This is a genomic window from Paraburkholderia aspalathi, from assembly GCF_900116445.1.
Classification (GTDB): domain Bacteria; phylum Pseudomonadota; class Gammaproteobacteria; order Burkholderiales; family Burkholderiaceae; genus Paraburkholderia; species Paraburkholderia aspalathi.
Map to the genome: position 1 here is coordinate 1 of NZ_FPBH01000011.1, position 115,343 is coordinate 115,343.

Annotated in this window: 101 protein-coding genes and 1 pseudogene (1 of these 102 running past the window's edge); 37 read left to right on the forward strand and 65 right to left on the reverse strand. The window is 62.0% G+C overall.

All coding sequences use genetic code 11. The features are described 5' to 3' along the window. From BM438_RS18000 to BM438_RS18020, 5 genes are all read right to left on the reverse strand, one after another. Positions 1-281, reverse strand: a 281-nt coding sequence (locus BM438_RS18000; protein WP_143131720.1) for a catalase, incomplete at its 3' end; no start/stop codon positions are given. Between the two features lie 208 nt (positions 282-489). Continuing rightward, positions 490-1,386 (reverse strand): MipA/OmpV family protein, encoded by an 897-nt coding sequence (locus BM438_RS18005; RefSeq protein WP_093636139.1) that lies wholly within the window; start codon positions 1,384-1,386, stop codon positions 490-492. A 430-nt stretch (positions 1,387-1,816) separates the two neighbouring features. Next, positions 1,817-2,560 carry a peptide-methionine (S)-S-oxide reductase MsrA gene (gene msrA / locus BM438_RS18010; protein ID WP_054035476.1) on the reverse strand — a complete coding sequence of 248 codons (744 nt, stop codon included), beginning with the start codon at positions 2,558-2,560 and terminating at the stop codon, positions 1,817-1,819. Between the two features lie 19 nt (positions 2,561-2,579). After that, a complete protein-coding gene (msrB, locus tag BM438_RS18015; protein WP_093635770.1) occupies positions 2,580-3,092 on the reverse strand; it encodes a peptide-methionine (R)-S-oxide reductase MsrB in 513 nt (170 codons plus the stop codon). Positions 3,093-3,227: 135 nt separating this feature from the next. Beyond that, positions 3,228-3,767 (reverse strand): Lrp/AsnC family transcriptional regulator, encoded by a 540-nt coding sequence (locus tag BM438_RS18020; RefSeq protein WP_200618821.1) that lies wholly within the window; start codon positions 3,765-3,767, stop codon positions 3,228-3,230. Between the two features lie 161 nt (positions 3,768-3,928). Between BM438_RS18020 and BM438_RS18025 the strand changes: the two genes are divergently transcribed. Then, a complete protein-coding gene (locus BM438_RS18025; RefSeq protein WP_093635774.1) occupies positions 3,929-4,945 on the forward strand; it encodes a 1-aminocyclopropane-1-carboxylate deaminase in 1,017 nt (338 codons plus the stop codon). Positions 4,946-5,405: 460 nt separating this feature from the next. Here BM438_RS18025 and BM438_RS18030 read toward each other — a convergent pair whose 3' ends face one another. Further along, complete coding sequence (locus tag BM438_RS18030; RefSeq protein ID WP_093635776.1) at positions 5,406-6,296, reverse strand: LysR family transcriptional regulator; 891 nt, start codon at positions 6,294-6,296, stop codon at positions 5,406-5,408. Positions 6,297-6,432: 136 nt separating this feature from the next. On the opposite strand from BM438_RS18030, the gene BM438_RS18035 reads away from it, so the two are divergent. Together BM438_RS18035 and BM438_RS18040 are read left to right on the forward strand one after the other, a co-directional pair. After that, on the forward strand, positions 6,433-7,158 hold the full coding sequence (locus BM438_RS18035; RefSeq protein WP_093635779.1) for a pirin family protein: 726 nt from the start codon (positions 6,433-6,435) through the stop codon (positions 7,156-7,158). 96 nt (positions 7,159-7,254) lie between these two features. Further along, complete coding sequence (locus BM438_RS18040; RefSeq protein ID WP_054035376.1) at positions 7,255-7,668, forward strand: DoxX family protein; 414 nt, start codon at positions 7,255-7,257, stop codon at positions 7,666-7,668. Between the two features lie 88 nt (positions 7,669-7,756). On the opposite strand, the gene BM438_RS18045 is transcribed toward BM438_RS18040, so the two are convergent. From BM438_RS18045 to prpR, 5 genes are all read right to left on the reverse strand, one after another. Continuing rightward, complete coding sequence (locus BM438_RS18045; RefSeq protein ID WP_093635781.1) at positions 7,757-8,911, reverse strand: alkane 1-monooxygenase; 1,155 nt, start codon at positions 8,909-8,911, stop codon at positions 7,757-7,759. A gap of 480 nt (positions 8,912-9,391) precedes the next feature. Further along, a complete protein-coding gene (locus BM438_RS18050; protein ID WP_093635783.1) occupies positions 9,392-9,979 on the reverse strand; it encodes a hypothetical protein in 588 nt (195 codons plus the stop codon). Positions 9,980-10,264: 285 nt separating this feature from the next. Continuing rightward, positions 10,265-11,857, reverse strand: coding sequence for an alkyl hydroperoxide reductase subunit F (ahpF, locus tag BM438_RS18055; RefSeq protein ID WP_093635785.1), 1,593 nt, complete (start codon positions 11,855-11,857; stop codon positions 10,265-10,267). Positions 11,858-12,009: 152 nt separating this feature from the next. Then, positions 12,010-12,573 carry an alkyl hydroperoxide reductase subunit C gene (gene ahpC, locus BM438_RS18060; protein WP_093635787.1) on the reverse strand — a complete coding sequence of 188 codons (564 nt, stop codon included), beginning with the start codon at positions 12,571-12,573 and terminating at the stop codon, positions 12,010-12,012. 148 nt (positions 12,574-12,721) lie between these two features. Then, positions 12,722-14,719 (reverse strand): propionate catabolism operon regulatory protein PrpR, encoded by a 1,998-nt coding sequence (gene prpR / locus BM438_RS18065; protein ID WP_093635789.1) that lies wholly within the window; start codon positions 14,717-14,719, stop codon positions 12,722-12,724. 170 nt (positions 14,720-14,889) lie between these two features. Here prpR and BM438_RS18070 point away from each other — a divergent pair, with 170 nt between their 5' ends. From BM438_RS18070 to BM438_RS18085, 4 genes and pseudogenes are all read left to right on the forward strand, one after another. Beyond that, complete coding sequence (locus BM438_RS18070) at positions 14,890-15,771, forward strand: isocitrate lyase/PEP mutase family protein (protein WP_093635792.1); 882 nt, start codon at positions 14,890-14,892, stop codon at positions 15,769-15,771. A gap of 274 nt (positions 15,772-16,045) precedes the next feature. Next, positions 16,046-17,482: a DHA2 family efflux MFS transporter permease subunit gene (locus tag BM438_RS18075; RefSeq protein ID WP_093635794.1), complete on the forward strand. Its 1,437-nt coding sequence runs from the start codon at positions 16,046-16,048 to the stop codon at positions 17,480-17,482. A 114-nt stretch (positions 17,483-17,596) separates the two neighbouring features. Further along, positions 17,597-18,030, forward strand: a pseudogene (locus BM438_RS18080) (GNAT family N-acetyltransferase). 240 nt (positions 18,031-18,270) lie between these two features. Beyond that, the gene (locus BM438_RS18085; protein WP_093635796.1) at positions 18,271-18,918 is read left to right on the forward strand and encodes a cation diffusion facilitator family transporter; all 648 of its coding nucleotides are present in this window, start codon (positions 18,271-18,273) and stop codon (positions 18,916-18,918) included. A 6-nt stretch (positions 18,919-18,924) separates the two neighbouring features. On the opposite strand, the gene BM438_RS18090 is transcribed toward BM438_RS18085, so the two are convergent. Both BM438_RS18090 and BM438_RS18095 read right to left on the reverse strand, forming a co-directional pair. Next, positions 18,925-19,806 (reverse strand): 2OG-Fe(II) oxygenase, encoded by an 882-nt coding sequence (locus BM438_RS18090; protein ID WP_093635799.1) that lies wholly within the window; start codon positions 19,804-19,806, stop codon positions 18,925-18,927. A 108-nt stretch (positions 19,807-19,914) separates the two neighbouring features. Continuing rightward, positions 19,915-20,394, reverse strand: coding sequence for a nuclear transport factor 2 family protein (locus BM438_RS18095; RefSeq protein ID WP_093635801.1), 480 nt, complete (start codon positions 20,392-20,394; stop codon positions 19,915-19,917). Positions 20,395-20,688: 294 nt separating this feature from the next. Here BM438_RS18095 and BM438_RS18100 point away from each other — a divergent pair, with 294 nt between their 5' ends. After that, on the forward strand, positions 20,689-21,309 hold the full coding sequence (locus tag BM438_RS18100) for a hypothetical protein (protein WP_244179392.1): 621 nt from the start codon (positions 20,689-20,691) through the stop codon (positions 21,307-21,309). Between the two features lie 149 nt (positions 21,310-21,458). Continuing rightward, positions 21,459-22,811, forward strand: coding sequence for a DUF2325 domain-containing protein (locus BM438_RS18105; RefSeq protein WP_093635804.1), 1,353 nt, complete (start codon positions 21,459-21,461; stop codon positions 22,809-22,811). Between the two features lie 23 nt (positions 22,812-22,834). On the opposite strand, the gene BM438_RS18110 is transcribed toward BM438_RS18105, so the two are convergent. The 3 genes from BM438_RS18110 to BM438_RS18120 form a co-directional block, all read right to left on the reverse strand. Then, positions 22,835-23,158: a winged helix-turn-helix domain-containing protein gene (locus tag BM438_RS18110; RefSeq protein ID WP_093636141.1), complete on the reverse strand. Its 324-nt coding sequence runs from the start codon at positions 23,156-23,158 to the stop codon at positions 22,835-22,837. Between the two features lie 127 nt (positions 23,159-23,285). Beyond that, positions 23,286-23,927, reverse strand: coding sequence for a nitrogen fixation protein NifQ (locus BM438_RS18115; RefSeq protein WP_093636143.1), 642 nt, complete (start codon positions 23,925-23,927; stop codon positions 23,286-23,288). A 54-nt stretch (positions 23,928-23,981) separates the two neighbouring features. Continuing rightward, on the reverse strand, positions 23,982-24,470 hold the full coding sequence (locus BM438_RS18120; RefSeq protein ID WP_093635806.1) for a molybdopterin-dependent oxidoreductase: 489 nt from the start codon (positions 24,468-24,470) through the stop codon (positions 23,982-23,984). A gap of 242 nt (positions 24,471-24,712) precedes the next feature. Between BM438_RS18120 and BM438_RS18125 the strand changes: the two genes are divergently transcribed. Next, the gene (locus BM438_RS18125) at positions 24,713-25,588 is read left to right on the forward strand and encodes an extracellular solute-binding protein (RefSeq protein WP_093635808.1); all 876 of its coding nucleotides are present in this window, start codon (positions 24,713-24,715) and stop codon (positions 25,586-25,588) included. A gap of 28 nt (positions 25,589-25,616) precedes the next feature. Then, on the forward strand, positions 25,617-27,455 hold the full coding sequence (locus BM438_RS18130; protein WP_093636145.1) for an ABC transporter ATP-binding protein/permease: 1,839 nt from the start codon (positions 25,617-25,619) through the stop codon (positions 27,453-27,455). A 21-nt stretch (positions 27,456-27,476) separates the two neighbouring features. On the opposite strand, the gene BM438_RS18135 is transcribed toward BM438_RS18130, so the two are convergent. From BM438_RS18135 to BM438_RS18145, 3 genes are all read right to left on the reverse strand, one after another. Next, the gene (locus BM438_RS18135; RefSeq protein WP_093635810.1) at positions 27,477-28,919 is read right to left on the reverse strand and encodes a nicotinate phosphoribosyltransferase; all 1,443 of its coding nucleotides are present in this window, start codon (positions 28,917-28,919) and stop codon (positions 27,477-27,479) included. Between the two features lie 123 nt (positions 28,920-29,042). After that, the gene (locus tag BM438_RS18140) at positions 29,043-29,654 is read right to left on the reverse strand and encodes a methyltransferase family protein (RefSeq protein WP_167378418.1); all 612 of its coding nucleotides are present in this window, start codon (positions 29,652-29,654) and stop codon (positions 29,043-29,045) included. A gap of 376 nt (positions 29,655-30,030) precedes the next feature. Continuing rightward, the gene (locus BM438_RS18145; RefSeq protein ID WP_408282070.1) at positions 30,031-30,318 is read right to left on the reverse strand and encodes a hypothetical protein; all 288 of its coding nucleotides are present in this window, start codon (positions 30,316-30,318) and stop codon (positions 30,031-30,033) included. 1,240 nt (positions 30,319-31,558) lie between these two features. On the opposite strand from BM438_RS18145, the gene BM438_RS18150 reads away from it, so the two are divergent. The 4 genes from BM438_RS18150 (at position 31,559) to BM438_RS18165 (ending at position 38,413) form a co-directional block, all read left to right on the forward strand. Next, positions 31,559-32,998 (forward strand): sigma-54-dependent transcriptional regulator, encoded by a 1,440-nt coding sequence (locus tag BM438_RS18150; protein WP_093635814.1) that lies wholly within the window; start codon positions 31,559-31,561, stop codon positions 32,996-32,998. 175 nt (positions 32,999-33,173) lie between these two features. Further along, a complete protein-coding gene (locus tag BM438_RS18155; protein WP_093635816.1) occupies positions 33,174-34,850 on the forward strand; it encodes an MFS transporter in 1,677 nt (558 codons plus the stop codon). Positions 34,851-35,038: 188 nt separating this feature from the next. Beyond that, complete coding sequence (locus BM438_RS18160) at positions 35,039-35,389, forward strand: NIPSNAP family protein (protein ID WP_093635818.1); 351 nt, start codon at positions 35,039-35,041, stop codon at positions 35,387-35,389. 366 nt (positions 35,390-35,755) lie between these two features. Beyond that, positions 35,756-38,413: a mechanosensitive ion channel family protein gene (locus BM438_RS18165; protein WP_093635820.1), complete on the forward strand. Its 2,658-nt coding sequence runs from the start codon at positions 35,756-35,758 to the stop codon at positions 38,411-38,413. On the opposite strand, the gene BM438_RS18170 is transcribed toward BM438_RS18165, so the two are convergent. The 3 genes from BM438_RS18170 to BM438_RS18180 form a co-directional block, all read right to left on the reverse strand. Further along, the gene (locus BM438_RS18170; protein ID WP_093635822.1) at positions 38,352-39,203 is read right to left on the reverse strand and encodes an alpha/beta fold hydrolase; all 852 of its coding nucleotides are present in this window, start codon (positions 39,201-39,203) and stop codon (positions 38,352-38,354) included. The two genes, BM438_RS18165 and BM438_RS18170, sit on opposite strands and share 62 nt — an antisense overlap. Positions 39,204-39,336: 133 nt before the next feature. Continuing rightward, complete coding sequence (locus tag BM438_RS18175) at positions 39,337-41,613, reverse strand: ATP-dependent DNA helicase (protein WP_093635824.1); 2,277 nt, start codon at positions 41,611-41,613, stop codon at positions 39,337-39,339. Beyond that, entirely contained in the window at positions 41,610-43,382 is a 1,773-nt protein-coding gene (locus BM438_RS18180) for a VRR-NUC domain-containing protein (RefSeq protein WP_093635826.1), read from the reverse strand. Before BM438_RS18180 ends, BM438_RS18175 begins: the two co-directional genes overlap by 4 nt. 276 nt (positions 43,383-43,658) lie before the next feature. Between BM438_RS18180 and BM438_RS18185 the strand changes: the two genes are divergently transcribed. Next, positions 43,659-44,231: a TetR/AcrR family transcriptional regulator gene (locus tag BM438_RS18185; RefSeq protein WP_093635828.1), complete on the forward strand. Its 573-nt coding sequence runs from the start codon at positions 43,659-43,661 to the stop codon at positions 44,229-44,231. A 19-nt stretch (positions 44,232-44,250) separates the two neighbouring features. Here BM438_RS18185 and BM438_RS18190 read toward each other — a convergent pair whose 3' ends face one another. From BM438_RS18190 to BM438_RS18215, 6 genes are all read right to left on the reverse strand, one after another. Further along, positions 44,251-44,856, reverse strand: a complete 606-nt coding sequence (locus BM438_RS18190; RefSeq protein WP_093635831.1) for a LutC/YkgG family protein — start codon at positions 44,854-44,856, stop codon at positions 44,251-44,253. Then, the gene (locus tag BM438_RS18195; protein ID WP_093635833.1) at positions 44,843-46,234 is read right to left on the reverse strand and encodes a lactate utilization protein B; all 1,392 of its coding nucleotides are present in this window, start codon (positions 46,232-46,234) and stop codon (positions 44,843-44,845) included. The genes BM438_RS18190 and BM438_RS18195 overlap by 14 nt, the downstream gene beginning before the upstream one ends. Continuing rightward, positions 46,231-46,974, reverse strand: coding sequence for a (Fe-S)-binding protein (locus tag BM438_RS18200; protein ID WP_093635835.1), 744 nt, complete (start codon positions 46,972-46,974; stop codon positions 46,231-46,233). The genes BM438_RS18195 and BM438_RS18200 overlap by 4 nt, the downstream gene beginning before the upstream one ends. Positions 46,975-47,277: 303 nt before the next feature. Next, complete coding sequence (locus BM438_RS18205) at positions 47,278-48,024, reverse strand: FadR/GntR family transcriptional regulator (protein WP_093635837.1); 747 nt, start codon at positions 48,022-48,024, stop codon at positions 47,278-47,280. 194 nt (positions 48,025-48,218) lie between these two features. Next, positions 48,219-49,406 (reverse strand): pyridoxal phosphate-dependent aminotransferase, encoded by a 1,188-nt coding sequence (locus BM438_RS18210; protein ID WP_093635839.1) that lies wholly within the window; start codon positions 49,404-49,406, stop codon positions 48,219-48,221. A gap of 136 nt (positions 49,407-49,542) precedes the next feature. Then, positions 49,543-51,024 (reverse strand): RNA polymerase factor sigma-54, encoded by a 1,482-nt coding sequence (locus tag BM438_RS18215; protein ID WP_093635841.1) that lies wholly within the window; start codon positions 51,022-51,024, stop codon positions 49,543-49,545. Positions 51,025-51,555: 531 nt separating this feature from the next. Here BM438_RS18215 and BM438_RS18220 point away from each other — a divergent pair. Further along, positions 51,556-51,894, forward strand: a complete 339-nt coding sequence (locus tag BM438_RS18220; RefSeq protein WP_054035360.1) for a BON domain-containing protein — start codon at positions 51,556-51,558, stop codon at positions 51,892-51,894. Positions 51,895-52,003: 109 nt separating this feature from the next. Here BM438_RS18220 and BM438_RS18225 read toward each other — a convergent pair whose 3' ends face one another. The 4 genes from BM438_RS18225 to BM438_RS18240 all read right to left on the reverse strand — a co-directional run bounded on the left by BM438_RS18225 (position 52,004) and on the right by BM438_RS18240 (position 54,291). Next, entirely contained in the window at positions 52,004-52,456 is a 453-nt protein-coding gene (locus BM438_RS18225; RefSeq protein ID WP_093635843.1) for a ferritin-like domain-containing protein, read from the reverse strand. 234 nt (positions 52,457-52,690) lie between these two features. Further along, complete coding sequence (locus BM438_RS18230; RefSeq protein WP_093635845.1) at positions 52,691-53,284, reverse strand: hypothetical protein; 594 nt, start codon at positions 53,282-53,284, stop codon at positions 52,691-52,693. Between the two features lie 102 nt (positions 53,285-53,386). Continuing rightward, complete coding sequence (locus BM438_RS18235) at positions 53,387-53,731, reverse strand: DUF1488 family protein (protein ID WP_093635847.1); 345 nt, start codon at positions 53,729-53,731, stop codon at positions 53,387-53,389. Further along, positions 53,728-54,291 (reverse strand): DUF4142 domain-containing protein, encoded by a 564-nt coding sequence (locus BM438_RS18240; RefSeq protein ID WP_093635849.1) that lies wholly within the window; start codon positions 54,289-54,291, stop codon positions 53,728-53,730. Before BM438_RS18240 ends, BM438_RS18235 begins: the two co-directional genes overlap by 4 nt. A gap of 306 nt (positions 54,292-54,597) precedes the next feature. Here BM438_RS18240 and BM438_RS18245 point away from each other — a divergent pair, with 306 nt between their 5' ends. Next, entirely contained in the window at positions 54,598-55,881 is a 1,284-nt protein-coding gene (locus BM438_RS18245) for a DNA topoisomerase IB (protein ID WP_244179393.1), read from the forward strand. 33 nt (positions 55,882-55,914) lie between these two features. Here BM438_RS18245 and BM438_RS18250 read toward each other — a convergent pair whose 3' ends face one another. After that, positions 55,915-56,190, reverse strand: coding sequence for a hypothetical protein (locus tag BM438_RS18250; protein WP_093635853.1), 276 nt, complete (start codon positions 56,188-56,190; stop codon positions 55,915-55,917). A gap of 88 nt (positions 56,191-56,278) precedes the next feature. After that, positions 56,279-56,569, reverse strand: a complete 291-nt coding sequence (locus BM438_RS18255; RefSeq protein WP_093635855.1) for a hypothetical protein — start codon at positions 56,567-56,569, stop codon at positions 56,279-56,281. Between the two features lie 201 nt (positions 56,570-56,770). Here BM438_RS18255 and BM438_RS18260 point away from each other — a divergent pair, with 201 nt between their 5' ends. The 3 genes from BM438_RS18260 to BM438_RS18270 all read left to right on the forward strand — a co-directional run bounded on the left by BM438_RS18260 (position 56,771) and on the right by BM438_RS18270 (position 59,380). Then, on the forward strand, positions 56,771-57,298 hold the full coding sequence (locus BM438_RS18260; RefSeq protein WP_093636149.1) for a PRC-barrel domain-containing protein: 528 nt from the start codon (positions 56,771-56,773) through the stop codon (positions 57,296-57,298). A gap of 128 nt (positions 57,299-57,426) precedes the next feature. Beyond that, positions 57,427-58,770: a cation:proton antiporter gene (locus BM438_RS18265; RefSeq protein WP_093636151.1), complete on the forward strand. Its 1,344-nt coding sequence runs from the start codon at positions 57,427-57,429 to the stop codon at positions 58,768-58,770. Positions 58,771-58,810: 40 nt separating this feature from the next. Then, positions 58,811-59,380 carry an FUSC family protein gene (locus BM438_RS18270; RefSeq protein WP_093635857.1) on the forward strand — a complete coding sequence of 190 codons (570 nt, stop codon included), beginning with the start codon at positions 58,811-58,813 and terminating at the stop codon, positions 59,378-59,380. Here the strand turns inward: BM438_RS18270 and BM438_RS18275 are convergent. Continuing rightward, on the reverse strand, positions 59,377-60,330 hold the full coding sequence (locus BM438_RS18275) for an AraC family transcriptional regulator (protein ID WP_093635859.1): 954 nt from the start codon (positions 60,328-60,330) through the stop codon (positions 59,377-59,379). The two genes, BM438_RS18270 and BM438_RS18275, sit on opposite strands and share 4 nt — an antisense overlap. Before the next feature lie 117 nt (positions 60,331-60,447). Here BM438_RS18275 and BM438_RS18280 point away from each other — a divergent pair, with 117 nt between their 5' ends. Then, entirely contained in the window at positions 60,448-60,804 is a 357-nt protein-coding gene (locus BM438_RS18280) for a carboxymuconolactone decarboxylase family protein (RefSeq protein ID WP_093635862.1), read from the forward strand. A gap of 101 nt (positions 60,805-60,905) precedes the next feature. Here the strand turns inward: BM438_RS18280 and BM438_RS18285 are convergent, their stop codons facing one another. Further along, on the reverse strand, positions 60,906-61,955 hold the full coding sequence (locus BM438_RS18285) for an aldo/keto reductase (RefSeq protein WP_093635865.1): 1,050 nt from the start codon (positions 61,953-61,955) through the stop codon (positions 60,906-60,908). Positions 61,956-62,296: 341 nt separating this feature from the next. Between BM438_RS18285 and BM438_RS18290 the strand changes: the two genes are divergently transcribed. From BM438_RS18290 to pdeR, 3 genes are all read left to right on the forward strand, one after another. Beyond that, positions 62,297-65,632, forward strand: coding sequence for an autotransporter outer membrane beta-barrel domain-containing protein (locus BM438_RS18290; RefSeq protein WP_093635868.1), 3,336 nt, complete (start codon positions 62,297-62,299; stop codon positions 65,630-65,632). A 193-nt stretch (positions 65,633-65,825) separates the two neighbouring features. Beyond that, on the forward strand, positions 65,826-70,280 hold the full coding sequence (locus BM438_RS18295; protein ID WP_167378414.1) for a DEAD/DEAH box helicase: 4,455 nt from the start codon (positions 65,826-65,828) through the stop codon (positions 70,278-70,280). A 239-nt stretch (positions 70,281-70,519) separates the two neighbouring features. Beyond that, positions 70,520-72,523: a cyclic di-GMP phosphodiesterase gene (gene pdeR, locus BM438_RS18300; RefSeq protein WP_093635873.1), complete on the forward strand. Its 2,004-nt coding sequence runs from the start codon at positions 70,520-70,522 to the stop codon at positions 72,521-72,523. Between the two features lie 84 nt (positions 72,524-72,607). Here pdeR and BM438_RS18305 read toward each other — a convergent pair whose 3' ends face one another. Next, positions 72,608-73,495 carry a crotonase/enoyl-CoA hydratase family protein gene (locus BM438_RS18305; protein WP_093635875.1) on the reverse strand — a complete coding sequence of 296 codons (888 nt, stop codon included), beginning with the start codon at positions 73,493-73,495 and terminating at the stop codon, positions 72,608-72,610. Positions 73,496-73,936: 441 nt separating this feature from the next. Next, positions 73,937-75,400: a M20 family metallopeptidase gene (locus tag BM438_RS18310; RefSeq protein WP_093635878.1), complete on the reverse strand. Its 1,464-nt coding sequence runs from the start codon at positions 75,398-75,400 to the stop codon at positions 73,937-73,939. Positions 75,401-75,564: 164 nt separating this feature from the next. Here BM438_RS18310 and BM438_RS18315 point away from each other — a divergent pair, with 164 nt between their 5' ends. Then, on the forward strand, positions 75,565-75,885 hold the full coding sequence (locus tag BM438_RS18315; protein WP_093635880.1) for a superinfection immunity protein: 321 nt from the start codon (positions 75,565-75,567) through the stop codon (positions 75,883-75,885). Between the two features lie 38 nt (positions 75,886-75,923). Here BM438_RS18315 and BM438_RS18320 read toward each other — a convergent pair whose 3' ends face one another. Beyond that, complete coding sequence (locus BM438_RS18320; RefSeq protein WP_093635883.1) at positions 75,924-76,343, reverse strand: winged helix-turn-helix transcriptional regulator; 420 nt, start codon at positions 76,341-76,343, stop codon at positions 75,924-75,926. 84 nt (positions 76,344-76,427) lie between these two features. Here BM438_RS18320 and BM438_RS18325 point away from each other — a divergent pair, with 84 nt between their 5' ends. After that, the gene (locus tag BM438_RS18325) at positions 76,428-76,745 is read left to right on the forward strand and encodes a DMT family transporter (RefSeq protein ID WP_093635885.1); all 318 of its coding nucleotides are present in this window, start codon (positions 76,428-76,430) and stop codon (positions 76,743-76,745) included. Positions 76,746-76,785: 40 nt separating this feature from the next. Here BM438_RS18325 and BM438_RS18330 read toward each other — a convergent pair whose 3' ends face one another. The 10 genes from BM438_RS18330 to BM438_RS18375 all read right to left on the reverse strand — a co-directional run bounded on the left by BM438_RS18330 (position 76,786) and on the right by BM438_RS18375 (position 86,482). Beyond that, positions 76,786-77,058: a YodC family protein gene (locus tag BM438_RS18330; protein ID WP_093635887.1), complete on the reverse strand. Its 273-nt coding sequence runs from the start codon at positions 77,056-77,058 to the stop codon at positions 76,786-76,788. 486 nt (positions 77,059-77,544) lie between these two features. After that, the gene (locus BM438_RS18335; protein WP_093635889.1) at positions 77,545-79,110 is read right to left on the reverse strand and encodes an MFS transporter; all 1,566 of its coding nucleotides are present in this window, start codon (positions 79,108-79,110) and stop codon (positions 77,545-77,547) included. A 30-nt stretch (positions 79,111-79,140) separates the two neighbouring features. After that, positions 79,141-79,779, reverse strand: coding sequence for a TetR/AcrR family transcriptional regulator (locus BM438_RS18340; RefSeq protein ID WP_093635891.1), 639 nt, complete (start codon positions 79,777-79,779; stop codon positions 79,141-79,143). 63 nt (positions 79,780-79,842) lie between these two features. Next, entirely contained in the window at positions 79,843-80,685 is an 843-nt protein-coding gene (locus tag BM438_RS18345) for an isocitrate lyase/PEP mutase family protein (RefSeq protein ID WP_093636153.1), read from the reverse strand. Between the two features lie 171 nt (positions 80,686-80,856). Next, positions 80,857-81,282 (reverse strand): OsmC family protein, encoded by a 426-nt coding sequence (locus tag BM438_RS18350; RefSeq protein ID WP_093635893.1) that lies wholly within the window; start codon positions 81,280-81,282, stop codon positions 80,857-80,859. A gap of 278 nt (positions 81,283-81,560) precedes the next feature. Continuing rightward, a complete protein-coding gene (locus BM438_RS18355) occupies positions 81,561-82,115 on the reverse strand; it encodes a carboxymuconolactone decarboxylase family protein (RefSeq protein WP_093635896.1) in 555 nt (184 codons plus the stop codon). 28 nt (positions 82,116-82,143) lie between these two features. Further along, entirely contained in the window at positions 82,144-83,472 is a 1,329-nt protein-coding gene (locus BM438_RS18360) for an aspartate aminotransferase family protein (protein WP_093635898.1), read from the reverse strand. 33 nt (positions 83,473-83,505) lie between these two features. Next, complete coding sequence (locus tag BM438_RS46995; RefSeq protein ID WP_093635900.1) at positions 83,506-84,090, reverse strand: carcinine hydrolase/isopenicillin-N N-acyltransferase family protein; 585 nt, start codon at positions 84,088-84,090, stop codon at positions 83,506-83,508. Between the two features lie 27 nt (positions 84,091-84,117). Beyond that, positions 84,118-84,972 carry a MurR/RpiR family transcriptional regulator gene (locus tag BM438_RS18370; RefSeq protein ID WP_093635902.1) on the reverse strand — a complete coding sequence of 285 codons (855 nt, stop codon included), beginning with the start codon at positions 84,970-84,972 and terminating at the stop codon, positions 84,118-84,120. Between the two features lie 148 nt (positions 84,973-85,120). Next, positions 85,121-86,482, reverse strand: a complete 1,362-nt coding sequence (locus BM438_RS18375) for an alkaline phosphatase family protein (RefSeq protein ID WP_143131721.1) — start codon at positions 86,480-86,482, stop codon at positions 85,121-85,123. 458 nt (positions 86,483-86,940) lie between these two features. On the opposite strand from BM438_RS18375, the gene BM438_RS18380 reads away from it, so the two are divergent. Together BM438_RS18380 and BM438_RS46210 are read left to right on the forward strand one after the other, a co-directional pair. Beyond that, positions 86,941-87,252, forward strand: coding sequence for a hypothetical protein (locus BM438_RS18380; protein ID WP_093635904.1), 312 nt, complete (start codon positions 86,941-86,943; stop codon positions 87,250-87,252). A gap of 53 nt (positions 87,253-87,305) precedes the next feature. Next, positions 87,306-87,554, forward strand: coding sequence for a hypothetical protein (locus tag BM438_RS46210; RefSeq protein ID WP_093635906.1), 249 nt, complete (start codon positions 87,306-87,308; stop codon positions 87,552-87,554). 196 nt (positions 87,555-87,750) lie between these two features. Here the strand turns inward: BM438_RS46210 and BM438_RS18390 are convergent, their stop codons facing one another. The 7 genes from BM438_RS18390 to BM438_RS18420 all read right to left on the reverse strand — a co-directional run bounded on the left by BM438_RS18390 (position 87,751) and on the right by BM438_RS18420 (position 95,177). Then, positions 87,751-88,731, reverse strand: coding sequence for an aldose epimerase family protein (locus tag BM438_RS18390; protein WP_143131722.1), 981 nt, complete (start codon positions 88,729-88,731; stop codon positions 87,751-87,753). 100 nt (positions 88,732-88,831) lie between these two features. After that, positions 88,832-89,458, reverse strand: coding sequence for a nucleoside/nucleotide kinase family protein (locus BM438_RS18395; protein WP_093635910.1), 627 nt, complete (start codon positions 89,456-89,458; stop codon positions 88,832-88,834). 135 nt (positions 89,459-89,593) lie between these two features. Next, the gene (locus BM438_RS18400) at positions 89,594-90,469 is read right to left on the reverse strand and encodes a sugar phosphate isomerase/epimerase family protein (protein ID WP_093635912.1); all 876 of its coding nucleotides are present in this window, start codon (positions 90,467-90,469) and stop codon (positions 89,594-89,596) included. After that, the gene (locus BM438_RS18405) at positions 90,466-91,497 is read right to left on the reverse strand and encodes an ABC transporter permease (RefSeq protein ID WP_093635915.1); all 1,032 of its coding nucleotides are present in this window, start codon (positions 91,495-91,497) and stop codon (positions 90,466-90,468) included. Before BM438_RS18405 ends, BM438_RS18400 begins: the two co-directional genes overlap by 4 nt. Beyond that, positions 91,494-92,507 (reverse strand): ABC transporter permease, encoded by a 1,014-nt coding sequence (locus BM438_RS18410; RefSeq protein WP_093635917.1) that lies wholly within the window; start codon positions 92,505-92,507, stop codon positions 91,494-91,496. The genes BM438_RS18405 and BM438_RS18410 overlap by 4 nt, the downstream gene beginning before the upstream one ends. Beyond that, entirely contained in the window at positions 92,500-94,068 is a 1,569-nt protein-coding gene (locus BM438_RS18415) for a sugar ABC transporter ATP-binding protein (RefSeq protein ID WP_093635919.1), read from the reverse strand. Before BM438_RS18415 ends, BM438_RS18410 begins: the two co-directional genes overlap by 8 nt. Before the next feature lie 116 nt (positions 94,069-94,184). After that, positions 94,185-95,177: a substrate-binding domain-containing protein gene (locus BM438_RS18420; RefSeq protein ID WP_093635921.1), complete on the reverse strand. Its 993-nt coding sequence runs from the start codon at positions 95,175-95,177 to the stop codon at positions 94,185-94,187. A 223-nt stretch (positions 95,178-95,400) separates the two neighbouring features. Between BM438_RS18420 and BM438_RS18425 the strand changes: the two genes are divergently transcribed. After that, complete coding sequence (locus tag BM438_RS18425) at positions 95,401-96,456, forward strand: LacI family DNA-binding transcriptional regulator (RefSeq protein WP_093635923.1); 1,056 nt, start codon at positions 95,401-95,403, stop codon at positions 96,454-96,456. A 60-nt stretch (positions 96,457-96,516) separates the two neighbouring features. Next, entirely contained in the window at positions 96,517-97,716 is a 1,200-nt protein-coding gene (locus tag BM438_RS18430; RefSeq protein ID WP_093635925.1) for an MFS transporter, read from the forward strand. Between the two features lie 288 nt (positions 97,717-98,004). Here BM438_RS18430 and BM438_RS18435 read toward each other — a convergent pair whose 3' ends face one another. Next, positions 98,005-100,287, reverse strand: a complete 2,283-nt coding sequence (locus tag BM438_RS18435) for an amylo-alpha-1,6-glucosidase (protein WP_093635927.1) — start codon at positions 100,285-100,287, stop codon at positions 98,005-98,007. A 1,056-nt stretch (positions 100,288-101,343) separates the two neighbouring features. After that, positions 101,344-102,642 (reverse strand): citrate synthase, encoded by a 1,299-nt coding sequence (gene gltA / locus BM438_RS18445; RefSeq protein WP_093635931.1) that lies wholly within the window; start codon positions 102,640-102,642, stop codon positions 101,344-101,346. Between the two features lie 434 nt (positions 102,643-103,076). Between gltA and BM438_RS18450 the strand changes: the two genes are divergently transcribed. Further along, on the forward strand, positions 103,077-103,478 hold the full coding sequence (locus tag BM438_RS18450) for a hypothetical protein (RefSeq protein WP_093635934.1): 402 nt from the start codon (positions 103,077-103,079) through the stop codon (positions 103,476-103,478). Between the two features lie 14 nt (positions 103,479-103,492). On the opposite strand, the gene BM438_RS18455 is transcribed toward BM438_RS18450, so the two are convergent. The 3 genes from BM438_RS18455 to BM438_RS18465 form a co-directional block, all read right to left on the reverse strand. Then, entirely contained in the window at positions 103,493-104,278 is a 786-nt protein-coding gene (locus BM438_RS18455) for an alpha/beta fold hydrolase (RefSeq protein WP_093635936.1), read from the reverse strand. 270 nt (positions 104,279-104,548) lie between these two features. Further along, positions 104,549-105,601 (reverse strand): rod shape-determining protein, encoded by a 1,053-nt coding sequence (mreB, locus tag BM438_RS18460; RefSeq protein ID WP_093635938.1) that lies wholly within the window; start codon positions 105,599-105,601, stop codon positions 104,549-104,551. A gap of 191 nt (positions 105,602-105,792) precedes the next feature. Continuing rightward, on the reverse strand, positions 105,793-106,452 hold the full coding sequence (locus BM438_RS18465; protein ID WP_093635940.1) for an alpha/beta hydrolase: 660 nt from the start codon (positions 106,450-106,452) through the stop codon (positions 105,793-105,795). A 249-nt stretch (positions 106,453-106,701) separates the two neighbouring features. On the opposite strand from BM438_RS18465, the gene BM438_RS18470 reads away from it, so the two are divergent. Next, a complete protein-coding gene (locus tag BM438_RS18470; RefSeq protein WP_093635942.1) occupies positions 106,702-108,285 on the forward strand; it encodes a DHA2 family efflux MFS transporter permease subunit in 1,584 nt (527 codons plus the stop codon). A 50-nt stretch (positions 108,286-108,335) separates the two neighbouring features. On the opposite strand, the gene BM438_RS18475 is transcribed toward BM438_RS18470, so the two are convergent. Further along, positions 108,336-109,088 carry an AraC family transcriptional regulator gene (locus tag BM438_RS18475; RefSeq protein WP_093635944.1) on the reverse strand — a complete coding sequence of 251 codons (753 nt, stop codon included), beginning with the start codon at positions 109,086-109,088 and terminating at the stop codon, positions 108,336-108,338. Positions 109,089-109,238: 150 nt separating this feature from the next. On the opposite strand from BM438_RS18475, the gene BM438_RS18480 reads away from it, so the two are divergent. Further along, entirely contained in the window at positions 109,239-110,153 is a 915-nt protein-coding gene (locus tag BM438_RS18480; RefSeq protein ID WP_093635946.1) for a glutaminase, read from the forward strand. Between the two features lie 81 nt (positions 110,154-110,234). Here BM438_RS18480 and BM438_RS18485 read toward each other — a convergent pair whose 3' ends face one another. Then, complete coding sequence (locus BM438_RS18485; RefSeq protein WP_093636157.1) at positions 110,235-110,597, reverse strand: helix-turn-helix domain-containing protein; 363 nt, start codon at positions 110,595-110,597, stop codon at positions 110,235-110,237. Positions 110,598-110,602: 5 nt separating this feature from the next. Beyond that, entirely contained in the window at positions 110,603-110,905 is a 303-nt protein-coding gene (locus BM438_RS18490) for a type II toxin-antitoxin system HigB family toxin (RefSeq protein ID WP_093636155.1), read from the reverse strand. Between the two features lie 421 nt (positions 110,906-111,326). On the opposite strand from BM438_RS18490, the gene BM438_RS18500 reads away from it, so the two are divergent. From BM438_RS18500 to BM438_RS18510, 3 genes are all read left to right on the forward strand, one after another. Beyond that, on the forward strand, positions 111,327-112,310 hold the full coding sequence (locus BM438_RS18500; protein ID WP_234488058.1) for a PadR family transcriptional regulator: 984 nt from the start codon (positions 111,327-111,329) through the stop codon (positions 112,308-112,310). A gap of 82 nt (positions 112,311-112,392) precedes the next feature. Beyond that, entirely contained in the window at positions 112,393-113,217 is an 825-nt protein-coding gene (locus tag BM438_RS18505) for a siderophore-interacting protein (RefSeq protein WP_093635948.1), read from the forward strand. A gap of 77 nt (positions 113,218-113,294) precedes the next feature. After that, positions 113,295-114,551, forward strand: a complete 1,257-nt coding sequence (locus tag BM438_RS18510; protein ID WP_093635950.1) for an MFS transporter — start codon at positions 113,295-113,297, stop codon at positions 114,549-114,551. A gap of 51 nt (positions 114,552-114,602) precedes the next feature. Here the strand turns inward: BM438_RS18510 and BM438_RS18515 are convergent, their stop codons facing one another. Next, positions 114,603-115,343: the 3' portion of an enoyl-CoA hydratase/isomerase family protein gene (locus BM438_RS18515; RefSeq protein ID WP_093635953.1), read on the reverse strand. 408 nt of this gene lie beyond the right edge of the window; 741 of the gene's 1,149 nt are visible here — the last part of the coding sequence; its start codon lies off the right edge, out of view; it ends in the stop codon at positions 114,603-114,605.

The window sequence follows — 115,343 nt, forward strand, 5'->3', positions numbered from 1 at the left end:
ACACCATGGGCTGCCGAGCCTCGCGCATGAACGATGCGCTCGGGGATACGTTCGTGGTCGAAGTGCGTGATCTTCTCACGCATGATGAAATCTTCAAGCAGCGAGGGGCCGCGCGGACCGGCGCGCAAGGTGTTCTGATTATCGGCGATCTTCACGCCCTGATTGGTTCGCAGCGCCTCACCTTCGGGACTGACTCGAAACGGTTCGAGATCCTTCGACTTCGGATCGTTGGCGTGTCCGGGTTTCACTGCGGGCTTCCGTGTATTCGTTTTTCCTGCCATGAGATCTGCTCCTTGCGTTCGGGCGCGCCGGGGAATGTCCGGTTTAACGCACTCGAAGAAGGCAGCAAGCGATGTACCCGCGAACATTCAATCGCGGTTTGGATTTGCCGCTGGATCAGACTGATGACTGATGGACTAAAGAAGCGGCGCGCCTGAATCACGCGCCTGCGTCCATGCGGTCAATGTCGTCAAATAGAGAGCCGCTGCGTCAGAAGCGATAGTTGATAGAGATGTCGGCCACGCCCGTGGCCCTGGTGTGTGTAATCGGACTATTGCCCGCACTGCCGACCAGTTGTTCGAATGCGCCGTCGGCAGTGGCGAACCAGTGCTTGTCGAACAGCCACACCACGCTAATGCCGAAACCCACCGATTTGAAACCGGCACTCGCGTGATACTGCGAGTATTGCGAGTGCGCCGCCTGGTTCTGATTCACACCGTACCAACTGTTCATGTAGGTGGAGTCCGCGAGCGTCACGTTCGGCCCGGCGAACCAGAAGAATTTTTTGGTGCTGCCCGGCATCGGCATATAGGCGCCCAGATCGCCGATCCAGCCGTTCGAGCCGCCGAAATAGCGTCGCACGTCGGCGCGCAGCACGAGCGGGAAATCTTTCGACACGACGTATTCGCCGGAGAGTTTGACGCCCGGCGCCGGATTGATGTTGCCGAGGCCGTTCAATTCCTGCGGATCGTCGTGCGCACGACGTCCGAGATCGTAGACGGCCGCGAGACTCGCGCGCCAGTTTTGCCCCTGCGCGAAGTTAACCCCGAGGCCTTCGCCGCTCGAAAAGAAGAACAGATCCTTGTAGCGCACGTCGATGCTCGGACCGGCCATCACGTGATACCGGTCGGAGCCCTCGTAACGCGGCTGGAACGATGTCGCCGCGCCGACGCGTAGCTGCCAGTCCGGAATGTCGGGCTGCCACATCTTCTGCAGCGGAATGCCCACGGAGTACTGCCATTCGCCCAATGGCGAGGGGGTTTGGGCGAAGGCCGAACCCGGCAGAATGCCAATACCGCCGAGGGTCACGGCGACCAGCGATGTTGCCGCGATGCTTGTTTGTTTGTTGCGGATCTTGCCGATCCGCTTTCTACGGCTGATCAACACCAGAAGCCTCCGTTTCTCGCGTATCGCGAAGAGGTTTATGTTCTCGCCCGAAGTCCACAACGGATTGGACACCATCCGGGCAACCGCCGCATTGCTACGCACGGCATGTAATTTTTTCAGCAAACGACACACCTTGCCCAACAAAACGCACCATTCGGTCCTGATACCGCCCCGTCAATGGGGCAATTGTATGAACAGATGCGTGCGAAAGATTTGCCGACGCACGCTGCTGTGCAAAATGCGGGCCTGGTCGCTGGGGAGCCAACTCTGATCGGAGAAACGGAAGGACAGACCGACGGACGCTGGCAAGCATGCCGTGGCGATGATGACAGGCAGAATACAACCACAAAAAAAGAGTGGCCGGCGCCGCGCGATGCGGCGCCGGCAAGCTCAGCGAGAGAAGATAGCCGCCGGCGTGGCGCTCGCCCTGTTACTGCGCCGCTTCGACCAGCACCGCCTTGTCGCGATAGAGATTCGGAAACAGACGCTTCAGGTTGGCGACCTTCGGCATGTCGTTGATAGCGATATACGCCGAGTTTGGATGCAAGGTCAGGTAGTTCTGATGGTAGGACTCAGCCGGATAGAAGCCTTTGAACGGTTCCGTTTTCGTGACGATCGGCGCCGGAAAGGCATGCGCCTTCTCGAGTTGCGCGATATAGCTTTGCGCGACGTGCCGCTGCGTGTCATTCAATGGGAACACGGCCGAGCGGTATTGCGTGCCGCTGTCCGGCCCCTGGCGATTCAACTCGGTCGGGTCCTGAATCACCGAGAAGTAGACCTGCAGTAACTGCCCGTAGGTGACCTTGGTGGGGTCGAACGTGACCTGCACGGATTCCGCGTGGCCGGTTTCGCCGCCACTGACGGTCTCGTACTGTGCGGTATCGCGCTGACCGCCCGAATAGCCCGATACCGCCTTTGTGACGCCTCGCACGTGCTGGAACACGCCCTGCACGCCCCAGAAACAGCCGCCCGCGAACACGGCGGTCTCTTCGTGTGCGGTCGTGGCGGAGATTGGTTCGTCGACCGCGGGCGGCGCAATGACAACCCCGGCTTCCGACGAGAATGCCATGCGCTGCGCCAGCAGCAGCGCAAGCGCGCCAAGTCCGACCGAAAGCGCTATAGCCGCCCCGCGCGAGCGGGCCGGTTTGCCGGTGATGCGTTTTTCGATGTTCATGATGTCCGTCCTGATTCGATCAACTCGTGCCGTGCGCGGCAGGCGTAAAAGTCAACGCGAGGCCGTTCATGCAATAGCGCAGGCCGGTCGGTTTGGGGCCGTCGTCGAATACGTGACCCAGATGGCCGCCGCAGCGCCGGCACAGTACTTCGTCGCGCGTCATGCCGAACGACTTGTCGGTATGCGTGATGACCGCGTGATCCATCGGCTGCCAGAAACTCGGCCAGCCGGTGCCGCTATCGAACTTTGTTTTCGACGAAAACAGCGGCAGCGCGCAACCGGCGCACGCGAATGTGCCGACGCGGTGCTCGTCGTTCAGCGGGCTGCTGAATGGGCGCTCCGTGCCCGCTTCGCGCAACACGCGGAATTGCGCGTCCGTGAGCAGCTTGTGCCATTCGGCGTCGCTGTGCGCAACCTCGTAGGCCGCCGCTGTGCCCAAGTCCGCCGCGCCTGCCGTGCGCCATGCCGCGGTGCCGCCGGCGAGCGACGCCGCGCCGATTAACCTGAAGAATGTCCGTCTGTTGCAAGCCATGATGATCGCCCCGGAAAGTCCGTACCGCCCACCCGCTCAGGCGCTAAGCGCGCCGCCCGCGAGTGGTCCCGACACTTAGTCGTCCAGCAAGGGGATTTATGACAGCATGCGCGTCTTTTAACTTGGCGGCAGCGACTACAGCGGAAATTTGGTGGTCGACAGGATTTCCTTGAGTACCATAAACGAGCGGATTTGCCGGACGCCCGGCAAATAGAGCAACTGTTCCGCGTGCAGACGGTTGAAGCTGTCGCTATCGCGCGTACGGATCGTCATGAAATAGTCGAATTCGCCGGTCACGACGTGGCACTCCATGCACCCCGCCACCTTCTGCGCCGCTTTTTCGAACTCGGCAAACGACTCCGGCGTGGAGCGATCCAGCACCACGCCGATGATGACCAGCATGCCCGCCCCGGCGGCCTTCGGGTCGATTAACGCGACGACGCCGCGAATCAGCCCCGATTCCTTCAGCCGCTCGACGCGCCGCAGACATGCCGGCGCACTCAGTTTGACTTTGGCGGCGAGCGCGACGTTCGAGATCGACGCGTCGGTTTGCAGTTGACGCAGGATCGCCCGGTCGATGCGATCGAGCGCGTGAAGCGGATCGGCTTCCGCGGATGAAGCGGCGGCAACTGCGGCGGCAGTCATCGGTGCTTTACGAACTTTTGTTGCGTTCATTGATTCCTGCCTGGCTGTTTATTAAGTCATTTTTGAGTGCGTCGCTCTAAAAGTAGGCGGAACAGAATTTATTTGCAAGCTCATTTCTAGCGCTTTTCCCTACCATTTGTTGTACCGCGACGGCTTGTTGCTCGCGTCAAACCTACAATTTTGGAGCTGCCATGAACCTGCAACGATTCCCTCGCTACCCGCTGACATTCGGGCCCACACCGATCCAACCGCTGAAGCGTTTGAGCGACCACCTGGGCGGCAAAGTGCATCTCTATGCGAAGCGCGAGGACTGCAACAGCGGCTTCGCCTTCGGCGGCAACAAGACACGCAAGCTGGAGTATCTGATTCCCGAGGCGTTGGCGCAGGGTTGCGACACGCTGGTGTCGATTGGCGGCATCCAGTCGAACCAAACCCGCCAGGTGGCGGCGGTTGCGGCGCATCTGGGAATGAAGTGCGTGCTGGTACAGGAGAACTGGGTCAACTATTCAGACGCCGTGTACGACCGGGTCGGCAACATCCAGATGTCGCGCATTCTGGGCGCGGACGTCCGCCTGGTTGCCGACGGCTTCGACATTGGCTTTCGCAAGAGCTGGGAGGATGCACTGGAGAGCGTGCGCGCCGCAGGCGGCAAGCCCTACCCGATCCCGGCCGGCTGTTCCGACCATCCGCTGGGCGGCCTCGGCTTCGTCGGCTTTGCTGAAGAAGTCCGCCAACAGGAAGCCGAACTGGGCTTCAAATTCGACTACATCGTGGTGTGTTCCGTGACCGGCAGCACCCAGGCCGGCATGGTAGTGGGCTTCGCCGCCGACGGCCGCGCCGAGCGCGTGATCGGCATCGACGCATCCGCGAAACCGGCACAAACGCGCGAGCAAATCACCCGAATCGCGAAGCAGACCGCCGGAAAAGTCGGCCTGGAGCGCGACATCACGAGCAAGGACGTGGTCCTGGACGAACGCTACGCCGGCCCCGAATACGGCTTGCCGAACGAAGGCACGCTGGAAGCAATCCGCCTATGCGCGCGCCTCGAGGGCGTACTGACCGACCCGGTGTACGAGGGCAAATCGATGCACGGCATGATCGACATGGTCCGAAACGGCGAATTCCCGGAAGGCTCACGCGTGCTGTACGCGCACTTGGGCGGCGTGCCGGCGTTGAACGGTTACAGCTTCATTTTCCGGAACGGCTAAGCGGCGGTAGGCTTGGGAGTGGCGGACGGCGGCGGCGGCAGCGGGCGGCAGCGGGCGGTGATTAGTCTGCCGTGACAAGGTCCGCCGCTGCTCCGCGAAGTGTCGCTGATCAGTGGCGAAGCCGGGGACTGAAACGCAGCGATCGGTTTTATGAATTACTCTTCGGCGCGCGCAGCGCCGCCGGAAGTATGACGCCCTTGTCACAAGCTTATGCAGGGGCACGAACCCAGATTCCAGATGCACCACTACCCTGAGCGAGCTGCGGTGCCCACTTAGCAGGGGCTTCTAGCCGCTTTCTTTGCTTATCTTTCTTTGCGGCGGCAAAGAAAGTAAGTGCCGCCCCGCACAGGGGCAACGCTAATAGACCACTAACAAAACAAGGAAAGGCACGAAAGCCAGAACAAGGAAAGGCCAAAGCCCCAGGCACACAGACAAACAAGCGCCGCGCAGGCAAAAAACATCAACCCATCAACCTCTTCCTCAAACTCTCCCTCAAAAACTCAACAAAAACCCGAATACTGACAGAGCTCTGCCGATGCTGCGGATAGACAGCATAAACAGTAGTCGCCGAAGGCAAGAACTCCTCGAGAACAGTCACAAGCAACCCACTCCCCACCGCCTCAGCGACAATAAAATCAGGAAGCCGAACAATCCCCAACCCAGCCACAGCCGCATCGCGAACCAACTCCCCATTATTAGCCCGAAGCGGCCCACTAACCTCGACTCCCTTAGAAACCCCATCAACAACAAAATCCCAACTCACAACCCCACCATGCCCATACAACAGACATGAGTGCCGCGCAAGATCAGCAGGCACAACCGGCGCCCCCCGCCTCCGCACATACCCAGGACTACAACACACCACCATCCTGACATCCACAAGCTTCTGCGCAATCAAAGTGGAATCCGGCAACGCGCCAATCCGAATCGCCATATCGAACCCCTCGCCGACCACATCGACAGTACGATCGCTCAACTCCATATCGAAGCGCACATCTGCATGCTCGCGCAGAAAGCTCGCCACCAATGGCGACAGATGCATCATCCCAAACGACATCGGCGCACTAACCCGCAAGAGCCCGCGCGGCCCGGCGCGCCGCAACGACATCGCCTGCTCGGCGTCTTCCACCTCACCCAGAATGCGCCGCGCACGCTCATAAAACTCTTGCCCGAGTTCGGTCACAGCCAACTTGCGCGTATTGCGGATCAGCAGTTGCACGCCGAGCGCCTCTTCCAGCGCCATAACGCGCCGGCTGACGAACTGCTTCGACAGCGCCAGCCGTTTTGCTGCGGCGGTGAAGTTATGGGCGTCGACCGTGGCGACAAAGATCCGCATATCATCGAGTTGCATCGTATTGTCCACCTTACGGAGACAGTGTTTCCTATATGCATCCGATTATAACCATCCTGATTGACCTACACTGTCATTCATGGATCGCGGCCAAACATCCGGCCGGATCGCACAACCGGAAACAAGGAGAAATACGATGCTCGAAATCAGACACGCCAATCAACGCGGCCGCGCGGAGCACGGCTGGCTTAGCTCGCGTCATACGTTTTCCTTCGCGAACTATCACGATCCGAAGCAGAACGGCTTTTCCGACCTGCTCGTGATCAACGACGACCGTGTCGCACCAGCGCAAGGATTCGGCAAGCATCCGCACCGCGACATGGAAATTTTTTCGTACGTGCTGGAAGGCGCGCTGGAACATAAGGACACGATGGGCACCGGCTCGGTGATCGTGCCTGGCGACATCCAGTTGATGAGCGCGGGAACCGGCGTCGCGCATAGCGAATACAACCATTCGAAGACCGACCCGGTGCACTTCATGCAGATCTGGATTGCGCCGGCGCAGAAAGGCACCACGCCGCGCTATCAGCAACGGCGCTTTGGCGCGGACGAGAAGCGTGGAGTGCTGCGCCTCGTGATGTCACCGGACGGTGCGAACGACTCGCTGGTGCTGCAACAGGACGCGCGGGTCTATGCCGGTCTTTTCGACGGTGACGAAACTGCGCGCCTCGAACTGGCCAGTAATCGCTATGCTTATATTCACGTGGCGCGCGGCAGTGTCACGGTAAACGGCGTCGAGCTTGGCGAAGGCGACGGCGCGCGGGTCCGCGGCGAAGAAGCCCTGACCTTCACGCAAGGTCACGACGCGGAGGTGTTGGTGTTCGATCTGCGTAATATTGAAGTATCGGAGTTGTGGGCTTAAGCGGCTCAATCCTGTCGTTAGATCTGGCCGGCTCAAGCGTGGCTCGCCGCGAAGTTTGCGGCGAACCGCACCGTCCCTTACCTACAGAGAAAAATCATGCGCTATACGCTATTTGAAAACCAGAAAGACACGGTCCTTCTCATCGCCCGCATCCTGTTGATGGTGCTGTTCGTGATGTTCGGCTGGTCGAAGCTGACCGGTTTTTCCGGCACCGTCGCTTATATGACGTCTACCGGCGCGCCTGCGCCTGAGTTGTCGGCGGCCATCGCCGTCGTGATGGAACTAGTGGTGGGCATCGCGCTGCTGGTGGGCTTCTATACGCGGCCACTTGCGTTGCTGCTGGCGCTCTATACGCTCGGCACCGCGATCATCGGCCACCACTACTGGAACATGACGGGCGCGGTGCAATACGACAACATGATCCACTTCTACAAGAACATCAGCATCATGGGTGGACTGCTGTTGTTGTGTGTGACCGGCGCCGGCAAGTACTCGATCGACCGGCGTTAAAGCCACGCTGCCGCAGTTCGATAAACTCGATAAAAAAAGCCGCCCGACACTGCCCGGGCGGCTTTTTCTTTGCAAGAAGCAATCCACGTTAGCCGGCAAACTGCGCCAGCACGCGCTCACGAATGGCCGGCCGGATATTCGACTGCGCCATGTTGCCTTGATAATGCGCGACCACACGCGGGTTCATCACGCGGAACCACAGTGGCGGCACGTACGCGAGCATGATCATCGTCGCGTAACCGGAAGGCAATTGCGGTGCGCCATCGAAATGACGCAGCGCTTGGTACGAGCGCGTCGGATTCGCATGATGATCGGCATGACGCTGCAGCTGATAGAGAAACAGATTCGTCACGATGCGATTACTGTTCCATGAGTGCTGCGGCTGGCAGCGCTCGTAACGGCCGCTCGCGAGTTGCTTGCGGCCGAGCCCGTAGTGCTCCAGATAGTTGACCACTTCCAGCAACGAAGCCCCGTACGCTGCCTGAATCAGCAGAAACGGAATCACCGCTTTGCCGAACAGCGCGATCATCGCACCCCATAGCACTACCGTCATGGCCCACGAGTGCAGGACTTCATTGCGCCATGTCCAGGGCGATTTGCCGAGGCGTTCGAGCCGATGCTTCTCGAGACGCCACGCCGACGCGATGCTGCCGAATACCGTGCGCGGCAGAAACCGCCAGAATGATTCGCCATAGCGCGCGCTCGCCGGATCGGGCGGCGTAGCGACGCGCACGTGGTGTCCACGATTATGTTCAACGAAGAAATGGCCGTAGGCGACCGGCGCCAGCGTGATCTTGGCAAGCCATCGTTCGAAACCATCCGTCTTGTGACCGAGCTCGTGCGCGGTATTGATCGATACGCCAGTCGCCGCGCCCAGTGAGAGCGCAAAGCCCAGATAGTCGTACCACGTCAGAGCGTGCGTGCCGACGATCCACAGCGCGCCGAAGAACGACACGTATTCGATGAAGGTAGCCAGATAGACCACGCGACGGTAATAGCGCTCCCGTTCGAGCGTGGCGACGACTTCCTCGGGTGGATTGCTCGGATCGTCACCGATCAGATAGTCGAGCACCGGGATAATGCCGAACACGAATATCGGCCCAAACCACCAGAAAATATGCCAGCCAGTCTGCAATGCCAGATTGGCCGCATGCAGCGGCAAGGTGATGGTGAGTGCGCCCAGCAGCCACAGATAGCGCTTGCTGTCGACCCACCGAGCGGGGGCCGCCTGCGATGTTGCCATTGTCTCCCTCCTTGTTTTATGTCGCCTGGCATCGGCAAGCTGCGCGCTTGCGAGCCAGTACGCATGTCGGCGGGACCGTGCCCGATTCCCAGATTTATATGGCCTGACGGGTGGGATAGCCAAGGAATTAGCCTAGGTGGGAGGCTCCAAACGAAGGGGGTGTTGATGGGGCGTTCGGGGTGGGCGTTGAGCGGGTGAATGAAACGGGTGTTTCGGTGCGGCAAACGCTGCCTGCGAGTTGCAGCCCAGCGTGGGCCTCCACCTGCTGCAGTGCGTCGCGCCCTCGGCCGCTTGACCGCGGCTGGTCAAATTCATATAATCAAACCTCAAAACTACGTACGAGCGGGTGTGAAAAACGTAGCGCCGCCCGGGTCACCGGGTTCCACCTGGAGTGGAAATTTCACCGCAAGGTGAATAGAGAGTCCCGCATGCGACGGCTGCCGAAAGGCAGCCGTTGGTTTTTGTGGCTTGCCATCGCGGCTAGGGGCGTATCTTGCGCCCCTCATACGTTGCCCGCAGCGGGGTTCTGAACGCAACCTTTTTCGCTTGCCGCTGACGCTTCGTCAGTTCTTTCTCAAGAAGATAGGCAGACTGAACTCGTAGAATCAGACGCTGCTTTCTTGCCCTATCCTTCTCCACTTCAAAGAACACGGCGTATAGCGACGATGTGCCATCGGCATTCGTTTGCTGCAGCGTCATGAAGTTCGGCTGCTTTTCGTCGGCGACGACCATTGGGCGCTCACCCATCGTCACAACCAAATCCCGCAGCAGGTTCTTCGACAACTCATAGCGGACCGGATCAAGAACTCGCTGCTCACGACCGTCGTTATAGATCTCGACGCTCGGAATTTCAGCGCGCACTCGTCCATCCCGAGCAAAGCTGCGGGAAAAGCAATGACACGAGAACATCACGAGCACGGTTATCGCGCAACCCCGACCAAGGTCGCATTTAAAGGCAAAAGAATCGAGGTGACTCAGGTCCCACGTCGTCCCAAGGTGAACAACGGGTTGAAAGCAGTGAGTAACATATTCGGGCGATTCAAACACTTGTACTTCAAACTTCGGCATAGATAATCGACGGCTTTGGATCGGTCAATATTCTACGTCTGTCGAAGTCGTTCGTTTTCCGAAATAACACTGTCAAATGGCATAGGAATCTGAGCTTTTTTCAAAGCACACTCAAGACCTCCGAGAAAAGCGATTCCTCAGCAGGGCGGCGGTCAGATTGTCCTGACAGACTGCCGTCCCATCCTTCGCTCAGCCAAAAACAAATCCCGCTCAAAAGCGGTCCTGATCTCACCGCAAACAAAAACGGCGGCCCTCAGGCCGCCGTCCATTACGCACACAACACCATCAAGCTGTCGCTTCAGTTTCCACTTCGCTCACCACTTCGTCCACGTCGCTGCTACGGATCAAATGATCGAACGCGGAGAGCGATGCCTTCGCACCCTCGCCCACAGCAATCACGATCTGCTTGAACGGAACGGTGGTTACGTCGCCGGCGGCGAACACGCCCGGCACCGAAGTCGCGCCACGTGCATCGACGATGATCTCGCCGTGCTTCGACAATTCGACCGTGCCCTTCAGCCATTCGGTATTCGGCACGAGACCGATCTGCACGAAGACGCCTTCGAGTTCGATGCTCTTCGTTTCGCCCGAACGCAGGTCCTTGTAGACCAGACCGTTGACCTTCTTGCCGTCGCCGGTGATTTCCGTGGTCTGTGCCTGCGTGACGATCGTCACGTTGGCAAGGCTGCGCAGCTTACGTTGCAGCACTTCGTCGGCACGCAATTGCGCGCCGAATTCGAACAACGTTACTTCGCGGACGATACCCGCGAGATCGATCGCCGCTTCGACGCCCGAATTACCACCGCCGATCACCGCAACGCGCTTGCCCTTGAACAGCGGACCATCGCAGTGCGGGCAGTAAGCCACGCCATGGTTACGGTACTCGCGCTCGCCTGGCACGTTGATTTCGCGCCAACGGGCACCTGTTGCCAGAATGATCGTCTTCGCCTTCAACACCGCGCCGTTCGCCAGACGCACCTCGTTGATGCGGCCCGGGATCAGCGCTTCAGCGCGCTGCACGTCCATGATGTCGACTTCGTAGCTCTTCACGTGCTGTTCGAGCGCCGTAGCGAACTTCGGTCCTTCGGTTTCCGTTACGGAGACGAAGTTCTCGATCGCCAGCGTATCGAGCACCTGACCGCCGAAGCGTTCCGCCACGACACCCGTCGCAATACCCTTGCGCGCCGAGTAAATCGCCGCAGCCGCACCCGCCGGGCCACCGCCGACGATCAGCGTATCGAACACCGGCTTCTTTTCCAGTTCCTTCGCCGCACGCGCACCGGCATTGGTGTCGAGCTTCGCGAGGATTTCCTTCACACCGCTGCGGCCCTGGCCGAACACTTCGCCGTTCATGAACATGGTCGGTACCGCCATGATCTGGCGCGCTTCGACTTCGTTCTGGAACAATGCGCCGTCGATCGCCACGTGGCGGATGCGCGGGTTGATCAGCGCCATCACGTTCAGTGCCTGGACGACTTCCGGGCAGTTCTGGCATGACAGCGAAAAATACGTTTCGAATTGATAGTCGCCGTCGAGACTGCGGATCTGTTCGATCACCGCGTCTTCGAGTTTGACCGGATGGCCACCGACCTGCAAAAGCGCGAGGACGAGCGACGTGAATTCGTGCCCCATCGGAATGCCTGCGAAACGGATACCGGTTTCCTTGCCCGGCTCGCCGATCGAAAACGACGGCTTGCGTTCGCTGTCGCCGCGACGTTCGACCACGGTGACGCGCTCCGACAACGTCGCGATATCGCTCAGCAATGCCAGCAGCTCTTGCGATTTCGCGCTGTCGTCGAGCGAGGCGACGATCTCGATAGGCCTGCTAACCTTTTCGAGGTAGGATTTCAACTGAGTCTTGAGATTGGCGTCCAGCATGGCTATTCGATTCCGTGACGAGGGGTGTTGGATCCCGGGCGCCGCACGCATCCGGGTAGGAGGCGTGCAGTCCGGGGACGTGCGGACCGCTGTATCAAGCGGTCCGCACGGCGATGCGCCGTGAAGCGCGCACTGCGAAAGGCTTTTAAACCTTAGATCTTGCCGATCAGGTCGAGCGACGGCGTCAGCGTTTCTGCGCCCGGCGTCCACTTGGCGGGGCAAACTTCACCCGGGTGAGCCGCGATGTATTGCGCAGCTTGCACCTTGCGCAGCAGTTCGCCAGCGTCACGGCCAATGCCGTTGTCGTGAATTTCGGCCAGCTTGATTTCGCCTTCCGGGTTGATCACGAACGTGCCACGCAGTGCCAGACCTTCTTCTTCGATCAGCACGTCGAAGTTGCGCGAGATTGCCAGGGTCGGGTCAGCGATCATCGGGTACTTGATCTTCTGGATCGTGTCCGACGTGTCGTGCCATGCCTTGTGCGTGAAGTGCGTATCGGTCGAAACGCTGTAGATTTCGACGCCGAGCTTTTGGAATTCGGCGTAACGATCTGCCAGGTCGCCCAGTTCGGTCGGGCAAACAAACGTGAAGTCAGCCGGGTAGAAAACGAAAACCGACCACTTGCCCTTCAGGCTCTCTTCAGTGACGGTCTGGAAGTCGCCATTGTGATAAGCCTGTGCCTTGAACGGTTTGACTTGACTGTTGATGATCGGCATTTACTGAGTCCTCTTTCGGAGTGGTTGGAAAGTGGAGTCAGTATGTCAGACGTCGCTTAATAGGTAAAGCGGTGTGTTTAAATTATTTCAATAGTTTATTACTATTTGACTGGCTACCGGTGACTATTGCGTTGCACCAATCCTGGGATCAGTCTCTCATGAGCCGCCAGAGGGTCGTGCGGCCGATTCCCAGCGCCCGACTTGCTGCAGCGCGATTGCCGCCAGCCTGTTCGAGGGCCCGAACGACATCCTCGCGGGTGGGTGAGCGACGGGCCGAGAGGTCGCCGGCGGCGTGGGCAGGAGCCACGGCTCCAAGCACGTCCGCGGCTGTCTGCCGCATGCGCCCAAATTCCGGAAACACGGCCTGCAGATCCTGCCACTCCTCGCCGGCCGAATCGCTCAGATAAATCGCGGCGCGGGCCAGCAGATTTTCCAGTTCCCGTACATTGCCGGGCCACGCATAGTGTTCGAACAAGGGTGTGAGGAACGCCAGCACCCGTTCGAGCGCTGCGCCCGACAGCCCATACTGGAGCGCGCTGCGGTTCAACAAATGCCGCGCCAGTTGCGCGACATCGCCGCGTCTTGCGCGCAGCGGCGGCAATTCTATCTGAAGCAGATTCAGCCGGAAATACAGGTCCGCGCGGAACGCACCCTGCTCGACCAGCGCGTGCAGATCGCGATGGGTGGCGGCAATCACCCGCACGTCGACGGGGGTCGCGCGCCCGGAACCGAGCTTCATGACTTCGCGCTCCTGCAACACTCGCAGCAGCCGGCTTTGCAGCGCCGCCGGTATCTCGCCGATTTCGTCAAGGAAGATCGTCCCGGTGTGGGCGATTTCGAAAAGGCCTGGTTTGCCGCCCCGGCGCGCGCCGGTGAACGCACCTTCCTCGTGACCGAACAGTTCGCTCTCGATCAGCCCTTCAGGAAGCGCCGCGCAATTGAAGGCGACAAACGGATTGCCGCGCCGCCGGCTGGCATTGTGGATACCCTGCGCGACCAGTTCCTTGCCGGTGCCGCTCTCGCCGCTCAGCAGCACGGTGGCGTCGTGAGCCGCGCCTGCGCGGGCCAACCGCCGCACCCGCTCCAGAGCCACCGAACTGCCGATCAGATCGTCCAGATGGTGCCGCGCGACCAGATGCTTCGGCCGCTGGCTGGTACGCAGCGAGCGGTCGATCCGTTGCGCGACCAGCGCGTCCTGCACCGTGACCACCGAGCCCGAACGCACGCCTTGCTCGAGGATCGGCACACAGTTGACGATCAGCGCGCGGCCACCGATCTGCTCGATACGCTCCTCGACCGGCATGTCATGCTCGAGCGTCTCGCGCAGTAACGGGCCGACAACGCGCGTCAATTGCGCCGGAACGTCCTGTTCGCGGTCGAGGCCGAGCAGATTGAGCATCGCCGGATTGACGGCTTCGAGTTGACCGGCGTCGTCGAAGGCGGCCACGCCGTCGCGCAGATGGGCGACGATCGTGTTCAGGCGTACCCGTTTCGATTCCTTCTGACGGCTCACGCGCGCCAGTTCGACCGAGCGCTCGAACGCTTCTTCGACTGCGCCCAGCGAGTACAGGAAGACGCTCTCCAAGCCGGCTTGCTGGGCAAAATCACAGGCCATGCCGGGGCCGATGATGACGCTGCAGCCCTCTGCTGCGAGGCCCGCAACCGCGAGCCGCACTTCATCGATTGACCGGTAGGCGCGCTGTTTCAGGCCGACATTCAGCCACGCGCTCAGGTCCGCGAGTTCGTGCGAGATGGTTTCGTGCAGGACAAGGCCGATCTTTGCGCCGGGCCAGGTCGTCGTGGCGCGGGTGATCGCGCTCAGTACGTCGAAGCCGTTCACCTTGACCATCACCACCGGCACGCTAAGGTTGTCGCGCAAATAGGCGCCGTTCGATCCGGCTGCCAGCACGACATCGACCGAACCCGCGTCCACATAGGCTTGCAGGGCCGTGACGGCGGCGCCATAACCTTCCCGGACCGAAAAAAATCTGGCCCGCCCGGTATAGCGCGGCGCGACCGTCTCGCAAAGCGATTGCAACCGGCTGATACTGACTAGGGCGACGCCTGGTCGGCCGGAATTGGAACTGGCAAGGGACGACGTGAACGTGGACACTGCGACACTCCGCTCGTAGCTGAAACGTTCCATGAAACGTTTCATGGAACATATTGGCTATTCTGCCACGAACAGCGGCACGGCCCCTTTCCGCCTAAGCTTTTGATTGTCCGGCACAAATCGTGAAACGCGGCAAATGGCATGCTTCCTGCAAATTGAGCTCAGCGTTCTATCACCCACTTCCCATCTGGAGAGACACCGTCATGAGCACTTCCGCTAATCGCCGCGCCGCGTTCCGCGCCAAAGTCAATCAACGCCAGGGCCTGCTCGTGCCGGGCGCCTTCAATGCGATGAGTGCGCGCGTGATTGAAGACGCCGGCTTTGAGGCGATCTACATCACGGGCGCGGGCGTCACGAATATGTCGCTCGGGCTGCCCGATCTTGGCTTCATCGGTCTCGCCGAAGTCGCCGAGCATTGCGCGCGGATTCGCGACGCGGTCGCGCTGCCGCTGATCGTCGATGCCGACACCGGTTTCGGCAACGCACTGAACGTGCGCCAGACCGTGCGCGTGCTCGAGCGCAGCGGCGCCGACGTGATCCAGTTCGAAGACCAGATCATGCCGAAGAAATGCGGCCACTTCTCCGGCAAAGAAGTCGTCAGCACGAGCGAGATGGTCGGCAAGATCCGCGCCGCCGTCGACGCCCGCGAAGACGGCAATCTGCAGATCATGGCGCGTACCGATGCGGCCGCGGTCAACGGCATCGAAGACGCGATCGAGCGCGGCCATCGCTTCATCGAGGCCGGCGCGGACATTCTGTTTATCGAAGCGACTGAATCGCTCGCCGACATCGAGCGTCTGCCGGGGCTTTTCGACAAGCCGCAACTGATCAACATCGTGATCGGCGGCAAGACGCCGGTGCAATCGCGTGAAGCACTCGCCAAGCTCGGCTACGGCATCGTGCTGTATGCGAACGCGGCGCTGCAGGGCGCGGTGCTCGGCATGCAGCGCGCACTCGGCACGTTGAAAAGCAATGGCCGCCTCGATGAAGACGCGACGCTGGTCGCGCCGTTCAGCGAACGCCAGCGCCTTGTCAACAAGCCGCTGTACGACAAGCTCGATCGCGAATACGCAGCGAAGGACTGAGCGGCAAGAAAGCCGTGTTTCCGGCGCGGCCCCGCCACGCTGGCGCCGCGCACCGCTGTCTGCAGCGGCTTGTTGCGTTACGATGCAGAGCTGGCTGACGCCAGACAGGCCGCGACCTCGTTGCCCGTCCATCGAGGAATGCCGGAAACACGTTTTCAAAAGGTTGTCGCAAGAACATGAAGTCATCACAATCGCGCGGGACACGCCGGCACGCTAAGGACGCCAAACGCGTCATCGAATCCACCCGCAGCAGCTACGTGTCGAGGACGGCGCCATGACCGGCGACACACGTAATTCACATGTCGGCTGGCTGCCGTACATCGTCGCGGCCACCTTCTTTATGGAGTATCTCGACACCACGGTGATCGCCACTGCTTTGCCGCAGATGGCGCACTCGTTCGGCGTCGGGCCGAACAGCCTGAGTCTCGGCATGACGGCCTACATGCTGGCGCTGGCGATTTTCATCCCGGTGAGCGGTTGGGTTGCCGACCGCTGCGGTTCGCGCACGGTGTTCTTCAGCGCGATCGGCGTATTCACGGTGGCTTCGGTGTTGTGCGGCTTGTCGCAGAACGTGACCGAATTTACCGCCGCGCGGCTGCTGCAAGGCATGGGTGGCGCGATGATGGTGCCGGTGGGCCGTTTGATCGTCGTCCGCAGCACGGAAAAGAGCCGGATGATGCAGGCGATCTCGACCATCACCTGGCCGGCCATTGCCGCGCCGGTGGTTGGGCCGCCGGTCGGCGGCTTCATCACCACCTATGCGTCATGGCGCTGGATCTTCCTGCTGAACGTGCCGTTCGGTCTGGCAGCGATGGCCGTTGCACTCGCGCTGGTGCCGAACCTGCGCGGCACCGAACGCAAGCCGCTCGACGTCGTCGGCCTCCTGCTGAGCGCCACAACGCTCACGGCGATTCTGTACGGCGCTGAACTGGCGAGCCAGCCCGGCGAAAATCCCTGGGTGGCGGGCGCGTTTATCCTGGGCGGATTGCTGATGGGCGTGGTGGCGTTCCAGCATGCGAAGCGTCACCCGCATCCGCTGATCGACGTCTCCACGCTGAAAATCCCGACCTTCTCCGTGACGGTGGTAACCGGCTCGTTCACGCGGATCGGCATTGGCGCGGTGCCGTATCTGATGCCGCTGCTGTTTCAGGTCGGTTTCGGGTTGTCGGCGTTCAAGTCGGGCCTGTTGCTGCTCGCGAGCGCGCTCGGCAATCTCGGCATGAAGGCGCTGACCACGCGCATTCTGCAACGCTACGGCTTCCGCATGGTGTCGATTATCGACGTGGTGGTGGCCGGCGTTTTCATCATTGCCTGCGGGCTGTTGACGCCGAACGTGCCGCTCGCGCTAGTGCTGTTCGTCGTGTTCATCTACGGCGTAGCGCGCTCGATGCAATTTTCGACGCTTGCCACCCTCGCCTACGCCGACGTCGCACAGCCGCAGATGAGCGCGGCAAGCACGCTATGGAGCGCCGCCGCGCAGATGACGATCGGTTTGGGCATCGCCTTCGGCGCCGTCTCGCTGCGCGCAGCAGCGTTCTTCAACGGCGAGACGACCGGCCGTGTATTCACCCTGGACGATTTCCGCCTCGCGTTCCTGTTTGCCGGCGTGCTGACGCTGGTGTCCGTGACCGGCTACCTGGGCCTCGCGCGCGACGCCGGACAGAGTATTGGCGGCGGTTCGCGCGGCACCGAAGATCCGGCGAAGGGCTGAGCTCGCAGCGGGCCGGAAGGATGAAAAGGTTTGAAGCGGAGTTGAAGCAGCGGCGCAGTGCCCAACCGGCACCGCATCCTTTGATTGCTTGATCAGAACCAGCGGGGACGCGCAGTGCAAGCGAACGATTTGACGATTTCGAGCAGCAAGGCCGACCTCGACATAGAGATGGTCTACGCGTTTCTGTCGCAGGAAACGGCGTGGGCGAAGGGCATGCCGCGTGAGACGTTCGACCGGGCGATAGCGGGGCGCTATGTTTCGGCGCGTATGTCGAAGGCAGGCAGATCGCGTTTGCCCGCCTGATCACGGACCAGGCAACATTCGCCTACCTGTGCGATGTATTCGTGCTGCCGGCGTACCGTGGCAAGGGATACGCGTCGGCGTTGATGAAGCATGTATTCGGCAGCCCGTCGCTGACCGGTTTGCGCAGAATTGTGCTGGTGACGACAGACGCTCACCACGTCTACGAACCGCACGGCTTTAAGGGATTGGCAACGCCGGAGCGTTATATGGAAGTGCACAACCCGGACGTTTACAAGACGGCTTAAGCGGAGCGCGGGCGGCTGCTGACGGGACCGCCTATTGACATAGCACGCGCGCAGGCCGGGCGCCCTGTTCGCCTACGTCCGGGCGGACGAACTGCTCCTGATCGCCGGCAGCCGTTGCAACACTGTCATCTGCGCGCCACGTTCGACGGGTACTTTTCGGCGACAACATAACCCGTCCCGACCCGATGCCACAGCCTACCGTGCGCGACAGCCACAGCCGCACCACACAAGGCGGCCGCCTTGCTTAAAGCCGCCTCCACCAGTGCGCTGCTCAACGCCTTTCTCATGGCGCTGCAGATTGCCATCGGCCTGACTGCGCATTCGGACGGGCTGGTCGCGGACGGTGTCCACACCTTGAGCGACCTGGCCGCAGACGGCGTCGTGCTGATCGTGCTGTACCTCAGTTCGAAACACCTGAACGCAACGCCGCGTGAAGGGGACGGCAGCACCACTCAAGCCTTGGCATCCCTCTTCATCGCCGTCCTGCTGATTGTTACGGCAGCCCAAATGCTCTGGCACAGCATCGGCCAAACCGCCACGTTGAGCGGCAACACGACGATGCAAGTCGGCGCGCTCGCCGTCAGCGGCTTCGTCACGATCGCCAAGGAAATGCTGTTCCGCTACCTGCGTGCCGAAGGCCAGCGCACCGGCTCGGCGATTCTGCTGGCAAGTGCCTGGCACGCACGAATGGATGCAGTGTCGGCACTGGTCGCGACATTGGGAGTGGCCGGCAGCATCGCGGGCATGCCGATGCTCGACCACGTGGCAGGCGCGGCGATCGGCCTGATGATCATGCGCATGGGCTGTGTCGGCGCGCGCAGCGCATTGAAGCAACTGTTAGCAGCCGGTGATCCGGGAAAAGCCGCCGCACCGCACGCAGCCGAATAGCGCGTCTCAGCCGTACGCGCGCTCGCGCATCCACTTCGTCATGATCCATTTGTCGCCGCCGAGCACCGGCGCGCCGCCGTGCAAGGTCAGGGGATCGAGTTGACGCTGGCCGTTCATATAGCGGAAATACACCGCCCCACCCTTGACCGCCGCGACTGACATGCCCGCTTCCGGGAAGATCGTTTCGCCGCCGTCGGGCACGTCGTTCAGATAGATCACCAGAGTCGACACGCGCTGGCCGCCCTGGGCGGTGTGCACCGCGCTGCCGGGCTGATCGGGCGGGAAATAATCGAAGTGCGGGCGATATTCGCCGGTCGTGCCGTAATGCAGAATCTGCAGCCCCTCGCCGTTTTCAACCGGCCAGTTCATCAGGCTCGAGATGCGGCGGTCCATCTTTTCGATGAACGCGTCTTCCCCGCGCTGATACCAGATGCCTTCGCTGGTACGGTTGCGGATCACGTCTTCCTTGCCGGTGGCGGGATTGACCGTGGTTGAGCGTTTCAATCGATGACGCGAACGCTCGATCATCTCGTCGCATTCGTCGGGCGAAAGCACATCCCCGAACACGATCACCTGGGGCCGCTCGCAGCGCATCAACACGCGGACGTCGCGATCGTGCGCACGGATCACATTGCCGCGTGCAACGGGCGACTCGTCGTATTGGTAGGTTTGCGGCGAGGTTTTGACGAGAGCAGCCTCGGTCGCTACGGCCGCCGGGGCGGCTCCTGCGTCGGCCGGGCTCATGCCGAACGCTTTGCGCACTTCCGCGCGCGCGGCTTCCGTGGCGAAGCCGGCTTGCACCATCGCGTCGATCATCGAGTCGATGCTGCAACCGCGCGCTACGTTGCTGCTCAGCCACGCTTCCCATGACGCATCCACTACCGGCATAGAACTCCCCGCTTGTCGATATCACGAAATACTGCATCAACTGGCCGGTTCATAGCAAGACTGGGGTATGCGCCGGGATGCCCCCTGGTCGGCCCCGGGGCTCACCCGTTAAGCGCTGCGCTGCCGGCGTCGATAGAGGTCGAGGCCTTTTCTCGCCTGCGCCCTGATCGCGCCCTGTACGAACGGTGTCCAGCCGAGCAGCAGGCCCTTGAATCCTAAAGCCTGACGGGCCCAACGCCAAAGGTCGAAGGTATCGCGATGTTCGACGATACGGCCGTCGCGGAACACGAAGCGGGCGTCGATGCTGTTCACCACCGTGCGGCCCGTCTGACTGAACGTGTAACGGGCCACCCAGTGGGCGCGGCCGCTGAGCTCGTCAGCTTCGACGCCGTCGAACGTCAGCGAGAAGTCCTGCGCGCGCGACACCAGCATGCGCCACATGTCGCGGGCCTCTTCGCCACGCAGCTCGCCAAAGGCCGGATCGCTGAAGACCACATCGTCGGCATAGCAGCCAGCCATCGTTTCCGCGTCGCGTTGCTGGAACGCGGTGTAAAACCGCTCGATCAGTTCGGTGTTGGGATGGCTCATTTTCTTGTGTTTATGCGTTACCCGGTCAGCCGGTGGTGGAAACGGCCCGGAAAGGAGCGCGCGCCTGAGCGCGCACGCTGCACACGATATCGGAAAATGGGGCCGCCGGGTCGGCGACGCCCACCCGGTAAAAACGCCGCGGCTACCCTCACGCCGCCTTTCGTTATATCCTGTCGAATATCACGGTATGCTTTTGTGCAGCGCAGCGACCCGCCCGCCAATCGCGTACGACCAAGCAAAACAAGCAAGCAGGAGCCAGCAGCAGTGCCTAGTCGATCCACATCGCGACCCACATTGCGATCCCCGTCGCCCGACCCGGCGGGACGCCGCCCGAAAGGACTTCCGTCGACCATCGTCGCGGTGAAATCGGCGTCCGAACGTGGCCGCGCCGAACTGATTCGGGATGTCGTCGACGCTTACCGGCGCCTTTACGGCAGCGTGCAGCGCTTCGTGCTGATGCTGACGGGCGACCAGTTGAACTTCGCGTCGGTGGGCACATCGGGCTCGCACTCATTGAACCAGTTGCTGTCGATCCTGGCCGAACAGGCCAAGGCGACGGCTTTTGCCCGTCTGCGCGATCTGAAAGCATCGATCGAAGAGGCGCGCTCAGCCGAGCAACTTCGCGACGCGATCTTCTCGGATGCGTTCAGCAACGACCTGGCCGCATTACGCAAGGTGGTGGCGGAACTCGAACGGCTCGATACCGCGTTTATCGGTCTGTGCGTCGGGCATGTTCTGGATCAGCATGCACGGGCAGCCGGCGGCGCAGCGCCGGCCGGCACCCGTCGCGCCGCCGGCCGCACCACCGCGGCAGTTCCCGCCGCCGGTGCCGCCACTGCTTCTGTCACCGCTTCAGCCACGATCACGCAGCGCAAATCACGCGCTGAGCGGACGCTCGTCCACCCGAACGACTAATTCGTCATTGCCGCATATGAACGTTTTCTTTCACCGATCGCTATATCTTTTCGAATATATCGCCGATATCAACAGCAGCGCCTGCATGGCGCGGATGTCCAGCACGCACGTTCAGTCAGCCTGACGCCAGATCCGGATTCGAGGTCCTCATGCACACGCCGCCGTTTCGTCTCGCCCAGCCTTCGCGTCTCAAACTGTCCGGCGACGAGCTTGCCGGCACCGGCTTGCGCGTAGCCGATCCGTGCTGCACGCCCGCCAAGGAGTCGTTCTCGAACACCAAACGGCGCGCCCGCCTCGCCGAGCTCGATGGCCAGTTGCATTGCTCGATCATCGGCACCTGTCTCAGCACGCACGAACTGCGCAAGCTGGTGCCTAAATTTACCGGCCTCGATCGCCGGGACGCGAGCGATCTGGAGATTCATCACTCGGCAGTCGAACTCGCGATCGATGGCGGCGCGGGCGCCAAAGCCCTGCACAAGTTGCTCGACGAGCACTATGCGGTGGCGATCCGCCGTTTCGACAAAGCCGCCGACGATGTCGAGCTGCTGAAGCTCTGGGACGAAGCACTGAAAAGCGGTGAGATCCCGCCGGCTTACTGGGCCCTGATGACGCATCCGTGCGCGACTCTGCATGTGCGCCAGAAAGCGTTCGGTGAATTGCACATGCTGTCGCATCTGGTCGGTGCGGCGAATCGCGCGGACATCCGCAGGCTGGTTGCGCTCGAAGCGGAAAACGCCGAGTTGAAAGAGAAAGTCGAGCGGCAACAAAGCCGCTTGCAGGAACTCAGCACGCAGCGCGACGCAGCGATCGCCGCGCTCAACGAGCAGATCGCGCAACTCACCGCCCTCGCCACACGCCAGACGCCGACGGATCCTTCCGATCTCGAAGTGGAGATATCAAGGCTGCGCGACAAGCTCGCCGACAGCGACCAACGGGTGGCGTTGCATACGAGCCGCCGTGAGGCCGCTGAACAGCGTGTGCTGCAGGAGCAAGGCGCGGCACTCGCATTGCGCAAGAGCCGCGATGAGGCGTTGGCGCAGCTCCTGTTGGTGCAAAACGAATGCGACGCGCTGGAACGCGCGACGGTGAATTCAGCGGAAAGCAGCCATGGCGCGCAGACGCGGCAAGCCAGCCTCGACAGCGTGCGCGGCAAACGGATTGTCTATGTGGGCGGCCGCCCAAGCTCGAACGCCGCGCTCAAGCGGCTGGTGGAGGCCGCCGGTGGCGATTTCGTGGTGCACGACGGCGGTGTGGAAGATCGCAAAGGTCTGCTTGCCGCCGCGTTGCCGGGTGCCGATATCGTCGTGTTTCCGGTCGACTGCGTCGATCATGATTCGATGAATACGCTCAAGCGCGTGTGCGAGCGCCATCAGATCGACTATCACCCGTTGCGCACGGCAAGCGTGGCCAGCTTTGTGGAATTGGTGGACCGGCTGCGCCCCGAGCATCTTGCCCAGTTGGGCCATCAACCGCCCTCGGCGTTTTGCCTGCGCCACGGCTGAGCGGCGAGTACGAGGGGCCGTGCTCAGGAACGAATCAGCCGGGTCAACTCGGCGATCTGTTTCGCGCAGCTTCGCTGGGCCTCATCTTCGACATCGCGGTACAGATGAATGATGCGTTCGCCGACCGGCGTCAGCGTGCAACCGCCGCCGCTTTGACCGCCCTGCTCCGAGTGCGTGGCCGGCGTTTTGAGCGAGCGATTCAGTTCGTCGATCAGCAGCCAGGCGCGCCGGTACGACATGCCGAGGCTGCGCGCCGCAGCCGAGATCGAGCCGTATTCGCGCACGGCTTCCAGCAGTTCGACTTTGCCCGGTCCGAGCGCGACAGCGTCGCCGCTGCGGATGCGCATTCTGAAGCGCACTTCGGGGCGTGGTTTCGCGGATTTTGTCGCGGGGCTTGGTTTGGTTTTCGCGGTATCAGCCATGCGCGAAAGCATACACGAACCGTCTCGCGCTGCCATCCTGGCTGAATGGCCTTCATCGGCGGTCGGGAAAGCAATGCCCATAGTCTTCGCAGCCCGGACAACCGGGTGCCGGGCCGGGCTGAAGCCCTAAGGAAAACGCGCGTTGCTGAGCGAGGAATTTCTTCCAGCGCAGATTCTCGACATTCAGCAACACGAGCGTGGGGAAATAGCGCGTCAGCATCCATGTGACTTCTTCCCGGCCCGCAAGACCGAGGTCACGCCATAGGTGATCCGGCCGCAAGCATGCGTGAGCGATGATTGAGGCGAGGCAGCGAGCGTCGTTCGTGTCGACGGCGGTACTGGCGTACGTGAGCAGGAGTGCGTGCAGCGTGGAGACGAATGCCGCGTGTTCGCTGGTGTCGACAGGTGGCAATGCGGGCAAGGAGGCAAACACGGGCGCAGAGGCACGCACAAAGTGCCGCTCCAGCAGCGCGCGCCACGCTGGCTGCGACAACCCAAGCAACACAAGTTCGTCGCGCACGTCGCGCGCGGCAATCAGCTTGGCGAACAATCGCGTATCGGGTGACGCGGGGTCCGTGGCTGCAACCAGCCACTTCGCCGTGCGCTCGGCAACCCGCGCATCGAGCGACGCGAACAGCGGTTCGGGGCTGGGCGCGGCAGGTTCCGCAACAGGCGAAAGCGGTTCGTCAGACATGGCGGCAGCACGATGAAGAACATCGAACCATATTACGCCCGTCATTCGAATCACCTACGCCAAGGGTTTTAAAACATGCGCTTCGATACGCGCGAGCCGTTTGACGTGGCGTGGCGCGGGCAGAATATCCGAGCCGGAAAACAGAATCGGCACACCGTCTTCAGCATCGAGAGCGCGGCCGTCGCATTCATACGCAACGAGCACGTTCTCGCCGATCGGCGTGTTGAACAGTTCGTGCCATGAGAATGTCACAACGTAGCCATCGTGCCCCACCGCCACGAACACCGTCCGCTTGAACTCGCCCGGCACCTCGTTCGGCAAACCTGCTTCCGAGATCAGGGTCGTCAGACGCACACCGCGGTAAGGCTCAACGCTACGAATGAAACGATTCGTCGTGTAACAACGCAAATCGAATGGCCTGGCTAGAACGCTTTCGTAACGCTTGAGCCGCTCGAGGTCGAAAGACAGCGTCCGCTGGAACCGTCCACTCAGGACAAGCGCGCTTTCAACGGCAGGCGCGGCAATCACATTCACACTATCCATACGCAGTTATCTCCAGCATTGAAGCCTGACCAGGTTGTCCACCCGTTATTTCCGTGTGTATATTACGCTGCGATGGCCGCCTCGGTGCAAAAGCGCATCGATACGCAATATATTGCCAGGCATATCGGCCACTCCGCCGGCGGTGTCCACATCCATAGACCACACAGAGCGCGCAGCATCCCACAACGCAACGCGATGGCGTCGTAATATAGCGCTCTTAATAACGCATCGGGGTTAATCGCATGGTTCGCAAGCTGCTTGCATCTTTCGTGGTCGTCGCCGGCGTGGTGACGGCTGTGCCCGCCTTCGCACAGGACGACACGGTCAACGTGCTGTACGCCGGTTCGCTCGTCAACCTGATGGAGCGCAGCGTGGGACCGGCCTTCGAAAAGGCCACCGGCCAGCACTTCCGCGGCTATGCGGCGGGATCGAACAAGATCGCCAACGAGATCAAGGGCAAGCTGCGCCGCGGCGACGTGTTCATTAGCGCAAGCCCGAAGGTGAACACCAGCCTCATGGGTCAGGCGAACGGCGATCACGTCACGTGGTACGTGAACTTTGCCGAATCGCCGTTGATGATCGGCTATAACCCGCAAAGCAAATTCGCGGCGGACTTCAAGAGCAAGCGCTGGGATCACGTGTTGCAGGAGCCGGGCATCCGCATCGGCCGCACCGATCCGAAGCTCGATCCGAAGGGCGCATTCACCGTCGAGATGATGACGAAGGCCGCGGAGCTCTACCATCAGCCGGACCTCGTCGAGAAGACGCTGGGCGACGCGGAAAATCCCGCGCAGGTTTTGCCGGAAGAAACGCTGGTGGGTCGTTTGCAATCCGGCCAGCTCGATGCCGGCTTCTTCTATTCGACCGAAACGTCCGACCTGAAAATTCCGGCGCTCCGTCCAGCGCCCGAATTGCAGGCCAAAGCGAGCTACACGCTGACGATTCTCAGCGACGCACCGAACCATGCGGGTGCCAGCAGCTTCGTCGACTTCCTGCTGAGCGCGCAAGGCCGCGCGTTGCTCAAGCAACACGGCGTGGACGTGATCAAACCGACCATTTCCGGCAATGTGCAAGCCATGCCGCCTTCGGTGCAAGCCGTGATCGACGCCGCGCAATAAGGCGGTGGAACAAGCAGTGGAACAGGCGGTGAAGCGGTCCGCCGCGCGGCCGTTGCTATGGCTGGCCGCGCTGCTTGCCGTCTATTTGTGCGCGCCGTTTATCGCGAGCGTGCCGCAACTCGGCGCGGCCGATTGGCCGAATGTCGATTGGCGCGCGGTGTGGTCGGCGGTCGGCATCTCGGCGGCGAGCGCCAGCGTGGCCTCGTTCGTGATTCTGCTCGGCGGCGTGCCGCTCGGCTATCTGCTGGCGCGCTCGAACTCGCGCAAGATGGCGCTGCTCGGCTTCGTCGTTCAGTTACCACTTGCCTTGCCGCCACTCACGAGCGGCGTGCTGCTGCTGTTTCTGCTTGGGCCCTATAGCTGGGTCGGCCGCTTCACCAACGGAGCGCTGACGGATTCGTTTGCCGGCATCGTGCTCGCGGAAATCTTCGTGGCCGCGCCCTTCCTGATCATCGCCGCGAAATCGGCGTTCGCCGCCGTGGACCCCGTGCTCGACGACGTGGCCGCGACGCTCGGCCATCATGCAGGCAGCCGATTCTTCCGCGTGATGTTGCCGGTTGCGTGGCCGGCGATTCGCGCGGGACTCGCGCTGGCGTGGTTGCGTGCCTTCGGCGAATTCGGCGCGACGGTGATGGTGGCCTATCACCCGTATTCGCTGCCGGTGTACACGTACGTCGTATTCGGTGGCCAGGGCCTGCCGGCGATGATGCCGTTATTGCTGCCGACGCTCGCGATTGCGATTGTCTGCGCGGCGCTGTCGATCTACAGCCTTCGGCAGAAAGCCTCGCTCGAACAAACTGAAAACGGCGACGACGCGCTGGAACCCGGCACGGATCCGACGGCGAGCCGGGGCGAAACTTCTGACCTTCGCCTCGCCTTTCATTTGCAGCGCCGATTAGGCGCGTTCGAACTCGACATCGCATGGGCGCCTGCCACGCGGCGGCTTGCGATCATCGGCCCGTCGGGCTCCGGCAAATCCCTCGCATTGCGTCTGATTGCAGGGCTTGAATCCAACGCAGCCTGTTCCGTTCGGCTCGGCACAACCGACTTGAGCACACTGCCGCCCGAGCGCCGCCAGATCGGCTACATGCCACAAGACTACGGCCTGTTCCCGCACATGACGGTGGCGCAGCAACTCGCGTTTCCTGTCGACGCCGACGCCGCCAGCGCGCGTTACTGGCTCGATCATCTCGGTCTCGCGCAACTGGTTGCGCGCTTGCCGCATCAATTGTCGTTCGGTCAGCGGCAACGCGTGGCGCTGGCGCGAGCACTCACGCGTCACAGCGAATTGCTCCTGTTCGATGAGCCGTTCGCGGCGCTCGATACGCCGCGGCGGCGTCGTTTGCAGCAGTCCCTGCGCGCGTTGCAGCGCGAGATCGCGGCGGTGACGATCATCGTCACACACGATCCCGACGAAGCGGCTCTGCTTGCCGACGAAATGCTGGTTGTCGAACAGGGCCGCGTGCTGCAGGCGGGTTCCATCGATGAGGTGTTCGAACGGCCGGCTTCGATGCGGGTTGCCGAGTTGCTCGGCTTGCACAACGTCGGCGAAGGTTTGATGACAGCGCCTGGGCGAGTCGAGATTAGCAATGGGTTCGCAATCGCGACGGGCGATAGCGGCTTTGCGATTCCTGGCGGGCAACGGGTGATGTGGCGCATCTCGTCCCACGCCGTGGTTATTTCATCCGACGGCGCCTACGCCGGCACGGTCGACGCGGTCGAGTTACGGCGCGGCGAGCGGTATGTCCGCCTGAATATCGCGGGGGTGCGCTTCGACATCGCGAACGAAGATGCCCGCTTGCGTGAAGGCAGCACTTGCCGGATCGACGTTGACGCCAGCGGCGTGTCGGTCTGGCATGTGAACTGACATGTTGGGCCAAACAGCCGACTAGCCCTCAGCCGCGTGAGCCCTCTTCCTGATTTCAGAAAACGCCGCATCGACGAGCAATTTTCCGGAATCGAAAACCGTGACGAGCGCCTCGTCCCAATCTCCTTCAACAGTGCGGCCATCCCACGCCACCGGCAGCGTCACTGTCCGATACTCGCCGGTGTGACGATTCACCAGCAGCGTAAGCCGCCCTTTCATCGACCGCTTGCCGGCATCCGTGACCGGGTCCTTGCGTACGTCATGCCATTCATCGCCAAGCCGGATGGCCGAACACTTCATGGCGAAGCGCTGTGTATCGCGGTTGATCTGCTGCAACAACGCGCCACCCATGCCGAAGACGATGTTGTCCGCCGCAAAGCCGGCCTCATCCATGGCCGCAAGGATCGCTTCGATCGATTCCGGATTCACGCCGTCGCCCTGAATCACGCGCACGTTGTTGAGCACGCGCCGCCCCTTGCCGTTCACCGTCGAACCGAACGACGCCTCGAGCGCCCGCATGGTCTGCAGGACAATCGTCAGCGGATCGCCGGAATCAGGCCGGATCACCAGCGTGCCGCCGGAGTCGAGCACGGCCTGCTTCAACGTCGTGCCCCAAACCTCGAGCGCGGCGAACAGGTCGTAGGAATCGGACACCACCGAAACGATCGCGCCAGGCTTGCCGAACTTCGCGATCATGTTGCGGAATGCGTCGGTCTCACGCTCGCGCCCCCATGATGTGATCGTGCTGTGCTCCGCGGCCGGCACGGAAAACGCCGCCATCGGTTCGTTGTAGTAGTGGTTTGCCGCAACCACACCGAGCACCGTATCCGAACCCATGAAACTGACCAGATGCGCCGAGCCGCCAATCGCCGCCGACTCCGCACTCGACACGCCGCGCGCGCCGAAATCGTGCAGCTTGAACGGCAATTGCGTGAGGTCGTCGCTGCTCTTCTCCAGATACGCGCGGATCGTGTTGCGCAGATGCCAGCTTTGCGTCGCGACCGTAATCGGATACCACACGCGCAGCAACATCGTTTCCAGGTACGAGGCCAGCCAGAACACCTCCGGATCGTCGCATTCGACCGTGACCAGAACGTTATGCGTGGGCACGACCGAGCCTTCCGGCACCGCGCGAATCCGCACGGGCAGATAACCGTTATGGTGTTCGACGATGTAGCGCCAGCCGGCTTCGTTGAACGGTTCGCCATGCGCCGTGAAGAACGCCTTCGCCTGGTCGATCATGGCCGGCGTGATGGGCCGGCACAGATACTCCTTGATCAGCATCTGCAGGCCGAAGAACAACGTGCGGTCGTAGCGTCCCCCGCGCGACTCGATGTATGAAAACATCGCCGACGCTTCCGGCGGATACTGCAGGTAGTGCGACGCCTTGTACGAATCCGTGTTGAGGATCGGATTGGACAGAATCGACGCCATGTCGTGGAACGGGTTTGTATCGCTTTGCATGGATGATGTGGCGCTCGTGCGGATCGATCAGAGGTAGTCAGGCGGATTGGGGGTTTACCGTTTAGCGCCGCTCATTGCGGCTCATTGCGGCTTGCACCGCAAGAAAAACTACACGATACACCGTCAAAACACGCCCGGAATTACCCGGAACCGCACCTTACCCCTGTACGTCCGATACCGCTCGTCGTCGGACAGGAGCCGCTCCTCCCGCACGATGCGTCCAACCTGCAGCGCAAACTGGCATCCGTAGACAATCACGTTCTGAATCCCGAAGTTCGCGAGCAGAAAACCCACGTCCGTCACGAAATACCCCAGGTACATGGGATGACGCACGAACCGGTAAGCCCCGCGGGAAACAACCCCGCGATTGGCGGGCAAAATGCCGAACGACCTGCGCAGCGACACCTTCGCGAACAGTTGCCACAAAATCCCCAGCAGCTGCAGCGACGCGCCGGCCGCCTCCGGAATAAGTTGGGTGCCGGGCGAAAGCCGCACCGCAAGAAAATAGAACGTGCCGCCCACCGAGCAGATGAAAGCGAAAGGCGTCCAGTCACGGTGGATGGGTACCCGCGCAAACAGCGACAACCCCAGGGTCATGAACGCACTGACCACCAGCAGCAGCAAGGTGATCCGTGTGGGCGCCGCGAGCCATTGCTTGACCGCCGCGTAAGTAAAGATGCTCAACATGAGCGCCGCGGCGACGCGCGCGAGGATTTCGACCAACGCCTCGCGCATGCCGCCAGCCGGCGCCACGCCCTCTCCACCGTCGGCGCCGGGCGCCGCGCCCGCCGGGTCCACGATCGTGGCATCCTGGAGACGGCCCTCACCATCGAATTCCCGCGAAGGTGTGGTCTTTGTCATTGCACACTCGTTTCGATATGCGAATTATTATTCAAGCCTGCTTCATGAAGGCTTCCGGTCCGTCGGTGTCGCAGCGTAGCAGTCACACCGGACGAATGTCCATATCATGCCACGCCCGCCTGGATTCGATTCTGGCGGGCGGGTTTCGGTGATCGGGTGGGTCCAGCGGCGGAATTGAGTTGCGAAGGCGACGACGACCGGCGGCCTGAAGCCATCCGGCCGACAAGGCCGCGCCGATAACAGTCGAGATTCAGATGTAATCGTCGGGTCCGGCTGGGTCGACGTCCGCACCGCGCTCGTAGCCTCGTTCGGGCGACGGCGGCATCTCATGGATCGCGTCGCGCAGCGCATCGCGCTGAATCTCGGGTTGAGCCTTGCGTTTCATCGCCTCGGCGATCACCAGCGTGAACAGATCGGCCGGCGGCGCGGCGAACAAGCTACGCGGCCGTGCGACAAGACGCTGATAGGAGAGAACGGCGCCGTGCGCCATGGTGTGATGGTCCAGCCGCAGTGCGGCCAACTTGCTGATCGTTTTCATGACAACCCCCGAATGGTGAGCCATTTCAAGCCTGCGTCCAGGTAGGCCGTGCCCGCGCAATCGCGCCGGCACGGCGCCCAGTCCACCTCGTGAAGCGCGCCCCTCTATGGAGACTAAGACCATCCTCCCCGCATCGTCGCGCCGGCTGGTCCTGACCGTGCGCTGCCCCGCCCCTGCTCTGTGCTGTACGTCGCGTGCCCGCAATGTGCTCGAGCACGGTACCTGTCGCTATTGCGATCAATTTAATTTCGGCCATCAACGCCAGGTCCGTCCAGTCTGACGGAAAAATGGCGAGGTCAGCGTTTTACGTCGTCCGGTGAAGAATGACCGATACTCCGCACCGACCATTCAGCCCACTTTTTTGACGTCCGTTTTTCAGTGGCCCCGCCACACCCTCGTAAGACACATTGGCTTCCCCGGCCGCGCTTACGAAGACGATGTTCACCGCCGGGCTCCGGCTGCTTTCCCCGAGCTACCGGAGCGGGCGGCAATGCATTCGCTTGTAAAGCTCCTATTGCAATGGCTGTGCCATGCGCTCTCAACCCCTTGATGTACGGTGAATTTCGCTGCCGCGCACCCCGCTGGACCCTGCCTCACGGCACACGTTGATTCGGATTTGACACGCGCGGCGTTCATCCTCCAACGCGCTGCAGAAGGATCTACCGGTCGGCGGGCCTGGACGCGCGCCTGGCCGGCCCCTGTCCGGCCGCGCTTTGCGACGTAGCCCGGTCAAATATGCCGATGCTTCGGGCCACGAAACAGCTCTCGCAGCCCTTGCCCAAAATGTCGCAAGCTTGAGACACGGTGATTCGACGGTGCGGCATCCGTTGCACGACGACCACCCTGCGATTTGCAACGCTATGTGGGATTTCGCACATAACCGAGGTTGACCAACCATTCTTGAACCGCAAAAAGGCGCGTTAAAGCGGGAAAAACGTTTCTGAATCCAGATTTGTTTGTATGGCGCTCGAAAGCACTTTCGCTTATCGTTAAGCAATGCGCCACGTAGAGCGCGTCTGCCAGACCATGGAGGTAGAAAACGGCTTTTGTGATTCGGGGATGAAATAGTCAGGCGGCCTCACCGTTAAATGCTGTCCTGCTATCTGTCCGACGCGTAGCACCTCGCGGTTTATGCCGCCGCTCTGCGTCCCCGCCATTGCCGCTACCGTGAATTCGTCATTGCCGGTCTGTCCAGTTCGTCGAAGAGCAGTTCTGAGAGCAGCAACAATCCGGGGGTCACATGAACACGACTTGCACGCCTGTCGACACCGAACGCACCGTTCTGTACGTGTCGAACTCGCCCGATCGGGATCTGGCCAGCTTCCTGGCCGCATCCGGCTGGCAAGCTGTGCACGCCAAAAGCACGGCAATCGCCGAACGCATGATCGAGCGCGACAATATCAAGGTCGGCCTCGTCGAATTGCCGGGTGACTGCACGTCCCAGCATTTGTCCGCTCTCGCCTCCTGTATGCGTCGCGTCGAAACCAATTGGGTCGCGCAGATCGCACCGGGCCAGTCGGACGACGAACTGGTCAGCCGCTTCATCCTCGATTATTGCTTCGATTTCGTCACCCGGCCCTGGCTGAACGAGCGGCTGGTCTTCGCGCTTGGCCACGCGCATGGGCTGTCGAGCCTGCGGCACGCGCCGGCCGCCCCCGAGCCTTCGCTCGGCCGGCACGGCATGGTTGGGCAATGCGAGGCGATGCAGCAGTTATACCGGCGCATCGACAAATGCGGCGTGACCGATGCACCGGTGTTCGTCGCCGGCGAATCCGGCACTGGCAAGGAGCTGACCGCCCGTGCGATTCATGAGCGCTCGCCGCGTGCCGGCCGGGCCTTCGTCGCGATCAATTGCGCGGCCATTCCGCCGAGCCTGCTGCAAGCCGAATTGTTCGGCCACGAACGCGGCGCCTTTACCGGCGCGTTGCAACGCAAGATCGGCCGGATCGAAAGCGCTAACGAAGGCACCCTGTTTCTGGATGAAATCGGCGATATGCCGCACGAATGCCAGGCGGTGCTGCTGCGCTTCCTGCAGGAAGGCACCATCGAACGGCTGGGCGGCAATGGGCCGATCAACGTCGACGTACGGGTGATTTCGGCGACCCACGTCGATCTGGACAAAGCCGTCGAGGACGGCCGCTTCCGCTCCGACCTGTATCACCGCCTGTGCGTGCTGCGGCTCGTCGAGCCGCCCTTGCGCGAGCGCGGCGGTGACATCAAGCTGCTCGCCAACTATGCGCTCAGCATGTACCGGCAGGACGGCGCGCGTAAATTGCGCGGGCTGTCGAGCGACGCGATCGTCGCCATGTCGAACTATCCGTGGCCGGGCAATGTGCGCGAGCTGATCAACTGCGTGCGCCGGGCCGTGGTGATGAGCGAGGGCCGCTTTATCACGGCAAGCGACCTCGGCCTGCCGGAAACCGACAACGGGCCGGCCGTGACGCTGGCGGAGATCCGCAGCAAGGCCGAAAAGGACGCCATCGAGCATGCTTTGCAGCGGCACGGCTACAAATTGTCCGAAGCCGCGGCCGAGCTCGGCATTTCGCGGGCCACACTGTATCGCCTGATGCACGCAAGCCGGCTACATCAGGACCCGGCGGCCGGACGCGCGTCGAACGTCGACGGCGGCGGTGCGGATGCCGATGACGAGGCAGAGCGGCAGGCGCCTTCGCTGGTTTAACCTCGCAGGTTTAACTCGCAGGTTTGACCTAAGGTCGCCTGAACGGGCAAATCTCCGCAAATAGCGCCGCGACCGCGCCGCCTCACGCGGCTCGGCCGGCCTGGCGCCGTAACCGCCTATCGGTTCTCCCTTGGCGTTGCTATGCTGAAAGCCGTTCATCCACCCTGGAGTGGACGTGGCCGATCAGCACGCCCCGGCGCTCGTGCGCCGCCCTTCCTCCACGCTCCCCGCCCAGGCGAGCCCGTGCGACGCGTTGGCCATCCACGCTCAGCCCCTCAGCTTCGATCATCCGTGCCGGCGCAAAAAGCTCGCGCTCGCCGCGACCATCCTCGGTTCGAGCATGGCGTTCATCGACGGCTCCGTGGTCAACGTCGCGCTGCCGTCGATCCAGACCGAACTGGGCGCGAGCGTCGCGGCGATCCAGTGGGTCGTCAACGCATATCTGCTGTTTCTCGGCGCGCTGGTGCTGGTGGGCGGCTCGCTCGGCGACAAGCTCGGCCGGCGCAGCGTGTTCATCGCGGGAATCGGCTTGTTCACGCTGGCTTCGATCGGCTGCGGCCTGGCGCCAGGCGTCGGCGCCCTGATCGCGGCGCGCGCCGTGCAAGGCATCGGCGCGGCAATGCTGGTGCCGAGCAGTCTCTCCATCATCGGCTCGGTATTCGACGACAAGGAGCGCGGCAAGGCGATCGGCACCTGGGCCGGCGTCGGCGCGATCACGTCGGCGGTCGGGCCGGTGGCGGGCGGCTGGCTCGTCGATGCGTTTTCGTGGCGGGCGATTTTCTTTCTGAACGTACCGATTGCGTGCGCAACCATCGCGCTGGCGATCGTCGCCGTGCCGGACAGCCGGCAGGAGAACGATCCATCGGACCCGGACCCCGCGCACAAAGGGCAAGCGCTGCCGAGGCTTGACTTGCCGGGCGCCATCACGGCAGCCGCAGGGCTCGCCGCGCTGACCTACGGCCTGACCATCGCCTCGGCGCGCGGCTTCGGCGACCGCTGGGTGCTGGCGTTGATCCTCGGTGGCCTCGTCGTGCTGTCCGGCTTCGTGATGCTCGAAGCGAAGGCCCGCAATCCGATGATGCCGCTCGACGTGTTTCGTTCGCGCGACTTCGTCGGCGCGAATCTCGTCACGCTGCTGCTCTATTTCGGGCTGGGCGGTGCGCTGTTCTTCCTGCCGTTCACGCTGATCCGCGCGTATGGCTATAGCGCGACCGAGGCGGGGGCCGCTCTGCTGCCGGTGCCGGTCACGATCGGCCTGCTGTCGCGTTTCACCGGTGGTCTGACGAGCCGTTACGGCGCACGGGCCTTGCTGGGCGTCGGGCCGGTGATCGCGGCGATCGGCTTTGCGATGCTCGCGCTGCCGTGGGTCCGCGGCGACTATTGGCGCGGCTTCTTTCCGGCGCTGGTCGTGCTCGGGCTCGGCATGACGATTACCGTCGCACCGTTGACGACGACGGTGATGACATCCGTATCCGCCGCACGCACTGGCGTCGCCTCGGGCATCAATAACGCCGTCGCCCGGGTGGCGAGTCTGCTGGCGATCGCGGTGCTCGGGATCGTGTTCGTGTGGTCGCACGACGCGGCACTCGACGCGCGGCTCGCTGCGTCGAACGTGCCGCAAGCGGCGCGTGAGTCGGCACGGTTGACGCAGGACACGATGAATGCGAGCTCGGCGGCGCCAGGCGCAACGGACGCCGCCACACGAGCCGAAGTGGCGCGCGCGCAAGCCGAAGCGCTCGGGCCGGCCCTGCGGGCGGTGGCGCTGGTATCGGCGATGTGCGCGCTGGCCGGCGCGGCGCTCGCGGTGTTGACGATCCGCAAGGCTAGTGGAAAAACGACGGCACCAAGTTAAGAGGTAGGCCCCGAGGCACCGCGCCGCTTGCGATCCGAGCGGGCCTTCATACCGCCATTGAGCACGGCCATTAAATGCCGCCCCCCGCTCAACGACCGTTCAGAACGCAGTGAAACGTCGCAGTCGAGCAGTCTTCATACTGCTACTCACCTGCTTCAAACCACCCCCACCCGATCGGGAGCCTGCACATGACGATTACCTGCTTCATCCGCTATCAGATCGACCCGTTCCAACGCGAAGCCTTCAACGACTACGCTCGCAACTGGGGCCGCATTATTCCGCGCTGCGGCGGTCATCTGATCGGCTACTTTCTGCCGTACGAAGGGACCAACGACGTCGCCTGGGGATTGATCGCGTTCGACAGCCTCGCCGCGTACGAAACGTATCGGGCGCGGCTGCGCTCCGACGCCGAAGCCCGGGAAAATTTCCTGTTTGCGCAGACGAAGCGTTTCATTCTGCGCGAGGAGCGCACCTTCACCGAGGTGGTCGAAGGCACGCTCGGCGTGGCCGCGACGGATTCGGTGGAAGCAACGGAATAGGCATTGCCGGGCCTGAGCACCCTGTGGCGCAGAGCCCGTGTGCTTTCGCGCCAACCCTTTTGACGACGCAGCCCCGCGCGGGGCTGCGTCCGCGCATGGCCGCTTGTCCCACGGCGCCTGCCGCCTCAGTAGGTTTCAAGCCGCGCGACCTTGCGCGCTACGCCGCGGACTGCGCCTCGGTCGGGCAAGCTTTCTGCTGCCTGACGTTACAATTCGGACCAACTGGCCGAACCTCCGTGTGAACACCAATACCCGCCGCGGATGGAACTTGTACGACTAAACGCGTGTCGGTCCAAGGTCACCCCGCCGAATCGACCTGCGCGTCCCGGCACCGCCGTTCGCACCTGGTACCCCGCCTTACACCCTATGCGCAAAAAACTCCAAGCCTGGCTTGTCATTTTTCTCCTTCTGAGCGCCTCGCCGGTCTTTGCTGCCGCGGCGCAACCCGCCGCCTCAGCCGCATCCGGCGTCGCGCCTACCCTGACGCCCGAACAGGCCCGCCAGGCCCTCAGCGTCCTCAATGACCCCACACGCCGCGCGCAAGTCAGCGACACGCTACAGGCAATCGCCGCAGCGGGCGCACTCAGCGCTCCACCGGCCTCCACGGCCGCGGCTGCGTCGGCACCCGCCGCGGGCAGCAGCGCCAGCGCGCTCGTCCCAGCCGCCTTCAAGTCCAATGGCCTCGCCTCGCAACTGGCGCGTCAGGGCGCGCATTGGGCTGTACACCTCGGCAAGTCATTGCGCAGTTCGGTCGCCGCGCTGCTTGACCTCGCTTCGGTGCGTGCCTGGTGGCATTGGCAATCGACCAGCCCGCAAGCGCGCGGCGTGCTCGGCCAGGTCGCATGGTCGCTGCTGGCGGCACTGCTGCCCGCGCTCGCGCTCGAATGGCTCGCGCGCCGCCTGTTGCGCCGTGCGTACATGGCCCTTGCCGCGCGCCGCGAACGTGGCGATGAAGACGGGGCATCGCAAGCCGACCTGCCCGTCGACGTCCAGCCGCAACCGGCCGATGCGCCGAATGCCGCGCCGCCGCTGCCCGTTTCACCGGCTTCGCCCGATGCAACGGCACAGGCGGCGAAGCCCGGCGCGGCCATAGCAACGCCTACGCCCACCACCGGCAAAGCCACCGACGCCAAAGGCGAGCAGAAGGCCGTGCATCACCTGACGCTGCTGCAGCGCCTGCCGCGCGCGCTCCTGACGATGGTGCTGCGCCTGTTGCCGCTGGCGGTGTTCGTCGGCGCCGCGAGCGCGCTGATGTCGATCGTCACCGAGGACGGCACGCCGCAGGACCGCGCGCTCGATTCGCTGATCGACATCTACGTGCTGTGCCGCCTGATTGTGATCGTCAGCGGCTTCTTCCTGCAGCCGAGCGCGCCCCGCCTGCGCCTGTTGCGCATGAGCGATGCGTGGGCTGCTTTCGTGCAGCGCTGGATCGTACGGATCGTCGCCGTGGTCGGCGCCGGTTCGGCGATCGCGGAGATCGCGCAGTCGCTCGGCTTGAACGACGCGGCGCATCTCGCGCTGATGAAAGTGGTCGCGCTCGCCGGCCACATCATGATCTCGATTCTGATTCTGAAATGCAGGAAGCCGGTCGGCGAATTGATCCGCAGGCGCTTTGCCGCGAGCGAATCGCTGGAAATGTTCGGCAACGCGCTCGCCGATGCGTGGGCCGGATTCGCGGCGTTCGTGGTGATGGCGCTGTGGTTCATCTGGGCGCTCGACGTGCAGAACGGCTATCGCACCCTGCTGCATCTCGGCGGTATTACGCTGGCGATTCTGGTGGGCGCGCGAGTCGTCGCGATCGTAATTTTCGGCGCCATGGCGCGGCTCTTCAACGTACAGGGCGACGCGGAGAAGTCGCTCGTGCAACAGCATGCCTACCGCTATTACCCGCTGCTGCGGCGGGTCGTCGCGTGGCTCATCGGCATTGTCACCGCGCTCGCGCTGCTGCAGGTTTGGGGCGTCGACGTGGGCGAACTGTTCCGGGCCGGGTCGATCGGCCATCGGCTGGCTTCGGCGCTGGTCACGATCGGGGTCGCCGCGGTGATCGCGCTGGTGGTGTGGGAAGGCGCCAACGTGTCGATCGAACGGCGGCTGGACCGTTGGACCACCAGCGGCGACCTCGTGCGCGCCGCACGTCTGCGTACCCTGCTGCCGATGCTGCGCAGCGCGCTCTTTTGCGTGATCGCGCTGGTCGTGGTGCTCACCGGCCTGAGCGAACTCGGTGTGAACATCGGGCCGCTGCTGGCGGGCGCGAGTATTTTCGGCGTGGCGCTCGGCTTCGGCTCGCAAAAGCTGGTGCAGGATTTCATCACCGGCATGTTCCTGTTGATGGAAAACGCCATGCAGGTCGGCGACTGGGTCACGCTCGCGGGCGTATCGGGTACGGTTGAATATCTGTCGATCCGCACCGTTCGCTTGCGCGGCAGCGACGGTTCGCTCTTCACCGTGCCATTCAGTTCGGTCACGACGGTGAACAACACCAATCGCGGACTCGGCAATGCCGCGGTGAAAGTGAATATCGTGTTCGGCGAGGACGTCGATCTGGCAATCGCCACGCTGAAGGAAATCGGCGCCGCGCTGCGCGAAGACGAGAAGTTCAAGGACGGCATCCTGTCCGACTTCAGCTTCTGGGGCGTGGACGGCGTGGACGGTTCGGCGGTCACGCTGGCCGGGCAGATCCAATGCCGCGACACCGCGCGCTGGGGCGTGCAGCGCGAATTCAACCGGCGCATTCTCGACCAGTTCAGCGCGCGCGGCATCGAAATCGCGAACCCGCAGCGGCATTTGCTGACGTGGGACCCTGAGAGCGTACCGGCCAAAGTCGAATCGAACGGCGCGCCGGACGTAGGCCCCAACGCTGCTGCGAAGAGCGAACCGGCTTCAACAGCGCCTGCCGACGCCTCGCTGAAAGCGGCGGCCGGCAAGGCCGACGCGCCGGTTGAAGATCAAGTGCCGGTCGACCCTAAACCGGCCGGTGGCCCAGGAACGCCAGCAAATCCTGGTTCAGCTTCTCCGCATGAGTGAAGTACAGGCCGTGGCCGGCGCCTTCGTAGACGTTCAATGAAGCGCCTTCGATCAGCGCCGCGGTCGGCCGTCCGGTCAGCTCGAGCGGTGCAGAGGCGTCCCGATCACCGTGCACGACGAGCGACGGCACCCGGACGCGGGCCAATTCCGCGCGGAAATCGGTGATGGTCTGGACGCGGGCGAGTTCGAGCATGGCCTGATGCGAGGTTTGCAGCATCATGCGGATCGTCCAGTCGAGCGGCGCGCGCGACACACCCGGGCCGAAGTACGGCGCGGCATTCGCCTCGATCCAGTCGGGGAAGGAACGGCTCAGCGCGAGGCGGCCTTGCTCGAATAATGCGGCGTCGATCCCGCTCGGGTTGTCTTCGGTTTTCAGCAGATACGGCGTGGCTGCCGGCGCGATGAATGCAATCCGGGCCACGCGTTCCGAACCGTGCCGCGTCAGGTAACGCACCGCTTCGCCGCTCGCGATCGAATGCGCGACCAGTGTCACATTGTTCAGATCGAGTGTGCTGAGCACGCTGTCGAGATCGTCGGCGAGCGTGTCGAAGTCGTAGCCACGCCCGGGATCGCTCGACCGGCCGTGGCCGCGGCGGTCATAGGCGATGCAGCGGCAGCCGAGGCGCGATAGCGGCTCCATCTGATACGACCACATGTCGGAATTCAGCGTCCAGCCGGACAGGAACACGAGCGGCGCGCCTTGCCCCCAATCGCGGTAGAACAGGCGCGTGTGGTCGGCGGTGCGGATCGTGTTGGGCTCGTCGGTGAGATACGGTGCGGTCGCGTTCATTGAAGCCTCCTTACCTTGGGTTGGAATCGTTGTGCCGTGCCGCCACTTTGCCTGGCGGGTGTAGGCAGGTCGATTACCTGGGAGGTAAAGAGATGGGCTTGCGAGCCAGCGATGAGCGGCTCATTGTGCTTGCTTATTGCACCTGCCACCAGCGCGGCAACAGCCGCCGCACTTCCGGCCGCCGGTACCGGTCGTCGATCAGATGCACCACCCCTTGATCCTGCTCCGTGCGAATCACGCGGCCGGCGGCCTGCACGACCTTCTGCAAGCCAGGATATAGGTACATGTAGTCGTAGCCATTGCCAAACTTCGCGTCCATCGTGCGGCGCATCTGCTCGTTGACGTCGTTCATCTGCGGCAGGCCGAGCGTCGCGATGAAGGCGCCAATCAGCTGCTGCCCGACCAGATCGATACCCTCGGAGAACGCGCCCCCTAGCACCGCGAAGCCAACGCCCTGGTTCATGGTGCGAAAGCGCGCGAGGAACGCGTCGCGCGCGGCCTCGTCCATTCCCTGTTCCTGTGCCCATATTGGCAATTCCGGATGACGCGAGCGCATCAAGCCCATCACCTGTTGCAGATACTCGAAGCTGCTCAGGAAGCCGAGATAATTGCCCGGCTGCGCGGCGTACTGCTTGGCGATCAGATCGACGATGGGCAGGAGCGAGCGTTCGCGATCACGCCAGCGCGTGGATACGTTGCCGGCCACACGCACCTGCAACTGTTCGGCGCGAAACGGCCCTTCGACCTCGAGCCAGTTCGTCCGCTCCGGCAAACCCAGCGTGTCGCGATAGAAATGATGCGGGTTGAGCGTGCCCGAAAACATCACCGTGGTCCGCGCGGCAGCATAACGCCCTGCGAGGAACGGCGCCGGGATCACGTTGCGCACGCACAGCATGCTGCTGCTTTTGTCGCGCGGCGCGTAGCGATCCGTGGTGAGGGTGATGTCGAAAATCGAATGCTCGCCGAATTGCTCCGCCAGCGCGACGAAATGCATGGCGTCGAAGAAAAATCGCAGCGAGGCTTCGTCGATGGAAAGCGGGGCTTCGGCGAGTTGATCCGTCACTGCGCCGATCAGATTCTGTGCGGCCGAAAGCAGTTTGCCGGGGACGTCGGGGTAGACCTGATACGCGTCAGTCTGAGCGCGCTTGACGGCGTTCCACTCGCGCTGAAGCCGTTCAAGCGGCTTCTTCAACGTCGCGGGCGCGGTTTTGCGGGCGAGCCGAAACGCCGCCTGGTCGAGCGTCGCGCTGTACATGCGCCGTGCCCGCTCGAGCAGGTTGTGCGCCTCGTCGACCAGCACGCCGACGCGCCATTGATTGATCTGCGTGAGCGCGTACAGCATCGCGCTGCTGTCGTAGTAGTAGTTGTAATCGCCGACCACCACGTCGGACCAGCGCGCCAGTTCCTGCGCGAGATAGTACGGGCAGACGTCGTGCCCGAGCGCCGCTTCGCGCACCGACGCCCGGTCGAGCCGCGGTCCGGCCAACGCCGCGCTGCGTGCCGCGTCGAGCCGGTCATAGAAGCCTCGTGCGAGCGGACAGGACTCGCCGTTGCAGGCCTTGTCGGGATGCTCGCAAGCCTTGTCGCGCGCGACCAGTTCCAGGGTTCTCAGCGGCAAGCGCGCGGAAGTCGGCTCGGCGCTTTGATGGAGTGTTTCGATCGCATCGAGGGCAAGTGCGCGGCCCGGCGTCTTCGCGGTCAGGAAGAACACACGGTCGATCTGATCCGACGCACACGCCTTGAGCAGCGGAAAAATCGTCGCCAGCGTCTTGCCGATGCCGGTCGGCGCCTGCGCCATCAAGGGCTTGCCGTCACGCGCCGCGCGATACACCGACACCGCCAGCTCGCGCTGACCACTGCGGAATTGCCCATGCGGAAACTGCAACGCACTGAGCGCGGCGTTGCGCGCGGCGCGGTGCGCCTCTTCCTGCACGGCCCAATCGAGAAAGCGTTCGCATTGCTCGACGAAGAAAATCTCCAGCTCACGCGCCGTGTGCGTTTCGGTCAGCAAGGTTTCCTTCTGACTGCCGACATCGAAATACACCAGCGCGACAGTCAATTCGGCGAGCGAACGGGTCTGGCACAACAGGTGACCATACACCAGCGCCTGCGCCCAATGCAGCGTGCGGTGATTGGCGGGCATCCGTTCGAGCGCGCCACGATGGGTCTTGATCTCTTCCAGACGGTTCGACACCGGGTCGTAACCGTCGGCGCGGCCACGCACGGTCAAACCGCGATGCGTGCCGGTCAGCGTAATTTCGGCTTCGTAGCCGCTCGCGCGCCGCCCGGCGACCGTCACATGGCCGGCCATGCCCTCCAGCGAGGTGGGCGCGGGCGTGAAGCGCAGATCCAGATCGCCTCGCCGCGCAGTGAATTCGCACATCGCCCGGACGGCGACCACGTAGGTCACGGCGTGATCTCCGTCACGACTTCCGACGCGACGATCTCTTCATCGGCCCATCGCACGTCGAGCACGCGCACCGGCATGCCGTGCTGCGCGCAGTACGCGAGCCAGCGGATCTGGTTGTCCTGCAAGCGGTCGCCGGGGCCTTTCACTTCGATCAACTCGTAACGGCGCTCGGCCGGCCAGAACCGGATCAGGTCCGGCAGGCCCGAACGGTTGCCGCGGATGTCACGCAGCAAGCGCTCGAACCATAGTTTCAGATGCGCGGCAGGCAGGCAGTCGAGCGCCAACTCGACCAGTTCCTGCGTCAGCAAGCCCCAGAATACAAACGGCGATTGCAATCCCGCCTTGCTTTGCAGATGCCGCAGAATCGTCTCGCGATAGGCGCTGCTGTCGAGTTGCGCGAGACACGCGGCGAATTGCGCGGCGCGGCGCGCATGAAAATCAGGCGCATGCAGATCGGCCGGACCGCGCTGGAACGGGTGAAAAAACGCGCCGGGCAGCGCCGAGAACACCGGCTCCCAGCACAGCAAGCCGAACAGCGAGTTGATCAGCGCGTTTTCAACGTAATGAACCGGCGCCGCGTCGCAAGTCAGATGGTCCCGGGCGACGTATTCGACCGGTTGTGGCGCGTCTGGCCTCGGCAAAACCAGTGTGCTGCGCTCGACCGGGCGAGCTGCAGCTACACGTGCCACCCGCTCGCCGCGCTTGCGCTGCAAACGCGGCAACATGCGCTCGATGCGCTGCGCTTCCTCTTCGCTTTCAGGTTTCGCAGCGGCTTGCAAAGCGAGGGCGAAGGCTTCGTCAAATCGCTCACTGCGTTCCAGCACTCGCAAGCGCCGATGGCGCGCGCCAGGCCACGCGCAGCGCTCATAGACAGCGAGCGCTGCGCGCCAGTTCTGTTGACGCTCACAATGCTGGCCGATACGAAACAGCAGTTTCGCGCGACGCGTTTCGAGCCACGGGTTTGAGGTTTCGATCGCAGCAATCGCGACGACGAGCTCGTCGATCGCCTCTGACTCCGCGTTACCCGCGGGGAGCCATTCGAGCGCTTCGCGGCATGCATGCAACGCAAGATAAACGTCGACGTCCGCGCGTTGCTGGAAGGCGCGCGACGACGGCGCGAACGCAACCTTCTCATACTGGAACACACCAAGATCGGCGAGCACGAACTCCGACCAGTCCTGCTGCAGATTGCCGAAGAACATCAGGCGCAGACGCTCGCAAAGGGGCGCGATGGCGACGTGGAAGACGCGGTCGGTGGTCTGGGCGTGCCACGCGGACAACGGCTGCGCGGTGACGCCTCGTTCGTCGCATTCGCCCTCACCCGCTCCTTCGCTTTCGTAAAACGGCCGCAGCGTTTCCAGCAGATCGGGTTTGCGCAAGCCTTTCGCGCCGGGAATCAACGCGATGGCGTCCGCCAAGATCAGCAGCAATTCGGGGCGCGTGGTGAGCGCGAACAGATCGTCGAGCGTCAGAACGGGTTCCGTGTCGACCCAACCGAGCATTGCCAAGGGTGCAACTGCCTGCAAAGGGCAACCGATCTCGTCATAAGACAGGCGGCTGGCGCGGAACAGCGTGCCCTTGCGCATCAGCATGCGAACCAGCAACGCGCGCGAGGGTTGCGGCAAAGCGGCGAAATCGCGCAGGAAACCGTGTTCGCGCGCGTCCAGCAGATCGTCGTAACGCTCGGCGAGCCACGCCAGCGCACGCTCGAAGTTCAGCAGGTAATAAGGGACACCAGAACGGGGGTCCGACGGAGCATCTATCGCCACGGAGCGTTTACGAAACCTGTATGTTTATACAGTGATGATATCAAAATATAAGTACGCGTCGATACCCGCTCCGTATGCGCATGGAGAATCCGCTCACTGGTCCTCGTCGCCCGAAATCGCCTGGGCCGGCCCCGGCCAATCCAGAAAACGCGTTTTCCTATATGTAGGCAGAATGTCACGCATATGATATAGATCGTTCTACAAAGACGGCAACGAAGCTGAGTTACGTCTGGTGTTAAGATTTTTTGAAACAAGCCCAAGTGAGAGCTGATCTGCATGCGTGCAAGCAAACGACAACTTGTCGTCGATAAAGCCACCCAACTATTTTCGATGCACGGTTTCCAGGCCGTCGGCGTGGACTGGATCATCGACGACTCCGGCGTTGCGCGAATGACGCTATACCGCCACTTTTCAGGCAAGGACGAATTGATCCGGGAGGTGCTGCTGCAACGCTATGCGCTGATCGTCGGCAGTATCGAAGCCCGTCTGCAGACGCTTGAGCTTCCGGAGGAACGGGTCAAGGCAATTTTCGACTGGTATGGCGACTGGTTCGCGACGCCAGAATTCGCGGGTTGCCTGTTTGAACGCGCACTGGCGGAGTTTGGCACCGAGTACCCCAAGATCTCGGGCGTAGCCATCCAATATCGGACAAAGATGACCACCTGGATAGCGGAACTGCTGCAGGGTCTCATGCCGGCGTCTGAGGCAAAACGCCTTGGGGATGTCTTCATGATGTTGCTCGACGGGGCAACCGTCAACGCACGCGCGGCGAATGATCCCGGGCCGGCTTCGCAGGCTTGGACTGCCGCCGAAGTTCTGCTGCGATCGGCAAAAGCCAAAGCAGCGTGACCGGGAGCCCGCTCACGCGCTAGATTCCTCGCTGTGCCTGCGGTGCCGCCATCCAAACCACTGTCAACGATCGCACCCCCTGCGCACCACGAATCAGCACGCCTTCGATATCCGCGGTGGCCGAAGGGCCGGTGACCAGCGCCGCATAGCGCGCATCGCGGAAGTCGTCGCGACGGTACACGTCCTGCAAGCCGTCGAGCAACTGCGCCGGATCGAGCAGCACCACCAGATGCTGCACGATGTACCCCAGCGAGTTGACCACATACTCGCGCTCGCTGAACCACACCGAGCCGGTTTCAGCCACACCGAAGCGCCCCCGCACCACGCCCACCTCGATATCCTGCAACGAAGCCGGTTCGGTTTCGGCGGTAATCACGCGCGTGCCGGGCACTTCGGGCGTCGCCGACGCCACCGACGCCGCATCGCCGAACCGCTCACGGATCAGCGCAAGCACGTCACCCGCAGCCGGCGCTTCGACGCACGTGCCGCCCATCGCCTGCAATGCTGCCGTGAAGCGCGCCCGCAAGTCCCCGCCCGCCGAAGCGAACAGCGGCACATCGGGCCGTGGGCGCGCCGGCGGCTGCGCGTCACGCACCTTCGCCAGAAAAGCTTCACGCGTTGCCATCGCCACCTCCACGATTCTTCTTGTACCAGGCGTGGAAGGTCAGCTTCGGCGCCTCCGGCAACTCACGCTGCCGGCCCCAGATGTTGAGCGGGTTATACAGCACGAAATTCGGCAAACGCCGCAGCGCGCCGCCCATCGACGACACTGTCGCCCGATACAGCGTCGGACTCGCAAGCAGGCGCCCCGCCATCTTCAGCACTTCCTGCTTCACGAATGGCACCTCATGACGTTCTGCGATCACCGTTCGCCATTTGTAGATCTGCTCGTGAATATTGATCTTCACCGGACACACATTCGTGCAACTGCCGTTTAGCGTCGACGCGAACGGCAACGCGCTATAACGCTTCAGGTCGAAGGTCGGATTGATGATTGCGCCGATCGGCCCCGAATACGTGCCGCCATACGACAAGCCGCCACTGCGCCGATACACCGGGCACGTGTTCATACACGCGCCGCAGCGAATGCATTTGAGCGAATACCAGAAATCCTCCATCGCAAGCCGCTCCGAGCGGCCATGATCGACGAGGATGAAGTGCATCTCGGCGCCCGGACGCGGTGCCCGGAAATGCGAGGTGTACTGCGTAATCGGCGAACCGAGCGCGCTGCGCGACAGCATGCGGATAAATACGCCGAGGTCCGACACCTTTGGAATCAGCTTCTCGATACCGATCGACGCGATATGCAACGGCGGCACATTCGCCGACAGGTCGGCATTGCCCTCGTTCGTACACACGACCACCGTGCCCGTCTCCGCCACCGCGAAATTGCAGCCCGTCATGCCCGCCGTTTTCTCGCGCACGAAATACGGCCGCGTATTCATCCGCTGGCTTTCAGCGAGGTAGTGAATATCGCTGTTTTGCGGATCGGTGCCGATGGTTCGACCGAACAGTTCAGCCACATCGGCGCGTAGTTTATGGACCGCGGGCACCACCATATGGCTCGGGTCCTGATGATCGAGCTGCTGGATGCGCTCGCCGAGATCGGTCTCCATCACCGTGATGCCGCGCGGTTCGAGATACTCGCGCATCTTGCATTCGTCGGTGAGCATCGACTTGCTTTTGACGAGCGTGGTCATGCCGCGCTCGGACATGATCTGGTGGACCAGCGCATTGTGCTCTTCGGCGGTCGCGGCCCAATGCACCACGACACCATTTGCTTCGGCCGCAGCGGCGAACTGTTCGAGATAGTTGGACAGATGCGACAGCGTGTGTTCCTTGATACCCGATGCCAGTTCGCGCAGCGTCTCCCACTCCGGGATGCCGTGCGCCTGCGCATCGCGCTTCTCACGCAAATCCCATAGACGTTTGTCGTGAAACGCGACGTGCTCCGTCTTCCTGATGAAAGCGCCCGCGGCTTTCGCGTGATCGACGCGGCTCATGCGCGTGCTCCATTGAGAACCTGCGCGATATGGATGAAGCGTGCGTCGGCTTTCATGCGTTCCGCGCAACCTTGCTGGTGCATCAGGCACGACATGTCGCCCGACACGATGTACTCCGCGCCCGCGTTGAGATGATCGCGAACCTTGTCCTGCCCCATGCGCACCGACACCGGCTCTTCGGTCACCGAGAACGTGCCGCCGAAACCGCAGCATTCGTCGGGCCGCGACGGTTTGACGAATTCGATGCCTTTCACGCCTTCAAGCAAGGTGCGCGGTTTCGAAAACGGCAGCGCGGAGATCTCCGAGACCGACGCTTCCTTCAGATGCCGTAGCGCGCTGCAACTGTTATGCAGACCCACGCGATGCGGAAACTCGGCCCACGGAAACTCACGCGCACCGACCACGTCGTGCAGAAACTCGACGAGTTCGTAGGCGTTGGCGCGAACCTTTCTGACTTCATCAGTCTGCTCGAGCGCGGTCAGATGCTCGCGCACGTGATGAATGCAACTCGCCGACGGTCCGACGATGTAGTCGTAGCCGGCGAAGTTGCGCGCAAACACGCGCTCGGCGCCGGCTGCCTCGGTGTGCGCGCCGCTGTTGGCCATCGGCTGGCCGCAGCAGGTTTGCTCCTGCGGATAGTCGACCTCGATGCCGAAGCGTTCAAGCAGCTCGAGCGTGGCGATCCCTACTTCGGGATAGAACGCATCGATGAAGCACGGGATAAACAGGGCGACTTTCATAGGCTCATTTGAATGAAGTGCGGCGGCCGCTGATTCACTTACTTTAGTGCGGAATCATGGCGGCGCACGCGTTTCCTGCCGACAGCGTGTTCGCGGCCGGTCAGTAAGACTGGTATTGTTGGTCTGACCAAGAAATATAAGGAAGTCGCCGGGCGGTGTCAACCGCGAGAACGTTGGTGAAGCAGACTGGACAGGCCTCAGCGCGGTTATGGGCGCACGCAACCCGCTGCCCGCGCGTGGGCAAAAGCGGTGGTCAGGAGGTCAGCAAATCAGGAAATGAGGCGTCGGCCAGAGGCCGGCAACTCAGGAAATCACGCTCGGCGACGGTCTCGCCGCGTCGTCCTTGTACATCTCGCGCACATAGGTCAGATGACGCTCGGCGGCCTTGCGCGCCTTTTGTGCGTCGCGGGCGATGACTGCGTCGTAGATGGCCTGATGCTGGCTCATCAACTGCTTTTCCATCGCGTCGTCGTAGTCGATCAGACGATGGTACTGGCGCATGCCTTCGCGAATCAGCGTATGGATGCCGTGCATCACATGCGCGAGCGCGATGTTATGTGTGGAGTCCGCGATGGCGAGATGAAACGCGGCATCCAGTTCCGCGAGATTCACACGGTCTTGCGACTGCGAACCGGCCTTCAATGCTTCGAACGCCTCGGTGATCTTCTGCAGATCGGCTGGCGTGGCGCGCTCGGCGGCATACACCGTCGAAATCGATTCGAGACCCTGGCGCAGTTCGAGAATATCGGCACTGGTGCGCGGATTTTGCAGTAGCAGTTCCGCGAGCGGCTTGGAGATGATCGGCGCGGTGACGTCGACGACCGTGAAGCCGCCCCGCCCCGACGTTTCAATATACCCGTCCGCTTCCAGCCTGATCAACGCTTCCCGCAACGACGGCCGCGACACCCCGAGCTGCGTGGCCAGATCGCGTTCGGCCGGCAAGCGGTCACCGGGCATTAGCGCGCCGTCCGAGATCAGTTGCTTGATCTGGTCGGACACCACGTCGGAAAGTCGTTTGCGCGTGAAGGACTGGATCGGGAGAAATGGCATGGGCGGCGCGGGTTGAAGCCTGGTTAATGGAGCCTGATTGATGAAGCCTGGTTGGCGAAGCCGTGGACGACGGCATGAGCGCACCTTCGAACGGGTGCGTCAAAGTGCAGGAATTATACCGTTCAACGACTTGCCGCTGCCTGCCAGGCTAGCCCGCGCCCGCCACATACAGCAGCGGCTTTCCTGTTCACAGCCTACACGTTCGTACGCACCGGCAATCCACCGACGAACGCAGCAATCCGTTCGCAAGCATCGATCAGGCTTGCCTCGTCGACCACAAAACCCAACCGCACAAAACCATTCGCGGTCTCGCCGAAGGCGCTGGCGTCAAGCAACGACACGCCTTGTGCCCGAAACAGTTGCCAGGTGAAATCGACTGTATCGAGGCCCGTGCCGCTGACGTCGACCATCATGAACATGCCGGCTTCCGGCAACAGGCAACGCAAGCCCGGCACGCGGTGCAGGCGCTCGAACACGACGTCGCGGCGGCGCCGGTAAATCTCGCGCATCTCGGCGACGATCGGCGCCTTGTTCTGCAGCGCGGTCAATGCAGCCTGCTGGATGAAACCTGGCAAGCCATACAGCATTGCCAAGGCGAGCCGCCCCATATGCTCGATCAGCGTGGCGGGCCCGATCGCCCAACCCACGCGCCAGCCCGCCATGGCATGCGATTTCGACAGACTGCCGAGCGTCACCGTGCGCTCCGCCATACCTGGCAACGCCGCGATGCTCACGTGCTCACGCTCGAACGTGAGATCGGCATAGACCTCATCGGAGAGCACCCACAGGTCGTGCTCGCACGCGATCCGCGCGATGCGTTCCAGATCGGCGCGCGGCATCACCACGCCGGTCGGATTACACGGTGTCGCGAAGAAAATGGCTTGGGTGCGCGGCGTGATGGCCGCTTCGAGCGCGTCGCAGTCGAGGTGAAACGCCCGCGCCGGATCGACCGGCACCGGCACAAGCGTGGCGCCCGCGGCGCGCACGCAGGCTTCGTATGTGAGGTACATCGGCTCGGGGACGATCACTTCGTCGCCCGCTTCCAGCAGGCACAACGAGGTGGCGAACACGCCGTTCTGCGCCCCCGCAGTCAGGATCACGTTGGCCGCGCTTACGGCGCAACCCGTGGTGCGCGCATGGTCTTCGGCAATCGCCGCGCGCGCCGGCTCACGCCCGGACACGGCGCTGTAATGCGTATCGCCGCTACGCAACGCTTCGATGGCGCGCTCGACGATCGGCGCGGGCGTCGCGAAATCGGGGTCGCCGACGCTCAGCACGATCACATCTTCGCCATTGGCGAGCGCCTGCTGAGCGACACGATGGATTTCCCACGCCGAGGTACGCCTGCCCTGCAAACGCTCAACCAGATTCGAATACTTCATGGAACTCACCCCGTTTCGACTTGAGCCGCCAATGTAATGGGGCGCGTGCGAAACGTCCAGATACGAAAAAGCGCCACGCGAGCACTGAGACTCGCGTGGCGCTTCGCTGAAGCCCTGGCCCCGAAGGGCAACGCGTTTAAACCTGGCGGCGCAATTCCGCCGGCGGCACTTTCATCAAGTGGCGATATTTCGCCACGGTACGCCGCGCCACCAGTACACCCTGATCCGCGAGCATCTTCGCAAGCGTCACGTCCGACAGCGGATCGTGGGTGTTCTCCGCGGCGATCATTTCCTTGAGCAACGCGCGCACGGCCGCGGCCGAACAGGTACCGCCGCTTTCTGTGCCGAGTTCACGCGGGAAGAAGTGCTTGAACTCGAAAATACCGCGCGGCGTGGCCATATATTTGTTGCCGGTCGCACGCGAGATGGTGGATTCGTGCAAACCGAGTTCCTCGGCCACATCGCGCAGCACCATCGGCTTGAGCGCGATTTCACCGTACTGGAAGAAGGCTCGTTGATGCGCGACGATGCACTCGGCCACGCGTTGAATCGTATCGAAGCGCTGCTGCGCATTGCGGATCAGCCAGCGAGCTTCCTGCAATTGCTGCGCGAGCGGCGAACGGCTGGCACCGGCCGACTGCGCGAACAGCTCGGCATACATGCGATGGATGCGGGCGCGCGGCTGCACGGCCGGGTTGATCGTCACCGCCCATTTGTTGCGCACCTGACGCACGATCACGTCCGGCACCACGTAGTTGTCTTCGGTACGGCCGTAGTTGTTGCCCGGCTTCGGATCGAGCTTGCGCACCAGCGCGCAGGCCACCCGCAGTTCCTCGGCGCTGCAGCCGATCTGCTTTTGCAGTTCAGCCTGTTCGCGACGCGCGAGGCGCTCCAGGTGATGGTCGACGATTTGCCGCGCCACATCGCGTCCAGGCGTGTCAGCGGGCAACGCGTTGACCTGCAGCGACAGACATTCGGATAACGAGCGGGCGCCAAGACCGGGACGATCGAGCGATTGCACGAGGCGCAGCGCCACCAGCAATTCTTCTTCAGTCAGTTCGGGTTCGAGGTCGACGCTGTCGGCGAGCTCGGAGAGTTCCTGACGCAGATAGCCGTCGTCATCGAGCGCCTCGATGATAAAACGGGCCACCGCGCGGTCACGGTCGTCGAGTCGATAGAGACGCAGCGAGTCGTGCAACTGCTCGCGCAAGGTCGGTTGGGAACGCGCCCATTCAGCGGGATCGCTACTGTCGGAGTCGCCGTTCTGGCGCGTCGAACTACGGGTGCTGTAGTCGCCCGAAAAGTCGCCGGGTATGTCGTCCTGCCCTGCGCTTTCCATTGTGTCGCCAGCGCTGTTGTCGACCGGTGACGATTCAGGTTCGGCCGCGGCGACCGTGTCCGTGGCGGGCGTCCCACCGACGTCATCGCCTGGCGTTGCAGTGGCGAGCGCGACGTCTTCCGTGTCGGTCGAGTCGTACTCGAGGAACGGATTGGTGTCGAGTGCAGTGCGCAACTCCTGCTGGAACTCGAGAGACGACAACTGCAACAGACGCACCGATTGCTGCAGACGCGGCGTGAGTGCGAGGGACTGCCTTGCGCGTAGTTCGATTGACGGCATTGTAGTGAGGTCCCGTTAATAGCTTGGAAAAGGTATCTGGCCTCAGTAGAGCAACTGTCATACCAGCTCGCCCAACACACTGTTTTTTCTAAGTTTTGCCTTTTCAGGCCCGCCAATTGCGCAGTGGGCGCGCGCCCTTTTTACAAGGACCCGGCAATTTCCGGTCGCCGGCCTTACGGACCGTCGAACAGCCCGCCGCACGTGGCCGCCCCTCTATTCCTCAGCCTAAACGCATGTGCAGCACCGGCTTGTCCCGGCATCGGGCATTCGTGCGGTGTACCGGGCACACAGCTTGCGAATCAACACGGTGTGGACGGACGTGGGTCTTTGCACGCGAGTCGATCGCGAGGTAGCGCAAGCAGCAACGTAGCCACGCAAACGAAACACATGCATAGACCATCGTCCGGTGTCGATAACGGGCCCTGACGGAACCGTAGCGGCAACGACCCCACGCGAGTCATCAACGGTTTCGGCCGCGATCGACCGCAGGTAACAAGACCGCATTTTTTATCAACACCCGAAGGAGAAACCATGAAGACCATCCAACTTCTGAAGACCGCAGGCAGCATCGCTTGTGTCGCATTCGCTCTGAACGCTACGGCGCAAACCAGCGGCTCGGCCCCGTCGGCAGCATCCGAAACTATCGGTCAGCACGTCGACGACGGCACCATCACCACCAAGGCCAAGGCCGAACTGCTCAGCGCGAAGAACGTCAAATCGACTCATATCCACGTGAAGACCCGCAAGGGCGTGGTGTGGCTCACGGGTTCAGTGCCTTCGTCTGACGACAAGGCCGCAGCAGGGGAAGTCGTGAAGGGCGTAGATGGCGTCTCGAGCGTGAGGAACCATCTGAAGGTCGTAGCGGAATAACTGCGCGGAACAACAGCAGCGTCTTCGCTGCTGTTGTTGTCCAGCTTCAAAAAACCGGCGTTCTTGTGAGCGCCGGTTTCCTTTTCTACCTGCAGTTTTCTATCTGCAATTACGGCTTGGCCGCAGCGTACTGATCGCGTAAGTCACGCACGCGATCATGGTTTTGCAGTACGCCCTGGTACTGACGCTCAACCAGCGCCCGGACGTCCAGCGGCAACTCCTTTTCAAGCGCGTCGTGATAGCGCTTTTTCGCAACGTCTTCGCCCTTTTCGCATTCGGCGAGGATCTCGTGATCACTGCGATCCGACACAGCCGACTTCACGTCGACCCAGCCGCGATGCAGCGCACCGCTCATACTGCCGCCTGTTTCGGGCTTGCCGCCCAGCGCCTGAACCGCATCCTGCAATTCACGCGCACCACGCGTGCAGTCTTCGGCGCGCGACAGAAACAGCGATTTCAGCTGCGCGTCATGCGCGTCTTCTGCCGCCTTGCGAAAGCCCTTCTCGCCATCCTTCGACGTTTCGACCAGATCGTTCAGCACGGAGACAACGTTCGTAGCCATTCAATACCTCCAGGGGTTTCGTTAATCGAGGAATCCGCCGCTACGCACTGCCATGTAGCCGCGGGCTTCGCATGTCTATGCGCATGAGGCGTGCCCGGCTCGCGAATACCCCCCGGCATGAATGCAAAACGGCCCGACATTTGCCGGGCCATTCTGTTGTTTGCAGCGTCTCCACTCAAACGAAAGCGATCGCCTCACTTATTGCCTCATTTATTGCCTCATTTATTGCTTCACTCAGGCATGCCGTTCGCTGAATTCGCCGAATTCGTTGAGCGGTTCGGGCGTTTTGAGCGGATCGAAGTCGGCCCAGCGCCCTTGCTGCCAGCGCCCGCTCGCGCGTTCGATCGCGAGGCCCCCTGCTTCGCGCAATACCTTAGCCGCGTCGAACTGATTGTCGGGCGATACATGCACGGCAACCAGCACGCCGGAGTCGCGCATTTCCTGATGGAAGCGCAAATGGTGGTGGCCGGCCTCGCCGCCTTCGCGCGTGCGCGCCATCGCACCGGCGAGGGAGCCTATGTATGCGCCGACGCCGGCCGCGATCAGCGAGACGAGAATCGGCGCCGAAAACGCCGCGAAAATCCCGACGCCGACCACAGCGCCCACTACCGCGCCGATCGTCACGCCCATGCCGGCGCCCTTCGGGGCTTCTCTCGCCCCCGGATCGGTGCCGGTATCGCCGCCGATCGGATAACGCGCGTGCTGGCCACGCGGATTGACAAAAAACAGCGTGACGTCTTCTTCGACGAAACCTGCGTTGAAGAGCTTTTGCGCCGCATCTTCGGCGGCGGGGAAAGTCGTAAACCGTGCTGCGACGATGAGTGACATAAGGCCTCCTTACATCGTTGAAACGCGTTTTGCGGACCCTGCCGCCACACGGCATCGCGCTGCGCTGCAAAAATACACGCGGGAGGTAGGCGTATGCCCGGACTACGCGGCGGTGCCGCGATCGGGCTCCATGCCTTCCACTCTGAACAGTCCACTATGCAACACTACGCCTTCACCGGCGTTCTGGTCGAGTGCTTCTGCGCAAACCGAGCGGATACGATTGCGCCCCTTGTCGAAAGCGGCCATCAGGGCGGATTCGAGCGCGGAATCGGCGCCGAAATGATCTTCCAGCGCCTCGGCCGTAATCGCGCACACAACCGCTTCGCCGTCGACGCGCGCCATGAAGCGCACAGTCAGATTCGCTCCGTCGAAGAGCGGCTTGTCGTCGGGAAAAGTGATCTGCATAAGGGAGTCCTCATAGGCCGGCCGGGGCAGGATCGCGTTCATGACGAACCCTTCATTGAACCGGCCAGTTGCTGCGCCATCGCGAGGTGATGTTTGATCGTCGGCAGCGCGTGCGCGGCGGCGGCCTTCAGTTGTGAGTCGGTGCCGCTCTGGCTCTCCTGCTGGAACAGGTCGACCGCTCGCTGATGCGCTTCCACACCGATCTGCTCGACGTAGGCCTGATCGAATTCGTTGCCCTTGAGCGTCTGCAGTTTTCCGACCAGCGCCGAATCGGCGGACGGCGTCGTCGCAAGCCCCTTCTTCGCGACGATTGCGGCCATGCCGTGCGAGAGTTTCGTATGGTCGGCGATCATTTGCTGCGCGAATTTCTTGACGTGCGGATCGCTCGAATTCTTGAGTGCGATTCTGCTTGCCGCGATTTCGGTGGCGTCGGCCTGTGAGGCATCCTGCACGAACTGCTGGTCTGCAGGCGAGAGCTTTGTGCCGCTCACCGGCGCAGCGCTAGCGGGGGCGTCACTGGCTTGTGCGTATGCAGGCCCGATCGACGCTGCGCCAAGCCCCAGCGCAAAAGCCATCACTTGTACGGAATATCGGAATTTCATACGTTTTCTCCCTGGTCGACCTGTCTACCGAAGCGGGCTGAGCGATGAGACCGCGGTATTTCAGAACCGCTTCTGCGTCCCTTGTCTCTGTCCGTTCGTTACGTCCGTAGTCAGCAAAAGACGTGCCCATGCCTGACCGCCGCCTTCAGCACCGGTAGCAAGGTGCGTAAGGACTGTTCCGCCCACGCACGCCACCATGCGCAAAGCGCGCGGCGGGCATCGCTTTTGCTCGCGGCCAGTCATCGGCGCATACGCGCTTCATGCTTGAAACTTCTACCTGCAACCATGGCTGCCACGACCCAACCGATGCAACGCCGCACGGAGCGCGCCGGACGCGCGGACGAAACCGCCGCGCAACGAGCCGCTCCCGCCGACCTGCCGCCGGGCCTGCGCCATGCCGACGACAGCAAGCCCGGCTACACACGCAAGCGTGAAAAAGACGGCTTCATCTACATCGACCTGAGCGGCAAGCGCATCGACGATGAAGAGGAAATCAAACGCATCAGTGCCCTCGCCATTCCACCCGCTTACGAAGACGTCTGGATCTGTCCCGACGCGCGCGGCCATATCCAGGCGACGGGCCGAGACGCACGCGGCCGCAAGCAATACCGGTATCACCCACGCTGGCGCGAGACACGCGACGCCGACAAATACGAACGCATGGCCGAGTTCGGCCGCGCGTTACCGAAAATCCGCGCACGCGTCGCTCGCGACCTGAAGCTGCCGGGCATGCCGTGCGACAAGGTCATCGCGGCGATCGTGCAGTTGCTCGACACGACGCTGATCCGCATCGGCAGTGTGGAATACGCGCGCGAGAATCAGTCGTACGGTTTGACGACACTGCGCAAGAAGCATGTGAAGATCGAAGCGGGCCAATTGCGCTTCAAATTTCGCGGCAAAAGCGGCATCGAGCATGACGTGACGGTGGACAATCCGCGCATCAAACGCATCGTGCGCCGCTGCGCCGAACTGCCGGGCCACGACCTGTTTCAGTACCTCGACGAAGACGGCACGCGCCGCACGATAGGGTCGGCCGACATCAACGACTACCTGCGCCGCGCGAGCGATGCCGACTTCACCGCGAAGGACTACCGAACGTGGGCCGGCAGCGTCTATGCCTTGGCCGCGCTACGGCGGCTGGTGTGCAGCAGCGCTACGGAGGCGCGCCGCCATATCGTTGCGACGGTCAAGGATGTGGCGGCGCTATTGCGCAATACGCCCGCGGTTTGCCGGCGCTGCTACATCCACCCTATGGTGATCAGCGCGTTCGAGGCGGCCGAATTGCAGAGCTTGCCACCCGGCCAGGCACGCCGTGGATTGAGAGTGGACGAAGTGGCATTTGCCACGCTGCTTGCCCATGCGGAGAAACGTGCGGCAAAGCTGGCACGCACGGCCGGCGCCAAGGGCCGCAAGATGCGGGAGACGGCGGTGACGGACAGCATCAACGGCTCCTTGACCAGTCTGTTGAAAAAATCTCGCGTGGTGGCGCGCAAAAACGCTGCGGCGAAGACCGGCACGCAAACCGCACGGCGGTCGGCCGCGTCGCGCGAGGTCACGGCATCGCGTGACGCCAAGCAGGCGGCTCGCTGAGCAAAACTGAGGTTCGGATCTCCGACCAAGCTCTTATTGACTGGCGCCGGAGGCCGCTGAGGCTGCGCCCGACCTACTCGCCGCTTCGGTGGCGGCAGCCGCCGCCGCGCCGCTGCTCGTATCTGCAGTACTGCCGGTGGCCGCGTTGCCGTTCATCACGCCGCTGCTGGCCAGCGCGGAACTGGCGGCAGTAGACGTATCCGCGCTGCCGTTATCGGACCGTTTGCAGCCTGCGGCCGCGGTCAATAACACCACCGCTGCCACGATCAGCACCTGCTTGCCCGCGCTTTGTCTGGATAGCTGTTTCATCTTTCTCCTCCGTCATCGGTCAGGTGAATCCGCAACTGCATGACGCGAGCGCGGATTCGCCTGCCATCATTGATGTTCATCGCCTGCGTTATTGGCCGTTCGTGCCGCTGCCCGCGTCCGCACCCGGCGTATTGGTCGAATCGCTCATTGGCTTCTTGGTCTTCGCCTTCGACTTCGACATGTGATGCGTTTTCGAGCCACTGGCACTCATTGCCCCCGAAGTCGACCCTGCGGATGCCGCATCATGTGCGGCGTTGTTGCTCGAGCCAGCGGATCCGCCTCCGCCCGCGCCGCCGTTACCGTTGCCGCCCGCTTGCGCGAAAGCGACGCTCGACATCGCGACCAATGCCGACACCAGCAATGCTTTTGAATAGTTCATCGAAGTCTCCCTAAGTGAATGGACGGCGTTTGCCGCTTGCAGCGCGAGCTTGTCCAATCCGTGCTTCTGCCGCTCGAGCTGGGCACTGGCACTCATGCTGTTGGCCAAAGCCGCAGCAAGGGCTATGCCGCGCTGCTGCGAATCGAAGGAACGCCGATTGCTCAGTTCTCTCCACACATCGAACCGGTAAGGAGAAACATCATGCTCAACCAGACACAGACCCAAGGCGGCACGCGGCAGGGCCAAGGCGCACGTATCGTCGGCAAAGGCAGCGCGACTGCAGACGGTCCCGGCCCGGAAGTCATGGCCGCGGCCACCCTGGATGGCAACAAGGTGATTAGCAGCGATGGCGAAGACATCGGCAAGGTCAAGGACATCATGCTCGACGTCGGCTCGGGTCGTATCGCCTATGCGGTGCTATCAAGCGGCGGCTTTCTCGGCATCGGCGACAAACTGCTGGCGATTCCCTGGCGCGCCCTCACGCTCGATACACAAGAGAAGTGCTTCGTCCTCGACATGACCGCCGAGCGCGTGAAAAACGCACCGGGGTTCGACAAGGACCACTGGCCCGCCATGGCAGACCAGACATGGGCCACGTCCGTACATCAGTACTACGGCAGCGAGCCCTACTGGGGACGCGACCCGTATGACCGGCGCGACGATCTGGGTGCCGGTGACATTCCGACGGGGTCGTCTGATGCACCGGAGGCCGGCGGGTTGAAGCTGTAGATCCCGTTGTAAATCCTGTCGTTCGCACACAGGTCGCGGGCAGATGCGGCTCCTTGCTTCGAGCCGCATCTACCTTGATGTGCCGGCCGCGCATGCGTCACCTGCATGCCGGCCCCAACCGGATCCTCATGCACGAAACACTGTGGTTTCTCATCGTCGGCGCCGTGCTCGTGTTTATGGGCGTGGCAGCGACGACGCTGCGGCGCCTGCCCGTTAGCGCCGCCATGTTCTACCTCGCGATCGGCTACGCCCTCGGGCCGTCCGGCATCGACCTGTTGCGCCTCGATATCGTCGCCGATGCACATTTGCTGCGAACCGTCACCGAAGTCGCGCTGCTGGTGTCGCTGTTCGCCATCGGGCTGCGTTTGCGGCTCGGCGTATTCGAGAAGCTCTGGACCGTACCGCTGCGCCTCGGCTTCCTCGCCATGCTGGCGACTATTCCGCTGCTCACGCTGTTCGGCGTCTACGTATTGCATCTTGGCTGGGGCCCGTCCCTGCTGCTCGCGGCGATCCTCGCCCCGACCGATCCGGTACTCGCTCATGACGTCCAGGTGCACAATCCCGGCGACCACGACCTGCTGCGCTTCGCGCTCTCCGGCGAAGGCGGCCTGAACGACGGCGTCGCGCTCCCCTTCGTCATGCTCGGCCTCGCGATATGCGCGGCGCCTGCCGCTCCAGTCACCGACGTGCTGAGTTTCCGGCTCGCCGGCAGCATCGTTTGGGGCGTGGCCGGCGCAATCGCGATCGGCGGCCTGCTCGGCTGGGTGACAACACATGCGGTCACCTGGCTGCGTACGCGCCATGCGCAGGCCCTCGGTCTCGAGGGCTTCTTCGCGTTGGGCCTGATCGAACTCTCGTTTGGCGCCGCGCAACTCGCGCATACGTATGGCTTTCTGGCGGTGTTTGCCGCGGGCGTCGCGATGCGCCGCGCCGAGCATCGCGCGAGCGGCGGCGCGTCACCTCGCGAGGCGATCGGTACGGTCGATTCCGAAGACGTCGAAGCAACCGCGGCAAATCCGAGCAAAGCCCATGCGTATATGACGGAGTCGGTGATGGGCTTCACGATCGAACTAGAACGCATCGCGGAGGTGGCGGTGATGGCGATGGTGGGCAATGTGCTCGCCACGCTGCAAGCACCGCTTTTCACCTGGCAGACGGTCGCGCTCACGGTTGCGCTGTTCGTGCTCGTACGGCCGGCGTCGGTGGAATTGTCGCTGCTGGGGTCGAGCGCGACGCCAGCGCAGCGGCGTTTGATCAGCTGGTTCGGCATCCGCGGAATCGGTTCGTTTTACTACCTGGCGTATGCACTCGAACACAGCGTGGCATCCGACGTCGTGCCGCTGGTGCCGCTCACGCTGGCGGTCGTTGCGGCTTCGGTCGTGATTCACGGCGTCTCGGCTACGCCTCTGATGAGCTGGTACCACAGCCTGCGCAGCAGCGAAAACCACGATGTCCGCCGTGGACCTCGCTAGAATACGAGTCCCTCGTGCTGCAACAAGCTCCCCCCATTCGATGACCGCTCCCGACGAATCAAGACGTGAAGCGCGGACGAACGCCGCCAATTCGCTGTTTGCTTTTCTCAAGGCGCTGCCGCTGGGCGACCGGCTGGCCGAAGGCAGTGTGATGGCCGCGCAGGCAGTGGCCGGCGGCAGCCTCGCCTTCGTAATCGGCCGTTGGCTGCACACAGAGCAAGCCTTCTGGGCCGCGATTACGGCGATTGCGGTCAGCCAGCACAGTTATATCGACACCCGCAATCTGTCGCGCGATCAGTTCATCGGCGCGATGGTCGGGGCCGTCTGCGGGCTCATCGGCGCAACCCTCGGCGGCGGCTATCTCGCCGCTTACGCGGCCACCGTTGGCGCGGCGATTCTGATTTGCTGGGTCGTGAACGTGGGCAGCGCCGCGCGTCTGGGTGGCATTACGGCGACGATCATGCTGCTGGTGCCGGGCGTCGGTTCGCCGTGGGACAGGGCCTTGCTGCGCCTCGGCGAGGTCACGTTAGGCACCGTCTGCGCACTGCTCGTGACCTTGATCATGTCAAGGATAGAGAAGCACTGGTTCGGCCGACCCGACAAAGCCTAGCCGGACTTCTGATCGTTCTCTTGCGGCTGACGCCGGTAACGTCCCGGCGTCGCGCCGACGCTCTGCTGAAACGCCTTGCCGAAGGCGGCTTCCGATTGATACCCCACGGCCTCACCGATCTCCGCGGCGCTGCGCTGCGTGCGCAGCAGCAGATCGCACGCGATCGTCATACGAATCTGCGTGAGGAAATCCATCACCGTCATACCCGCACGCTCGTTGAAATGGCGTGCGTAAGTCGCGCGGGACATCGCCGCGCGTTCGCCCAGTTCGGCAATCGTCCAAGCCCGTTCGGGGGCGCTCAACATGCCCTGTACGGACGCGCCCAGACGCGCATCTGCCAGCAGTGCCAACACGCCTGCAGTCGATGCATTCTGTTCGCCGTGCACGCGCAAGGCCATTGCGAATAGCGCGTGGCTCAATGCGGTGACGATCGCGAGCGCGCCGGGCTGACGTTGCTCCGCTTCGGTTCGCATCAATGCAATCACCGTCTGCAACGCGCCGAGCGTTTGCACGCTGCCGAGCGACACATGAAATGGGTCGGGCAACGCGTTGAGCAGCAACGCCGAGGAACCGGGCGCGTAGACGAACCGGCCGCATAGCAGATCGAGATCGGCGCCGCCCTCGTCCTCGTCATTGCGCTCGTCATTGCGGCGCAACGGCAGCATGCCGTCATGACTCAACGTCAGCGGCGCGGTGGCAACTGTCCGCCCGATATCACGCACCCGATGCGCGGCGCCACGCGGGAACAGCATGAAATCGCCCGCCTGCAGCGCAACCTGCGCGCCACCCGCAGTCTCGACGACGCATTCGCCGTCCAGCACCAGATGAAACGGTGCAATGCCCGCCTCCATTGGCGTGTGATCGATGTCGAAGCCCCCCGTGAGCAGGCAACGCAGATCGAGGCTGGCTTGCGGCCGGGCGAGGTCGATCAGTCGGCTGAGCGTATCCATGAGACGGTCGCGCTAAAAGTTGAGCGAATCGAGTATTCAGGATATCGCGGTGCCGCGCAATACTTTGCCTAACGACACCGGCACCCGCCGGAGCCTGGCAAACAAAGGAGCACTGTCATGTTGAACTGGATCGATTACCGCAAGGAACTGTTCGGCCGCATCGGCGAGATCGCCAAACTGTCGCCGGATACGGTGAAGGCCTATCAAACGATGTCGAGCGCGGGCCAGAAGGCCGACCTTCTGGGCGCGAAGACACGCGAACTGATTTCGCTCGCGGTGGCCGTGAGCTTGCGATGCGACGGCTGTATCACCGTGCATACCGCCGAAGCGCTGAAACACGGCGCGACACGTGAAGAGATCGCCGAAGCGCTCGGCGTGGCGGTCGCGATGAACGCGGGCGCCACCATGGTGTACTCGGCACGCACGATGGACGCCGTCGCCGCTTATCAGGCGGACGGCAAGCCGGCAGCGTGAGGAACGTGGTGTAGCGACGTGACGGCACGCCGCTGCACCACTCACCCACGAGCTATCCGGCGTGCAACGCAAGCCGCGCACGCCGCGACTTGCAGCTAGCGTTACGCCGGATGACGCGCCTCTTCAAGCTGCTTGCGGCGCACGTCGCCCTGACGTTCCAGCATCCAGCCCGGGTACTCAGCCGGCAGCGTGCTGACCTTATCGAGCTTCGCAAGCTCATCGGCGGTCAACGTGACGCTCGTGGCGGCGATGTTGTCATCGAGTTGCTCGACTTTCTTCGCGCCGACGATCACCGAGCTCACCACGCGTTGATGCAGCAGCCACGCAAGCGCGATCTGCGCCACCGACACTTTCTTCGTCTCCGCGATATCGCGCATCACGTCGATACAGTCATAAGCGCGCTCGCGATTGACCGGCGGGAAATCGAATGTCGTGCGACGGCTGCCCGCCTCGCCCTGCTGTTCGCGCCCATATTTGCCGCTCAGCAAGCCGCCCGCGAGTGGACTCCACACCATCAGTCCAAGCCCTTCGCTGTGCAGCATCGGCACGAGTTCGCGTTCGAGGTCGCGGCCCGCCAGCGTGTAATACGCCTGTAGCGATTCAAAGCGCGCGAGGCCGAGGCGCTCCGCAATGCCCAGCGCCTTCACGATCTGCCATGCGGCCCAGTTCGACACGCCGACATAGCGCACATGGCCATGCTGAACCAGCGTATCGAGCGCACGCACGGTTTCTTCGATCGGCGTGGCCGGATCGAAACCGTGGATCTGATACAGGTCGACGTGATCGAGTTGCAGCCGCTTCAGGCTCGCCTTGATCCCGTCGATGATGTGGTAACGCGAGGCGCCACGCGCATTCGGGAACTCCGCCGTCTGGCCGAACACTTTGGTTGCGACCACAACCTTGTCGCGCGGCACTTTCAGGTTCTTCAACGCCTGACCGGTGATCTGTTCGGATAGGCCATCAGCATAAACGTCGGCCGTGTCGATGAAATTGATGCCCGCATCGAGCGCCCGGCCGACCAGCCGCTCCGCGTCCCCCTGCTGCAGATCGCCGATCTGCTTCCAGATGCCCCCGCCACCGCCGAAGGTCATCGTGCCCAGGCACAGCTCCGAAACAAACACACCGGTACGGCCTAACTGGTTGTATCGCATCGTCGAGACTCCATCGTGGATTCGTGGATCGGTGAGCCGTACAGGGTACTGCACCCGGCAAATTTCGGCAGGACCCGGCGCGCGTCCTGATCCGCCGCCCGACGAACGAATGTTTCAAACCACTTACGGTTCGCGCAGGAGTTACCGCAGCGCTTTTTCGGTCCGGAAAAAATGCCTTCTCCTGCGAAGAGCGAGGCGCCATGCGGGTCTCGGTCAAGCGTCGGCGATTCGCAACATATTCGTAATGTTATGTCGGGGACGTTTGGAAAGTTTTGGTAAGGCGTGTATAAGTCGGACCATTCCGCTCGTATGGTGCAGTGCCTTTAACAAGGACCGTGCGTATGAAGAAGAAGAAAACGTTTGGAATCGGCCTCGGCAGCGTCGTGCTGCTCACAAAGGCATTCACCCCCTCAGCCATGGCCGCGTGCAGCAATACCGCGCCGCCGAGCAATACGACAGTCACCTGCACGGGCAGCGGCATCGCCGCCGTCATTGCGCAAACCGGCAGCACCGGTGTGACGATCAATGCCGATAGCACCGCCTCGGGCAGCTTCGTGCGCAGCGCCAATCCGGTTATCTTCAGCGTCGACGCCAACAGCACGATCAACAGCAGCGGCAACTTCACACTGACGGGCGGCGGCGGCACGGGCACCGTGCGCGGCGCGGTATTGCTCGGCGTGGGCAATGGCAATCAGATTACCAACGCGAGCGGCGCGGTCATCACCACGACCGGCGCCTTCAACGACGGCATGGCCGCCAACGGCAGCGGCAACACGCTGACCAATCGCGGCTCGATCACCACCAGCGGTCCCAACGCTTACGGCATGACGGCCGCGTGGGGACAAACGAACGTCGGCCAGTTGAACAACACGTTGATCAACAGCGGCAGCGTGACGACCTCGGGCAGCAACGCGCGCGCGGCATCGATTCTGGGCGGCAGCGGCACCATCAACAACAGCGGCACGTTGACTACCACGGGCTCGGCCAGTCCAACCGCTTATCTGCAAGGCAACAACGACCAGTTGATCAACAGCGGCACGATCAGCGCGAGCGGCAGCGGTTCGGATGCGGTGTTTTCCAACACCGCGGGATCGAGCTTCGTAGCGACGATCCAGAACCTCGCGGGCGGCAGCATCATCAGCCAGAACGGCTCCGGCATCCGCACGCTCAACGGCAACAGCACCATCATCAATGCAGGGCTTGTGCAAAGCGGTATCGGCACGGCCATCACGATGGGCAACGGCAACGATTCGCTGATTCTGCAAACCGGATCGGTGATCAACGGCACAGCCGATGGTGGCGCAGGATCGAATACGGTGACCTTGCAAGGCTCGGGCACGGCGTCGAATGCGTTCACCAACTTTCAGACCTTGCTGATGCAAGGCACGCTGTGGAACTGGACCGGTAGCGGGACCTTCACGCTCGCACATGTGCAAACCGGCACGCTGAATCTCACCGGCACGTTAGGCGCGAGCGCAACGGCGCTCGTCGATAGCGGCGCGACCTTGCAGGCGACTGCGCAGAACCTGCCCTCCACCGTGACCGACAATGGACTCGTGCGGTTTGCCCAGGATAGCGCGGGCACCTACACGGGATCGATCAGCGGCACCGGCGCAGTGGATAAAACCGGTGCCGGCGTGTTGACGCTTGCACCGGCTGCGGCGAGCGGCAACACCTATTCGGGCGGCACGACGATCGATCAAGGCACGATTGCCGTCGGCGCGGACAACGCGCTCGGCGCGAACACGGGCGGCCTCACGTTCAACAGCGGCACCCTGCAATTGACTACAAGTTTCGACCTCGCCGCCACGCGTGCCATCACGTTGGCCGCGGGCGGCGGCACGATCGATACGCAATCCTTCGATAGCACGCTCTCCCAGGCGGTGAGCGGAACCGGCGCGTTGACGAAAGCCGGCAGTGGCAGCTTGCTGATGACCGGCGTGAGCACCTATAGCGGCGCAACCACGGTCGCGGCGGGCACCCTCGCGATCGGCGACGCCACCCATGCCAGCGCCGCGCTGACGGGCGGCGGCGCCACCACGGTGGCCTCAGGTGCGACGCTCGGCGGCTATGGCAGCGTGACGGGCGCGGTCACGAACAACGGCACGCTCGCGGTGGCGAATGCAGTGCCGTCGTTTGCCAGCGAAGGCAACGGCGCGTTCTCGATCAACGGCTCGCTGGTCAATGCCGGACTCGTGCAGATCGGCGGTCCTGCCGCCGGCGGCGTGGGCAACCGCTTGAATGTGGCGGGCAACTACACCGGACAGGACGGCACCATCGGCCTGAACACCGTCGTCGCCGGCGACGGCGCGGCGTCCGATCGCCTCGTGCTGAGCGGCGGAACGGCCACTGGTTCGACGCACTTGCAAGTCACGAACGTCGGCGGCCAAGGCGCACAAACAGTAGCGGACGGCATTCAGGTGATTCAGGCGACCAATGGCGCCACCACCGCCTCGAGCGCCTTTACGCTGGCTGCACCGGTGAAGGCCGGCGCGTATTCCTACTATCTGGCCAAGGGCGGTGTGAGCAGCGGCACGACGGACAACTGGTATCTGCGCAATACGGTTGCGCCGCTGCCGACCGCAACGGTACCCGGCCAGCCGCCGGTCACGACGCCGGGCGCCCCTGGCGAACCACCCGTTGTCGCGTCGGGCGTGCCGATTGCGGCTGAGGGCACGCCGCCCTTGCCGCCCGCGCCCCCCGCTGGCTCGGCCGCCATACCGCTGTATCGCGTCGAAGTGCCGGTCTACGCCGCAGCGCCCGGCGTCGCGCGTGAACTCGGCCTGATGCAGATCGATACGTTTCATGACCGGCAAGGCGATCAGGCCTTGTTGAGCGAAAGCGGAAAATTGCCTGCCGCGTGGGGTCGCGTGTGGGGCGGCCATAGCGTGCTGAGCCAGAACGGCACGGCAAGTCCGCAATTCGACGGCTCCGTGTATGGCATCCAGGCCGGGCAGGATCTTTACGCGGATCGCAGCGCGAGCGGCCAGCGCAATCACTACGGTTTGTTTGTCGGTTTCGCGCGGGCCACCGGCGACGTCGACGGCTTCGCGCTCGGCATGCCCAATCTCGCGGTAGGCCACCTTGCGATCAACGCGTACAGCCTCGGCGGCTACTGGACGCATATCGGCCCAAGCGGCTGGTACACGGACGCCGTGCTGATGGGAAGTTCGTTGACCGTCGATCCGGATTCGCGCGACGGCCTCAATACGACGACGCACGGCAACGCAGTGACCGGCTCGCTCGAAGGCGGTCTGCCGATTCCGCTCGGCGCGGGGCTCACGCTCGAACCGCAAGCGCAACTCGTGTGGCAGCACCTCTCGCTGTCCGATTTCAACGATGGCGTATCGAGCGTCGGCTTCAACAGCGGCAATACTTTCGTCGGACGAATCGGCGCGCGCCTGCAAGCTCAGTTCGATGCCTTCGCGATTGCCTGGCGGCCCTATCTGCGCGTTAGTTTCCTACGCGAATTCGGCTCCGACGACAAAGTCACCTTCGGCGGCGGGACCGTGATTCCGGGCACTGTCGGGCAAACCGCGGCGCAACTCGGCGCGGGCGTGGTCGGCAAATTCAGCACATCGGGCAGCGTGTTCGCGACGCTCGGCTGGGTGACGAATCTGGGTGGCGCACACCAGAGAACGGTGACGGGCGACGCAGGCGTACGCTGGGTCTGGTAGTTTTGCGCCGGACTGTGCTGCAGGTGCGGTGCGGTCCGCACCTGCGGTTTTTGCCGCCTTATTCAGCGCGATTGCCGCCACCCAGGCATCGGCAAAGCCGCCGAAAACCTGCCAGACTGATTGTTGATCCTCGAAACAGGCCGGCGCTTGCCGCCCTCTGGAGATGGCACATCGCGTCCCCATCTATGCCAGCATGACTTCGGCCTCGACATCCACCGCCGCGTTGGACGAGCGCTCTGATTCTTCGGGCGTCGATCCGGTAGTGCAGCCAACTTCAAACGCTGCTTCGGGCCCTTTCACGCCTGGCGCGCTGGATGATTTCCATCCGGCAGTCGCCAGCTGGTTCCTGAAGACCTTCCCCGCCCCCACCGATGCCCAGGCCGCCGCCTGGCCGCAGATTCGCAGCGGACGCTCGACGCTGGTGGCCGCGCCGACCGGTTCGGGCAAAACTCTCACCGCCTTCCTGTCCGCGCTCGACGAACTCGTCCAGCAAGGCCTCGCCAACGGCGGCGCGTTGCCCGACGAAACCCTCGTGGTCTACGTCTCGCCGTTAAAAGCGCTCTCCAACGACATCCGCATCAACCTGGAGGTGCCTTTGCAAGGCATCGCAGCGGAACTCGAGGCGCGCGGCCTGCCGCCGCTCGACATCCGTACCGCAGTACGCACAGGCGACACCACGCAACAGGAGCGCAACGCGCTGAAAAAACGCGCGCCGCATATTCTCGTAACCACGCCGGAATCGCTCTACGTCCTGCTCGGCTCAGATTCCGGCCGGCGCATGCTGTCGACGGTGCGCACGGTGATCGTCGATGAAATTCATGCGCTTGCCGGCAGCAAGCGCGGCAGTCATCTGGCGCTCAGTCTCGAACGTCTCGACGCGTTGTGTCAGCGGCGCCTACCGCGGATCGGTCTGTCGGCAACGCAAAAACCGGTCAGTGCTGTCGCACGCTTTCTCGTGGGTGGCGCGAGCATCGAAAGCGATATCCCAGCGGACTGCGCGATCATCGACGTGGGTCACATTCGCGAGCGCGATCTCGCGCTGGAGATTCCGCCCGTGCCGCTCGAAGCGGTGATGCCGAACGAAGTGTGGGAACGCATCTACGACCGCCTCGCCGAACTGATCGCGATGCATCGCACCACGCTGATTTTCGTCAACACGCGCCGCATGGCCGAACGTGCGGCGCGTCATCTGACCGAGCGGCTCGGCAAGGATGCGGTCGCCGCGCACCACGGCAGTCTCGCCAAGGAACATCGCTTCGACGCCGAGCAGCGCCTGAAACGCGGCGAGTTGCGGGTGCTGATCGCCACCGCTTCACTGGAGTTGGGCATCGATATCGGCGACGTCGATCTGGTCTGCCAGATGGGTTCGCCGCGCGCGATCGCGCCGTTCCTGCAACGTGTGGGACGCTCGGGTCACCATGTGGGCGGCATGCCGAAGGGCCGGCTCTTTCCCGCTTCGCGCGACGATCTCATCGAATGCGCCGCACTGCTCGATTGCGTGCGGCGTGGTGAACTCGACGCGTTGCGGATTCCGCGCGCGCCACTTGACGTGCTTGCACAACAGATCGTCGCTGAAGTATCGAGCGCCGAATGGAGCGAAGACGCACTGTTCGAGATGCTGCGGCGCGCGGCCCCCTACGCGGGCCTCGAGCGCGAGCAATACAACGCGGTGCTGCGCATGCTGGCCGAAGGCTATACCAGCCGTCACGGCCCGCGCGGCGCCTATATTCATCGCGACGTGGTGAGCGGCACCTTGCGCGGCCGGCGCGGCGGCAAACTGGTCGCCGTGACCTCAGGTGGCACGATTCCCGAGAACGCCGACTATGCGGTGGTGCTCGAACCGCAGGCGATCAATATCGGCACCGTCAACGAGGATTTCGCCGTCGAGAGTCTGGCAGGCGACGTGTTTCAACTCGGCAATGCGTCGTACCGGATTCTGCGGATCGAGAGCGGCCGCGTGCGGGTCGAGGACGCACAGGGACAGCCGCCGAATATCCCGTTCTGGCTAGGCGAGGCGCCGGGGCGCAGCGATGAACTGTCGTTCGGCGTCGCGCGCCTGCGTGAGCAGATTGGGCGCCTGCTCGATGGGGAAGAGCTCATGACGGCGCGCATCCAACGCGCAATCGACTGGCTCGTCGACGCCCTCGGTCTCGACGAAGCCGCCGCGCGGCAAATCGTCGACTATCTCGCCCGCGCACGCGCCGCGCTCGGCGTGCTGCCGACGCAAAACACGCTCGTGATGGAGCGCTTCTTCGACGAATCCGGCGGCACGCAACTCGTGATCCATGCACCGTTCGGCAGTCGCGTGAACCGCGCGTGGGGTCTCGCATTGCGCAAGCGTTTTTGCCGGACCTTCAACTTCGAACTGCAAGCCGCCGCCACCGAAGACGCGATCATCCTCTCGCTGACCGGCAGCCATTCCTTCGTACTCGACGAAGTATGGCGATACCTCCATTCGAACAGCGCCGAGCATCTGCTGATCCAGGCGCTGCTCGACGCGCCGCTCTTCGGCGTGCGCTGGCGCTGGAACGCGACCACCTCGCTCGGCCTGCCGCGTTATACCGGCGGGCGCAAGACCCCGCCGCAATTGCAACGCATGCGCAGCGAAGATCTGCTGGCGAGCGTGTTCCCCGAACAGGCCGCGTGCCTGGAAAACATCGTCGGCGAGCGCGAACTGCCGCATCATCCCTTAGTGGACCAAACCGTCGACGACTGCCTGCACGACGCGATGGACAGCGAAAGCTGGATCGCCTTGCTGCGTCGTATTGAACGGGGCGAGGTGCAACTGATCGCCCGCGATCTGCCGGCGCCCTCGCCGCTTGCGGCCGAAATCCTCACGGCCAAGCCCTACGCCTATCTCGACGATGCGCCGATCGAAGAGCGCCGCACGCAAGCCGTGCAGAACCGCCGCTGGACCGATCCGTCCAGCGCCGACGACCTCGGTGCACTCGACGCCGACGCGATCGACAGTGTGCGCGACGAGGCATGGCCGCAGGCGCGCACCGCCGACGAGATGCACGAAGCGCTAACAGGTCTCGCCTGCATCACGGAGGCTGAAGCGCGCAATATCGAAGCGTGGCCGGCATGGCTCACCTCGCTTGCCGAATCCGGCCGCGCGACCCGCCTGCGGATCGCGGCTGAGGACGCGCTGTGGCTGCCCGCCGAGCGCCTGACCTGTTTCCAGGCGCTCTACCCAGACGCCCGGTTTGAGCCCGCGCTCACCGCACCGAAGGGCTATACCGATACCTGGAGCGCCGACGACGCCCTGCTCGACGTGCTGCGCGCCCGGCTCACCGGCTTCGGCCCACTGCCGGTGCGTGCAATCGCGCAGGCACTGAACTTGCCCACGGCGTCGGTCGAACACACGCTGACGCGCCTCGAAGCTGAAGGCTACGTGATGCGCGGCCGCTTCTCGCCGGGCGCAACCGGAGAAGAATGGTGCGAACGCCATCTGCTTGCGCGGATCCACCGTTACACGGTCAAACGCTTGCGACGCGAAATCGAGCCGGTGGAACGGCACGACTTCATGCGTTTTCTGTTCGAGTGGCAGCATTTGACGCCGGACACCCGCAGCGAGGGACGCGACGCGTTAGCCGCCGTTCTCGACCAGATGGAGGGTTTTCAGGCCGCAGCGGGGGCATGGGAAGAAGATATTCTGCCGGCGCGCGTAAAGGCGTACGCGAACATTTCGCTCGACGAACTATGCCGTGCCGGCAAGATCGTCTGGACCCGTCTGACCGAGCGGGCACGCGGTACGGCGGGACCGGTGCGCAGCACGCCGATCGTGCTGTTGCCGCGCGCGCAGGTACGCGTCTGGCGCGCGCTGATCGATCCGTCGAAACAACCGGAGCTATCGGCGCGCGCGCAGAGCGTCCATGACACGTTATCGCAGCATGGCGCGATGTTTTTCGACGAATTGCTGGCCGAGGTACACGGCTTGCGTATGGAACTGGAGAACGCACTGGGCGAGCTGGTTGCCGCGGGCCTCGTGAATTCCGATAGTTTCGCCGGCTTGCGGGCGTTATTGAAACCCGTCGCCAAACGCAGTGCTTATTCCAGTAGCCGGCGTGTCAGGTCGAGTGCATTGATCGGAGGAATGGACGACGCGGGACGCTGGGCCCTCGTCAGCCGGCAGCCCGTTGTTGTGACATCAGAAGCATCGCCGGCGCGCCGTCAGCAATTCGCCCCCGAAGTACTCGAGCATGTCGCCATGACGTTGCTGCGCCGCTATGGCGTGGTGTTCTGGCGCTTACTCGAACGCGAGGCCGAGTGGCTGCCGCCGTGGCGGGACCTGTTGCGCGTGTTTCAACGGCTCGAAGCGCGCGGTGTCATTCGTGGCGGGCGGTTCGTGAATGGCCTCGCCGGCGAACAGTTTGCTTTACCGGAAGCGATTCCAATCTTGCGTGAAGTTCGACGGCATGCGAACGATGGTGCTTTTGTGTGTGTCGCCGGAACCGATCCTTTGAATCTCGCCGGTACGCTGCTGGTGGGCGAACGCGTGCCTGCCGTTGCCGGGAATCGGGTTTTGTATCGCGATGGAATCGTTATCGCGACGCTGGTTGCGGGGACTTTCTGGTTTGACCCCACGGTGGAAACGATTCCCACAGAGCGGGAACACGCCCGAAGCGCGTTGGCCCGGCGGTTTTGAGGCAGTCCTGAGCTAATTCCGCGGCGGTTTAACGCGGTTTTAATGCGATTTCGACGCTTCAGGCCAATGCGCACGCCAAAACAAAAGTCTTAAGACGAAGGCCATCACGACCGTTAATGTTTATAGGCCCGAAGGCCAGCCGCTTCGCTACAATGGGGTCAGTCTTTAAGTATGATGAAGACTGTTTGCCGCCACCCCACCTTTATGGTTGGCTCATCGGCACACCGCCCGGGGATCTCATGAACGACGACCAACACGATCAGGTGCTGTTTGCCCAGTTCGGCACAAGCAGCCCTTGCTGGCGTCTGTCGAACGACAGCAACGCGCTGGAACTCACGCCCGTCACCGGTGACGTGCCGGCTAATGTCGCCATTCCGCTGAATCCCCAACAGGCCTCGCAAATCCGCTGTCTCACCGGCATCACCTCGCACCTCGTCCTCGACGTACGGCTGTTCGGCGAACCGCTGCGCCTGCACCTCGTCGGTAAAAAACTCGCCAGCAATACCTGGGCAGGCACCGCCTCGGCCTACGACGATACGGAGTCCGTTGCACGCGACCTCGTCCATGGTCTCTCTTTCGCGGAACAGGTCGTGTCCGAAGTCAATTCGGTCGTGGTGATCGTCGACAGACACGGTCGAATACAGCGCTTCAACCGTCTCGCCGAGGAACTCACCGGCGTCAAGGAAGAAGACATCGTCGGCCGCAATGTGTGGGCGCTGTTCATGTCCACTGAGTCCGGCGCGGCGTCGAGCCAGAACATCACGGGTTTCTTCAATCGCGGTGTCTCGTACGAAGTCGAGCGGCGCGTGAAAACCCTTCGCGGCGAACGGCTATTCCTGTTTCGCAACAAGTTCGTTCACAGCGGCAGCGGCGTCGAAGAACAGTTTCTGATCTGCTCGGGCACCGACATCACGGAAGAACGGCTCGCGCAGGAACGGCTCACCGAACTGGCGAACACCGATTCGCTCACCGGCCTCGCCAATCGCAACGCGATCCAGGACAAGATCAGCGCTGCGATCGAAGCGGCTGCCCCAGGTGAATCGGTCGGCGTGCTGTTCCTCGATCTGGACAACTTCAAGAAGGTCAACGACCACTACGGCCATGTCTTCGGCGACCGGTTGATCCGCGATGTGTCGTCGGCGATCAGCACCTGCCTGAACGAAGGCGACGTACTCGCGCGCCTCGGCGGCGATGAGTTCATCGTGCTCGCCGCCCAAGGCACCGCCCACGATCTCGAAGCCACCGCGCAGCGCATTCTCGAACGTCTGCGCACGCCGTTCAGCCTGGGGCTCGTCGAGGTCTACACGGGCTGCTCGATCGGCATCGCGCGCTATCCGGAACACGGCAACGACCTCGAATCGCTGATCCGTTCGGCGGACACGGCCATGTACGTTGCCAAAGACGAAGGCAAGCGCACCTATCGCGTGTTCTCACCCGACATGAACCGCAAGGTCGCCGAGTACATGTGGCTCGACACCAACCTGCGCCGCGGTCTCGAAGAGGGTCAGTTGACGCTGCACTACCAACCCAAGCTCGTACTCGCCACCGGTGCGGTGCAAGGCGTGGAGGCGCTGGTGCGCTGGAACTCGCCGGAGCGCGGGCAGATCATGCCGGTGGAATTCATTCGCTATGCGGAAGAATCCGGGCTCATCGGCGTGCTCGGCCGCTGGGTCATGGAAACGGCCGCGAAGCAGGCAGCCAAATGGAAGGCGGACGGCTACAACCTGCGCATCGCGATCAATGTGTCGGCACGGCAACTCGTGGATACGGCGGTGGTGCGGCATTTCAGCGAAGCGCTGCAGCGCGCGAATCTCGATCCATGCCTGATCGACCTGGAACTCACTGAGAGCTGCCTGATCGAGGACGAAGCGGCGGCAATCGATCTGATCAAGCAGTTCCGCCAGCTCGGCGCGCAGGTTCACCTGGACGACTTCGGCACCGGCTATTCGTCGCTCTCGCAGTTGGGCCGCATTCCGCTCGACGTCATCAAGCTCGACCGCAGTTTTGTCCGCTCGATCAACGCCGACACCAAGGCGCAAGCACTCGTGCGCTCCATGGTGGTGGTCGCGCAGGAGTTGAATTTCAAGGTGGTCGCCGAAGGCATCGAAACCGAATCGGAAGAGGTGTTCATGAGGGGGCTGGGCGTCGATTACGTACAGGGCTTCCTGTACGGCCAGGCCATGCCGGTCGCGGAGTTCGAACGCTGGTTGCAGGACAGGCAGAAGCTCAGACTGATTGCCTGAGCTTCCACTCGCCCGAAAAACACGTCCCTTGGGGATTGAGGAACTCGCCCACTGCCGCTCGATAGGGTCGAGACCCGGAGCGATTCAGGCGAAATTGGCCGCGCTGGAGGCCGTCTGGCGCAGGTTCGAAGTACGGCGGTTCTGCAGCATCACCAGCCGCTCCATAAAGACGAGGTCCTTCTCCTCGATCGTGAACGCGGCATCCACCCAGTCCTCGGTAATTTCCATCAGCTCGGCGCGCGAGAGTTGCAGCACCCGTTGGCGTGCCCGCAGCATCGCGCGGATCCCGTTCATCTTCGGCCGGAGCGTATCGATGAAGGTGCGCGTCGCCATATAAGCGTCGCCCGGCTCGAACAGCTGATCGACCAGTCCCTTGCCGTGGTGCCACTCAGCCGTGTGCGACTCGCCCATGCCGATCAGTTCCTCGGCCAGACGCATCCCCACCTTGCGCGCGACCAGCGAATAGCCGCCCATGCCCGGGAACAGATTGAACGCGATCTCCGGAAAGCCCATGCGCGCGTCGTTCTGCGCCAGCAGGAAATGATGCGCGAGCGCCGCCTCGAACCCGCCACCAAGCGCAGTGCCCTCCACCATCGCGATCGAAATTGCCCCCGTATCAAAACCGCGCGCGGCAGCATGCACGCAATCGACGCAGGCGCGCGCGTACGCCATCAGCGCCTGGCGCTTGCCGGAGCGGATCGTGTCAGCGAAGAAATCGAGGTCGCCCCCGACGTTGAACATGGTCGGAATCAACGAGCCGGTCACCCAGAAATCGATCGGCAAACCGGATTCTCGTGCTGCCTGCGCGAGACCCAGAATGTCATGCACCAGATCGAGATTAAAACAGGGACGCGGCTGCGCCCGCAGCATCATCCACATGATGTTGCGGCCTTCTTCATAGTAGGCGGAGACTTGCGACAAATTGCCGGCTTCAAGGAACGGACGGCAGGCGTGGTGGTTATGCAGATTCATTTTGAACGGTCCTTTTAAGGTTAAACACTGGCATTGCAATGCGAGCCTAAAGCAGACCGGAATCGGATGGGAGCGGGGTAACCAACAGATGAATGCAACACGCGCGTGAAGCCCCGCCAGACGGCGCTCTGCGGGGAGGCGAACGGATGGGTAAAAGATCCTGCGGACGCAAACGCTTGCGCACCGGGGAAGGGCGAAATTAGCCCGCAAATGAGCATCCGGCTGCAATAAATTAGCGAACGAACAAAGCTTGAATTTTTTGCCGGATTTGGAAGAGAAAGAAATAGTCTTCGATTAGGTAATGCAATCGAAAATATAGCTTGTAGAGGTTTGTTTTTTATTTGTGGGCTAACAGACGGACTATTCAATTCGCATATTTAAACGCGGGCGCCCCGGGGCGCCCGCTAATTCGCCTGCTGCGTCATTGCAGCGAAACGCTCATCAAGGCGCGGCCGCGATCACCTGAGCAACGGCTGCCGTGAGCTTCTTGCCATACGGCACGTGCAGGAACTCGTTCGGTCCGTGTGCGTTCGATTTCGGCCCGAGCACGCCGCACACCATGAACTGCGACTTCGGGAAGCCCGACTTCAATACGTTCATCAACGGGATCGTGCCGCCCTGCCCCATGTAGGCAACGTCCGCGCCGTAGTGGGTGCGCGACGCGTCGTTAAGCGCGGTGGCGAGCCACGGTGCGAGATCGGGCGCGCTCCAGCCGCTCGCCGCGCCGGCGTCCGGTTTGAAGGTGACCTTGGCGTTGTATGGCGGATCGAATTCGAGCAACGCCTTCAGTTCGGCGACCGCCTTTTCCGCTTCGATCAGCGGCGGCAGGCGCAGCGACAGCTTGAATGCCGTGCGCGGACGCAGCACGTTGCCGGCGTCGGCAAGCGCGGGCAAGCCAGCCGCACCGGTGACCGACAACGACGGACGCCATGTCGAGTTGAGCAAGGCTTCCTGCGGATCGGTGGTGGTGGGCAGCACCTGACGGCCGTCCTGGCCGCAGGCCCACGGCAGTTTCTTCCAGACGTCGTCGCCAAGAATCTGCGCGGTCGCTTCCGTTTCGCGCAGACGGTCCGCCGGAATCTGAACGTGGAAACCCTTCGGCAGCAACGTGCCGTTGGCGGAGTATTCGAGGCGGTCGAACAGTTGCCGCATGATGCGGAAGCTCGACGGTGCGATGCCGCCGTATCCGCCCGAGTGAATGCCTTCGTCGAGCACCTGCACTTCGAGGTCGCCGGCAACCAGACCGCGCAACGACGTAGTGAGCCACAGTTGATCGTAGTTGCCCGCACCCGAGTCGAGACACACCACAAGTCCGACTTTGCCGAGCCGTTCACGCAATGCGTCGACGTACGGCAGCAGATCGTAGCTGCCCGACTCCTCGCAGGTTTCGATCAGGCCGACGCAGCGCGGACGCTCGATGCCTTGCGCGTCCAGCGCGGCCAGCGCCGTGATGCTCGCGTAGATCGCATAGCCGTCGTCGGCACCGCCGCGGCCGTACAGCTTGTCGTTTTCGAGCTTCGGCGTCCAGGGGCCGAGGTCGTTGCGCCAGCCGTCGAATTCAGGCTGCTTGTCGAGGTGGCCGTAGAGCACGATGGTTTCTTCGCTGCCCGATCGGGTCGCGGCCGTTTCGAAGAAAATCACCGGCGTGCGGCCCGGCAAGCGGATCACTTCGAGTTTCAGGCCGCGCACGGGTTGCTGTTCGGCCCATTGCGCCGCGTCGGTAATCACGCGCTCAAGGTAGCCGTGCTTGACCCACTCGGGATCGAACGCCGGACTCTTGGCCGGCACGGCGATGTAGTCCGTGAGCGCAGGAACAATCTCGTCATTCCATTTACGGTCTACGAATTCGCGTAGCGTGTCCTGGTTGATGCGCTGGGTCTGCTGGGTCGTATCGTCGGAGATCATGGTGGCGGTCCGTGGCGGTTCTGTTCAGTCGAAACGTCCATGATAGTCCTGATGGGCGACGCGCTGAACCCCCTCGCCTTGCATGCAGGTTTCGGAACAACCCAGCGCAAAGAAAACAATCGCGCGACAATCGGGGGATACATCGCGTCCTGAGGAGCCAGGCTATGGGTGGCAACGTCGTGGTACAGGCCATCGCCGCGGTGCTCGCGCTGGCGCTGTATTTTCTGCCGAGCATTCTCGCGGACCGGCGCAAGCGTCATGACGTGCTGACGCTTGCGCTCTTCAACGCATGCCTCGGTTGGACCGGCTTCGGCTGGCTGCTCGCCCTCTACTGGTCGCTACAGCCCAACCCGCCGAAGAACGTGGCCGGCGAAGTGGTAGAGACGCGCAAGATCGTGCGGATGCGCGCGTTTTCGTCAGCCCTTCTGGTACGCGTGCAAAGGCGGTCCGCGGCGCGTGAGCGTCCGGAAAACAAGCAGCCTTGATTCAATAACAATTGTGCGCAGCAACCGCAGGCAGCCGGCTAGCGGTGCGTTTGCTGCCGCGCGTCATAGCGCTCACGCGCAGCGTCGAGTTCGGCCGCGTTTTCCTCGGCCCAATGATCGAGCGTCACCAGCGCGTCACTGAGCGTTCGCCCCAGTTCGCTCAGCCGGTACTCCACGAGCGCCACCGCGCCCGGCTGCTCCTCGCGGATCACCAGCCCGTTCCGCTCGAGTTCCTTGAGCGTCTGCGTCAGCACCTTCTGTGAAATGCCGCCGATCTTGCGCAGCAAGGCGTTATTGCGCATCGGGCCGGGCAGCAGCGCCGGCAGGATGAGCAGCGTCCACTTTCCCGCGATCAGTTCGAGCGCGAGCCGCGACGAACAGGCGGCATCGAAAACGTCACCGCGGTAGGGCTGTTCGGTCGAGGCGAGGGGCGCGTTGGTGGACTCGGGCAATGCCATGGTTACCAGTGGGTAAGTAATGGTGAGCGCATCACTATAGCCCTAAGCTGGCCGCTCATTCACCACTCACCGATGGGGCTCACGATGGCATGGCTCATTCTGCTCGCCGCAAGCGCGGTCGAAATCCTGATGGCGTTGGCGTTGAAATATGCAAACGGATGGACGCGCTTGTGGCCGAGCATCGGTGGCGTTGCAGCCGCGCTCGGCAGCGTGTTTTTACTGACGCTGGCGATGAAGCATTTGCCGGCCGGTACGGCCTACGTGGTATGGACAGGGATCGGATCGTTTGGCATCACGGTGCTGGGCGTGATGCTGTTCAACGACCCGGTTTCGGCACCCCGCGTGATCTGCATGACCTTGATCGTGCTGTCAGTGGCGGGGTTGAAACTGATCGATGGATAAACCGGTTCGCGGGGCGCATACGTACGCTGGGCCGCTTCTCTCAGGCAGCCCGGCCCATTCTGCCCCACATCACCGAGCCGGCGGGAATCGAGCGCGGCTCAGCCCGCACGCTCTCGTGCGCGAACATTTCGCGGCGCAGCTCGCCATGTTCGTCGAACCACTCGCAAATCAGCCAGTCGCCCGGATTGAGCGCCACCGGTCCCGCATACGTCACCGTCATGCGCGGACCGCCTTCCTTCAGCGTGACGACATCGCCGACATTGAAGCGTGCGGCTGGCGGTGTTTCGAATACGTCAATGGTAGCGGTCAGCATATTCAATCCCCTGCGGAACCCGTTGAGCGGAATAAAGTCATCGCACCGTGCTTTGCAACATAGAACCCTGCCGAATGAAAACTCTAAAAAGTTGGCCAAGATTAACAATCGAAATTAACTACGGCAAGCGCTTTTTATTGATACCGTTTTCATTGGGACTGGAATAGGTTTCCCATCCCGGCAGTCGATGGGTAAAACCGGGGAAAACCCTTTATAACGGCGCCAGGCCACCACCCGTGCGGCATTGCACGATCGCAAAACTTACGGCGGCAAACCCGGTGCGCCAGTAGAAAATGCGCGCTGGATTTGTCATATCTAAACAGCCACCGACAAACCCGATTCGGGTTTATTCCGATCGCTCACACGCGGAATTACCTATGAACGGGAAACTCATCGGTAAATGCACCCACTCCAAAACCAGTTTTGTTTAAAGTGCATAATAGTTTTTAGCGACCACCGTTGAAAACGATCTCCGGTCCGCTATTTTTAAACCGGCTGTGCAGCGCGACGCAATGCGAGCTGTTGATGCCGCACCAGCAGCACGCTCAAACCGATACACACGAACATCAGACACGCGTTGATCGCGAGGCTGTACTGGAACGCGTGCGCATAGACAGCCGACGTGTCGCGACCGCCAATCACGCCGAAAAACGCGCCGCTGATGGCCGCCGTGCCGAACGCCGAGCCGATCTGCAAGGTCGACGACACCACGCCCGAAGCAAGCCCTGCCTTCTCCGGCGCGACTTCCAGCAGCACGATGCGCATGATCGACGGCAGGAGCAGGCCGTGACCGACACCCGCGCACACCAGTCCGCAATAGAACAGCAGATCGGGCGTAGCGGCATGGGTCGCGGACCAGCCGGTGACCGTGAAGCCGACGGCCATCATCGAAAAGCCGAGCGCCAACACATGACCGCCGATTCGCTTGACCACCGCGGGCGACGTCAACGGCCCGATCACGAAGCCGATCGCGAACGGCATGATGGCCATGCCGGAAGCGAGCGGCGTCCAATGCAAGCCGGTTTGCAGGAAGATCCCGTAGGTCAGGAAAAACGCACTGTTGCAATAGAACAGGAACGCGAGCACCAGGCCCAGTGCGAAGGCCGGGTTGCGGAACAATTGCAGATCCACCAGAGGATGGCCACCGCCGCGCTCGACGCGCCGCTCGGTCGCCACGAATAGCGCGAAGACGGGGACGGCCAGTGCGAACATCACGAAGGTCCACGCGGGCCAGCCGGCTTCACGGCCGTGCGTCATCGGATAGATGATCAGCAGCAGGACCATCGAGAGCAGCGCGACGCCCTTCAGGTCGATGCCGGTGTTGGTGGCCGGCTGATTTTCCGGCACGAACTTCCATGTGCCGATGAAGGCCACGATGCCGATCGGAATGTTGATCAGAAAAATGATGCGCCAGTCGAGCCCGAACGGGTGATACGTGATCAGCGCGCCGCCGCCCAGTTGACCCACGATCGACGACAGCCCGAAGACGAAACCATAGAGGCTCATGACCTTGGTCTGCCGATGCAGCGGCACGACCGCGCGGATGGTGGCCAGCACTTGCGGCGCCATGACCGCGGCGGCGATGCCCTGCACGATCCGCGAGATCACCAGCATGTGGCCGCTGGTGGCGAAGCCACACAGCGCGGAGGCGACCACGAAGGCCGCCATGCCCGTCATGAACATGCGGCGCCGGCCGAACAGGTCGCCGAGACGCCCTCCCGTGATCAGCAACACGGCATAAGCGGATGCGTAGGCGGACACCACGAGTTGCAATTGCGCGTCGGTAGCGTTCAGGCCGGTGTGAATCGACGGCAGCGCGAGGTTGACGATGAAATAGTCGAGCGGCGCGAGGAAGGCGCCGACGAACAGCACAGCAAGCGCGAGCCCCTGGCGCTCGAAGCCGGACGCGGCCTTTGCAGCGTGGGTGGCCTTCGTAGCAGTGGCAATCCCGCTAGCGGCAACCGCACCCACGCCTGGACAAACGGCGGCGGCGGCTCCGCCTGCCGGACCAACAAATGCCGCCGGAGCGGGCTTGATCGGGTCTCTATTCATGACCGTTCGTTCAAAAATTAGGTAAAAAAATTAGACGAGCGCACGCATGGCGACGTCCACGATTCCGATCAGCGCATCTTCCTTGTGGGCGACTCGCCCCAATACGCGCAGTCCTTGCATCACGCACAGGAGGAAATCGCCAACGGCTTTTTCATCGAGCGTGGAATTGAAGGCGCCGCTCGCCTGGCCGCGAATCACCGAGGCCGCCAGCAGCGTAGCCATACGACGTTGAATCGCCGCGACGCGGGTGCGCAGTTCCTCGTCCCCGGGTTGCATCTCCAGTGTGGTGTTGGTGATGAAGCAGCTGCGCTCGCCGGTCAGCGCGCACGCGACCCGGGCGTAATGCAGCAAAGCATTGCGCAGTGCCTCTTCCGCCGGCACCGGCGCGTTCAGCCGTTCGGCGAGCCGCGCGACCGAACCTTCCGCGTAGTGATCGAGCGCGGCGAGCATGATGCCGTGCTTGTCGCCGAATACCCCGTACAGACTGCCCCGCAACAGGCCGGTGGCCTTACAGAGGTCGTCGATCGAGGTGGCGTGATAGCCGTGATTCCAGAAAACCTGGCTTGCGCTGGTTAAGACGGTGTCCGTGTCGAACTCGCGCGGCCGCCCCCGAGGGCAGGCCTCACCGTCTTTTTTCGCGAATTGCTTCGAATTGCCAGATTGCTTCATGTGACGGATATTATGACTAACCGTTCAAGAAAGCAAGGCGAGATTCGAAACGGGTACGGCCGTCTATTTGCCCCACTTCTGCGCGGCGCTCGTGAAGAGCTGGTTGATCTCATTGCCGCTGGCGGCTTCTTTCGTGTAGTTGAAAGTGCCGTGATCTCGCATCTCGTGCGCGGCGCGGAGAAATGCACCCAACGCCGCGCGCGCCAACGAGCCGCCCACACTGACACGCCGCACACCCAGCGCCTGCAGGTCCTCGAAACTGAGCAGCACGCCTTGCAAGCCCATCAGCACATTGACCGGCCGGTCGAGCGAACTGACTACGGCGGCGATCTCTTCGCGCGTCTTCAGGCCGGGCGCGTAAAGCACGTCGGCCCCAGCCTCCTGGTAAGCCTGCAGACGCCGGATCGTATCGTCGAGATCGGGCCGGCCCACCAGGTAGTTCTCGGCACGCGCCGTCAGCGTGAACGGAAACGGCAGAGCACGCGCCGCGGCGACTGCCGCGCGCACGCGCTCCACGGCAGCCTCGAACGGGTAGATCGGTTCATCCGCGCGGCCGGTTGCATCCTCGATCGAACCGCCGACCACGCCCGCAGCCGCGGCCTGCCTGATCGTCTCGGCACAGTCTTCCGGGGCGTCGCCGAAGCCGTTTTCCAGATCGGCGCTGACCGGCAAATCGGTCGCACCCGCGATTTCGGCGAGGTGCACCATCATCTGCGCGCGGCCGATCGCGTTATCCGGCAGGCCACGCGAAAACGCATAGCCGGCGCTACTGGTGGCGAGCGCCTTGAAACCGGCCAGCGCGAGCAGCCGCGCGGTGCCGATGTCCCAGGGATTCGGGATGATGAAGCCCTCGCTCGCTGCGTGATATGACTGGAATTGCCGTGCTTTTTCGGTTTGCGTTGTCATCGACGGTCCCATTGAAAACGACGACCGGCGTTTTGCGCCCACGCGCTGCCGGATCGTCGTCGTGTGTTCGTTAAATAAGCAGTAAACAGCAAGAACGGAGAGTGGCAGCCGGCGGTCTGGCTACCGCCGCCAGCCAGCCCTTCATCTGTCCGCAATAGACAAACCGCGCGCTCAGGTTTCGAGCTTTGCGTCCATCGTGATGGTGGCCTTCAGTACCTTGGAAACCGGGCAGCCCGCCTTGGCGTCCGCGGTCGCCTTCTCGAACGCGGCTTTATCGCCACCGGGGATTTTCACGGCTACATCCAGATGCACCGCGGTAATCGAAAAGCCGCCGCCGTCCTTGTCGAGCGTGACGGTGGCCGCTGTGGCGATACGTTCAGGGGTGATGCCGGCCTTGCTCAGTTCGGCCGATAGCGCCATCGAGAAACAACCCGCGTGCGCAGCCGCGATCAGCTCTTCCGGATTCGTGCCGATGCCGTCCGCGAAGCGCGTGGCAAACGAGTATTGGGTGTCCTTGAGGACGCCGCTGTCAGTGGAAATCGAGCCTTTGCCGTCTTGCAGGCCGCCTTGCCAGACTGCTGATGCCTTGCGCTTCATTGCTCTCTCCTGTTTGCCCTGCTTCGCGCCGCTCCTCAACCCTACGTGATGCCGCCCACAACGGTCCAGCCCGGGTATTCGTAGTATCGGCATCGGTCGTGAGTGCCCCAACGGAACTTCCTTCGGGGCGTGCCGCGCGGCGCAAGAGGTGCGGGCGTGGACCGAACTTCATCATAGGCGCTTCCGTGTGCCAGTGTCGTGACGACGCCGGCACACGGTTCGCTGATGCACGTCACGGTCCGTGCCGCAATCCGTGTAGCAGACTCAGGGCGCAGTCGCTACTCGGCGAACGGCAGGCTCTCCTGCCTCACTGCGCGCATGTCGAACACGTTCAGTGTCATCGCCACCAGGGCGTAGTAGCCGAGCAAGCCCACCAGGTTGATCACCACCTCGTGGCCGAAGCGCTCGACCGCCTTTCTATAGGTGACATCCGACACCCTTTTGGTGTCGTACAGTTCGCTCGCGAAGTCATGGATCAAGGCGTCGTCAGCATCCGCGAAAGACGGCCGATGACCCTGCCGGATCGCCTCGGCATCCGCTTCGGCCACCCCGGCATCGAGGGCGATCGGATAGTGGATATACCACTCGGCCTGCGCCTGCCAGCGCGCTGCGGTCACCAGAATCGCCAGCTCCGACAGGCGCAGCGGCAAGCCGGTGCGATAGCGACAGAACGCGCCGAGTCGCTGCGCCTGCTGCGCCAGCTCCGGACTATGAATCCAGCCCAGAAACGGCCCGTTCAGATTGCCGCGTGGACCGGACAGAATCTCGTCGAGTACGGCCTTTTGTTCGGCTGTGGCATCGGATAGTTCGAAGTGAGGCAAACGGTCGGTCATCGTAAAACTCGCAGAGATGGAAAGGGTGTCAGATGGCAGTCAACGCGCCTTCGACCGCATCGGTCAAGCGGCCGACGATCTCGTCGATGTCGCGCGCGGTGCAGATAAACGGCGGCGCCAGCAGCACATGATCGCCGATCTTGCCGTCGACCGTGCCGCCCATCGGATACACCATCAAGCCGCGGGCGAACGCTTCGCGCCGGATCGCAGCATGCAGTTTCAGCTTTGCGTCGAACGGCGTTTTAGTGGCGCGGTCCTGCACGAGTTCGACGCCGACAAAGAGCCCTCGTCCGCGCACGTCGCCGATATGCGGATGCTGCGCATAGTGTTCACGCAGCCGGCCACGCAACTGTTCGCCGCGCGCCTGCACGTTCGCCAGCAGCTTGTCATCGGCAATCACGCGCTGCACTTCGAGCGCCGCTGCGCAGGCCGTGGCGTGGCCGATATAGGTATGCCCATGCTGAAAGAACCCCGAGCCGCCGACGATCGCCTGGTAGATCCGGTCGCTGACCAGCGTCGCGCCGATCGGCTGATAGCCGGCACCGAGCCCCTTGGCAATCGTGAGGATGTCCGGCGCGATCCCGTCTTCTTCACAGGCATACAGGTAGCCTGTGCGGCCCATGCCCGACATGATCTCGTCGAGAATCAGCAGCACGCCGTAGCGATCGCACACCGCGCGGATCTTGCGGAAGTATTCGCGCACCGGCGGCACGGCGCCGGCCGTTGCGCCCACCACCGTTTCCGCAACGAATGCGGCCACCGTGTCAGCGCCGAGTTCGAGAATCTTCTGTTCGAGTTCATCCGCGAGACGCTGTGCGAACTGCTCTTCGGTTTCGTCGATGCGCTGCTCGCGATACGCGTAGCACGGACTCACGTGATGCGCTTCGATCAGGATCGGCAGAAACGGCTCGCGCCGCCATGCATTGCCGCCAATCGCCAGCGCCCCCAGCGTATTGCCGTGATAGCTCTGACGACGCGCGACGAAATGACGGCGCTGCAACTCGCCCTTCTCCACAAAATACTGCCGCGCCAGTTTCAGCGCCGCCTCGATCGCTTCCGAGCCGCCCGACACGAAGTACACATGTTCGAGCCCTTGCGGTGCGCTCGCCACCAGGCGGTCGGCGAGTTCCTCGGCGACCTGGGTGGTGAAGAACGATGTGTGCGCATACGGCAATTGCTGCGATTGCCGCTTGATCGCGTCGATCACACGCTGGTTGCTGTGGCCGAGGCATGAGACGGCTGCGCCGCCCGAGGCATCGATATAGCGTCTGCCGGTGGAATCGATGATCTCGATGCCGTCGCCGGCGATAGCCACCGGCAGTGACTGCTTCGGCGAACGATGGAATACGGTGGACATGGTTTTCCTTTCCCTTCTACTGCCGACGGTTGATCAGACGCGGGGCGGCACGCATGGGATGACGGTGTCGAACGCGCATTGCCCTTGCCGATAGACTTTCATCGAGACATCGGCGCTGCCGATTTCGAAGAGCGCCGTGGCGAGCGTGTTTTCGTCGTCGGGATCGAGCGGGTCGTCGCGGTAGATCGGCAGGCCTGCAGGCGCGCGATCCTGCAACACATCGAGCAAGGCGGCGGGGGTAATTGGACTGGCGAGCCTGGGCAGCAAATGTTCGACGCGCGTCTGCCTGTCATGCGAAGAATCGGTGACGATTTGCGCCTCGGCTTCGCAGCCTGGATGGATCAGATGGTTCGCATGGCTGGATATAGCGTGCCAGCGTCGAACCGCCTGCCACGCGCTGCTTTGCTCCATGTATTCGGTGAACACCGGTCTGGCGATTTCACCCAGCCGGTAGCCGATGTCATACGGCTCACCACTTACCTGAAAGAGACTCAAATCCTGCTTCGACGCCACGGCCCGCACCCATTCAACAATCGGTATGCATTTATACTGCCAAACAACATTTGTTGTCAAACGATGCGATGATGAAGCAAACGGAGTGTCTGCGCTCCGTGACATGCTGCTGCGTGGTTCAAGGAAAAAACTTCAGGGTACGTACGCGCCCTTTTCGTGCAGCGACTGCTCGGCGATGCCGAGTTGCTCGACGGCCCCCGCTCCTTCCAGCGCGAGCAGATGCGCGACCAGCGATTCGGCAATCGCCGTGGCCGCCACCAGCGAGGGGAAGAACGACGGGCTTTCGTGCGAAAAAATCAGCACCTTGTCGGCGTTCAGCGCGATCGGCGAAACCGCGCTATCCGTGATCGCAATCAGCTTGCTGCCTTTTTCCAGCGCGGCTTCGGCCACGCGCGCCGCTTCAACTGAATAGGGCGCGAAACTGATGACGATGGTGGCGCTGTCGCGCGCGACCGTGCGCAACTGCATCTCGAGCGTGCCGGCTTCACCGTTGAGCAGCGACACCGACGAGCGAAACAGCCGGTAGCCGTAGACCAGCCCGAACGCCACCGCATAACAGGAGCGAAAGCCTGCTACATGCACATGCGGCGCGCGCCGCAACAAACGCGCGGCTTCCACGATCACGCGGCCGTTATGCGCGGCGGTGACCTCGAGGTTGTGTTGTTGCGCGACCAGCAGGTCGCTGGCCAGCGCATCTTTCGATTTGACGAGAGAACGGGCCCGGCTCGTGAGCGGCTCGGGCCGCGTGCGCACGCGCGCGACGAACAGGTTGCGCAACTCGTTCCAGCCGGGAAAACCCAGTTGCTGCGACAGACGTACGAGCGAGGCCGGTTGCACCTGCGCCCGCTCCGCCACTTTGCGCATGGACGAGACCGCGACTTCGTCGGGATGATCGAGCAGGAACCCTGCCCCCATCTGAAACTGCGGACTCAGTTCAGAGAAGCGCGCCCGGATCAGGGCGGCGAGCTGGTCAAAACTGTCTGGCATGCGATATACCGGGCGAACGGTCGATAAGGATGACAACAAATGTTACCACCCGGTGTATCGCACCCAACAGAACTTCCAGTTTGAGCCGTACGCGAAATACGCGAATTCGCACTCGGGCCTTCTTTGCAACCGGAGACTTGGCGCCAATTCACGCCCCACCCTTATACGTCGCAACAAAGCTCGCAAGGTCGCCCCAGTTCGGCGAAGACAGCAACTCCGGATGGTCCTGCTGGACCTTAAGCGCGACGCTACGAAAGGCTTGCGCGCATGCCGAGAAGCCATTCGGTGGCGCAACGGGAGCCGGTGCAAGTAACTTGCTCGCTATGGGGACATTTAGCTTCGGTGCAGAGCCCGGCGTTCTGGTTTCAGAAAGAGCGGAGCTGAGCTTCGAAAGCTGAGTGCGTGCGCTGACCGGGGCAGAGTACGTACCACCAGCGTTGAATTTATCCGCGAGAAGCTGAAGTATCGACGTATGGTCCAGGTCGCCGGAGAAGACGCCCCCCGGCGCGACATAGGGTGAGACCAGGAACGCGGGTACACGCAGCCCAGTAGTTTGAAACTGATAACCGGCGACGTCGGTCGAAATCTCAAGCGGGCTTACATGGTCGAAGAACCCCCCGTGCTCGTCATACGTGACAATCATCAGCGTCTCATCCCATCGCTTGGACGCAGAAATCGTTTGATAAATGTCCGCAAGGAACGCTTGCCCTGGGGCGACGCCAGTAGGCGAATGGTCGTCATTCGGTACCCTGTGCGGCCCGTCCGTGTATTCCGGCTCGATGAAAATGACTTGAGGCAAATTGCTACTGTTCGTCCAGTCTTCCTTGAAACGCGAATAACGCCTGAACCTCCCTCCATTGCCATCTAGCGGCAAGGCAAGCGAAGTGACTATCTCAGGCAACCACTTGGGCATCAAGCTGAAGAACGGGAAGAAGCCTCCCGACTGGTAGACACACCAACTTGCGCCGTGTGCGGTCAGCCAGTCGTAAACCAGGGATTGCTCGGGAAGAAAACCAGAAACGTTGTCGCTAATCGCACTCTCTCCCGCCATTGCCATCAAGCGATTTGCCTGGGTTCCGGTCGGAAGTGGCGCGAACCAGCTATCGCAGATCGTGAAATTCTTTGCGAAAAAATCATAAACAGGCAGCGCACCCGCCGTGTAGTAGCCCATCACCATCGACAGGTCGGCTGGCGGAGGGTTTCTTGTCGCATAGCTCGCGACGAATCCACCCAGTTCGGGACAGCCCCCATTCGCGCACGGCGTTTTTATTTGCGTCGAAATCGGCGTGCGGTCATGCGGTGGGTCGGGGATAAGTTGGGTCGACGGCGAAAGCGCATGTATGGGATACGTTTTTCCGCCGTAGAGGTTCGTGAAATTCTCTTGCCAGGTGGGGTCGGCCGAGAGGCCGTTGACATCCTTCCCGTCGAGGCTCAGGTAGCCAAGAACGTGGTCGAAAGACCTATTCTCCATCATGACTATGATGATGGTCTTAATGTTGTCAACGGGCATGCTCTCTCCGATATAAGGGCATCAGGGCGACGAAGTCACCTACAAACGTCCCAACCCGAAGGAATCACCAGGCGCGCGGCACGGGAGGTCTCGTGACACGAACCTGTTTCCTGCTCAGGTCCTGCAGCGCTTGCCGGAACCGGATAGGTCAAACGTTCGCCACAGGCGGTTCACACCTCCGACGAGGCTCGATGCCAAAAGGCTCGCTTCCGCGCCAGACGTTAAGGCTAGTTCACGTTACATGACTGTTCAAGTTCAGTTGCGCGGTAGCGTTACCCCGTTCACTTGCCACGCGGCTCAGCTGCAGGTTGTGAAGGCGTATCGCCCACGCGCTACGCCTTCAGCAGTAACCGCACGTTACGAATCTCGCACCGCCGTTTCACATGTGTCCGACATCGCTCCTTACACTCCGAGCCGTAGTCACTGACATTGCACTCAATGTGTGAGGAGTAGCGAAGATGAACAAGAAAATTCTCGGCGCAGCGCTCGGTCTGGCGGTACTCGCAGCATCAACGGCAGCATCGGCACACGTCGACGTCGCCATTGGATTGGGCATTCCCGGGGCTGTGTATGCGCCTGCAGAACCGGTGTACGCACCGCCACCTCCCGTCGTGTACGCTCCCGCACCGGTCGCCGTCGCGTACGGCGGTGACGGCGACTGGCGAGCCCGCGAATGGCGCGAGCATCGCGAGTGGCGTGAACGTGAATGGCGCCGCCAGGAATGGCGTGAGCACGAGTGGCGCGAGCGTCACGATTGGCGCGGGTATTGAAACGACACCGGACGGCGCCACGTCCGAAAAATTCAACCTCTGAGTATTTTCAAATGAACGCAAGCTTGATAAGAACCGCCCTGATTGCAACGGCGCTGGCCTTCGCAACAGCCGGCACGGCAAATGCCGCGGGCTGCCTCAAGGGCGCAGCAGTAGGCGGGGTCGCTGGGCATTATGCGGGGCACCACGCAGTCATCGGTGCGGTCGGAGGTTGCATGGTCGGTAGGCACCTTGCAAAGCAGCACGCTCAAGAACAGGCTCAACAGCAAGCCGCCCAGCGTCAAGCAGCACAGGCGCAATAAAGCGTCGTCGGCGTGGTGTACCCGGTGGAACCAGAGAATTGCTGGTCCACCGGGTATCTGACCACTACGTTCAGGTCGTTAGCTCGGCGCCGGACTCGACTGTGGCCAACGGAGCGAGCACGGCCACCGCACCAGCCCGAATTGCTTCCAAAGTCGCTTCAATGCCGGTTGTAGCCTTAGTAGCCGGTAGTCAGACTCACAACGCCCGTGCCGACAGACGGTACGTAATGGTCCGCGGCATTCCTGCTTTGAAGACCATTCCGGAGCGGTCGGCGAGCGGATGATTGGCAGGCGGAATCGCCACCCGGCCGAGGTCAAAGAAACTGTTGGCCGGCTCCACCCCTACAGCGAAGTGCCGCCCTGACCAGGGTTCGTGCGTACGCCCGCCGTTGCTAATCCAAAGCAATGCATCGGGAAGCTCTTCTGCATTCCAGTCGAGAAACACATCGGCGTGTTGCTCCGGGTACCGCAACACAAACGGTGGCTTACATTCCGAGATTTGCAATAACTCTTCGGTGGTTTCGGACAACGGCAGGCGGGTCGCATCCATAAACCCTCGTGTGGTCGGAATTTTCTTCAGGGTCGAGATGGTGCGGTTCGGGAGAATTCGCGAGACGCCGGGCTCCGGTTGAACGGGGTAGCTGTAAATAGCCTGATGCGCGCAAGCGAGGATTTCAACGCCTCCTACTGGAACAGCAAAAGTTGGATGAAGAGCGAACGGCAAATTCACGTCACGACGGGCATGGACGGTAAGTGAAACGAGCAGCGCTGGCGCGTCAGGCTCAACTTCAATCGTGCGCTCAAGCCTCTCGATCTCGCTCTCAAAGGGGTAGGCGATTTGAAGCGCAAGCATGCGGTCGCCTTGCCCCATCAGTTGCCACATGTGATTCGCGCCATACCCGTGAACCCAGTCATCATCGGCGTCACGAGTCCGAAAATCAGGCGGCAGACCCGCTGGCGCAGCGACCATCCCGAACGGAACACAAGGCCATTCCCCGCGCAACGCGCGCATAAGACCAGGTCGGCGCAGATCATCCCCCCATGGAGCAACGTGCAGCGGCGAGACAGAACGTCCGGCTCCAATGTCAAATCGCACCGGCGCAAGCATTCCACCAAGCGCTTGAACCTCCGCCTCGCCGTGTGCCCATTTCAACGTCCAACGCTTGATTGATTCCATCGTGAAGTTTTATCCATGTTCAACCGGAAACCCATTGATACTCGAGGAGACCAACGCATAATGCATCGCCTCGTGGAGTGCCAGAATCCCCCAATGTGCCTTACGATGGCCAATGGAATTGAACATCGGCACGCTCTCTAGTTAAATCAATCGAGGTCGCGTTCACTTCGTCAGTTTTCTGAACCCACTGTTCTGCTGCAGCCTGGTCCCGGCCGAAACCAATATGCCGGCTAACAAGACGCTGCCGTCGCAGATCCGAGTCGACGTTGACATACCAAACTTCGTCGAGCAACGGTCGGGCAGCTTTCCAATGGCCATGCTCTAGAAGGAGGTAATTCCCTTCAGTAATTACAAGCGGTATATCAGGCGCCACAGGGATTGCGCCCGCGATGGGTTCTTCAATTTCCCGGCGAAATGTGGGAGCGTAGATTGTTTCGTCGTGACGCTGCTCACGCAGGCGCCTCAGAAGTGCAACATACCCCGCACTGTCGAACGTATCTTCCGCACCTTTGCGGGATGCGCGACCGAGCCGTGCAAGTTCGACATTCGCAAGATGAAACCCGTCCATCGGCACAACCGCCGCCTTTCCGGGAAAAGCATCAAGGATTGCTTGCGCCAGTGTCGATTTGCCTGCACCGGGCGCACCAACCAAACCAAGGATTTGGCGCCGCCCGTCAGAAATTAACTGGTGGAGGCGCCCCAGGTAGCGGTCTTCAATCGTCGACATAATCCGAGGTATTCCAAAAAATGGCGGTCGGCGAGCACTATTCTTATCCTCACCGAGGCCCGATTGTCGAACCGCTCGCGTCAACATTTCTCAACGCTTTGTGGTGTCGCGACACTTACTTCACCCGGTGGGCGTCTAGTGATGCGATTTTGCTCGCGCGGCGGCGTTGATGCCACCCGCCATAAACTCCCGCGCATGTTTCGCCAGGTCCATACTGTCATCCCACAAGTTACGCCAGATTGCCAACGCATTGGACAACTGCTCGTTGACGACCGTCGACGAAAAGCTCTCAAAAGTCACGACTCCCTTGTAGTCAATCATGGCGAGTGCATGGAAGAACTGAGAGAAGTCGATAGTCCCCGACCCGAGGTACCCGCGATTGCTTTCCCCAATATGAACATAGCCAAGACGCTTGCCACATTGCAGAACCGGCTGCATGAAATCGGACTCCTCAATGTTCATGTGATACGTATCGAGATGAACGACAACATTCGGCGCATCGACTTCGTCAATCATGGCAAGCGCCTGCGATGCAGTGTTCAGTAAATTGCTCTCGTAGCGATTCACCACTTCAAGCCCAAGCGTCACGTTCTTCTTCAACGCGAAATCAGCAATGCGCTTGAGCGAATCAATCGCGTTGCGGCGGCCTTGTTTGGTAACCGGCGCGTTGTATTTTCCCATCGCGCCGTAAAGAATTCCTCCGAAGTAGCCTCCACCCAGCTCTGCCGTGACACTTATGCCCTCCTCCAGCATCGAAACTCCGCGTGCGACCGTAGCAGAATCCTCGCTGGACACGTCCGCATCAAAGGTGAGACCGCGCGAGCAACCGATATCCAGCTCATGCTCTTGCAGCAAATCGCGCGTGAGCGCCAGGTCCATGACCTTCGGACCATGCAAGGACAGTTCAGCCAGGTCGAACCCGGCGGCTTTGGTCTGGCTCAAAACCTTGCGAGTCGATTCGGGGGTGAGGTCGCCAGCCCATACCAGTGCGTGTACGCCAAGCTTATTCATTGTGTAACTCCTTCAGATGCGGTCACGCGCCTGCGGACCAAAGTTTTCGAAATGCCGTTCGCCCATGCCCAACGGAAGAGCATCACGGCAAGCAGGAAGACACCCCACAACGCAGTCGCCAGGTGTTGGTTGGCACCGAGCAAATTGAGACCTGAAGCGATAACCTGCAGAATTACAAGTGCAATCACGACCGGGACCACGCGGCCAAAGCCGCCGAATGGATCGACGCGGCCCAGGAAGCACGCAAGCACGGAGATGAGCAGAAAGGCCTCTCCATGACCAACGCGAACCGAGTTGAACTGGGCCGCCATCACCACGCCAGCGACGCCGCACATCAGCCCCGACAGCATGTAGATTCGGGTGACGGCGCGTGTCGTCGCGATGCCGGAATATCGCGTTGCTTCCAGATTTGAACCAATCATGCGTGTGGCGAAACCTAGCCGCGACCGTGTCATGACAACGTGCCAAAGTAATGCGCAGCCGAGAAAAATCAGAAGGGGAATCGGTACGCCGAGGAAGACGCCGTTGCCCATTTCGCGCACAAACGGCGGAAACCCGGAGATGTCGCCCCCACGTGTGAGGAACTCCCCTAATCCGCGCAAGAAAATCATCATCGATAGAGACACGAGGATTGGGCTTGCGCCGGTGCGCGCAATAACGGCACCCATCACCCAACCGGCCGCGGAGCCGGTGGCCAATGCGGCAGCTATGCCGAGGATGATGGCTGCGGCGCCGGCGTCCGCTCCGCCATACGTATGAAGTACCCACGCCATCGCCAACCCCGATATGTTCGCGGTGAAAGTCACCGCGAGATTGAAGCCACCGGAAATCAAGGGCATCAACATGGCCAGCGTAAAGAAGCCGAGTTCCGGCAACTGGAACGCTATCGACACGAATGTGCTCGCTGAGAAAAAACGGTCAGATGCAAAGCTCAGGACCGCGATGACCAGGAGCAGAAACCCAAGCAACCCGGCGACGTCTGCCGGTACGAGCGGCGCGGCCGCGCGTTGAGATGAGGAGATTTTCATGACGGGGCCTTTACGCTTTGTGACGTGAATCGCGTTCCGACGAGTTTGGCGAAACCACCGCTCGACAACGTAATGGCGATAAGAATGATGGCTCCGATAATCATCTTGAACGCATACGGCGAGATACCGAGCAAGTTCAGGCCGTTGGCGGTGATAGCGGTCAGGAGGATGCCAAGAATGGCGCCGAGGATTGTGCCGCGCCCACCGCCTAACCTTGCACCACCGAGCACCACAGCAGCGAGCACATCCAGTTCACGGCCATAAAATGCGTTCGGAACGACTTCCTGCACGTAGTGGGCTTGCATGAGTCCGGCAATCCCCGCCATCATGCCGAGCCAGCCAAAAGCGATGTAATGCATCGCACCTATGTTGACCCCCACGCGTCGCGCTGCCTCGGGGTTGTCGCCCATGGCGTAGAGCTGTCGGCCGGTTGTCGTGCGCCGTAGCAGAAACCATGTTGCTATGACCATGACGACCATCACGGCAACAGGCAGTGCGAGATTTGCATTACCACCCGCGGTGTTGAAATTGATAATGGAAACTCTGCTAGTCCACCAGTCCGGCAGATCGTAGATGGACACCCCGCCCGTGAGAAACATCAATCCACCGAAAAACACGTTGAACGTGGCAATCGTCACGACAATCGAGACGATGCGAAATCTGTAGATAATCGTGGCGTTGATGGATCCAAGCACGAAGCCGAAGCAGGCAGAGACAATGAAGCCGAGCGCCCAGTTACCACCGCCGAGTCGCAACACTGTCAACGCAGTGAGGTACTGGACCACCGATGCGCCGACGGCGAATGAGATATCAATGCCACCAGCAATCAGCACGACCAGTAGCCCGACTGCGAAAATGATGTTGACGGAACTCTGATTAAGCAGGTCGAACAGGTTTGGAAGCGTAAGGAATGTCGAGGTTGAAAGGCTAAGGCCAATCACCATGACGGCGATAACGAGAATCAGCAGAGCCTCAATCGAACCGATTCCGAGTTTGCGAAAATCAGGCATGGACGTCTCGCTCGATTTGTTCCATCGTTGTCGTTCCCGGCACGTACTCTTTGACGATGCGACCTTCGCGCATATGCAGAATTCGGTCGGAATTGAAGTAGACCTCCGGAATTTCGTCCGATATCAGCAAGATGGCCATACCCTCAGCAGCGAGCTTGTGGATGATGGCAAAGATGCCAGCACGGGCGCCGACGTCGACGCCGACGGTGGGAGAATCCAGAATCAGAAGCTTCGGGTTTGTTGCCAACCACTTGGCGAGCACAATGCGCTGCTGATTCCCGCCGGACAGCGTTGAGACCGCGTCGTCCGGTTTCCCGATTTTCACGGCCAGTTGCTGAATCCAGTCTTGAATCAGCGCGTTTCGCTTTTTGGAAGCGATGAGATGGGTGCCGTCCAGAAGGTTGTCCAACACCGCCGCGACTGTGTTGTCTCCGATTGATTGCGGCTGCACAAGGCCGAGTTGAAGTCGGTCTTCGGATACGTAAGCTATCCCGGCCTGGATAGCGTCACGATTTGTTCGCAGCGAAATCTCTTTTCCGTCGAGCTGGATGGAACCCGCACCGGGGCGGGTCATTCCGAAAAGCGACAATGCGACTTCTGTTCTTCCTGCGCCAAGGCGTCCCGTGACGCCAAGAATCTCGCCTCGTCGCACTTTGAACGACACGTCATGGTATTGACGGGCTCGTGACAACCCCTGTACCTCCAGCACAACCGGCGCTTTCGTCAGGTCTGTCGTGCGTACTTCATAGTCGAAAGTGCGGCCCGTCATCAATTCCGTGAGGCGGGTTTGCGTCATCCCTTCGGTGGGAAAGGTGCCGACGTACTGTCCATCGCGGAAAACGGTCACGCGAGTGCAGACGTCCAGCACTTCAGCGAGGCGATGGCTGACGAACACCACGGCAATTCCGTCCGCAGAAAGTCGCCGGACAATTTTCAGCAGAGCTTCGGTCTCAGCATGACTGAGCGAGGCAGTCGGCTCGTCCATGAAGACAAGACGTGCGTCGCGAACAAGCGCTCTGGCGATTGCCACGACCTGGCGCTGGGCGATTGATAGCGAGCGAACAGAACGGTTGAGGTCGATGGAGACTCCGAGCCGCTCGAGAATCCGGCGTGCCGCCTCCTTCATCTTTCCATATCTGACGATACGCGGACGAGACCCCAGGTTCTGCTCGAAAGCAATGTTTTCCGCGACGGTCATTTCGGGGAAAAGCGCAAGGTCTTGCCAGATGACCTGAATGCCGAGGTCACGGGCCCTGGCCGGGTCGAGTCCTTCGATTGACTCACCGTCCATGAGCATCACCGCGCCAGGTTCCGGCTGATAGACCCCACTGATAATCTTGATGATGGTGCTCTTGCCGCAGCCATTCTCGCCCGCAAGGCAGAGAACTTCTCCGGGCATGATGTCGAACTTCACGGCCCGCAGCGCCTTAACACCGCCGAAGATTTTCGAAATGTTCTCGAGTTTAAGCAGAGGCATGCGGTCGGTGTCGAGCGCGCCCGCTGCCGTATGCGCATCACCTCGTTGAGAACGGTGGACGTTGATGGAAGCTGGTTGACTCATGGAAACGCTCCGATGGTACTTGCACATGACTGGCTGGCGACCAGATGTGTCGTACCGTTAACTTCCGGGTGAGCAGCGCTACACCGGCGCTCACCCGTTCGGCAAAAGGATTGCGGTCAGAGGCCCATCTTCGCGAGGTCGTCAACGGTTTTGGCGTTGAGGTCCACCAGTTGGTCGACAATCAGGTTATGACCGTCGGGATGAACAACACCCAGACCCGGGATATTCGTGCCGTCCTTAATCGGCTGCCCCTTTACGAGCATCGTGCCCAGCGTCACAAACACTTCACCGGCGACTTCCGGATTCCACATGTACCCGCCGCTCAACACGCCATCGTGGACGAGTTTTCGGCCCTGTCCAGGCGAGAACGGCCCAAGAACCAGGACCTTTCCTTTCGCCTGCTGCTCCGCGACTGCGCGAGCTGCCCCAATCGGGCCCTGACTGCCGAACGCAAGGATGCCCTTCAAGTTAGGATGAGCGCGCATCAGGTCAAGCGCAGTTTTGCGCGACGCGTCCACGTCTTCAGCGACGCCGTAGCGGTCGCCGACGAGGGTCATCCCGGGAAAGTTGGCCTTGATGTAGGCGATTGCCGCATCCGCCCAGGCGTTATGGAGCGGCACTGTCAGCGAGCCGACGAAAACGGCGTATTCGCCCTTCCCGCCCAGCGCCTCACCAAGGCGTTTTCCGTAGGCTTCGCCGAAACCTTTGGACGAGGCCAGCTCAAAGTCCCAGTCCACGTTCTGCTGCTTCGGGGACTCGTGGGTGATGACCTTGATACCGGCGGCTCTGGCGCGCTGAAGAACGGGTTCCAAAACCTGTGCGTCGTTCGGCACGACGCCAATGACGTCTACGTGCTGCGCAATCAGGTCCTCGATTGCTCGTACCTGCAGCGCAGGGTCTGCGCTCGTTGGTCCGACCATGAATGCCTTGACGCCGAGCTGGTCAGCGCGCTTCTTGATTCCCGCTTCCATGGCGTTGAACCATGGAATGCCGCCAATCTTCACAACAACACCGATTACCGGCTTGTCAGGCGAGGCCGAGGCAAAACTCGTCGTCAAAGCGAGCGCGACTGCGCCGGCACCCAAAGTGCGGATGATGTTCTTGAACATGTCTCCTCCGGTAGACGCCTGGGCACGCAGACGCCCTAAATGAGTGATGAAAGGCCCGACTTCGTATTCTGCTAAAGTTGCTAAATCCATTTAGCAATTCGGGTGGGTGTATGCTGAATCTATTTAGCAGTTCGGTCGAGCCGTAAAAACCCTGGTGTTGGGTACTGTCGCGAAACGGCTACCTTTTCGGGACACAACGGCGCAATGCCCTCGGAGCAACTTGATGGCAAGCAGCAATCCAGGACGCAAGTCCACGATTTATGACGTCGCAAAGGCGACAGGCTCCTCGACGGCTACGGTCAGCATGGTGTTGAACGGCAGTTGGGTCCGCTATCGAATCAAGGAGGAAACTGCGAACCGCATACTCGAAAGCGCCCGCCAGCTTGGGTATAACGTCAACATGAAAGCTCGAGGACTCAGGCTATCGCGCTCGGGTCTAGTGGGTATGGTTCTTCCCCATTATCGGAACCGTTTTTTTGCGGGACTCGCCGAGACCTTCGAAGAGCAGGCGCGTAGTCGTGGCCTTTGTCCGATCGTTGTCGGCACCCAACGCGACCCTGCAGTCGAGGTGAGCGTTACTGAAACACTTCTATCGCAGCGGGTTGAGCTGCTATTTATCGCCGGCGTGCGCAACCCGACACCGCTGAACACGCTCTGTTCGGCTGCAGGCGTCCCTTCCATCAACTTGGACCTGCCAGGAGACGGTGCGCCGTCGGTCGTTTCCGATAACCGCAAAGGCGCTCAAACTATTACGGATGTGCTGATTGAAAAGCTGCTAGCACGGGGCGCGGCACCAGACGAGTTGGTCTTGCTAGGAGGTGTAGCGGATGAATATGCAACTGAAATGCGTATCGCAGGATTCAGAGATGCTTTCGAAGCTCGTCACATGACGCCTGCTGCAGATGCAATCGAGTGTTGTGGATATAACGCCGCTGCTGCCAAGCGCGTACTCTCAATTCGCTATGAAAAACTTGGGCGACTTCCAGCCGGTTTGCTGATGAATTCGATTACCGCGTTTGAAGGGGTGGTCCAGTTCACGTCAACGTTGTCGCCCGACGCGTGGAAGACTGCGGTTGTTGGCTGCTTCGACTGGGACCCATTCGCGGCAAACCTACCTTTCGACGTGACCATGTTGAGGCAGGACGTGCAAGCAATCATCTCTGAAGCGTTCAAGTTGGCCGAAAACTATGACCCGACAGACCAGTCTCTGATTCTCGTGCCAACAGTTCTGGGCAAGAAGTTTGAAGAAGCTGAGCAAACGAAGGAGTTTGACCGATAACTACGGTCTAGAAATGGTTGCGGTCACAATCATCAGTCGTAGTTTCCGAAGCGAGACAAGATGCAGACCAACTCCACGCCGCGCGCCAGCACGCTTAGCCAAATCCCACGTGGCATCTGGATGCTCGGCTTTGTCAGCATGTTCATGGACATTTCTTCGGAAATCATTCACAGCCTTTTGCCGATGTTCCTGGTGACGAGTCTGGGCGCGAGCGCGATGATGGTGGGCTTGATTGAAGGCGTCGCGGAAGCGACTGCACCCATCGTGAAAATGTTCTCCGGCGCGCTCAGCGACTACCTTGGCAACCGGAAATGGCTCGCGGTCATCGGATACGGCATGGGTGCGTTGAGCAAACCGTTGTTTGCGCTCGCGCCAACAGCGGGCATCGTTCTGACGGCGCGCGTCGCGGACAGAATCGGGAAAGGTGTGCGGGGTGCGCCGCGCGACGCGCTCGTAGCTGATATCACGCCCGCTCACCTGCGTGGCGCCGCCTATGGTTTGCGACAGTCGCTCGACACGGTCGGCGCGTTTCTCGGGCCGTTGCTCGCCGTCGTGTTGATGTTGCTGTGGGCAGACAACTTTCGTCTCGTATTCTGGGTGGCTGTGATTCCAGGGCTCGTTGCGGTGTCGTTGCTGGTGTTCGGCATCAAGGAGCCAGCGCACCGTTCGGACGCGAAACGCGTCAACCCGATGAAGTTCGAAAGCCTGAAGAAGCTGAGCCGGCCGTACTGGTGGGTTGTATTCATTGGCGCGGTGTTCACGCTCGCACGATTCAGCGAGGCATTCCTGGTTTTGCGCGCAATGCAGGGTGGCGTGCCGGTGGCGCTGGTGCCACTCGTCATGGTTGCGATGAACCTGGTGTATTCGACGTCTGCTTATCCATCTGGCAAGCTGGCCGATTCAATGAGCCACACGAAACTTCTGGCCATCGGGCTGGTGGTACTCATTGCATCGGATGTCGTACTTGCGCATGGCAACCACTGGCCGGTCGTACTGCTGGGTGTCGCGTTGTGGGGCCTGCATATGGGGCTCACCCAGGGCTTGCTGGCGACCATGGTCGCCTATACAGCACCACCGGACCTGAAAGGCACCGCGTTCGGTTTCTTCAATTTGATGAGCGGTCTGGCGATGCTTGTGGCGAGCGCCGTCGCAGGCGAATTGTGGGACCGTCTGGGGGCCGGCGCGACATTCTATGCGGGAGCGGGGTTCTGTTTGCTGACCCTGTGCGCTCTGGCTATCGGTGGAGGACTGCGCCGATAGCGCGCCTTCCAGGCTGAATACGATACCGAGGAAGTCGTCACAACCTTGATGGAAACAAGAAAGCAGTCCCCGCCCCTTGCCGAAATTTTGTAAGGCAACCCAATACCGATTGAGTGCAAATCTGTAAATCCCGCACTCTATAAAGGGCCGCCCAATGGGCGGTCCTTTTTTGCGTCGCTATATAAAACAGGTGGCCTCGCACTCACCGCCTTGCACCAAAATCCGCGGACATCGTCTGTCCGTTAATGAATTCGCCACAACGCAGGACAACATTGATTGCGACTGCATCTATAGCAGCGCGACCACCCGCACATCACCCTGCTCGGCCGCCGACGCGACCACCTTGTCGCCGATCCGCCGGAACGTGATCGACACCGACGAATCGCCTACCCTTAGATCGCCGACTTCGAGCCAGTCGATACCCTCGGGCAGCATGGGCTGTTCGATGACGACTTCGCGCCGCTCCGCATCGATCGTGATACCCAGACAGGCTTCGAGCATCATGAACGGTGAGCCCGCCGCCCAGGCTTGCGGCAGGCAGGCAACCGGATAGGCGGTAGGCGGCTCGCCCCGCCGCCGCGGGAAACCGCAGAACAGCTCGGGCAGACGCATGTCGAAATTGACCGCTGCCTGGAACAGTGCCTGCAACAGCCGCACGGCCGCCGCCTTGCCGCCGTAACGTGACAGGCCGCGTGCGCAGAGCGCGTTGTCATGCGGCCACACCGAACCGTTGTGGTACGCCATCGGATTGAAGCGCGCCTGGCTTGCGGCCAGCGTACGCACGCCCCAGCCGGTATGAAACAGCGTGGAGTCGAGCGCGTGCACCACCGCTTCGCCCCGCTCGCGCGAAGGCAGACCGAAGGCCAGCAAGTGACCCGCATTCGACGCCATTACGCGGCACAGTTCGCCGTGGCCATCAAGCGCGATGCCGTAGAAGCCAGACTCTTCCATCCAGTACTTTTCTTCGACGCACTGACGGATTTTCTTCGCGCGCTCGCTGTATTGCTTGGCCTGATCGTGCAGTCCGCGCAGCTTGGCGAAGTGAGCCATCGTATCGAAGGCGGCGCTCGCATACGCCTGCACTTCGACGAGTGCAATGGGACCATCGGGGAAACGGCCATCCGCGTGGAAGACCGAATCGTGACTGTCCTTCCAGCCTTGATTAGCGAGGCCGCCGTCGGACTCGCGCTGATAGTCCAGCAGACCGTAACGGTTCTTGTCGCAGACGCCCGCGACCCACTGCGCCGCGCGCTCCAGCGCCGGCCACAACTCGTCGACCAGTGCGAGATCACCCGTGCGTGCCGCATAGGCGCCGGCCAGCACGATGAAGAGCGGCGTGCTGTCGACGCCGCCATAGTACAGCGCGAACGGCACTTCGCCGGTGGCGGCCATTTCGCCCTTGCGCATCTCGTGCATGATCTTGCCGGGCGCTGCGTCACGAAACGGCGAATTTTCGCGCGCCTGATGTTCGGCGAGAAAACGCAGCACGCCCGCGGCCAGATTCGGTTGCAGCCACAGCGTCTGCAACGACGTGATGATCGCGTCGCGGCCGAACGGAGTTGAAAACCACGGGATGCCGGCGTAGGGATACGGACCGGTGGCGAGATCGGTCGTCAGCAAGCCGAGGTCGGCAAGCGAACGGTCGATCCACGCGTTGAAGAGCGGATTGCTCGAACGCACGCGAGCGGTGACGCGGCGGCGCTCGCGCATCACCAGGTGGGCGTCGACCAGTGCGGCGCGCACAGCAGCGCGGCCGACGCGCGGGCGCTCCGCATCGATTTGCGAGAGATGGGCTTCGCTCACTGCGTGCGAGGGTTGCGCGACGCCTGCGGCGGGTTTGTCGGCTTGCGCGACCACTTGCACCGAGACGGACAGATAGATCGACACGCACGCTTGGGCCGGCAGCTTGACGGTGTAGTCCGCGCGATCGGCGAAGAGCTTGTCTGGTTCCGGCGAAAAGGCAATCTGCACATTGCGCGCCACGTCGTCGAGGCCGACATAGCCGAGCAGCACTTCGCGGTTCTCGACGCGCGCCGGTTCGACACGCCCCTGTTTGTCGCGCCTGAGGCCGCGCACTTCGAACATGTCGCGAAAGTCGCTGGCGAAGGAGATGGACAGCGGCACGACTGCATCGCTCGTGCCGTAGTTGGTGAGTTCGATTGCTTCGTTGAGCACGGTGCCCGAGAGCACGCGCACGCGTTCGACGTGGATCACGCCTTCCGGGGTGCTGTCGCCGCCGAGCGGCGGCAGGGGGCGGTTGGTCAGGTGTGCAGTGAACGAGGTGTTGTCGCTGCTGACGCTGCCTGACAGCAACGAGGGCGCGCGGCCACCGAAGGTGAGGCGCAGGTTTGACAGGACGCGGGTGTCGTTGACGAACAGGCCGTCGTCGTGGCCGGTGATATCACCGAGGGGATCGTTGACGATAAAGGTGTCGCCAGACTTGAGCACATGCTGGGTGGCGCTTGCGACGTTGAGGTTTTCCGTCGGGATGAATGCGCCGTCCGGCTCGGGTTCGCGGTGGTCGATTCCGCCCGAGTGGGACAGGCCGCCGAGGGCTTCTGGCTGCTGCATCAGAGACGCTCCTATAGTGTTCGCTTTCGGGTTAATTTCCAATTTCGGATGCCGGTGGGGGCTGGCTGGTCGATTCCGATTGTAGAGGGTCTGTCCGCGTCAGACGAACTTATCACAGGGGAGTTTCTTGTTTTTGGTTTTTGGTTTGGCACGGGATGTGCAGGGGTTTTGCACCAAGTGCAAGGGGGTTGCCTGCGCGGCGCTTGTTTGTCTGTGTTCTTAGGGCTTTGGCCTTTCCTTGATTTGTTAGTGGTCTATTAGTGTTGCCCCTGTGCGGGGCGGCACCTACTTCTCTTTGCCGGCTGCAAAGAGAAGTAGGCAAGAGAAAGCAGCTCAAACCGCTAATGCTAAGTGGGCACCGTGGTTTGCTACGGGTAGTGGTGCGACTGGAATCCGTGCTCTCCCACATTCCGCGTTAGTGACAAAGGAGTCATCAGCTCCCACTCCGCACTGCGTGCGTCGCGGACGGGTTTGCATGGGAAACCACGGGCTTCGATTGAGGTTTGTGGGGGCCGTCGGCTTCGCCTCGGCGACGCGCCGAGGCACTCACCAGCCTCCCACTTCAAATGATTTGTCGGCGTGCTGTAATCACGATCATCGTTGCGATCGCAGTTCCAATCGCAATCGCAATCGCAATCGCGGAGACGGAGACGGAGACGGAGACGGAGACGGAGACGGAGACGGAGACGGAGACGGAGCAATGATGAGCCAAGGCCCGGTGGGAAACACGGGCACAAGACGTAGTGGGAGGTTTTAAGAAGTGCTCTTCGGCGCGCGCAGCGCCGCCGGAAGTATGACGCCCTTGTCACAAGCCTATGCAGTGGCACGAACACAGATTCCAGATGCACCACTACCCGTAGCAGACCACGGTGCCCACTTAGCATTAGCGGTTTGAGCTGCTTTCTCTTGCCTACTTCTCTTTGCAGCCGGCAAAGAGAAGTAGGTGCCGCCCCGCACAGGGGCAACGCTAATAGACCACTAGCAAATCAAGGAAAGGCCAAAACCCTAAGAGCACTGACAAAAAAAGCGCCGCAAAGGCAAAAAAAACCCAAACCTTTACCGCTTGGAAAGCGCCCGAGCCTCCCGCTGAGTCTCCCCAACAAACAATTGCCGCGGCCGCCCAATCTTCTGCTCCGGATCAGCAATCATCTCATTCCACTGCGCAATCCACCCAACAGTCCGCGCCATCGCGAAGATACAAGTAAACATCGCCGTAGGAATCCCCAGTGCACGCTGCACAATCCCCGAATAAAAATCGACATTCGGATAAAGCTTCCGCGAAACGAAGTATTCGTCCTCAAGCGCAATCTTCTCAAGCGCCATTGCGAGCTTGAACAACGGGTCATCATGCAGACCCAGCTCTTCGAGCACTTCGTGACAGGTCTCACGCATCAGCTTCGCGCGCGGATCGTAGTTCTTGTAGACGCGATGACCAAACCCCATCAGCTTCACGCCGGAGTTCTTGTCCTTCACCTTCGCAATGAACTCAGGAATGTTGTCGACCGAACCAATCTCTTCCAGCATGTTCAATGCGGCTTCATTCGCGCCACCGTGCGCCGGACCCCACAGGCATGCAATACCCGCTGCGATACACGCGAACGGATTGGCGCCCGACGAACCCGCGAGACGCACCGTCGATGTCGACGCATTCTGCTCGTGATCCGCATGCAGAATCAGAATGCGATCCAGCGCCCGCACCAGCACGTCGTTGACCTCGTACTCTTCCGCCGGATTGGCGAACATCATCCGCATGAAATTCGCGCTGTATGACAGGTCGTTCTTCGGATAAACGAAAGGCTGGCCCACGGTGTACTTGTACGCCATCGCAACCAGCGTCGGCAGCTTCGCAATCATGCGGATCGCCGATACGTCACGGTGCTGCTGATTATTGATGTCGAGCGAGTCGTGATAGAACGCCGACAGTGCGCCCACTGCCGCGACCAGAATCGCCATCGGGTGCGCGTCGCGGCGGAAACCGCGGAAAAAGAAATGCATCTGCTCGTGCACCATCGTGTGCAGCGTGACAGTGTTGACGAACTCTTCCTTCTGCTCCGCATTCGGCAGTTCGCCCTTGAGCAGCAGGTAGCAGGTTTCGAGGAAGTCGGCATTCTGCGCCAGATTGTCGATCGGATAACCGCGGTACAGCAGCTCGCCTTTATCACCGTCGATATACGTGATTTCGGAATTGCATGCCGCCGTGGACATGAAACCCGGGTCGTATGTGAACTTGCCAGTCTGGCCATACAGCTTGCGAATGTCGATGACATCCGGCCCGAGCGTGCCCTGATAAATCGGCAAATCAATCGTCTGATCGCTGTCGGAAAAGCTCAGCGTTGCGTGTGTCTTCGAGTTCATCTACACGTTCCTTTTACTTTCACATCGCACACATGCCGGCATGCTCGATCGTCGGATCGCCGCGTGGCATGCTCAGGCTCCGCTTCGCATTCTACGGTCCGAAGGTGCTTTGATTGCGGCGATTGGCAGCAACAATCCATCTCGGCTAGCGCAACATTCGTTGCCTGATAGATAGCCGTAATCGCCGGAAACATGTGGAAATAAGCGGAAGTACGCAGCACGAAAACGCGCCGAGTCCACCCGGCGGCGTTGCCAGCCAAATGAAAGTTAGTACGCTTGCTGCAACAATGTTTTGCGGCCACCAGGCTGCACAAGCGACGCTGCTCTGCGATACTGAATCCGTGTTTTGCTTCCCCTGCGAACACATCGCTGTCTTTGGCCCGCCGTTCTACGGCGGGCCTTTTTAATCAGCCAAAAGAACAAGGAAGGACCAGATGAACGCCTCACTCGAAACACTGTTTCCGGATCACGTCCATACCGAAGACAACATCGTCACCGCGCTGAATCATCAGGATATCGTCGTGGCGCTGTCAGCAGCGTTGAAGACGCAAGACGTGGCGGTGCTGCATATGCTTTACCCACGTACCGACGCGCGCACCCATCGCAGCCTCGATACGCTGGTGAATGTGCTGCATGGTCATGGCCTGCATGAAGTCGCGGATCTGATCGCGCAGGAAGCGCACTATCTGCTGTTCAAAGACCCGGTGAAGGCATGGAAAGCCTTCCACGAAATTCGCAACGACTCGCTCGCAATCGGCGTGCATCTGTACTACCACGGCCTCGTCGGCGAAGCCGCGGAACGCGCGCTCGATAAAGACGCGCATCGCAAGGCCTGAACTACACCGGCATTTCAAACGTCCTCTGAGCGAATGAACTCGTCGACGTAACGATTGAACGCTGCCGGATGCGCGAGATTCATCCCGTGCGAGGCGCCGCGCACCGTTTCGCGGCGTGCGTCCGGCAGCCATGTTTGCAGCGCCGTCGCCGTGCGGCGGAACATGTCGGGACTCTTTTCGCCGTCGATCAATAGCACCGGGCAACGCACCTCAGCCGCATGTTCGGGTACGTAAGCCGGCAACGGGTCGCGGAATTGGCGCGCGAGCGTATGCGCGTTGTCGGTCGCCATCTTGCGAAAAGCCGGTGTGCTCATCGCCCAGAAACCAGGGCGGCTCACCGAATCGACGAACAGCTGCAAGCCCGCCTCCACCTCACCTGTTTCGATCAGCTGCGCGGCTTTTGCGCGCAATGCGTTCACGGTCTCCGGCAAAGTTGCGGGCGGTCGCCCGGCAATCTGCAACGGCCCGCCCGGGTCGGCGAGCGTCAGCGTGCGCACGTACTGCGGATGGCGCCGCGCGAAATGGAACGCCACGCAGCCGCCGCGCGAATGACCCACCACGTGCGCCGGCCCGGCGCCAAAACGATCGATGAATTCGGCCACGTCATCCGCATGCTCGCTCCAGCTAAACGGCTGGTCGGGCTCGGTATCCGTCACCGGCCAGTAATGCGTGAGACTCACCGTGACACAGCGGTATTGCTTCGACAGACCCGCGAGTTGCGGTTGCCAATAGCGGTAATCGCACAGCGAGCCATGGACGAACAGCAACAGTTCGCCTTCCCCGGTTTCCACATAGGGCATGCGCAAGCCGCTATGCAATTCGATAAAGGACGGGGACGCGGGAGAGGACGAAGCGGAAACGGATTGATTCACAGGTGGTTCACGGACGGCGCGGCAACGGCTGAAACGATCAGCGGCGCCGGCTAGAAATGGATTCGAAGAAGAAAGCGTATTCGCGTCCCTGAAAGTGGGACGAGGGACGTATTGTCACACAGCCATTCAATATCCGCCGGGCCTCATGCGGTCGGCCTGAGTCGCGGTCACCTGCAACGCGGGACGTCCCGCGTCAAATCATTCGTAGGCGGTGTCGTCGAGCAAACCCGCAGCCGCTGCCGCGCCCGCGCCACGCACCGCGCAAGTGAGCGGTTCATCGGCGACGCGGACCTCGAGCCCGAGCTCATTGGTCAGGCGCCGACCCAGATTGCCGAGCAGCGCACCACCGCCTGTCAACACGATGCCGCTGTGCGCAATATCGGTCACCAGTTCGGCAGGCGCCGTTTCAAGCGCACGTTTCACCGCGCCGATCACCTGACGCAGCGGACCCTCGATCGCGTCGGCGATATCGTGATTGCTCAGCTGAACTGTGCGCGGCAAACCGTCGTCGACGCTGCGCCCGGTCGCGTTCATATGTTCGACCGGCACTTCGCGCAAGGCCGAACCGATGCCCTTCTTGACGTGTTCGGCGGTTTGTTCGCCGAGCAGCACGCCATACAGATTCCGTACGTAGCTGACGATCGCCATGTCGAAACTGTCGCCGCCCACGCGAATCGAGCCGCTATACGCGAGGCCGCCGAGCGAGATCACGCCGACTTCGGTCGTGCCGCCGCCGATGTCGACCACCATCGAGCCAGTCGCTTCGGAAACCGGCAGGCCCGCGCCGACCGCCGATGCCAGCGATTCACCGATCAGACTGACCTTCCACGCGCCGGCCGCTACCGCCGCTTCCTTGATCGCGCGACGCTCGACCTGGGTCGCGCCCGCCGGCACGCACAAGGTGAAGGCGGCGCGCCGGCTGAACAGCGGCCGCGGCCGGGCCATGTCGACGAATTGCCGGATCATCTGTTCGGCAGCGGAAAAGTTGGCGATCACGCCGTGCCGCATCGGCCGTATGGCTTCGACGTTGCCCGGCGCGCGGCCGAGCAACTGGCGCGCTTCGGTGCCCACGGCCGTCACGCGTTTTTGCCCGGCGGCGGACTCTTTCTGGAACGCCACGACCGACGGCTCGTTCAGCACGATGCCGCCATTGTCGGTGTAGATAAGGGTATTGGCCGTGCCGAGGTCCACCGCCACGGAATGACGGAACAGTCGATCGAAAAGCGGGTAATGCGGCGTCGGTCTGGCCATAGGAAGGCTCTGATGTGTCGTTATCCGCCCTTGCAGGGCAATATGGAAAATGCGCCCCCGGTCACCCGAACCGCTTGGCACGCCCAGATGGGCGTTGCGCGATCCGCGCGGCGGGAGTGATTTTCATGCTAATGAGCAGTTAACGGCAAGCAGATCAGAATCTTTAGGGCCACTTTTCAATTGGGACCGTGTCAGTCGCGCGACAAAGTACCGAGCGCATGCTCCAGCGCCTGTTTGCCGAGTTCGACGCCGTCCGCGTTGATCGTGTGGCCGATGCCGGGCAAGGCGTAGGCATCGACCGTGTAGCCGGTGTTGCTGAAGGCGTCCGCGGCGTATTCCAGCTCCTCAACCGGGATCACTTCGTCGTCTTCCCCGTGCACGAGCGTGAGCGGCGTACCGTTCTGCGCGACGATCACCGAGGCGAGCCGCCCCGAATACGCGACGACGGCAGCAGCGCCTTCCGCACTGGTCGCCACGTGATGCATCGCCATGATCGAGCCTTGTGAGAAACCGACCAATGCAAGGCGATCGAAAGAAAGCTGCCAGTGCGCCAGTTCCGCCTCGAGCATGTGCCGCAATGCCGGATAGGCGGCGGCCACACGCGCCTCGCGATTGCCCTCGTTGACATCGCGCAGGCTGAACCACTGGCGCCCGCCAAAGCCGCCGTCGAAAGCGTCAGTACCGTCGAGCGAGACAAACGCCACATCCGGCAGGCTCTCGCTCCAGATGTCCGCGAGCGGCATCAGATCGCGCGCATTGCTGCCTACGCCGTGCATCAGCACCACGAGTGCCTTGGCCGGCGTTATCGCCGGCGCGCGCCGCCAGCCGTGTTCGAATTGCTCCCAAGCCATATTCAATTCCTCTCTCTATTCCCGCAGTACTTTAGATTTCACCGCGCGTGGTGTCGCTCCATGCGGCCTCAGGCGGGAGCATACGCTGCCGGATTCGGTTCTGTCGCCCGATCTGCATGGCTCGACGACGCCCAAACGCGAATACAGGTATGCTTTTTTGCGAGCATTCGATGGACCGCCCGGCTCATTGCCGGGTGGTGAATAGAACGCCGTGCAGAACGTCCGTCGCATCGCCATCCGGAGAATCGTTTGAGCCAGCCCTCTTCCCCGCCCGCCGCTGCCCCGCCTGCACCACCTGCACCGCCGCCTCTGCAAGGCGGCAAACTGGTTCTGGCGACCATCGCCGTTGCGCTCGCAACCTTCATGAACGTGCTCGACACGTCGATTGCGAACGTCGCGATTCCCACCATCTCGGGCAACCTCGGCGTCTCGGTCGATGAAGGCACATGGGTCATCACGGTGTTCGCCGCGGCCAATGCGGTCTCGATTCCGCTAACCGGCTGGCTCACGCAACGCATTGGCCAGGTCAAGCTGTTTGTCGGCGCGATTCTGATGTTCGTGCTGGCGTCATGGTTGTGCGGTATTGCGCCCACGCTGCCGATTCTGCTGGTCGCCCGAGTGTTCCAGGGCGCGGTGGCCGGTCCGCTGATTCCACTCTCGCAAGCGATTCTGCTCGGCTCGTATCCCAAGGAGAAATCGTCGACCGCGCTCGCGCTCTGGGCCATGACGGCTACCGTCGGCCCGATTGCCGGCCCCGCGCTCGGCGGCTGGATCACGGATAGCTACAGTTGGTCGTGGATCTTCTACATCAACATTCCGGTCGGCATTTTCGCGGCCGGCGTGACGTGGATGATCTATCGCACCCGCGAGTCGGCAACCCGCAAGCCACCTATCGACGTGGTCGGGCTCGGCCTGCTGGTTACATGGGTCGCGTCGCTGCAGATCATGCTCGACAAGGGCAAGGACCTCGACTGGTTTTCGTCGCCGGTGATCGTGATTCTGGGCATCACCGCGGTGATCAGCTTCGCGTTCTTCCTCGTGTGGGAATTGACTGAGGAAAACCCGATCGTCGATTTACGGCTGTTCCAGCAGCGCAATTTTCTCGGCGGCACGATTGCGATTTCGGTGGCGTACGGCGTGTTCTTCGGCAACCTGGTGCTGCTTCCGCAATGGATGCAGGAGTATCTGAACTACCGCTCCGTGGATGCGGGTCTCGTCACCGCGCCGCTCGGCATCTTCGCCGTGCTGCTCGCGCCGGTAATGGGCCGGGTGCTGCCGCGTTCGGATGCGCGCATCATCGCCACGCTCGCGTTTATCGGCTTTGCGATCGTGTTTTATATGCGCTCGAAGTACGTGATCGAAATCGACACGTGGCATCTCGTACTCCCCACGTTGCTGCAAGGCATTCCGATGGCGCTGTTCTTCGTGCCGCTGACGGCGATCATTCTGTCCGGTCAGCCGCCGAACAAGATTCCGGCGGCCGCCGGCCTGTCGAATTTCGCGCGGGTGTTTTGCGGCGCGGTGGGGACCTCGATCGCCGGCAACGAGTGGAACAACCGCACGGTGCTGCACCATGCAAGGCTGACCGAGCAGGCTACCGTGAACAACCCGCTGTTCAACCAGCAGATCGATTCGACCCAGTCGTTGCTCCATCTGAATACGCAATCGTCGCACGCGCTGTTCGATTTCACGGTGAACACTCAGGCCGCGATGATGGGCCTGAACGACATCTTCTTTGTGTCGGCGATCATTTTCATTCTGATCATTCCGCTGATCTGGATTACGAAGCCGGCCAAGGGCGGCGGCGGAGCGGCTGCGTCGGGCGCGCACTGATCGCGGTGTTTTTTGGCACTGCCTCAGCGGAGTCAACGGAGTCAGCGAAGTCACCGGAAATAGCGGGCGGGCGTGTCGCCGAAGGCATCGCGAAACACCGCGATAAACGACGACACGTCGTTGTAGCCGACCTCGAGCGCCACCTGCGTGACGCTCTCTCCGGCGCCGAGATGCTCCAGTGCAACCAGCAAGCGCAGTTGCTGCCGCCACTGGCCGAAAGTCTGCCCGGTTTCCTTGACGAAAAGGCGCGCCGCCGTGCGAGCGGTGACGCCCGCAGCCCGGGCCAGATCGTCGAGCACCGCCGGCTCCGCCGGGTTAGCGCTCAGCGCCTCCACGATCCGCTGGATCCGTGGATCTTGCGGCCAGTGCAGCGCCAGAGGGGCTGTGGGCAACCCCGACAGTCGGTCCAGTAAAACTTGCAGAAGACGCTCGGCCGGCTCGTCGAGCGGTTTGTCGTGCGGCAGATCAGCTGCGGCACTCAGCAAAGCTTCCACCAGAGGGTCGAGCGCCAAGGCAACGCCTTGCGCGGGTAGCGGCGCAGCGTCCGCATCGGCATACAGCGAATGGAGTTGCACCGGTTCGGCAGCCGACAGGTAATGCTGCACGTTCGCCATCAGCCAGAGCGCGTGCCCCGGCGGCACGACCCATCGTGCGGTTTCGGTGCGCACGGTCAGCACGCCGGCGCTCACGTGGATCAGCCGCGCGCGGCGGTAGGCGCGCCACGGTTCGTCCAGCACGTTGTAACGCTCATCGACCACGAATACCGGACGCTCGACGCCATCCGGATCGAAGGCTTGCGTCATGAAATGTCTGTTTTACCCGGTTACTGTAAGAAACACAGTAAGACTAGCATAGCCTTCGCGAAACGCCGTTCGAACCCGGCAGCGCCTCGCCGCACGAACAATTCGCGCCAGGTTGCCAGTAGAATCGCGGCTTCAAACGGTCCGAGCTCAATGAACTACGCATCCATCCTCGAACAGATTCAACGCGATCTTCAGCCTTATCCGGGTACCGGCAAGGTCGCCGATTACATTCCAGAACTGGCAAAGGTCCCGGCCGACAGCTTTGGCATGGCGATCGTCACGCCGTCCGGCGAAGTCTTCCGCATCGGCCAGGCCGATACGCGCTTCTCGATTCAGAGTATCTCCAAGTTGTTCGCCTGCACCATGGCTTTCCGGCTGCTCGGCGACGAGCTGTGGCTGCGCGTCGGCCGCGAACCGTCGGGCACGCCGTTCAATTCGCTGGTGCAGCTTGAAGCGGAGCAAGGCAAGCCGCGCAACCCGTTTATCAACGCCGGGGCGCTGGTTGTCACCGATGTGCTGTGCCGCCGCTTCGTACGTGCCGAGACCGCGCTGGTGGAGTTCATGCGGCGGCTGACTGGCGAGATCACGATCGACTACGATTCGCGCGTCGCGCAGTCAGAGCTTCAACATGCAGATCGCAACCAGGCGATGGCGCATTTCATCGCGAGCTTCGGCAACATGGACATGCCCGTCCACGCTGTGGTCGAAGCGTATTGCCGGCAGTGTGCGATTTCGATGAGCTGCGTCGAGCTGGCGAAGGCCGCGTTGTTTCTAAGTAATGGCGGCGTTGTGCCGTCGACCGGGGAACGCATCCTCGACAGCAGTTCGACCAAGCGTTTGTCGGCCCTGATGCTGACCTGCGGCACCTACGACGCTGCGGGCGACTTCGTCTTTCGTGTCGGCTTGCCGGCAAAAAGCGGCGTGGGCGGTGGCATCGTCGCGGTGCTGCCGGGTGAGATGGCCGTGTGCGTGTGGTCGCCCGGGCTCGACGCGAACGGCAACTCACTCGCCGGTGCGAAGGCGCTGGAATTGCTGACCACGATTACGGGGCGGTCGATTTTTTGATTTTGTTGAGAGGGCGTTTCGGCGACGTATGCGATCCAGACGGTCGATGTCGGTCGCAGCGAGGCGCCTTTCCTCTGCCGGTCAAGCCACTCCGATCAGCACATCAGCAGGAATGTGCAATCCCGCGTGAAGGCGGCGAATCATCGTCAGGCTGAGGGCACGCTTGCGGTTCAAAACCTCGTAGACCCGGTTCGCGTTACCGATGTACGGCTGCATATCCGGGACCGACAAGCCGGCCTGCTCCATCCTGAATTTGATGGCCTCAACAGGATCCGGACTTTGCAGCGGAAAGGTTTCAGCTTCGTAGCGCTCCACCAGGATCGACAGAATATCAAGGCGATCACCATCCGGCGTGCCAGGCGCCGGGTCGGCATCGACAAGTTCGGATACGGTCGCGAGCGCGGCCTTGTAATCGTCCTCAGTATGCAGGGGGCGGATATCCATGTTCATTACTCCAATTCCACGGTTTCAGCGTCGATCTTGTCATACTCGGCGTGAGTGCCAACGAATTGGACATAGACCACACCGATTCGATACGCGATCGCGACTATCAATCGAAAATCGTTGCCCTTGATGTTGAACACCACTCTGTTTTTCCCAATGAAACTTGCCGAGCCATATTGATCCTTGATGTCCTGTGGCGTTTTCCAGTTCGCTTTAGAAGCTTCCGCGTGCCACGCCAACAGAGATTGCCCGGCTTGAGCGTGCCCTTCGATGAAGGAAAGAATGGTTTTTTTGGCAACGATTCGCATGCAAGACATTTTAGTCCCAAATTGGGACTGCCGCAACCGACGCGTTGAAATACAGACCTGACGATCCTCCCAGGGAATCAGCTTTCTACTCCCACTTCGCCGCCTTCTTTTTGTCGCGCAAGACGGCACGCACTGCGTGTCCCGCGTCCAACAACGCGCGTGCCGCCGCGCCGCCCACCTTCCCTCTCACACCGGTAATTGCATACCTCCTCATCGCTCCTTGAATACGGCCAATGCCGTTCTGAGCGTGATTCCCGGCGTTTACCGATGATTTCACGAGAGCATGAATGTCATCTGCTCAGTGACTCGATGGCATGAAAAGCCTGATCCGAACCCCACCGGTGCAAAAAATGAGTTTGACAAACTATCTTTAGATATATATCTTACGACACATCTTAAGACACAAATGGGAGTACCCAACATGCGTCATCACCACCGTTTTTCCCGTTCGCGTGGCGCGGACGAAGGTTTCTTCGCAGGGCATGACCGCCCGTCGCTGCATGCGCTTTGGCATGTGTTCACCCGTCATTACGAGTTCCACGGCGAGCGCGCCGGCGAACAACGTGGCGAAGACTTCGAACGCCGTCATGGCGGCCGTGGCAGCCGCGGCGGCCAGTACGAGTTCCACGGCGACGAGCGCGACCATGGCCGCCACGGCGGCCGCAATGAACACGGCGAGCGCGACGGCTTCGATCACGGTCACCGCTTCGGCCATCAAGGCTACGACCGCTTCTCGCTTCACGCACTGTGGCACGCAATCGGCCGCCACGACGACTATCGCGGCGGCGGCGGTCGCGGCGGACGCTTCGGCGGCGGTGGCCCGGGCGGCTTCGGCGGCGACGGCGACGGTTTTCCGCGCGGCCGCAAATTCAGCTCCGACGATCTGCAATTGCTGCTGCTCTCGATGATCGACGCGCAGCCGAGCCACGGCTACGAGCTGATCAAGGCGCTCGAAACGCGTTCGAACGGCTTCTACAGTCCGAGCCCGGGCATGGTCTATCCGGCGCTCACGTATCTGGAAGAACTCGGCTACGTGACCGTGCAACTCGAAGGCAATCGCAAGCGTTACGAATTGTCGGAAGCGGGCCGCGAGTACCTGGCCACCAACCGCGACCGCGTCGAATTGATGCTCGCCAAACTGTCGCACATCGCCCGCAAGATGGATTCCGTGCGCCGCGCGTTTGCCGGCGAGGAGCCCGCCGACATCAGCGAAGGCGGCTGGCTGCCCGAACTGAGCGAAGCACGCCGCGCGCTGAAGCATGCGCTCCTGCGCCGTGACAACGTACCGGCTGCCGAACAGCGCCGCATCGCCGCGATCCTGATGCGTGCGGCGAATGAAATCGAAGGCGAAGGCAAACCCGGCAGCGACCAGGGCGGTGATCAAGGCAGCGAACCGAGCGCTTGAGATCGCGCTATCCGACACCCGCGTTCGAAGGCGCCCGTGTGCACTTTCGAATGCCAATCAAACCGACAGGAGTGGCACCCTTATGCTGACAAATGACAACCGAGCCGATCTGGCCGTCCACCGCGTGCGGCATCCGCTGAAGTTCCGTCTGTTGCAGGTCAAGAAGGTCCACGCGCTGAACCCGCATCTGATTCGCGTGACCTTCACGGGCGAGGATCTGCACGACTTCGTTTCCGCCTCGTTCGACGATCACATCAAAGTGTTCTTCCCCGAACCCGGCGCCGACAAACCCGTGCTGCCGGAAAGCGGCCCTGACGGTCCCGTGTTTCCCGCGGGCCAGCGACCGATTGCCCGCGATTTCACGCCGCGCCGCTTCGACGCTGAAGCGCGCGAACTGGACATCGAGTTCGCCATGCACGAGGCCGGCCCGGCTGCAACGTGGGCGGCGCAAGCCAAAGTGGGTCAGTACCTCGGCGTCGGCGGCCCGCGCGGCTCGCTGGTGATACCGACGGGCTTCGACTGGCATCTGCTGATCGGCGACGACACGGCGCTGCCGGCGATTGCTCGCCGCCTGGAAGAGTTGCCGGCAGGCACACGCGTCGCGGCAGTGATCGAAGTGGCCGATCCGTCGGCACAGATCGAATTCGCAACGAAGGCCGAACTGCACATCGTCTGGCGCCATCGCAGCGAATCGGGCTATCGCGGCGAGGCCTTGCTGCAAGCGGTACGCGAAATCTATCTGCCCGAAGACGGTGAAGGCTACGTATGGGCCGCCGGCGAATCCGCGACGATGCGTGCAGTGCGCTACCACCTGTGCACGGAACGTGGCGTCGACAAGTCGCGCATTCGCGCGGCCAGCTACTGGAGACAGGGCGCCGAAGCGGTACATGAAACGCTCGACGACTAACTCTCTGCAGCGTACGCGCAATGAACTGCGCGAGCTCAGCAAGCGGCGTGCGTCGAACAAAAATAAGGAATTGACCGATGTATTCAATTAGCACAAAGCACGAGCGACGTTTGCTGTGGCTGCTTGCGCTGACGCAGTTCACCATCATCATGGACTTCATGGTGATGATGCCGCTCGGCCCGCAGATCATGCACTCGTTCAGCATCACACCGGCGGCGTTTGCGACGGCCGTATCAGCGTATTCGTGGTGTTCGGGGCTGTCGGGGTTGTTCGCAGCGACCTATATCGACCGTTTCGACCGACGTCGTCTGTTGCTGACGATGTATGCACTGTTCGCGCTGTCGAACCTGGCGTGCGCGTTGGCGAGCAGCTTCCCCCTTCTGCTGGTCGCGCGCGCGTTTGCCGGCATCACGGGGGGCGTGTTGGGCTCGGTGATCATGGCGATTGTCGGCGACGTGATCCCGGTGCAGCGCCGTGGCGCCGCGACGGGCACGATCATGACCGCCTTTTCATTGGCCGCGATTGCCGGTGTGCCGGCAGGCGTGATGCTTGGCGCGCATTTCACCTGGGCAGCACCGTTCTATTTGCTGGTGGTGTTGTCGGTGGCCGTCTGGATTGTGGGGTGGCAACTTGTGCCATCGCTTGCGGAGCATTTGAGTCGTCGCCAGCCGGCGCTCGGCGAGGTGCTGCCTGATTTGTGGCGGCTGCTGAGCAACCCGCGGCATATGAATGCGTTTGCGCTGACTTTCATGATGATGGTCGCGCACATGCTGGTGATCCCCTTCATTTCACCGGTGCTGGTCGCCAATCATGGCGTGGCGCCCGCGCAATTGTCGTGGTTGTATATGGCCGGCGGCGCGGCAACATTCTTCACGTCGCGCCGGGTCGGCCGGCTGGCAGACCGGTTCGGCACGCGGCTCGTATTCCGGATTGCGGCAGTACTCTCGTTTCTGCCCGTCCTGTTTGTGACCCATCTGCCAAACCTGCCGTTCTACGCGCTGGTGATGTTTTTCCCGTTTTTCATGGTGCTGATGTCCGGGCGGATGGTGCCGATGCAGGCACTGCTGACGACCGTGCCGGAGCCTTCCCGCCGGGGTGCTTTTCTTAGCGCCAACAGCGCGCTGCAGGCATTGGGCACGGGGTGCGGCGCGTGGATCGGCGGCTTGATGCTGAGCAGTTCGCCCACGGGACAGATCGAAGGATATGGGACCGTCGGATGGGTGGCAGTTGCCGTCGCGTTAATCGGGGTGCTTTGGGTTTCCCGGGTTCGGGGGGCGCAAAGCACCGTGCCGCCAACAGGTGTATTCAGGGGCGACACCGTAGGAGAAGGTTGACGTTCAAGCGCGCCGACGCAGTCTGAAACACCGCGTCGGCGGGCGCAGCCTTTAGCCTTCTTCAACCCCCAACCCAACCAGCGGATGCGTCTCCCGCTTCCACGGCGAGCTCAGAAAATGCCGGACGCGTTCCGAGCGCACTTCCGCAAGCGTCGCCGGCGCCCAGCGGCTCTTGCGATCCTTGTCGATCAACTGCGCCCTCACGCCTTCGCAGAAATCGCCTTCCTCGATCACCCGCTTGACGATGCCCAACTCCATCCGGAAACACTCCGCCAAGGTCATCTGCCGGCCGCGCAGGAGCGCCTCGCGCGTGACATACAGCATCGTGGGCGAGTGTCCAACCATCGCGTCATAAGCAGACTGCAGCCACTGTTTCACCTCACGCGCGGGCTCGCGCTCCAGATCGTGACGCAACGTGGCGACGATCCGCTCGATGCTCGAGCGCCGGTCGAAATGCCGCAGAATCAACTGCGTAAACGGCCCCAATGCAGCATGCGGAATGATGTTGCACGGCGGCTCGAACACGCCGCGCAATGCAGCCATCAAATCTCCCGCGTGCGACATGCGCTGCAGGCGCTCTTCGAAAGTACCAAGCCACTCGGCCGGCACGCACAAATCCGCCAGTTGCAGGCGCAACGCATCGGCGCCGGATAAGGTCACGCCGGTGAGCCCGACATATAACTCGACCTCCGCCGGCATCACACTCAGGAATCGTGTCGCACCGACGTCGGGCAGGAAGCCGATGCGCGTCTCCGGCATCGCAATCTTGCTGCGTTCCGTGACGATGCGCAG

Excerpts from the sequence above, each read along its gene's own strand:
- msrA (WP_054035476.1), bottom strand. The coding sequence starts at position 2,560 with ATGAACATCGAAAAACGCATCACCGGCAAACCGGCCCGCTCGCGCGGG.
- msrB (WP_093635770.1), bottom strand. The coding sequence starts at position 3,092 with ATGGCTTGCAACAGACGGACATTCTTCAGGTTAATCGGCGCGGCGTCG.
- BM438_RS18020 (WP_200618821.1), bottom strand. The coding sequence starts at position 3,767 with ATGAACGCAACAAAAGTTCGTAAAGCACCGATGACTGCCGCCGCAGTT.
- BM438_RS18025 (WP_093635774.1), top strand. The coding sequence starts at position 3,929 with ATGAACCTGCAACGATTCCCTCGCTACCCGCTGACATTCGGGCCCACA.
- BM438_RS18030 (WP_093635776.1), bottom strand. The coding sequence starts at position 6,296 with ATGCAACTCGATGATATGCGGATCTTTGTCGCCACGGTCGACGCCCAT.
- BM438_RS18035 (WP_093635779.1), top strand. The coding sequence starts at position 6,433 with ATGCTCGAAATCAGACACGCCAATCAACGCGGCCGCGCGGAGCACGGC.
- BM438_RS18040 (WP_054035376.1), top strand. The coding sequence starts at position 7,255 with ATGCGCTATACGCTATTTGAAAACCAGAAAGACACGGTCCTTCTCATC.
- BM438_RS18045 (WP_093635781.1), bottom strand. The coding sequence starts at position 8,911 with ATGGCAACATCGCAGGCGGCCCCCGCTCGGTGGGTCGACAGCAAGCGC.
- BM438_RS18050 (WP_093635783.1), bottom strand. The coding sequence starts at position 9,979 with ATGCCGAAGTTTGAAGTACAAGTGTTTGAATCGCCCGAATATGTTACT.
- ahpF (WP_093635785.1), bottom strand. The coding sequence starts at position 11,857 with ATGCTGGACGCCAATCTCAAGACTCAGTTGAAATCCTACCTCGAAAAG.
- ahpC (WP_093635787.1), bottom strand. The coding sequence starts at position 12,573 with ATGCCGATCATCAACAGTCAAGTCAAACCGTTCAAGGCACAGGCTTAT.
- prpR (WP_093635789.1), bottom strand. The coding sequence starts at position 14,719 with ATGGAACGTTTCAGCTACGAGCGGAGTGTCGCAGTGTCCACGTTCACG.
- BM438_RS18070 (WP_093635792.1), top strand. The coding sequence starts at position 14,890 with ATGAGCACTTCCGCTAATCGCCGCGCCGCGTTCCGCGCCAAAGTCAAT.
- BM438_RS18075 (WP_093635794.1), top strand. The coding sequence starts at position 16,046 with ATGACCGGCGACACACGTAATTCACATGTCGGCTGGCTGCCGTACATC.
- BM438_RS18090 (WP_093635799.1), bottom strand. The coding sequence starts at position 19,806 with ATGCCGGTAGTGGATGCGTCATGGGAAGCGTGGCTGAGCAGCAACGTA.
- BM438_RS18095 (WP_093635801.1), bottom strand. The coding sequence starts at position 20,394 with ATGAGCCATCCCAACACCGAACTGATCGAGCGGTTTTACACCGCGTTC.
- BM438_RS18105 (WP_093635804.1), top strand. The coding sequence starts at position 21,459 with ATGCACACGCCGCCGTTTCGTCTCGCCCAGCCTTCGCGTCTCAAACTG.
- BM438_RS18110 (WP_093636141.1), bottom strand. The coding sequence starts at position 23,158 with ATGCGCATCCGCAGCGGCGACGCTGTCGCGCTCGGACCGGGCAAAGTC.
- BM438_RS18115 (WP_093636143.1), bottom strand. The coding sequence starts at position 23,927 with ATGTCTGACGAACCGCTTTCGCCTGTTGCGGAACCTGCCGCGCCCAGC.
- BM438_RS18120 (WP_093635806.1), bottom strand. The coding sequence starts at position 24,470 with ATGGATAGTGTGAATGTGATTGCCGCGCCTGCCGTTGAAAGCGCGCTT.
- BM438_RS18125 (WP_093635808.1), top strand. The coding sequence starts at position 24,713 with ATGGTTCGCAAGCTGCTTGCATCTTTCGTGGTCGTCGCCGGCGTGGTG.
- BM438_RS18135 (WP_093635810.1), bottom strand. The coding sequence starts at position 28,919 with ATGCAAAGCGATACAAACCCGTTCCACGACATGGCGTCGATTCTGTCC.
- BM438_RS18140 (WP_167378418.1), bottom strand. The coding sequence starts at position 29,654 with ATGCGCGAGGCGTTGGTCGAAATCCTCGCGCGCGTCGCCGCGGCGCTC.
- BM438_RS18145 (WP_408282070.1), bottom strand. The coding sequence starts at position 30,318 with ATGAAAACGATCAGCAAGTTGGCCGCACTGCGGCTGGACCATCACACC.
- BM438_RS18150 (WP_093635814.1), top strand. The coding sequence starts at position 31,559 with ATGAACACGACTTGCACGCCTGTCGACACCGAACGCACCGTTCTGTAC.
- BM438_RS18160 (WP_093635818.1), top strand. The coding sequence starts at position 35,039 with ATGACGATTACCTGCTTCATCCGCTATCAGATCGACCCGTTCCAACGC.
- BM438_RS18165 (WP_093635820.1), top strand. The coding sequence starts at position 35,756 with ATGCGCAAAAAACTCCAAGCCTGGCTTGTCATTTTTCTCCTTCTGAGC.
- BM438_RS18170 (WP_093635822.1), bottom strand. The coding sequence starts at position 39,203 with ATGAACGCGACCGCACCGTATCTCACCGACGAGCCCAACACGATCCGC.
- BM438_RS18185 (WP_093635828.1), top strand. The coding sequence starts at position 43,659 with ATGCGTGCAAGCAAACGACAACTTGTCGTCGATAAAGCCACCCAACTA.
- BM438_RS18190 (WP_093635831.1), bottom strand. The coding sequence starts at position 44,856 with ATGGCAACGCGTGAAGCTTTTCTGGCGAAGGTGCGTGACGCGCAGCCG.
- BM438_RS18195 (WP_093635833.1), bottom strand. The coding sequence starts at position 46,234 with ATGAGCCGCGTCGATCACGCGAAAGCCGCGGGCGCTTTCATCAGGAAG.
- BM438_RS18200 (WP_093635835.1), bottom strand. The coding sequence starts at position 46,974 with ATGAAAGTCGCCCTGTTTATCCCGTGCTTCATCGATGCGTTCTATCCC.
- BM438_RS18205 (WP_093635837.1), bottom strand. The coding sequence starts at position 48,024 with ATGCCATTTCTCCCGATCCAGTCCTTCACGCGCAAACGACTTTCCGAC.
- BM438_RS18210 (WP_093635839.1), bottom strand. The coding sequence starts at position 49,406 with ATGAAGTATTCGAATCTGGTTGAGCGTTTGCAGGGCAGGCGTACCTCG.
- BM438_RS18215 (WP_093635841.1), bottom strand. The coding sequence starts at position 51,024 with ATGCCGTCAATCGAACTACGCGCAAGGCAGTCCCTCGCACTCACGCCG.
- BM438_RS18220 (WP_054035360.1), top strand. The coding sequence starts at position 51,556 with ATGAAGACCATCCAACTTCTGAAGACCGCAGGCAGCATCGCTTGTGTC.
- BM438_RS18225 (WP_093635843.1), bottom strand. The coding sequence starts at position 52,456 with ATGGCTACGAACGTTGTCTCCGTGCTGAACGATCTGGTCGAAACGTCG.
- BM438_RS18230 (WP_093635845.1), bottom strand. The coding sequence starts at position 53,284 with ATGTCACTCATCGTCGCAGCACGGTTTACGACTTTCCCCGCCGCCGAA.
- BM438_RS18235 (WP_093635847.1), bottom strand. The coding sequence starts at position 53,731 with ATGAACGCGATCCTGCCCCGGCCGGCCTATGAGGACTCCCTTATGCAG.
- BM438_RS18240 (WP_093635849.1), bottom strand. The coding sequence starts at position 54,291 with ATGAAATTCCGATATTCCGTACAAGTGATGGCTTTTGCGCTGGGGCTT.
- BM438_RS18245 (WP_244179393.1), top strand. The coding sequence starts at position 54,598 with ATGCAACGCCGCACGGAGCGCGCCGGACGCGCGGACGAAACCGCCGCG.
- BM438_RS18250 (WP_093635853.1), bottom strand. The coding sequence starts at position 56,190 with ATGAAACAGCTATCCAGACAAAGCGCGGGCAAGCAGGTGCTGATCGTG.
- BM438_RS18255 (WP_093635855.1), bottom strand. The coding sequence starts at position 56,569 with ATGAACTATTCAAAAGCATTGCTGGTGTCGGCATTGGTCGCGATGTCG.
- BM438_RS18260 (WP_093636149.1), top strand. The coding sequence starts at position 56,771 with ATGCTCAACCAGACACAGACCCAAGGCGGCACGCGGCAGGGCCAAGGC.
- BM438_RS18265 (WP_093636151.1), top strand. The coding sequence starts at position 57,427 with ATGCACGAAACACTGTGGTTTCTCATCGTCGGCGCCGTGCTCGTGTTT.
- BM438_RS18270 (WP_093635857.1), top strand. The coding sequence starts at position 58,811 with ATGACCGCTCCCGACGAATCAAGACGTGAAGCGCGGACGAACGCCGCC.
- BM438_RS18275 (WP_093635859.1), bottom strand. The coding sequence starts at position 60,330 with ATGGATACGCTCAGCCGACTGATCGACCTCGCCCGGCCGCAAGCCAGC.
- BM438_RS18280 (WP_093635862.1), top strand. The coding sequence starts at position 60,448 with ATGTTGAACTGGATCGATTACCGCAAGGAACTGTTCGGCCGCATCGGC.
- BM438_RS18285 (WP_093635865.1), bottom strand. The coding sequence starts at position 61,955 with ATGCGATACAACCAGTTAGGCCGTACCGGTGTGTTTGTTTCGGAGCTG.
- BM438_RS18290 (WP_093635868.1), top strand. The coding sequence starts at position 62,297 with ATGAAGAAGAAGAAAACGTTTGGAATCGGCCTCGGCAGCGTCGTGCTG.
- BM438_RS18295 (WP_167378414.1), top strand. The coding sequence starts at position 65,826 with ATGACTTCGGCCTCGACATCCACCGCCGCGTTGGACGAGCGCTCTGAT.
- pdeR (WP_093635873.1), top strand. The coding sequence starts at position 70,520 with ATGAACGACGACCAACACGATCAGGTGCTGTTTGCCCAGTTCGGCACA.
- BM438_RS18305 (WP_093635875.1), bottom strand. The coding sequence starts at position 73,495 with ATGAATCTGCATAACCACCACGCCTGCCGTCCGTTCCTTGAAGCCGGC.
- BM438_RS18310 (WP_093635878.1), bottom strand. The coding sequence starts at position 75,400 with ATGATCTCCGACGATACGACCCAGCAGACCCAGCGCATCAACCAGGAC.
- BM438_RS18315 (WP_093635880.1), top strand. The coding sequence starts at position 75,565 with ATGGGTGGCAACGTCGTGGTACAGGCCATCGCCGCGGTGCTCGCGCTG.
- BM438_RS18320 (WP_093635883.1), bottom strand. The coding sequence starts at position 76,343 with ATGGCATTGCCCGAGTCCACCAACGCGCCCCTCGCCTCGACCGAACAG.
- BM438_RS18325 (WP_093635885.1), top strand. The coding sequence starts at position 76,428 with ATGGCATGGCTCATTCTGCTCGCCGCAAGCGCGGTCGAAATCCTGATG.
- BM438_RS18330 (WP_093635887.1), bottom strand. The coding sequence starts at position 77,058 with ATGCTGACCGCTACCATTGACGTATTCGAAACACCGCCAGCCGCACGC.
- BM438_RS18335 (WP_093635889.1), bottom strand. The coding sequence starts at position 79,110 with ATGAATAGAGACCCGATCAAGCCCGCTCCGGCGGCATTTGTTGGTCCG.
- BM438_RS18340 (WP_093635891.1), bottom strand. The coding sequence starts at position 79,779 with ATGAAGCAATCTGGCAATTCGAAGCAATTCGCGAAAAAAGACGGTGAG.
- BM438_RS18345 (WP_093636153.1), bottom strand. The coding sequence starts at position 80,685 with ATGACAACGCAAACCGAAAAAGCACGGCAATTCCAGTCATATCACGCA.
- BM438_RS18350 (WP_093635893.1), bottom strand. The coding sequence starts at position 81,282 with ATGAAGCGCAAGGCATCAGCAGTCTGGCAAGGCGGCCTGCAAGACGGC.
- BM438_RS18355 (WP_093635896.1), bottom strand. The coding sequence starts at position 82,115 with ATGACCGACCGTTTGCCTCACTTCGAACTATCCGATGCCACAGCCGAA.
- BM438_RS18360 (WP_093635898.1), bottom strand. The coding sequence starts at position 83,472 with ATGTCCACCGTATTCCATCGTTCGCCGAAGCAGTCACTGCCGGTGGCT.
- BM438_RS46995 (WP_093635900.1), bottom strand. The coding sequence starts at position 84,090 with ATGTCACGGAGCGCAGACACTCCGTTTGCTTCATCATCGCATCGTTTG.
- BM438_RS18370 (WP_093635902.1), bottom strand. The coding sequence starts at position 84,972 with ATGCCAGACAGTTTTGACCAGCTCGCCGCCCTGATCCGGGCGCGCTTC.
- BM438_RS18375 (WP_143131721.1), bottom strand. The coding sequence starts at position 86,482 with ATGCCCGTTGACAACATTAAGACCATCATCATAGTCATGATGGAGAAT.
- BM438_RS18380 (WP_093635904.1), top strand. The coding sequence starts at position 86,941 with ATGAACAAGAAAATTCTCGGCGCAGCGCTCGGTCTGGCGGTACTCGCA.
- BM438_RS46210 (WP_093635906.1), top strand. The coding sequence starts at position 87,306 with ATGAACGCAAGCTTGATAAGAACCGCCCTGATTGCAACGGCGCTGGCC.
- BM438_RS18390 (WP_143131722.1), bottom strand. The coding sequence starts at position 88,731 with ATGGAATCAATCAAGCGTTGGACGTTGAAATGGGCACACGGCGAGGCG.
- BM438_RS18395 (WP_093635910.1), bottom strand. The coding sequence starts at position 89,458 with ATGTCGACGATTGAAGACCGCTACCTGGGGCGCCTCCACCAGTTAATT.
- BM438_RS18400 (WP_093635912.1), bottom strand. The coding sequence starts at position 90,469 with ATGAATAAGCTTGGCGTACACGCACTGGTATGGGCTGGCGACCTCACC.
- BM438_RS18405 (WP_093635915.1), bottom strand. The coding sequence starts at position 91,497 with ATGAAAATCTCCTCATCTCAACGCGCGGCCGCGCCGCTCGTACCGGCA.
- BM438_RS18410 (WP_093635917.1), bottom strand. The coding sequence starts at position 92,507 with ATGCCTGATTTTCGCAAACTCGGAATCGGTTCGATTGAGGCTCTGCTG.
- BM438_RS18415 (WP_093635919.1), bottom strand. The coding sequence starts at position 94,068 with ATGAGTCAACCAGCTTCCATCAACGTCCACCGTTCTCAACGAGGTGAT.
- BM438_RS18420 (WP_093635921.1), bottom strand. The coding sequence starts at position 95,177 with ATGTTCAAGAACATCATCCGCACTTTGGGTGCCGGCGCAGTCGCGCTC.
- BM438_RS18425 (WP_093635923.1), top strand. The coding sequence starts at position 95,401 with ATGGCAAGCAGCAATCCAGGACGCAAGTCCACGATTTATGACGTCGCA.
- BM438_RS18430 (WP_093635925.1), top strand. The coding sequence starts at position 96,517 with ATGCAGACCAACTCCACGCCGCGCGCCAGCACGCTTAGCCAAATCCCA.
- BM438_RS18435 (WP_093635927.1), bottom strand. The coding sequence starts at position 100,287 with ATGCAGCAGCCAGAAGCCCTCGGCGGCCTGTCCCACTCGGGCGGAATC.
- gltA (WP_093635931.1), bottom strand. The coding sequence starts at position 102,642 with ATGAACTCGAAGACACACGCAACGCTGAGCTTTTCCGACAGCGATCAG.
- BM438_RS18450 (WP_093635934.1), top strand. The coding sequence starts at position 103,077 with ATGAACGCCTCACTCGAAACACTGTTTCCGGATCACGTCCATACCGAA.
- BM438_RS18455 (WP_093635936.1), bottom strand. The coding sequence starts at position 104,278 with ATGCCCTATGTGGAAACCGGGGAAGGCGAACTGTTGCTGTTCGTCCAT.
- mreB (WP_093635938.1), bottom strand. The coding sequence starts at position 105,601 with ATGGCCAGACCGACGCCGCATTACCCGCTTTTCGATCGACTGTTCCGT.
- BM438_RS18465 (WP_093635940.1), bottom strand. The coding sequence starts at position 106,452 with ATGGCTTGGGAGCAATTCGAACACGGCTGGCGGCGCGCGCCGGCGATA.
- BM438_RS18475 (WP_093635944.1), bottom strand. The coding sequence starts at position 109,088 with ATGACGCAAGCCTTCGATCCGGATGGCGTCGAGCGTCCGGTATTCGTG.
- BM438_RS18480 (WP_093635946.1), top strand. The coding sequence starts at position 109,239 with ATGAACTACGCATCCATCCTCGAACAGATTCAACGCGATCTTCAGCCT.
- BM438_RS18485 (WP_093636157.1), bottom strand. The coding sequence starts at position 110,597 with ATGGATATCCGCCCCCTGCATACTGAGGACGATTACAAGGCCGCGCTC.
- BM438_RS18490 (WP_093636155.1), bottom strand. The coding sequence starts at position 110,905 with ATGCGAATCGTTGCCAAAAAAACCATTCTTTCCTTCATCGAAGGGCAC.
- BM438_RS18500 (WP_234488058.1), top strand. The coding sequence starts at position 111,327 with ATGCGTCATCACCACCGTTTTTCCCGTTCGCGTGGCGCGGACGAAGGT.
- BM438_RS18505 (WP_093635948.1), top strand. The coding sequence starts at position 112,393 with ATGCTGACAAATGACAACCGAGCCGATCTGGCCGTCCACCGCGTGCGG.
- BM438_RS18510 (WP_093635950.1), top strand. The coding sequence starts at position 113,295 with ATGTATTCAATTAGCACAAAGCACGAGCGACGTTTGCTGTGGCTGCTT.